General features: G+C 73.7%; 111 protein-coding genes, 2 tRNA genes, 1 other RNA gene and 1 pseudogene (1 of these 115 running past the window's edge). 45 read left to right on the top strand and 70 right to left on the bottom strand.

Annotated features, from left to right (window positions below; translation table 11 throughout):
- The 4 genes from AC24HA_RS07210 to AC24HA_RS07195 all read left to right on the top strand — a co-directional run.
- Nucleotides 1-70: the end of a methionine ABC transporter ATP-binding protein gene (locus AC24HA_RS07210; protein WP_425708588.1), read on the top strand. Its footprint begins 1,082 nt before the window's first position; 70 of the gene's 1,152 nt are visible here — the last part of the coding sequence; its start codon lies beyond the left edge, outside the window; the stop codon is at nucleotides 68-70.
- Nucleotides 67-729, top strand: a complete 663-nt coding sequence (locus AC24HA_RS07205) for a methionine ABC transporter permease (protein WP_425708589.1) — start codon at nucleotides 67-69, stop codon at nucleotides 727-729. The genes AC24HA_RS07210 and AC24HA_RS07205 overlap by 4 nt, the downstream gene beginning before the upstream one ends.
- Before the next feature lie 131 nt (nucleotides 730-860).
- Nucleotides 861-1,187 (top strand): hypothetical protein, encoded by a 327-nt coding sequence (locus AC24HA_RS07200; protein ID WP_425708590.1) that lies wholly within the window; start codon nucleotides 861-863, stop codon nucleotides 1,185-1,187.
- A complete protein-coding gene (locus AC24HA_RS07195; protein WP_425708591.1) occupies nucleotides 1,184-1,558 on the top strand; it encodes a hypothetical protein in 375 nt (124 codons plus the stop codon). Before AC24HA_RS07200 ends, AC24HA_RS07195 begins: the two co-directional genes overlap by 4 nt.
- A gap of 102 nt (nucleotides 1,559-1,660) precedes the next feature.
- Here the strand turns inward: AC24HA_RS07195 and AC24HA_RS07190 are convergent, their stop codons facing one another.
- The 3 genes from AC24HA_RS07190 to AC24HA_RS07180 form a co-directional block, all read right to left on the bottom strand.
- Nucleotides 1,661-2,611, bottom strand: coding sequence for a PRC-barrel domain-containing protein (locus AC24HA_RS07190; protein WP_425708592.1), 951 nt, complete (start codon nucleotides 2,609-2,611; stop codon nucleotides 1,661-1,663).
- A gap of 59 nt (nucleotides 2,612-2,670) precedes the next feature.
- Entirely contained in the window at nucleotides 2,671-2,937 is a 267-nt protein-coding gene (locus AC24HA_RS07185; RefSeq protein WP_425708593.1) for a hypothetical protein, read from the bottom strand.
- 243 nt (nucleotides 2,938-3,180) lie between these two features.
- A tRNA-Lys gene (locus AC24HA_RS07180) sits at nucleotides 3,181-3,253 on the bottom strand.
- Nucleotides 3,254-3,389: 136 nt separating this feature from the next.
- Here AC24HA_RS07180 and AC24HA_RS07175 point away from each other — a divergent pair.
- From AC24HA_RS07175 to AC24HA_RS07160, 4 genes are all read left to right on the top strand, one after another.
- Nucleotides 3,390-4,538, top strand: coding sequence for an MFS transporter (locus AC24HA_RS07175; RefSeq protein WP_425708594.1), 1,149 nt, complete (start codon nucleotides 3,390-3,392; stop codon nucleotides 4,536-4,538).
- Nucleotides 4,539-4,553: 15 nt separating this feature from the next.
- Nucleotides 4,554-5,024, top strand: a complete 471-nt coding sequence (locus AC24HA_RS07170) for a peroxiredoxin (protein ID WP_425708595.1) — start codon at nucleotides 4,554-4,556, stop codon at nucleotides 5,022-5,024.
- Nucleotides 5,021-5,527, top strand: a complete 507-nt coding sequence (locus AC24HA_RS07165) for a peroxiredoxin (RefSeq protein WP_425708596.1) — start codon at nucleotides 5,021-5,023, stop codon at nucleotides 5,525-5,527. Before AC24HA_RS07170 ends, AC24HA_RS07165 begins: the two co-directional genes overlap by 4 nt.
- A 76-nt stretch (nucleotides 5,528-5,603) precedes the next feature.
- Nucleotides 5,604-5,685, top strand: a tRNA-Leu gene (locus tag AC24HA_RS07160).
- Between the two features lie 15 nt (nucleotides 5,686-5,700).
- Here AC24HA_RS07160 and AC24HA_RS07155 read toward each other — a convergent pair.
- Nucleotides 5,701-6,546 carry an Ltp family lipoprotein gene (locus AC24HA_RS07155; RefSeq protein ID WP_425708597.1) on the bottom strand — a complete coding sequence of 282 codons (846 nt, stop codon included), beginning with the start codon at nucleotides 6,544-6,546 and terminating at the stop codon, nucleotides 5,701-5,703.
- Nucleotides 6,547-6,758: 212 nt separating this feature from the next.
- On the opposite strand from AC24HA_RS07155, the gene AC24HA_RS07150 reads away from it, so the two are divergent.
- Together AC24HA_RS07150 and AC24HA_RS07145 are read left to right on the top strand one after the other, a co-directional pair.
- Nucleotides 6,759-7,295 (top strand): DUF4916 domain-containing protein, encoded by a 537-nt coding sequence (locus AC24HA_RS07150; protein ID WP_425708598.1) that lies wholly within the window; start codon nucleotides 6,759-6,761, stop codon nucleotides 7,293-7,295.
- Nucleotides 7,296-7,387: 92 nt separating this feature from the next.
- Nucleotides 7,388-7,786 (top strand): DUF3054 domain-containing protein, encoded by a 399-nt coding sequence (locus tag AC24HA_RS07145; RefSeq protein WP_425708599.1) that lies wholly within the window; start codon nucleotides 7,388-7,390, stop codon nucleotides 7,784-7,786.
- A gap of 18 nt (nucleotides 7,787-7,804) precedes the next feature.
- On the opposite strand, the gene AC24HA_RS07140 is transcribed toward AC24HA_RS07145, so the two are convergent.
- From AC24HA_RS07140 to AC24HA_RS07130, 3 genes are all read right to left on the bottom strand, one after another.
- On the bottom strand, nucleotides 7,805-8,518 hold the full coding sequence (locus tag AC24HA_RS07140; RefSeq protein ID WP_425708600.1) for a hypothetical protein: 714 nt from the start codon (nucleotides 8,516-8,518) through the stop codon (nucleotides 7,805-7,807).
- 62 nt (nucleotides 8,519-8,580) lie between these two features.
- A complete protein-coding gene (locus AC24HA_RS07135; protein WP_425708601.1) occupies nucleotides 8,581-8,877 on the bottom strand; it encodes a hypothetical protein in 297 nt (98 codons plus the stop codon).
- Nucleotides 8,870-9,565, bottom strand: coding sequence for a hypothetical protein (locus AC24HA_RS07130; RefSeq protein ID WP_425708602.1), 696 nt, complete (start codon nucleotides 9,563-9,565; stop codon nucleotides 8,870-8,872). The genes AC24HA_RS07135 and AC24HA_RS07130 overlap by 8 nt, the downstream gene beginning before the upstream one ends.
- A gap of 256 nt (nucleotides 9,566-9,821) precedes the next feature.
- On the opposite strand from AC24HA_RS07130, the gene AC24HA_RS07125 reads away from it, so the two are divergent.
- Entirely contained in the window at nucleotides 9,822-10,472 is a 651-nt protein-coding gene (locus tag AC24HA_RS07125) for a hypothetical protein (protein ID WP_425708603.1), read from the top strand.
- Between the two features lie 12 nt (nucleotides 10,473-10,484).
- Here AC24HA_RS07125 and rdgB read toward each other — a convergent pair whose 3' ends face one another.
- From rdgB to clpS, 8 genes and pseudogenes are all read right to left on the bottom strand, one after another.
- Nucleotides 10,485-11,102, bottom strand: coding sequence for an RdgB/HAM1 family non-canonical purine NTP pyrophosphatase (rdgB, locus tag AC24HA_RS07120; protein ID WP_425708611.1), 618 nt, complete (start codon nucleotides 11,100-11,102; stop codon nucleotides 10,485-10,487).
- 107 nt (nucleotides 11,103-11,209) lie between these two features.
- Nucleotides 11,210-11,974 carry a ribonuclease PH gene (rph, locus tag AC24HA_RS07115; protein WP_425708604.1) on the bottom strand — a complete coding sequence of 255 codons (765 nt, stop codon included), beginning with the start codon at nucleotides 11,972-11,974 and terminating at the stop codon, nucleotides 11,210-11,212.
- A gap of 157 nt (nucleotides 11,975-12,131) precedes the next feature.
- The gene (locus AC24HA_RS07110) at nucleotides 12,132-14,771 is read right to left on the bottom strand and encodes a phosphoenolpyruvate carboxylase (RefSeq protein ID WP_425708612.1); all 2,640 of its coding nucleotides are present in this window, start codon (nucleotides 14,769-14,771) and stop codon (nucleotides 12,132-12,134) included.
- A 365-nt stretch (nucleotides 14,772-15,136) separates the two neighbouring features.
- Nucleotides 15,137-15,931 (bottom strand): MBL fold metallo-hydrolase, encoded by a 795-nt coding sequence (locus tag AC24HA_RS07105; RefSeq protein ID WP_425708605.1) that lies wholly within the window; start codon nucleotides 15,929-15,931, stop codon nucleotides 15,137-15,139.
- Nucleotides 15,928-16,215 (bottom strand): annotated as a pseudogene (locus AC24HA_RS07100) (glutamate racemase); the annotation flags it as partial. The pseudogene AC24HA_RS07100 and the gene AC24HA_RS07105, both read right to left, overlap by 4 nt.
- 176 nt (nucleotides 16,216-16,391) lie before the next feature.
- Nucleotides 16,392-17,216, bottom strand: a complete 825-nt coding sequence (gene murI, locus AC24HA_RS07095) for a glutamate racemase (protein WP_425708145.1) — start codon at nucleotides 17,214-17,216, stop codon at nucleotides 16,392-16,394.
- Nucleotides 17,217-17,226: 10 nt separating this feature from the next.
- The gene (locus tag AC24HA_RS07090) at nucleotides 17,227-17,922 is read right to left on the bottom strand and encodes a DUF2017 family protein (protein ID WP_425708146.1); all 696 of its coding nucleotides are present in this window, start codon (nucleotides 17,920-17,922) and stop codon (nucleotides 17,227-17,229) included.
- Nucleotide 17,923: 1 nt separating this feature from the next.
- Nucleotides 17,924-18,256, bottom strand: coding sequence for an ATP-dependent Clp protease adapter ClpS (gene clpS / locus AC24HA_RS07085; RefSeq protein WP_425708147.1), 333 nt, complete (start codon nucleotides 18,254-18,256; stop codon nucleotides 17,924-17,926).
- 88 nt (nucleotides 18,257-18,344) lie between these two features.
- Between clpS and AC24HA_RS07080 the strand changes: the two genes are divergently transcribed.
- Nucleotides 18,345-19,703 (top strand): nicotinate phosphoribosyltransferase, encoded by a 1,359-nt coding sequence (locus AC24HA_RS07080; protein ID WP_425708148.1) that lies wholly within the window; start codon nucleotides 18,345-18,347, stop codon nucleotides 19,701-19,703.
- A gap of 86 nt (nucleotides 19,704-19,789) precedes the next feature.
- On the opposite strand, the gene AC24HA_RS07075 is transcribed toward AC24HA_RS07080, so the two are convergent.
- The 5 genes from AC24HA_RS07075 to AC24HA_RS07055 all read right to left on the bottom strand — a co-directional run bounded on the left by AC24HA_RS07075 (nucleotide 19,790) and on the right by AC24HA_RS07055 (nucleotide 24,221).
- Nucleotides 19,790-19,996 (bottom strand): hypothetical protein, encoded by a 207-nt coding sequence (locus AC24HA_RS07075; RefSeq protein WP_425708149.1) that lies wholly within the window; start codon nucleotides 19,994-19,996, stop codon nucleotides 19,790-19,792.
- Between the two features lie 142 nt (nucleotides 19,997-20,138).
- A complete protein-coding gene (locus AC24HA_RS07070) occupies nucleotides 20,139-21,977 on the bottom strand; it encodes a DEAD/DEAH box helicase (RefSeq protein ID WP_425708150.1) in 1,839 nt (612 codons plus the stop codon).
- Entirely contained in the window at nucleotides 21,974-22,303 is a 330-nt protein-coding gene (locus AC24HA_RS07065) for a DUF3039 domain-containing protein (RefSeq protein WP_425708151.1), read from the bottom strand. The genes AC24HA_RS07070 and AC24HA_RS07065 overlap by 4 nt, the downstream gene beginning before the upstream one ends.
- 162 nt (nucleotides 22,304-22,465) lie before the next feature.
- Entirely contained in the window at nucleotides 22,466-22,750 is a 285-nt protein-coding gene (locus tag AC24HA_RS07060; RefSeq protein ID WP_425708152.1) for an HU family DNA-binding protein, read from the bottom strand.
- 196 nt (nucleotides 22,751-22,946) lie between these two features.
- Entirely contained in the window at nucleotides 22,947-24,221 is a 1,275-nt protein-coding gene (locus AC24HA_RS07055; RefSeq protein WP_425708153.1) for an NAD(P)/FAD-dependent oxidoreductase, read from the bottom strand.
- A gap of 71 nt (nucleotides 24,222-24,292) precedes the next feature.
- Between AC24HA_RS07055 and AC24HA_RS07050 the strand changes: the two genes are divergently transcribed.
- The 5 genes from AC24HA_RS07050 to AC24HA_RS07030 all read left to right on the top strand — a co-directional run bounded on the left by AC24HA_RS07050 (nucleotide 24,293) and on the right by AC24HA_RS07030 (nucleotide 29,605).
- Nucleotides 24,293-25,003, top strand: a complete 711-nt coding sequence (locus AC24HA_RS07050) for a response regulator transcription factor (RefSeq protein WP_425708154.1) — start codon at nucleotides 24,293-24,295, stop codon at nucleotides 25,001-25,003.
- Between the two features lie 10 nt (nucleotides 25,004-25,013).
- Nucleotides 25,014-26,687: an N-acyl-D-amino-acid deacylase family protein gene (locus AC24HA_RS07045; protein ID WP_425708155.1), complete on the top strand. Its 1,674-nt coding sequence runs from the start codon at nucleotides 25,014-25,016 to the stop codon at nucleotides 26,685-26,687.
- Nucleotides 26,684-28,108 carry an SLC13 family permease gene (locus AC24HA_RS07040; RefSeq protein ID WP_425708156.1) on the top strand — a complete coding sequence of 475 codons (1,425 nt, stop codon included), beginning with the start codon at nucleotides 26,684-26,686 and terminating at the stop codon, nucleotides 28,106-28,108. Before AC24HA_RS07045 ends, AC24HA_RS07040 begins: the two co-directional genes overlap by 4 nt.
- Nucleotides 28,105-28,950: a serine hydrolase gene (locus tag AC24HA_RS07035; protein WP_425708157.1), complete on the top strand. Its 846-nt coding sequence runs from the start codon at nucleotides 28,105-28,107 to the stop codon at nucleotides 28,948-28,950. Before AC24HA_RS07040 ends, AC24HA_RS07035 begins: the two co-directional genes overlap by 4 nt.
- Before the next feature lie 226 nt (nucleotides 28,951-29,176).
- Nucleotides 29,177-29,605, top strand: a complete 429-nt coding sequence (locus AC24HA_RS07030) for a VOC family protein (protein ID WP_425708158.1) — start codon at nucleotides 29,177-29,179, stop codon at nucleotides 29,603-29,605.
- 18 nt (nucleotides 29,606-29,623) lie between these two features.
- On the opposite strand, the gene AC24HA_RS07025 is transcribed toward AC24HA_RS07030, so the two are convergent.
- From AC24HA_RS07025 to AC24HA_RS07005, 5 genes are all read right to left on the bottom strand, one after another.
- Nucleotides 29,624-30,790: a mandelate racemase/muconate lactonizing enzyme family protein gene (locus AC24HA_RS07025; RefSeq protein ID WP_425708159.1), complete on the bottom strand. Its 1,167-nt coding sequence runs from the start codon at nucleotides 30,788-30,790 to the stop codon at nucleotides 29,624-29,626.
- Nucleotides 30,791-30,880: 90 nt separating this feature from the next.
- A complete protein-coding gene (locus AC24HA_RS07020) occupies nucleotides 30,881-31,351 on the bottom strand; it encodes a tripartite tricarboxylate transporter TctB family protein (protein ID WP_425708160.1) in 471 nt (156 codons plus the stop codon).
- Between the two features lies 1 nt (nucleotide 31,352).
- Nucleotides 31,353-33,014 carry a tripartite tricarboxylate transporter permease gene (locus AC24HA_RS07015; RefSeq protein WP_425708161.1) on the bottom strand — a complete coding sequence of 554 codons (1,662 nt, stop codon included), beginning with the start codon at nucleotides 33,012-33,014 and terminating at the stop codon, nucleotides 31,353-31,355.
- A gap of 25 nt (nucleotides 33,015-33,039) precedes the next feature.
- Nucleotides 33,040-34,008, bottom strand: coding sequence for a tripartite tricarboxylate transporter substrate binding protein (locus tag AC24HA_RS07010; protein WP_425708162.1), 969 nt, complete (start codon nucleotides 34,006-34,008; stop codon nucleotides 33,040-33,042).
- A 117-nt stretch (nucleotides 34,009-34,125) separates the two neighbouring features.
- On the bottom strand, nucleotides 34,126-35,247 hold the full coding sequence (locus AC24HA_RS07005) for a tartrate dehydrogenase (protein WP_425708163.1): 1,122 nt from the start codon (nucleotides 35,245-35,247) through the stop codon (nucleotides 34,126-34,128).
- 197 nt (nucleotides 35,248-35,444) lie between these two features.
- Here AC24HA_RS07005 and AC24HA_RS07000 point away from each other — a divergent pair, with 197 nt between their 5' ends.
- Both AC24HA_RS07000 and AC24HA_RS06995 read left to right on the top strand, forming a co-directional pair.
- A complete protein-coding gene (locus tag AC24HA_RS07000) occupies nucleotides 35,445-36,329 on the top strand; it encodes a LysR family transcriptional regulator (RefSeq protein WP_425708164.1) in 885 nt (294 codons plus the stop codon).
- Nucleotides 36,330-36,592: 263 nt separating this feature from the next.
- A complete protein-coding gene (locus tag AC24HA_RS06995; RefSeq protein WP_425708165.1) occupies nucleotides 36,593-36,865 on the top strand; it encodes a hypothetical protein in 273 nt (90 codons plus the stop codon).
- A 160-nt stretch (nucleotides 36,866-37,025) separates the two neighbouring features.
- On the opposite strand, the gene AC24HA_RS06990 is transcribed toward AC24HA_RS06995, so the two are convergent.
- The 5 genes from AC24HA_RS06990 to AC24HA_RS06970 are packed head-to-tail and all read right to left on the bottom strand — an operon-like array spanning nucleotide 37,026 to nucleotide 41,712.
- On the bottom strand, nucleotides 37,026-38,450 hold the full coding sequence (locus tag AC24HA_RS06990; protein WP_425708166.1) for a TRAP transporter large permease: 1,425 nt from the start codon (nucleotides 38,448-38,450) through the stop codon (nucleotides 37,026-37,028).
- Nucleotides 38,447-39,052, bottom strand: coding sequence for a TRAP transporter small permease (locus AC24HA_RS06985; protein ID WP_425708167.1), 606 nt, complete (start codon nucleotides 39,050-39,052; stop codon nucleotides 38,447-38,449). Before AC24HA_RS06985 ends, AC24HA_RS06990 begins: the two co-directional genes overlap by 4 nt.
- Nucleotides 39,049-40,152 (bottom strand): C4-dicarboxylate TRAP transporter substrate-binding protein, encoded by a 1,104-nt coding sequence (locus tag AC24HA_RS06980; RefSeq protein ID WP_425708168.1) that lies wholly within the window; start codon nucleotides 40,150-40,152, stop codon nucleotides 39,049-39,051. The genes AC24HA_RS06985 and AC24HA_RS06980 overlap by 4 nt, the downstream gene beginning before the upstream one ends.
- Nucleotides 40,149-40,952, bottom strand: coding sequence for a carbon-nitrogen hydrolase family protein (locus AC24HA_RS06975; protein ID WP_425708169.1), 804 nt, complete (start codon nucleotides 40,950-40,952; stop codon nucleotides 40,149-40,151). Before AC24HA_RS06975 ends, AC24HA_RS06980 begins: the two co-directional genes overlap by 4 nt.
- A gap of 1 nt (nucleotide 40,953) precedes the next feature.
- On the bottom strand, nucleotides 40,954-41,712 hold the full coding sequence (locus tag AC24HA_RS06970) for an HpcH/HpaI aldolase family protein (RefSeq protein WP_425708170.1): 759 nt from the start codon (nucleotides 41,710-41,712) through the stop codon (nucleotides 40,954-40,956).
- A gap of 108 nt (nucleotides 41,713-41,820) precedes the next feature.
- On the opposite strand from AC24HA_RS06970, the gene AC24HA_RS06965 reads away from it, so the two are divergent.
- The gene (locus tag AC24HA_RS06965) at nucleotides 41,821-42,507 is read left to right on the top strand and encodes a GntR family transcriptional regulator (protein WP_425708171.1); all 687 of its coding nucleotides are present in this window, start codon (nucleotides 41,821-41,823) and stop codon (nucleotides 42,505-42,507) included.
- A 204-nt stretch (nucleotides 42,508-42,711) separates the two neighbouring features.
- Here AC24HA_RS06965 and ssrA read toward each other — a convergent pair.
- From ssrA to AC24HA_RS06925, 8 genes are all read right to left on the bottom strand, one after another.
- Nucleotides 42,712-43,080: a transfer-messenger RNA gene (gene ssrA, locus AC24HA_RS06960) on the bottom strand.
- Between the two features lie 150 nt (nucleotides 43,081-43,230).
- Entirely contained in the window at nucleotides 43,231-43,749 is a 519-nt protein-coding gene (gene smpB / locus AC24HA_RS06955; RefSeq protein WP_463649215.1) for an SsrA-binding protein SmpB, read from the bottom strand.
- A 211-nt stretch (nucleotides 43,750-43,960) separates the two neighbouring features.
- Nucleotides 43,961-45,484 carry a peptidoglycan DD-metalloendopeptidase family protein gene (locus tag AC24HA_RS06950; protein ID WP_425708172.1) on the bottom strand — a complete coding sequence of 508 codons (1,524 nt, stop codon included), beginning with the start codon at nucleotides 45,482-45,484 and terminating at the stop codon, nucleotides 43,961-43,963.
- 7 nt (nucleotides 45,485-45,491) lie between these two features.
- Nucleotides 45,492-46,406, bottom strand: a complete 915-nt coding sequence (ftsX, locus tag AC24HA_RS06945; RefSeq protein ID WP_425708173.1) for a permease-like cell division protein FtsX — start codon at nucleotides 46,404-46,406, stop codon at nucleotides 45,492-45,494.
- Entirely contained in the window at nucleotides 46,403-47,146 is a 744-nt protein-coding gene (gene ftsE, locus AC24HA_RS06940; protein ID WP_425708174.1) for a cell division ATP-binding protein FtsE, read from the bottom strand. Before ftsE ends, ftsX begins: the two co-directional genes overlap by 4 nt.
- A gap of 191 nt (nucleotides 47,147-47,337) precedes the next feature.
- Complete coding sequence (prfB, locus tag AC24HA_RS06935; protein ID WP_425708175.1) at nucleotides 47,338-48,444, bottom strand: peptide chain release factor 2; 1,107 nt, start codon at nucleotides 48,442-48,444, stop codon at nucleotides 47,338-47,340.
- 14 nt (nucleotides 48,445-48,458) lie between these two features.
- On the bottom strand, nucleotides 48,459-50,003 hold the full coding sequence (locus AC24HA_RS06930; RefSeq protein ID WP_425708176.1) for a hypothetical protein: 1,545 nt from the start codon (nucleotides 50,001-50,003) through the stop codon (nucleotides 48,459-48,461).
- Between the two features lie 221 nt (nucleotides 50,004-50,224).
- On the bottom strand, nucleotides 50,225-50,995 hold the full coding sequence (locus tag AC24HA_RS06925) for a septum formation family protein (protein WP_425708177.1): 771 nt from the start codon (nucleotides 50,993-50,995) through the stop codon (nucleotides 50,225-50,227).
- Nucleotides 50,996-51,131: 136 nt separating this feature from the next.
- On the opposite strand from AC24HA_RS06925, the gene AC24HA_RS06920 reads away from it, so the two are divergent.
- Nucleotides 51,132-51,527 carry a Fur family transcriptional regulator gene (locus AC24HA_RS06920; protein ID WP_425708178.1) on the top strand — a complete coding sequence of 132 codons (396 nt, stop codon included), beginning with the start codon at nucleotides 51,132-51,134 and terminating at the stop codon, nucleotides 51,525-51,527.
- Between the two features lie 98 nt (nucleotides 51,528-51,625).
- Here the strand turns inward: AC24HA_RS06920 and AC24HA_RS06915 are convergent, their stop codons facing one another.
- Nucleotides 51,626-52,642 (bottom strand): metal ABC transporter substrate-binding protein, encoded by a 1,017-nt coding sequence (locus tag AC24HA_RS06915; protein WP_425708179.1) that lies wholly within the window; start codon nucleotides 52,640-52,642, stop codon nucleotides 51,626-51,628.
- Nucleotides 52,643-52,703: 61 nt separating this feature from the next.
- A complete protein-coding gene (gene aztD / locus AC24HA_RS06910; RefSeq protein WP_425708180.1) occupies nucleotides 52,704-54,125 on the bottom strand; it encodes a zinc metallochaperone AztD in 1,422 nt (473 codons plus the stop codon).
- Between the two features lie 277 nt (nucleotides 54,126-54,402).
- On the opposite strand from aztD, the gene AC24HA_RS06905 reads away from it, so the two are divergent.
- Nucleotides 54,403-55,218: a GTP pyrophosphokinase gene (locus AC24HA_RS06905; protein ID WP_425708181.1), complete on the top strand. Its 816-nt coding sequence runs from the start codon at nucleotides 54,403-54,405 to the stop codon at nucleotides 55,216-55,218.
- An 87-nt stretch (nucleotides 55,219-55,305) separates the two neighbouring features.
- On the opposite strand, the gene AC24HA_RS06900 is transcribed toward AC24HA_RS06905, so the two are convergent.
- From AC24HA_RS06900 to AC24HA_RS06885, 4 genes are all read right to left on the bottom strand, one after another.
- Nucleotides 55,306-55,959, bottom strand: coding sequence for an NUDIX hydrolase (locus AC24HA_RS06900; protein WP_425708182.1), 654 nt, complete (start codon nucleotides 55,957-55,959; stop codon nucleotides 55,306-55,308).
- Nucleotides 55,960-56,088: 129 nt separating this feature from the next.
- Nucleotides 56,089-56,604: a pilus assembly protein TadG-related protein gene (locus AC24HA_RS06895; RefSeq protein WP_425708183.1), complete on the bottom strand. Its 516-nt coding sequence runs from the start codon at nucleotides 56,602-56,604 to the stop codon at nucleotides 56,089-56,091.
- Entirely contained in the window at nucleotides 56,601-57,092 is a 492-nt protein-coding gene (locus tag AC24HA_RS06890; protein ID WP_425708184.1) for a pilus assembly protein, read from the bottom strand. The genes AC24HA_RS06895 and AC24HA_RS06890 overlap by 4 nt, the downstream gene beginning before the upstream one ends.
- Complete coding sequence (locus tag AC24HA_RS06885; RefSeq protein ID WP_425708185.1) at nucleotides 57,089-57,391, bottom strand: pilus assembly protein; 303 nt, start codon at nucleotides 57,389-57,391, stop codon at nucleotides 57,089-57,091. The genes AC24HA_RS06890 and AC24HA_RS06885 overlap by 4 nt, the downstream gene beginning before the upstream one ends.
- Between AC24HA_RS06885 and AC24HA_RS06880 the strand changes: the two genes are divergently transcribed.
- Nucleotides 57,365-57,538, top strand: coding sequence for a hypothetical protein (locus tag AC24HA_RS06880; protein ID WP_425708186.1), 174 nt, complete (start codon nucleotides 57,365-57,367; stop codon nucleotides 57,536-57,538). The genes AC24HA_RS06885 and AC24HA_RS06880 overlap by 27 nt on opposite strands.
- Here the strand turns inward: AC24HA_RS06880 and AC24HA_RS06875 are convergent.
- The 4 genes from AC24HA_RS06875 to AC24HA_RS06860 form a co-directional block, all read right to left on the bottom strand.
- Entirely contained in the window at nucleotides 57,535-57,735 is a 201-nt protein-coding gene (locus AC24HA_RS06875; RefSeq protein ID WP_425708187.1) for a hypothetical protein, read from the bottom strand. The two genes, AC24HA_RS06880 and AC24HA_RS06875, sit on opposite strands and share 4 nt — an antisense overlap.
- A 54-nt stretch (nucleotides 57,736-57,789) precedes the next feature.
- Nucleotides 57,790-58,722, bottom strand: a complete 933-nt coding sequence (locus AC24HA_RS06870; protein ID WP_425708188.1) for a type II secretion system F family protein — start codon at nucleotides 58,720-58,722, stop codon at nucleotides 57,790-57,792.
- The gene (locus tag AC24HA_RS06865; protein ID WP_425708189.1) at nucleotides 58,719-59,576 is read right to left on the bottom strand and encodes a type II secretion system F family protein; all 858 of its coding nucleotides are present in this window, start codon (nucleotides 59,574-59,576) and stop codon (nucleotides 58,719-58,721) included. The genes AC24HA_RS06870 and AC24HA_RS06865 overlap by 4 nt, the downstream gene beginning before the upstream one ends.
- 239 nt (nucleotides 59,577-59,815) lie before the next feature.
- Nucleotides 59,816-61,042, bottom strand: coding sequence for a TadA family conjugal transfer-associated ATPase (locus AC24HA_RS06860; protein ID WP_425708190.1), 1,227 nt, complete (start codon nucleotides 61,040-61,042; stop codon nucleotides 59,816-59,818).
- A 153-nt stretch (nucleotides 61,043-61,195) separates the two neighbouring features.
- Here AC24HA_RS06860 and AC24HA_RS06855 point away from each other — a divergent pair, with 153 nt between their 5' ends.
- From AC24HA_RS06855 to AC24HA_RS06830, 6 genes are all read left to right on the top strand, one after another.
- The gene (locus AC24HA_RS06855; RefSeq protein WP_425708191.1) at nucleotides 61,196-61,441 is read left to right on the top strand and encodes a ribbon-helix-helix domain-containing protein; all 246 of its coding nucleotides are present in this window, start codon (nucleotides 61,196-61,198) and stop codon (nucleotides 61,439-61,441) included.
- Nucleotides 61,438-61,782, top strand: a complete 345-nt coding sequence (locus AC24HA_RS06850; RefSeq protein WP_425708192.1) for a type II toxin-antitoxin system PemK/MazF family toxin — start codon at nucleotides 61,438-61,440, stop codon at nucleotides 61,780-61,782. The genes AC24HA_RS06855 and AC24HA_RS06850 overlap by 4 nt, the downstream gene beginning before the upstream one ends.
- 187 nt (nucleotides 61,783-61,969) lie before the next feature.
- Entirely contained in the window at nucleotides 61,970-62,818 is an 849-nt protein-coding gene (arsM, locus tag AC24HA_RS06845; RefSeq protein ID WP_425708193.1) for an arsenite methyltransferase, read from the top strand.
- 135 nt (nucleotides 62,819-62,953) lie between these two features.
- Nucleotides 62,954-63,478 carry a PH domain-containing protein gene (locus tag AC24HA_RS06840; RefSeq protein WP_425708194.1) on the top strand — a complete coding sequence of 175 codons (525 nt, stop codon included), beginning with the start codon at nucleotides 62,954-62,956 and terminating at the stop codon, nucleotides 63,476-63,478.
- Nucleotides 63,475-65,226, top strand: coding sequence for a PH domain-containing protein (locus tag AC24HA_RS06835; RefSeq protein WP_425708195.1), 1,752 nt, complete (start codon nucleotides 63,475-63,477; stop codon nucleotides 65,224-65,226). The genes AC24HA_RS06840 and AC24HA_RS06835 overlap by 4 nt, the downstream gene beginning before the upstream one ends.
- Before the next feature lie 5 nt (nucleotides 65,227-65,231).
- Nucleotides 65,232-65,825, top strand: coding sequence for a TetR/AcrR family transcriptional regulator (locus AC24HA_RS06830; RefSeq protein ID WP_425708196.1), 594 nt, complete (start codon nucleotides 65,232-65,234; stop codon nucleotides 65,823-65,825).
- 183 nt (nucleotides 65,826-66,008) lie between these two features.
- On the opposite strand, the gene AC24HA_RS06825 is transcribed toward AC24HA_RS06830, so the two are convergent.
- On the bottom strand, nucleotides 66,009-66,419 hold the full coding sequence (locus tag AC24HA_RS06825) for a VOC family protein (protein WP_425708197.1): 411 nt from the start codon (nucleotides 66,417-66,419) through the stop codon (nucleotides 66,009-66,011).
- 155 nt (nucleotides 66,420-66,574) lie between these two features.
- On the opposite strand from AC24HA_RS06825, the gene AC24HA_RS06820 reads away from it, so the two are divergent.
- Both AC24HA_RS06820 and AC24HA_RS06815 read left to right on the top strand, forming a co-directional pair.
- Nucleotides 66,575-67,162 (top strand): TetR/AcrR family transcriptional regulator, encoded by a 588-nt coding sequence (locus AC24HA_RS06820; RefSeq protein WP_425708198.1) that lies wholly within the window; start codon nucleotides 66,575-66,577, stop codon nucleotides 67,160-67,162.
- Nucleotides 67,163-67,259: 97 nt separating this feature from the next.
- A complete protein-coding gene (locus tag AC24HA_RS06815; RefSeq protein WP_425708199.1) occupies nucleotides 67,260-67,652 on the top strand; it encodes a hypothetical protein in 393 nt (130 codons plus the stop codon).
- Nucleotides 67,653-67,675: 23 nt separating this feature from the next.
- Here the strand turns inward: AC24HA_RS06815 and AC24HA_RS06810 are convergent, their stop codons facing one another.
- The gene (locus AC24HA_RS06810; protein ID WP_425708200.1) at nucleotides 67,676-68,158 is read right to left on the bottom strand and encodes a MarR family winged helix-turn-helix transcriptional regulator; all 483 of its coding nucleotides are present in this window, start codon (nucleotides 68,156-68,158) and stop codon (nucleotides 67,676-67,678) included.
- Nucleotides 68,159-68,328: 170 nt separating this feature from the next.
- Between AC24HA_RS06810 and AC24HA_RS06805 the strand changes: the two genes are divergently transcribed.
- The 3 genes from AC24HA_RS06805 to AC24HA_RS06795 all read left to right on the top strand — a co-directional run bounded on the left by AC24HA_RS06805 (nucleotide 68,329) and on the right by AC24HA_RS06795 (nucleotide 71,125).
- On the top strand, nucleotides 68,329-69,276 hold the full coding sequence (locus tag AC24HA_RS06805) for an aldo/keto reductase (protein WP_425708201.1): 948 nt from the start codon (nucleotides 68,329-68,331) through the stop codon (nucleotides 69,274-69,276).
- A 162-nt stretch (nucleotides 69,277-69,438) separates the two neighbouring features.
- Nucleotides 69,439-70,407 carry a DUF2332 domain-containing protein gene (locus AC24HA_RS06800; RefSeq protein WP_425708202.1) on the top strand — a complete coding sequence of 323 codons (969 nt, stop codon included), beginning with the start codon at nucleotides 69,439-69,441 and terminating at the stop codon, nucleotides 70,405-70,407.
- Nucleotides 70,408-70,462: 55 nt separating this feature from the next.
- On the top strand, nucleotides 70,463-71,125 hold the full coding sequence (locus tag AC24HA_RS06795) for a hypothetical protein (RefSeq protein WP_425708203.1): 663 nt from the start codon (nucleotides 70,463-70,465) through the stop codon (nucleotides 71,123-71,125).
- Nucleotides 71,126-71,200: 75 nt separating this feature from the next.
- Here the strand turns inward: AC24HA_RS06795 and AC24HA_RS06790 are convergent, their stop codons facing one another.
- Entirely contained in the window at nucleotides 71,201-72,250 is a 1,050-nt protein-coding gene (locus AC24HA_RS06790) for a zinc-binding dehydrogenase (RefSeq protein ID WP_425708204.1), read from the bottom strand.
- A 51-nt stretch (nucleotides 72,251-72,301) separates the two neighbouring features.
- Here AC24HA_RS06790 and AC24HA_RS06785 point away from each other — a divergent pair, with 51 nt between their 5' ends.
- Both AC24HA_RS06785 and AC24HA_RS06780 read left to right on the top strand, forming a co-directional pair.
- On the top strand, nucleotides 72,302-72,913 hold the full coding sequence (locus AC24HA_RS06785) for a TetR/AcrR family transcriptional regulator (protein ID WP_425708205.1): 612 nt from the start codon (nucleotides 72,302-72,304) through the stop codon (nucleotides 72,911-72,913).
- Nucleotides 72,914-72,965: 52 nt separating this feature from the next.
- Entirely contained in the window at nucleotides 72,966-74,276 is a 1,311-nt protein-coding gene (locus AC24HA_RS06780) for a phosphotransferase (RefSeq protein WP_425708206.1), read from the top strand.
- A gap of 18 nt (nucleotides 74,277-74,294) precedes the next feature.
- Here the strand turns inward: AC24HA_RS06780 and AC24HA_RS06775 are convergent, their stop codons facing one another.
- The 3 genes from AC24HA_RS06775 to AC24HA_RS06765 form a co-directional block, all read right to left on the bottom strand.
- Nucleotides 74,295-77,783 (bottom strand): ATP-dependent helicase, encoded by a 3,489-nt coding sequence (locus tag AC24HA_RS06775; protein ID WP_425708207.1) that lies wholly within the window; start codon nucleotides 77,781-77,783, stop codon nucleotides 74,295-74,297.
- Nucleotides 77,780-81,136: a PD-(D/E)XK nuclease family protein gene (locus AC24HA_RS06770; protein ID WP_425708208.1), complete on the bottom strand. Its 3,357-nt coding sequence runs from the start codon at nucleotides 81,134-81,136 to the stop codon at nucleotides 77,780-77,782. Before AC24HA_RS06770 ends, AC24HA_RS06775 begins: the two co-directional genes overlap by 4 nt.
- 142 nt (nucleotides 81,137-81,278) lie before the next feature.
- Nucleotides 81,279-82,136 (bottom strand): DUF3152 domain-containing protein, encoded by an 858-nt coding sequence (locus tag AC24HA_RS06765; RefSeq protein ID WP_425708209.1) that lies wholly within the window; start codon nucleotides 82,134-82,136, stop codon nucleotides 81,279-81,281.
- A gap of 126 nt (nucleotides 82,137-82,262) precedes the next feature.
- Here AC24HA_RS06765 and AC24HA_RS06760 point away from each other — a divergent pair, with 126 nt between their 5' ends.
- Both AC24HA_RS06760 and AC24HA_RS06755 read left to right on the top strand, forming a co-directional pair.
- Complete coding sequence (locus tag AC24HA_RS06760; RefSeq protein ID WP_425708210.1) at nucleotides 82,263-82,487, top strand: DUF3107 domain-containing protein; 225 nt, start codon at nucleotides 82,263-82,265, stop codon at nucleotides 82,485-82,487.
- Nucleotides 82,488-82,655: 168 nt separating this feature from the next.
- The gene (locus tag AC24HA_RS06755; RefSeq protein WP_425708211.1) at nucleotides 82,656-84,311 is read left to right on the top strand and encodes a DEAD/DEAH box helicase; all 1,656 of its coding nucleotides are present in this window, start codon (nucleotides 82,656-82,658) and stop codon (nucleotides 84,309-84,311) included.
- Nucleotides 84,312-84,471: 160 nt separating this feature from the next.
- On the opposite strand, the gene AC24HA_RS06750 is transcribed toward AC24HA_RS06755, so the two are convergent.
- Nucleotides 84,472-85,101 carry a MarC family protein gene (locus AC24HA_RS06750; RefSeq protein ID WP_425708212.1) on the bottom strand — a complete coding sequence of 210 codons (630 nt, stop codon included), beginning with the start codon at nucleotides 85,099-85,101 and terminating at the stop codon, nucleotides 84,472-84,474.
- Nucleotides 85,098-85,970, bottom strand: a complete 873-nt coding sequence (locus AC24HA_RS06745) for a PHP domain-containing protein (protein WP_425708213.1) — start codon at nucleotides 85,968-85,970, stop codon at nucleotides 85,098-85,100. Before AC24HA_RS06745 ends, AC24HA_RS06750 begins: the two co-directional genes overlap by 4 nt.
- Nucleotides 85,971-86,011: 41 nt before the next feature.
- On the opposite strand from AC24HA_RS06745, the gene AC24HA_RS06740 reads away from it, so the two are divergent.
- Nucleotides 86,012-87,553: an aminopeptidase P family protein gene (locus AC24HA_RS06740; protein ID WP_425708214.1), complete on the top strand. Its 1,542-nt coding sequence runs from the start codon at nucleotides 86,012-86,014 to the stop codon at nucleotides 87,551-87,553.
- Nucleotides 87,554-87,675: 122 nt separating this feature from the next.
- On the opposite strand, the gene AC24HA_RS06735 is transcribed toward AC24HA_RS06740, so the two are convergent.
- A complete protein-coding gene (locus AC24HA_RS06735) occupies nucleotides 87,676-88,482 on the bottom strand; it encodes a sugar phosphate isomerase/epimerase family protein (RefSeq protein WP_425708215.1) in 807 nt (268 codons plus the stop codon).
- The gene (locus AC24HA_RS06730; protein ID WP_425708216.1) at nucleotides 88,479-89,384 is read right to left on the bottom strand and encodes a YflT domain-containing protein; all 906 of its coding nucleotides are present in this window, start codon (nucleotides 89,382-89,384) and stop codon (nucleotides 88,479-88,481) included. The genes AC24HA_RS06735 and AC24HA_RS06730 overlap by 4 nt, the downstream gene beginning before the upstream one ends.
- 126 nt (nucleotides 89,385-89,510) lie before the next feature.
- On the opposite strand from AC24HA_RS06730, the gene AC24HA_RS06725 reads away from it, so the two are divergent.
- The 4 genes from AC24HA_RS06725 (at nucleotide 89,511) to AC24HA_RS06710 (ending at nucleotide 93,170) form a co-directional block, all read left to right on the top strand.
- The gene (locus AC24HA_RS06725; protein ID WP_425708217.1) at nucleotides 89,511-90,821 is read left to right on the top strand and encodes a magnesium transporter MgtE N-terminal domain-containing protein; all 1,311 of its coding nucleotides are present in this window, start codon (nucleotides 89,511-89,513) and stop codon (nucleotides 90,819-90,821) included.
- Nucleotides 90,814-91,485 carry a DUF1003 domain-containing protein gene (locus tag AC24HA_RS06720; RefSeq protein ID WP_425708218.1) on the top strand — a complete coding sequence of 224 codons (672 nt, stop codon included), beginning with the start codon at nucleotides 90,814-90,816 and terminating at the stop codon, nucleotides 91,483-91,485. The genes AC24HA_RS06725 and AC24HA_RS06720 overlap by 8 nt, the downstream gene beginning before the upstream one ends.
- Nucleotides 91,482-92,615, top strand: coding sequence for an Mrp/NBP35 family ATP-binding protein (locus AC24HA_RS06715; protein WP_425708219.1), 1,134 nt, complete (start codon nucleotides 91,482-91,484; stop codon nucleotides 92,613-92,615). Before AC24HA_RS06720 ends, AC24HA_RS06715 begins: the two co-directional genes overlap by 4 nt.
- An 81-nt stretch (nucleotides 92,616-92,696) precedes the next feature.
- On the top strand, nucleotides 92,697-93,170 hold the full coding sequence (locus AC24HA_RS06710) for a MaoC family dehydratase (protein ID WP_425708220.1): 474 nt from the start codon (nucleotides 92,697-92,699) through the stop codon (nucleotides 93,168-93,170).
- A 57-nt stretch (nucleotides 93,171-93,227) separates the two neighbouring features.
- Here AC24HA_RS06710 and AC24HA_RS06705 read toward each other — a convergent pair whose 3' ends face one another.
- Both AC24HA_RS06705 and AC24HA_RS06700 read right to left on the bottom strand, forming a co-directional pair.
- A complete protein-coding gene (locus AC24HA_RS06705) occupies nucleotides 93,228-93,662 on the bottom strand; it encodes a twin-arginine translocase TatA/TatE family subunit (RefSeq protein ID WP_425708221.1) in 435 nt (144 codons plus the stop codon).
- A gap of 25 nt (nucleotides 93,663-93,687) precedes the next feature.
- A complete protein-coding gene (locus tag AC24HA_RS06700) occupies nucleotides 93,688-95,046 on the bottom strand; it encodes a S1C family serine protease (protein ID WP_425708222.1) in 1,359 nt (452 codons plus the stop codon).
- Between the two features lie 907 nt (nucleotides 95,047-95,953).
- Here AC24HA_RS06700 and AC24HA_RS06695 point away from each other — a divergent pair.
- Nucleotides 95,954-96,586, top strand: coding sequence for an O-methyltransferase (locus AC24HA_RS06695; RefSeq protein ID WP_425708223.1), 633 nt, complete (start codon nucleotides 95,954-95,956; stop codon nucleotides 96,584-96,586).
- A gap of 37 nt (nucleotides 96,587-96,623) precedes the next feature.
- Here the strand turns inward: AC24HA_RS06695 and AC24HA_RS06690 are convergent, their stop codons facing one another.
- The 7 genes from AC24HA_RS06690 to AC24HA_RS06660 all read right to left on the bottom strand — a co-directional run bounded on the left by AC24HA_RS06690 (nucleotide 96,624) and on the right by AC24HA_RS06660 (nucleotide 104,384).
- Entirely contained in the window at nucleotides 96,624-98,228 is a 1,605-nt protein-coding gene (locus AC24HA_RS06690; RefSeq protein WP_425708224.1) for a leucyl aminopeptidase family protein, read from the bottom strand.
- 66 nt (nucleotides 98,229-98,294) lie between these two features.
- Complete coding sequence (locus AC24HA_RS06685; RefSeq protein ID WP_425708225.1) at nucleotides 98,295-98,462, bottom strand: DUF3117 domain-containing protein; 168 nt, start codon at nucleotides 98,460-98,462, stop codon at nucleotides 98,295-98,297.
- 163 nt (nucleotides 98,463-98,625) lie between these two features.
- On the bottom strand, nucleotides 98,626-100,107 hold the full coding sequence (gene aspA / locus AC24HA_RS06680; RefSeq protein WP_425708226.1) for an aspartate ammonia-lyase: 1,482 nt from the start codon (nucleotides 100,105-100,107) through the stop codon (nucleotides 98,626-98,628).
- Nucleotides 100,108-100,184: 77 nt separating this feature from the next.
- A complete protein-coding gene (locus tag AC24HA_RS06675) occupies nucleotides 100,185-101,000 on the bottom strand; it encodes an LOG family protein (RefSeq protein WP_425708227.1) in 816 nt (271 codons plus the stop codon).
- Nucleotides 101,001-101,050: 50 nt separating this feature from the next.
- A complete protein-coding gene (gene dapE / locus AC24HA_RS06670; protein ID WP_425708228.1) occupies nucleotides 101,051-102,220 on the bottom strand; it encodes a succinyl-diaminopimelate desuccinylase in 1,170 nt (389 codons plus the stop codon).
- Between the two features lie 53 nt (nucleotides 102,221-102,273).
- Nucleotides 102,274-102,849 (bottom strand): hypothetical protein, encoded by a 576-nt coding sequence (locus tag AC24HA_RS06665; protein ID WP_425708229.1) that lies wholly within the window; start codon nucleotides 102,847-102,849, stop codon nucleotides 102,274-102,276.
- Entirely contained in the window at nucleotides 102,846-104,384 is a 1,539-nt protein-coding gene (locus tag AC24HA_RS06660; RefSeq protein WP_425708230.1) for an NAD(P)H-quinone dehydrogenase, read from the bottom strand. Before AC24HA_RS06660 ends, AC24HA_RS06665 begins: the two co-directional genes overlap by 4 nt.
- 226 nt (nucleotides 104,385-104,610) lie before the next feature.
- Here AC24HA_RS06660 and AC24HA_RS06655 point away from each other — a divergent pair, with 226 nt between their 5' ends.
- Nucleotides 104,611-106,308 carry a phospho-sugar mutase gene (locus tag AC24HA_RS06655; protein ID WP_487563619.1) on the top strand — a complete coding sequence of 566 codons (1,698 nt, stop codon included), beginning with the start codon at nucleotides 104,611-104,613 and terminating at the stop codon, nucleotides 106,306-106,308.
- Between the two features lie 42 nt (nucleotides 106,309-106,350).
- Here the strand turns inward: AC24HA_RS06655 and AC24HA_RS06650 are convergent, their stop codons facing one another.
- From AC24HA_RS06650 to AC24HA_RS06640, 3 genes are read right to left on the bottom strand one after another with little or no spacing between them, the layout of a single operon-like run.
- Complete coding sequence (locus tag AC24HA_RS06650) at nucleotides 106,351-107,247, bottom strand: hypothetical protein (RefSeq protein ID WP_425708232.1); 897 nt, start codon at nucleotides 107,245-107,247, stop codon at nucleotides 106,351-106,353.
- A gap of 38 nt (nucleotides 107,248-107,285) precedes the next feature.
- Nucleotides 107,286-108,572 (bottom strand): thymidine phosphorylase, encoded by a 1,287-nt coding sequence (locus AC24HA_RS06645; RefSeq protein WP_425708233.1) that lies wholly within the window; start codon nucleotides 108,570-108,572, stop codon nucleotides 107,286-107,288.
- A complete protein-coding gene (locus AC24HA_RS06640) occupies nucleotides 108,569-108,949 on the bottom strand; it encodes a cytidine deaminase (protein ID WP_487563618.1) in 381 nt (126 codons plus the stop codon). The genes AC24HA_RS06645 and AC24HA_RS06640 overlap by 4 nt, the downstream gene beginning before the upstream one ends.
- Nucleotides 108,950-108,961: the final 12 nt, after the last annotated feature.

Genomic DNA, 108,961 nt, shown 5'->3' with positions numbered 1-108,961 from the left:
TGCGACCACGCCGACCGGTCCGACCACGCCGACCGGCCCGACCACGCCCGAGACGGAGGGCCCGCGATGACGTTCGACTGGGAGAACAACTGGGACGTCTTCCTCGAGGCCTTCCTCGTCACGCTGCAGATCGTCGGCACCACGCTGCTCATCGGCGGCGTGGTCGGCCTCGTCCTGGGGACGCTGCTCTACGCGACCCGGCGCGGGGGCGTGCTCGCCAACCGCTGGCTGTTCGGGTTCCTCAACGTCCTGACGAACTTCGTCCGGCCGATCCCGTTCATCATCTTCCTCACAGTGATGGGCCCGGTGACGATCGGGATCGTGGGCACCCGGATCGGCACGGAGGCGTTCATCGTGCCGGCGTCGATCATGGCCTCGTTCGCCACCGGGCGGATCGTCGAGCAGAACCTCGTGGCGCTCGACCCCGGCCTCATCGAGGCGGCGCGCGCGATGGGCGCCTCGCCCTGGCGGATCATCCGCACCGTCGTCATCCCCGAGGCGCTCGGACCGCTCATCCTCGGCTACACGTTCATCTTCATCGCCATCGTCGACATGTCCGCCCTCGCCGGGATGATCTCCGGCGGCGGTCTCGGTGCGTTCGCCCTGACCTACGGCTACCAGCGCTTCGACTGGTGGCTGACGGTCATCACGGTGATCGTCATCGTCATCCTCGTGCAGTCGGTGCAGTTCTTCGGCAACTGGCTGGCGCGCAAGGTCATGCGCCGCTGAGGCCGCGAGGCACCGCTCTCAAGGGTGTCGGCGAGGTTGCTGGTGCGGGTGACGTCCAGAGAGCGGGCGATGGTCTGAACTGCCCCGATGGAACCGTTCCCGGCGTGACGCCCCGGTGACACCATGTCGCCATGCCGAGCCTCTCAGCACTCGCCTCACCGGTCCTTGCCACTCCGGTGCTTGCCGGTGCCTCGCCGTTCGCGGACCGCCCGACGCCGATCATGTTCTACGTCGTGCCGGCCCTCATGGTGCTGATCATCGTCGGCAGGGTCGTCCAGGGGATCCTCCGGCTGCGCGCGGAGCGGCGCCGCCAGGAGCACCAGATCCGCATGCTCGAGCTGCGGCACCAGGCGTCGACCGGGAACGTCGGCCCCGCGCCGTCCGGCACCGCCGACGAGGGGTGGTCCGGCCTCGAGGCGCAGTACCTCCGCGCGCGGCAGGGGCGCGGCGCCTCATGACAACGGGAGGAGCGTCGTTCCCGACGGGGTGGGTGATCACCGCCGTCGTCATCATCGCCGTGATCAACGTGGCGAGGATCCTCTGGCGGCTGGGAACGGGCGGGTACTCAGGGCACGGCGGTGACGACGGCTACGGCCGTGATCGGCGTCGCCGGTCCGGCTGGGGGCGCGGCTCGGGACGCCGTCGTGGCTCGTCGGGGCGGAGCAGCTTCGGCGGCTCGTTCGGTGGCGGCTCGGGATCACGGTCGTTCTCGGGGCGCTTCGGCGGAGGCTCGGGCCGCTCGCGCCGCCGGTCCTCGGGCGGCTCATCGAAGCGTCGCGGCGGCGGGATGCGCAAGGGCAGTCGTCGCATGGGCGGCAGGAAGCGCTGACCCGGCACACGGACGACCGGACACAAGGACGGGGCCCGACGGCGGAACGTGCGTTCCGTCGTCGGGCCCCGTCCGTGTTCAGCGGCGGCCCCCCGCGTGGGGTCAGCGGCTGTGCCGCCCGGCGCCCTCGTCGCCGAGCGGTCCGGGTCCGCCCGTGCCGTCCGCGTCCTCGGGATCACGCTCGATGTGGATGTCCTCGCTGGTGACGGGCGTGCCGTCCTCGGCGAAGGTCTCCGTCACGGTGTACCGACGCAGGCGCACACGTCCGGTCGCCTGACCGGCCGCGTCGGTGCCCGCGGGAGCGCCGTGGTCGGCGTGCGTCGGCCGCGCCCCCGCGGGGACGTCGTGCCCGGTCCGGGGCTCGGCGCCCGCGACGGGCTCGGGTGCCGGACGCTCGGTCACCGCCGGGGCGGCGTGCGTGCCGGGCCCGCCCGCCGGCGGCAGGTCGGGTCCGGGGCCCGCCGAGGGGGCGACCCGCTCGTCCGGGGCCGCTGCGGCGTCGGTCGTGGAGACGTCGGCCTCGAGCGGGCGCCCGTCGGCGGTCGGAACGTCGGGACGCGCGGAGTCCGGCCGGTCGTCGCGGAACGCGCCGCGCTCGTCGGCACCCTGCGCCGGTGCTCCCTGGAAGCCGGCCGCGGGGGGCGCTCCGTGGACACCTCCACCGGCGACCGCCGGGTCGATGTCCGGACGACGCTCCTGGTCGGCGACGCCGGGCTGCTGGTCCCAGCCCGCGTACCGGCCCTGGAGCCCGTAGTGCGCGAACAGCTCGCTCTCCTGCTCGGGGCTGAGGCTCTCGTCCACGTCGAGCCGCGGAGCGTCCTTCACGAGGTCCTTCGTGAAGGGCACGACGATCTCGTCGTGGTCGTAGCTCGCCCCCTCCAGCGGGACGAACGACTCCTTGGTGCCGAACAGACCGGTGTTGACGGTCATCCACGTGGGGTCGTTGCTCGAGTCGTCGAGGAACACCTGCCCCACGGTGCCGATCTTGCCGTCGTTCCCCCGGACGGGCGTCTTCGCGGCGAGGATGCCCCCGACGTCATTGATGCTGATCATGCTTCTCCCTCGTTCGATGGTGTCGTACGGGTGATCTGCTCAGCTGATCGGCGGTCGTGTCAGACGTCCGGCTCGTCGGGACGCAGGGTGCCCCCCTTGTCGCCCTCGACGCCCGAGCCGCCCAGCACGCCACCGTCGTGCGTGCGGCCGGTACCGCCGCCACCGTCCTGTCCGTCGTGCATGAACGCGGACGAGCGGTCCTCGTGCTCGGCCACCGGGTTGTCCGGGCGGTTCACGCCGTGCTGGTACTCGCTGGGCTGCGACTCGCCCACCTCGTCGTGCTCGCCGTCGTGGCGGTCGGCGACATGCTTTCCGTGGTGACTCATGACGTGCCTCCTCAAGGTGTGGACGCGGGCCGCCCGGTGCGGGCGCTCGCACGCTGCGAGGCGCCCCCGGGCCGACGCCACGTCCCCGTGGCACGACGCTACTCGGGGCCCGCCCGCCGCGCACGGGGAGACGACGTTCGTCGTCGACAGGGCCGCGGCGCTGCCCGGTGCCCACCTGCCGCGCACGGGGAGACGACGAGGGCCCCGGACGCGGATGTCCGCGTCCGGGGCCCTCGTTGCCGGTACACCGCCTGGGACTCGAACCCAGAACCCACTGATTAAGAGTCAGTTGCTCTGCCGATTGAGCTAGCGGTGCTCGGTGCTGGGGTCCGTCGTGGGGCGACGGGCACCGGCTGAACCGAGGGATCACACTACCGTGGCGGGACACGGCGGCCCAGTCCGTCGCCCGGTCCGGGGCCGTGAGGTCACGCACAGCGGCCTACCCTGACGCTGTGACCACCCCACCCGCCGCCGCCCCCCGGCGGCTCTGGGTGCTCTACCTGGGCGGCTTCATGGGACCCTTCGGCGGGGGCATGGTGACGACGATGCTGCCCGAGCTCGCCGAGGGGCTCGGCACCACGGTCCACGGCGCCTCGCAGTCGATCACCTGGTACCTCGCACCGTTCGCCGTCCTGCTCCTCGTCTCGGGCACCCTGGCGAGCCGGTGGGACCGCGCCACGGTCGTCCGGGTCGGCTACGCCGTGTACGCGGCCACCTCCCTGGCCTGCGCCCTGGTCCCCAACCTCCCGCTCTTCCTCGGGGCCCGCGCCCTCCAGGGCGGGGCCAACGCCTTCCTCACGCCGGTGCTCATCACGCTCATCGTCGCGGCGAGCGACCGACGGCACGTGGGCCGCGCGCTCGGCGGTCTCGCCGCTGCCCAGGCGGGCGGGCAGGCGCTGTCCCCGCTCGCCGGTGGTCTCGCGGCCGGCTACGACTGGCGGATCGCGTTCCTCGCCACGGCCGTCGCGGCGCTGCTGCTCGCCGTGCTCACGCCGTCCGGGCCGCGGGGCCGGGTCGAGCGCGAGGTCGGGTCCTGGCGGGCGCTGGCCAACCTGCGCCTCGGGTCCACCACCGTCGTGGCGGCCTGCGCGCAGCTCGCCGCGAACTTCGTCGTGCTGTCCGCGGCGCTCATCGCGACCGACCGGTTCGGGATGAGCCCGGGTCAGCGGGGGCTCGTCGTCGTCGCCTTCGGGGTCGCGGGGTTCGCGACGGCGCGGGTCGCCGGCGGATGGGCCGACCGCGTCGGCGTCCTCACCATGGGCGCCGTCGCGTCCGCGGTGCTCGCGGCGGCCACGTTCGCCGTCCAGGTCTCCCCCGCGCTGTGGGTCCTCGTGCTCGCCCTCGCGCTGTGCGGAGCGACCGCCACCTGCGTGCGGATCCTGTCCTCCAGCCTGGCCATCGCCTCGACCCCCAGCAACGAGTCGGGGGCGACGTCCGTCATGCAGGCCGCGCAGTTCGGTGCCGGCGCCGCCGCTCCCCTGCTGCTGCCGCTGTTCGCCGTGTCTCCGGCCCTCACGGGTGCGGTGCTCGCCGCGGTCGTCGTCGGGGGCATCGTCGTCGTGGCCCTTCCTCGGGCACACCGGCGCGGGCCGCCGTCCTGATGTCACGATAGGGACATGGAATCTCTCGCCACCGGTGACCTGGCCCCCGACTTCGACCTGCCCGCGCACGACGGCTCGCGGGTCGTCCTCTCCGAGCTCGTCAGCTCCGGGAAGGGTGCTGTCGTGTACTTCTACCCGAAGGCCGCCACCCCCGGCTGCACCACGGAGGCCTGCGACTTCCGGGACAACGAGGCGGCGCTGGCGGCCGCCGGCTACTCGCTCGTCGGCATCTCGGCGGACCCGGTCGCGGACCTCGAGGCGTTCGCCGCGGACAACCACGTGTCGTTCCCGTTCGCGTCCGACGAGGACCACGCCGTCGGCGACGCCTACGGGACGTGGGGCACGCACGAGACGCCGTTCGGCACGCAGACGGGCAACAAGCGCTCGACGTTCGTCGTCGACCCCGAGAGGCGACTGACCTACGTCGAGTACGGCGTCGACCCGAACGGTCACGTCGCGCGCCTGCGCGAGGTGCTCGGGGCGTGACGGCTCCCACGGGGGCGCGGCTCGCCATCGGCGACACCGCGCCCGGCTTCAGCCTGCCGGCACACGACGGGGGCGACCGCAGCCTCGCGGAGCTGCTGGGCGTGGGCAGCGCCGGCCTCGTCGTCTACTTCTACCCGCAGGCGCTGACCCCCGCGTGCCGGCAGCAGGCGTGCGACGCCCGTGACCGGTACGACGTGTTCACCGACGCGGGCTACGGCCTCGTCGGCATCTCGCCCGACCCGGTCGAGCGGCTGGCCCGGGCCGTGGAGGACGACGGGCTACCGTTCCCGCTGCTGTCCGACGAGGACCACGCGGTCTCGGAGCAGTGGGGCGCCTGGGGCGAGAAGAAGAACTACGGGCGCACCTACTCGGGCCTCATCCGTTCGACGGTCGTGCTCGACCCGGCCGGGGTCGTCAGCTGGGTGCGCTACAACGTCCGGGCCAAGGGGCACATGGCGCTCCTCGCCCGCGAGCTCGGGCTCACGGATCCGGCGACGCCGTAGCGGCGGTTCGGCGTCGACGTGCGGTTCGGCGTCGTGCGACGACGTAGGCTCTTCCTCCGCGGGCGCGAGCCCGCGAGCGCGAGTGGCGTAACTGGCAGCCGCGCCAGGTTTAGGTCCTGGTGCCTTCGGGCGTGCGGGTTCGAGTCCCGCCTCGCGCACCGTTCCCCTAGCGGTCAGTATCCGACTGCCGCCGCTCCGTACTCGACCTGCGACTGGCTGAACCCCTCGAAGAGGAGCTGATCGATCAGACCCTGGCGGGAGAAGGACATGAAGTCGAGGTAGTTCTCGGCGCTCAACGCCGCCTGCTCGTTCCAGTCCACCGAGAGGCTGTCCACGGCGTAGGTCGCGTCCTCGGTCGAGTAGCCCTCGTACTCCAGCTGGTCGATCAGGCCCTGCCGGGAGAACGACATGAAGCTGAGGTAGTTCTCCGCGGACCCGACGGCGTTCTCCTGCGCGATCGACCGTCCCGAGGTGTCGGCCTCCCCGGCGGCGGGTGGCTGCGGCGCCTCGACCTGCGCGCCCGCACCGTCGTCCTCGTCGGTCGCCACCGATGTCGTGTCGTCGGCGCTGTCGGAGCCCGTGTCCGCCACGGCGACGGCCGCGTTCAGCTCGTCCACCTCCGACTGAAGGGCGTCGACCTCGCCCTGGGTGTCGGCCAAGGCGTCACGGGCATCCTCCGCCTCGCCCTCCGCCTCGGCCAAGGCGTCACGGGCATCCTCCGCCTCGCCTTCCGCCTCGGCCAAGGCGTCACGGGCATCCTGCGCGTCACCCTCGGCCTCGGCCAGCGCGTCTCGGGCGTCCCTCGCCTCGGCCTCGGCCTCCTCGCGCGCCTCGACCAGCGCGGGGTCGCTCGCCTGCGACGTCCCGATGCCCACGCCGAGCAGGAGACCTGCGACGGCGGCCGCCGTCAACGGCACCCATCGCCTCTTCTTCTTCGTCGGTGCGGCGGCGGGCGGTGCGTCGGGCGTCGGTGCCTGGGTCTGATCCATGTGCGGACCGGGGTACACGGGCTGGTTCATCGGGCTGTCCTTCACGGGGGGCTGTGCAGCAGGACGGTGTGTACAACAGGGTGCTGTGCATACCGCAGGGGGGTAGGCAGATAGTAACCATGTTCTTCCGACTGCGACGCGGTTGCGGCTCACGATCTTCACCTCGCTCGCACCCGGGTGCCCGGCGCCGGCGTCCGCGTGGCAGGTCGCGCCGGAGGCCGCCGCCGGGGTAGAAACGACGGGTGAGCGACATCGCGTCCGACGACATGGGTCCCTGGCTGTCCGAGGAGGACCTCGAGCTCGTGCGCCGCAAGGTGCCGATGCTCTACGTCGACGTCGTCCCCGTGCGGGTCGGCGAGAACGGCACCCTCGAGGCGGTCGGCCTCCTGCTGCGTGCCCGCCCCGAGGGGACGATCACCCGCGAGCTCGTCTCCGGCCGCGTCCTGTTCCAGGAGACCGTGCGTCAGGCCCTCGTGCGACACCTCGACAAGGACCTCGGCCCGCTCGCCCTGCCACAGCTGCCGGTCTCGCCCGTGCCGTACGCGATCGGTCAGTACTTCCCCACCCCCGGCGAGCACTACCTGGACCCGCGCCAGCACGCGGTGTCGCTCGCCTACGTCGTGCCCGTCGCGGGCGACTGCAGCCCGTCCAACGACACCCTCGAGCTCAGCTGGTTCACGCCGCGCGAGGTGCTCACACCGGAGATCACCGGCGACATGTCCGAGGGGCACGCCGACCTCGTACGGCGCGCGCTCGCGCACCTCGGTCGCCTGCCGTGACGAGAGGTGGGGAGCGGGTCGGGGGCCGTCCCGCTCGTCACGACGACGTCGGTCGTACGGGGACCGGAGCCTCGCCCACCCGACCCGACGGCGTGACACCGGTCGCGCGGCGTCGTGGCGTCGTGTGGTGGGCGCTCCTCCTCGACGTGGCAGTGGTCGCGGCCTTCACACTCGGCGGTGCGGACGCCCACGAGCGGGGCGCCGGGGACCTGGCTCGCATTGCGTGGCCGTTCCTCGCCGCGCTCGCGATCACGTGGGTGGCGGGTCGGCTGTGGCGTGCCCCGACCCCGCTGTGGCCCACCGGGATGGTCGTCTGGGTCGGCACCCTCGGGATCGGCATGGCACTGCGCGCACTCACCGGCGGCGGCACCGCGTGGACGTTCGTGCTCGTGGCTGCCGGCCTGTTCGCCGCCGGGTTCCTCGGCTGGCGGCTCGTGGTGCTGGTCGTCCGGCGTGCGACTCGACCCGGTTCCGACCGCTCCCGACCGTGAGGAAGCAGCTGCCGCTCGTCAGTCCTGCGCCTTCAGCGCGTAGGGCCACTCACCCGAACGGAGGGACGGGGTCGAGGAGATGGTGGCGAGCAGCTCGTCGAACGGCGTCGTGTCCTTCAGCTGGTTGGCCAGCTCGATGAGCTTGGCGATCGTGAAGCCCATCATGACGAGTGAGCCGACGAGCCCGACGATGCCGAGGACGCCCGAGACCCCGAATGTGACGGGGGTGGCGAGGATCGCGACGATCGACGCGAGCAGCAGGACGATCTCCCCGACCCACAGCAGGCCCGAGTTACGGAATTCGTCGATGGCTTCACCGTAGATCTCCAGCTCACGTGCGATGTCGCGGGCGTGCTGCTCGATGAACGTCATCGCGTCGCTCTGCGGCGTGCGGGCGTTGGCGTAGGCGGTGGCACCGTCCGCCGACCAGTGCTGCGGTCCGACCTCGGTGGTCTGGAAGTCCGTGATGGTCTCGAGCACGGACTCCGCCCACGCGATCCAGTCATCCTTCGCCTGCTGCACCGCGGCGTCGTCCCGGACGTTCAGCTCGACGCGATCGGCGTCGCCGGACGCGTTCGCGCAGCCGTCCGCAAGATCGTTCGCGGGGCCACTGACCGCACTGCTGACCACCGGCGGGACCTGGTTCGGAAAGTTGCGCAGGCCGCCCTCGGCATCACGCAGCTCGCCCGAGACTCGGCGTAGCTCGGACCTCAGGAACTCGGCGCTCGACATATCGTCCTCTTCTCGGTTCGTCGTCAGTGTGTCGTCCTGGTGATCCACACCCACCGCGGAGGTCAGGTGCGAGTATCGAACTCGTACTCGGACTCCTCGTCCGTCTCCTCGTAGTGGTCACACGCGGCCTTCAGCGCGCCCGCCATCAGATCCATCTCGTCGCTCCCGCCACCGGCGACCGCGGCCATCGTCGTCCGGATGGAGTCATAGACGCCGCCGACCCCGCCGCTCCAGGAGCCGCTGTCGACCGTGAACGACTCCGCCCGGCCCTTGAGCCTCGTGTACTCGTCGGCGAGCGTCGTGTCCCAGGTTCTCGCCACCGAGCGCACGACGCTGTAGGTGATCTCGATGTCAGCCATCGGTCTGTCTCCGTCCTTCGTCGTTCTCCGTCAGCGGGATGCTCCGCACCAGGTCGAGCCCACGGTCGATCGATGCCTGCTGACGTTCGGCCAGGCCCGGGAACTCGAGGTCGAGCTGGGCGAGACGATCGTCGTGTCGTCGAGCCAGCTCCTCGAGCAACGCGAAGAGCTGTGCAGCCTGGGACTGCACGTCGTAGCGCGTCGACCAGCCGCGCGCGACCGTGAGTCCGGTCGGCCGCCCGGACACGCCCTGCAGGGTGAGTAGTCCGTCCGGAGACGTCACCTCGTCGGGCTCGCCGTGGATCTCTCGGAGCCGTTCGGCATGGGCGGCGCGTACCCCGGGATCGAGCAGGTCATCGTTGCCTGACGCGCTCGACGGACGCCACGCGGCATCGGCCGCATCAGCTCCGACGTGCTCTCGAAGCTGTTCCGGCGTCATGGTGGTCAGTGTCCGCAACCTGGCGAGCAACCCCCCGAGGTCCACCTGCTCCATCTGGCTGGTGTCACGTGCAGCGACGGCGGCGCGGTGCGCCTCCACCAGGTGGAGACCGAGGTCCTTCTCGGCGACGACCTCCGGCCAGTCGGCGGCGAGCTCGATGCCGACCGTGCGAGCGTCGTCATCGACGACGAGCAGCACTGCGTCCTGCGAATCTCCGCCCTCGAAGTGCCCGCTGTTCGTGGTGTTCATGCTGTGGTGCCGGTCCTCGCCGTCGGGTGTCTCGTCATGGACGTCGATCTTTACCGAGATCGAGCACGAGTCGTGACCCCGTTGACGGGGAGTCCTCCCCCCCCCCTCGCGATCCTGGACGCAACCGCAGAGCCCCCGCCAGCGCGGCCGGGGAGCAGGTAGCGTCGACGGAACCGATCGGGCCGGTGCTCGGCACACATCTCGTGCGGGGCGCACGCCCCGATCCAGCTGCCCGCAGAGCCGTGAAGGAGACTGGATGGATGAGGACTTCGTGACCGCCGAGCGGTTCGTCGCCGTCGCCGGTTCCCGACACGCGGCCGAGACGGTCACACGCACGCCCCTTCGGATAGCAGGCCTGCTCGTCGCGACCGCCCTGGTCTACTGGCCCCTCTTCGCGCTCGCGGGGATCCCGTGGTCGCTGCTCGTCGCACTGGGTGCCGCCGCCGTGTCGACCGCGCTCATCGCCTGGCTGGGCCGGCGGGCAGCCCGCGACTCCGCGGCCGGCCTGTCGCTCACCCTGTCCCCCGACGGCGTCGAGTACGTCGGTGACTCGTCCGTCCGGCGGATGGCGTGGGACGACGTCCGCGCGGCCGAGGTGATCCCGACGATCACCCCGCTCGGAGGCGGCGCTCCGACGGAGGGGTTCAGCGCCTTCCGCCGCGAGGGCCTAGGACTGGTCGGTCGCGGCACCACGGAGGTCACGGGCGGTCCGCTGGCGGAGCGCACCTACGCCCAGGACCCTGCGCGCTACGGCACCGACCCGGACACCGGTGAGTCGAGAACGGCGATCCCGCTGTCCCAGTTCGACGAGCGATGGGAGCGCCACCGGATCGGCGAGTGGGTGGCGCACCACCGGCCCGACGTCGCGCGGCAGGCCGCCGCACGCGCGGGCCGCACCGGGGGCTGATCGGACCGGGAGTCAGCGCGCGTCGAGCACGCGCACAACATCGGGGGCGAGGGCACGGAACGCCGCACCCCGGTGGCTGATCGCGTGCTTCTCGGCGGGCGCGAGCTCGGCCGCGGACCGCGTCTCGCCGTCGGGCAGGAACAGCGGGTCGTAGCCGAAGCCGCCGCTCCCCCGCGCCTCGCGCAGCAGGCGCCCCGGCATCTCGCCGCGCCGCGTGACCTCGACCGGTGTCGCGCCGGGAGCACCGGGCACCACGAGCGCGGCCGCGCACACGAACCGCGCCGCGCGATGCTCGTCGGACACGTCGGCGAGCTGGGCGAGCAGCAGCGCGTTGTTCGCGGCGTCCTCCCCGTGCCGGCCGGACCAGCGCGCGGAGAACACGCCGGGCGCGCCGCCGAGCACGTCGACGGCGAGACCGGAGTCGTCGGCCACGGCCGGCAGGCCGGAGGCCGCGGCGATCGCCCGGGCCTTGAGCAGGGCATTGTCCTCGAACGTCACGCCGTCCTCCACCGGAGGTTCGATGCCGAGCTCCCCTGCCGTGACGATCTCCTCCGGCACCAGACCGGGGACGAGCGGGGTGAGGATCTCCCGCAGCTCGGCGAGCTTGCCGAGGTTGTGGGTGGCCAGCACGAGCCGGGGCCTGCGCGGCTCGCCCTGGGTGGGCTCCGGCGTCGGGACGTGCGCGACGGGCCCCGGCCCACCCGCCGCGGATCCCGGCGTCGGGACCCCGGGTCCCGTCACGCGTCGGAGCCCGTCGCGAGGGCGTCGCACTGGAGCTCGGTGAGGCGCGCGGTGCCGGCGAGCGCGAGGTCGAGCAGGGAGTCGAGCTCGGCGCGGTCGAACGCCTCGCCCTCGGCCGTGCCCTGGACCTCGATGAACGTGCCGGAGCCCGTGGTGACGACGTTCATGTCGGTGTCCGCCGCGACGTCCTCGACGTAGGGCAGGTCGAGGACCGGGCGTCCGTCGACGACGCCGACCGAGACGGCTGCGACGGAGTCCTTGAGCACGCCGGCGCCCTTGCGGACGTGCCCCTCGCGCTGGCCCCAGGCGATGGCGTCCGCGAGCGCCACGTACGCGCCGGTGATCGCGGCGGTGCGGGTCCCACCGTCGGCCTGGAGGACGTCGCAGTCCAGGACGATCGAGTTCTCCCCGAGCGCGGACATGTCCACCACCGCGCGCAGCGAGCGGCCGATGAGCCGGCTGATCTCGTGCGTGCGCCCGCCGATCTTTCCGCGCACGGACTCGCGCTGGGAGCGGTCGTTCGTGGCGCGCGGAAGCATCGCGTACTCCGCGGTCACCCAGCCCTCGCCGGAGTCCTTGCGCCAGCGCGGCACACCCGCCGTGAACGAGGCCACGCACAGCACCCGGGTGTCGCCGAACTCGACGAGGACCGACCCCTCGCCCGCCTTCTGCCAGCCCCGGGTGATCCGGACGTCGCGGAGCTGGTCGGGTGCGCGGCCGTCGGGTCGGGGCGTGGCGGTGCTGCTCGAGTCGTTGGTCATGGCGTCGAGGCTACCGGCGGGCACTCCGGCCCGGGCCGGACGACCACCGAACGCGAGGACGACTCCAGGGTCGACGACGAACCGCCCGCCCGGCACGTTCCCCACCGCACGCTCGACGACCCCCCACCGCACGCTCGACGACGTCGCGGCGCCGCGGTCACCCCGTGTTCTGCAGCCCAGCCGCCGCGCCCTTGAGCGTGATGAGGAGCAGCTCGTGAACCTCCGGGGCGACGTCGTCCGCCACCTCGTCCGTCCCCTCGCTGCCGGATCCGCTCCCCCGCAGGACCCGCAGCGCCCGCAGCTGGAGCAGCGAGAGCGCGTCGATGTACGGGTTGCGCAGGGCGACCGCGCGGCCCAGCACGCGGTGTGAGTCGAGCAGCTGATCCTGGCCCGTGACCTGCAGGACCCACCGGCGCGTGAGCTCGAGCTCCTCGAGGACCATCTCGCCGAGGTCGTCCCGGTCACCGAGCGCGAGGTAGCGGGCGGCGATGAGGTCGTCGGCCTTGGCCAGGGACATCTCGATGTTGTCGACCATCGTGGCGAACAGCGGCCACTGCGCGTAGGCCGAGCGCAGCAGCTCGACGTCGCCGACCTCGGCGAGCGCCGTGCCCAGCCCGAACCAGCCGGTGAGGTTCGTGCGGGCCTGCGACCAGGCGAAGTTCCACGGGATCGCCCGCAGGTCGTCGAGGGACTCGACCGACAGCCCGCGCTTGGCGGGTCGCGAGCCGATGGCCAGGTGCCCGACCTCCTCCTGCGGCGTGACCTGCGCGAACCAGGCGGGGAAGCCCTCGGCACCTACGAGCGCGTCGAACCGCTCGCGGGAGGTGACGGTGAGGCGCTCGGCCAGCTCGGCGTACCGCTCGGCCGCCTCGGCGTTGCGCTGCTCGACGCTCGGGGCGGACGCCATGAGCGTGGCGGCCGCGACCGACTCGATGTGCCGGATGCCGATGGCCCGGTTGAAGTACCGCGCGGAGATGACCTCGCCCTGCTCGGTGACCTTGAACCGCAGGTCCACGCTGTGGGGAGGCTGCGCGAGCACGGCACGGTGGGCGGGGCCGCCGCCGCGGCCCAGGGCGCCGCCCCGGCCGTGGAACTGGGTGAGCGAGATGTCGTGCTCCTTGGCCCAGTCGGCGATCTGCCGCTGGGCGTCGTAGAGCGCGATCGTCGCGGCCACCGGGCCGACGTCCTTGGCGGAGTCCGAGTAGCCGAGCGTGACCTCGATCTTCCGGCCGTTCGCGGCCAGCCGCTCCTGCACGTCCGGGATGTCGAGCATCTCGGTGAGGATCCGCGGCGCGTTGCGCAGGTCCTCGAACGTCTCGAACAGGGGCACGACGTCGATGACCGGGGCGTGGCGACCGTCGCCGGCAGCGATCCGCGCGAGCCGGTAGACGTTGGCGATGTCCTCGCTCGACTGCGTGAAGGAGACGAGGTAGCGACCGGCCGCCCCCTGCCCGAGCCGCCGCTGGACGAGCGCGACGGCGCGCATGGTGTCGAGCACCTCCTCGACGGGCACGGCCGGCGGGTGCTCCTCGGGGTCCACCTCACCGTCGAGGATCGCGAGCGCCTGGCGGTGGACCTTCGAGTGCTGCCGCATCTCCAGCTCTGCGCCGTGGAAGCCGAACGTGACGAGCTGCCGCTCGAGGTCGGCGAGGTCGCCGTTCGCGGCCCGGCGCGCACCCGCCGCCAGGAGCGACGAGCGGACGGTGCGGATGTCCTCCAGCGCCTCCTCCGGGTCGGCGTAGGCGAGGTCGGCGTCACGTTCACGGGTGGCGTCCAGGCGGGAGGCGACGAACAGCAGGACCCGGCGGTGGGTCTCCCCCGGCGACATCGCGGCGGCCCGCTCCGCGACCTTCGGGCTGAGCTGACGCTGCAGCTGCCACAGGCGCGAGACGGCGTCGTCGGGGGCGACCAGCGTGTCCGCGACGGTCAGGTGCATGGCGACGTCGCGCGTGCGCTCACCGATCGTGGCGAGCGCGTGCTCGGACATGATCTGCGCGGCCTCGATCGTCAGCGGAGAGACGACGTTGGGGTTGCCGTCGCGGTCGCCGCCGATCCAGCTGCCGAGGCGGACGAACGCCGGGGCGATCGGATCGGCGATGCCGGCACCCTCGGGGTCCAGCGCGTCGTCGAGGCGCCGGTACACGGCGGGCACGATGTGCACCAGCGAGCTGTCGAAGGTCTGCATGAGGGTGCGGACCTCGTCGAGCGGGCCGGGGCTGTACGGCCGCAGCTCCGCGGTGCGCCACAGCGTGTCGACCGACGCGAGCAGGTCGCGGTCGATCTCGGCGAGGGCGAACGGGCCGAGCCGGTCGTCGTCACGAGCGTCGATGAGTCTGCCGATCGTGCCGATCGCGCGGGTCACGGCACGACGCCGGGCCTCGGTCGGATGCGCGGTGAACACGGGGTGGAAGCGCAGATCGCCGAGGCGGCGGCGCGCCTCGTCCTCACCGACCTCCTCGGCGAGCGCCCTCACGGCGCCCGGCAGGGAGCTCGGGGACTCGAAGCCGCGGGCACCGCCGCCCTCGGTCTCGCGGAGCACGCGCACGCGCTGCTGCTCCTCGGCGAGGTTGGCGAGGTGGAAGTAGCAGGAGAAGGCGCGCGCCACCTCGATCGCCCGCTCGGGCGTGAAGCCGGCGACAACCTCCTCGGCGCGGGCGATGTCCGTCGCGCTGCTGGCCCGGCGGGCGTCGATGACGAGCTGCCGCAGCGTCTCGACGTCGTCGTAGAGCCCGTCCGAGCCGGACTCCTTGAGGACCTGGCCGAGCATGTTGCCCAGCAGCCGGACGTCGGCCCGCATGGCGTCGGGAACTCCCGAGGCGGAACCCGCGCCGGTCGTCGTCGTGGCCGTGGGTGGCGCGGAGGGCGGGGCCTGCGGCGGTGCCGCCTCCTGCGCGGCGGGATCGAGCGGGTCGGACGCGCGGTCTCCTGGTGCGATCACGCGTGCAGGCTAACGGTGCGCCGCAGGCGTCCGCAGGCACGACCACCGGGTGGCCACCGCGGTCGGGGCACGGCGGTAGGGCCACCGAGGACGGGGCGTGGCGGGAGGTCACCTCCGTAGCCGCAGCTCCGTGGCGACCCGGAGGACCTCCCGGGGCTCATCCTCCTCCGGCGGTCGGAGACCTGCAACACAGAAAGGGGTGCGTGCCGGCTCCCGGACTCCCGTCAGAGCACCCAGGTGGCGCCCGGGGCCGCGAGATCGACGGGCCCTTCGTAGACGCCGCGGGCCTCCTCCACCACGGTCGCCTTGTCGGTCCACGGCTGGACGTGCGTGAGGACGAGCCGGCCCACCCCACCCGTCACGGCAAGCTCGCCGGCCCTGCGACCGGTCAGATGGATCCCGCGCGCCTCGTCCCGACCCTCCTGGAAGGCCGCCTCGGCCAGCAGGAGGTCCAGGCCCCGGGCCATCTCGTCCTGACCGGGGCACGAGTCGGTGTCCCCCGTGTAACCGAGCGTCACGCTGCCCGAGCCGTCCTCCGCGGGTCCCGTCACCCGGATGCCGAACGCCGGCACGGGGTGCCGCGCGTCGAACACCTCGACCGTCATCGGTCCGATCCGCACGGGCGTACCGGTGGCAAGGGCGTGGAAGGTCAGGACGTCGGAGTAGTCCTCGTCGGGCCCGTCGCCGCCGACGTCACGGGTGCGCCCGAGGGTGCCCTCCGGCCCGTGGACCGCCAGCGCGGGAAGCGGACCGTCCGGGTGCCAGCGGCGGTAGACCTGCATGCCGATGAGGTCGACCATGTGGTCGGCGTGCAGGTGGGAGAGCACGAGGGCGTCGAGGTCGGCCGGGTCCACGTGGTTGAGCATGGCGCCCATCGCCCCGGGCCCCAGGTCGAGGACGATCGAGTGCACCCGCTCCGTGCCGTCCGGACCGGGGCCGCTCGCCTGGACGAGGTAGGCCGACGCCGCGGAGTCGGGTCCGGACATCGATCCGGCGCAGCCGATGACGGTGAGCCTCACAGCGCGACCGCCCCTCGGCTGGTGGGTTCGACGCTGCTGACCTCGGGACCGAGGAAGCGGCGCGCGAGCCGCTCGAACTCCTCGGGGTCCCCGGTGGACAGGAACCTGTGCTGCGGCGGCCCGGCGGCAGGGCTGCGCTCGATGTCGTGGGCGACAAGCGTGCGGTAGACGTCCTTCGCGGTCTCCTCCGCGGAGGAGACGAGGGTGACGTCGGGTCCCATGACGTAGGAGATCGCCCCCGTCAGCAGCGGGTAGTGGGTGCAGCCCAGCACGAGGGCGTCGAGGTCGGCCGGGTCCACGTGGTTGAGCATGGCGCCCATCGCCCCGGGCCCCAGGTCGAGGACGATCGAGTGCACCCGCTCCGTGCCGTCCGGACCGGGGCCGCTCGCCTGGACGAGGTAGGCCGACGCCGCGGAGTCGGGTCCGGACATCGATCCGGCGCAGCCGATGACGGTGAGCCTCACAGCGCGACCGCCCCTCGGCTGGTGGGTTCGACGCTGCTGACCTCGGGACCGAGGAAGCGGCGCGCGAGCCGCTCGAACTCCTCGGGGTCCCCGGTGGACAGGAACCTGTGCTGCGGCGGCCCGGCGGCAGGGCTGCGCTCGATGTCGTGGGCGACAAGCGTGCGGTAGACGTCCTTCGCGGTCTCCTCCGCGGAGGAGACGAGGGTGACGTCGGGTCCCATGACGTAGGAGATCGCCCCCGTCAGCAGCGGGTAGTGGGTGCAGCCCAGCACGAGGGTGTCGACGTCGGCATCCTTGGCGGGCGCGAGGTACTGCTCCGCGATCTCGAGCACCTCGGGGCCCGAGGTGATGCCCGCCTCGACGAGCTCGACGAACCGCGGCGCAGGAGCGATGGTCAGGTCCAGGCGGGGAGCCGCGGCGAAGGCGTCTCGGTAGGCACCGGAGTCGACGGTCGCGCGCGTGGCGATGACGCCGACCCGTCCGGTGCCGGTGGCTGCGACCGCACGCCGCACGGCCGGTCGGATGACCTCGACGACGGGCACCCCCGCGTCGAGGGCGTACCGTTCGCGTGCGTCCGCGAGGACGGCTGCCGAGGCGGAGTTGCAGGCGATGACGAGGAGCTTGACACCGGCGGTGACGAGCTCGTCCATGACCTCGAGCGCGAGCTGGCGGACCTCCCCGATGGGGCGCGGGCCGTAGGGGCTGTTGCGCGTGTCACCGATGTACACGACCTGCTCGTGCGGGAGCTGATCGATGACGGCACGAGCGACCGTCAGGCCTCCGACGCCGGAGTCGAAGATGCCGATCGGCGCATCATTCATGGCGACGACGCTAGTTCGACCGGGGTCGCGTGTGCAGCGCGTTGATCAGTGACTCCTGCCACCAGGTCAAGGACGTGTAAAGGATCGCCATGGCCTCGAGGACCGCGTCGGGCCCGTCCGTGGCGCCCGAGCCGGCGGCCTCGGCGCGCGCGTAGAGCTCCTCGTCGCTGAGGGTGTCCCCCAGACCGAGCCGCGTGGCGAGCACGAGGCGGACGTCGTTGACGGCGCGCAGCACGTCGGCCTCCTCGCCGTCGCGGACGAGGAACGCGCCGTCGGGGCCCGTCGGGGTGTCGAGCTCCTCGACGACCGCCGTGAGGCGCTGGATCTTCTCGGCGCGCAGCGGCGCCTCGGTGAGCTCGCGCAGCTCGCCGGCGATCGACTCGTCCTCGGACATCGCGGGCAGGAGGCGGGCGAGCGCCGGGTCGGTCGGCGGCCGGTCGCCGGCGGGTCCGGCATCGGTGGGGACGAAGTCGAGGGCCGCGAGGACGGCGTCGTCGCCCGTGGGGGGCGCGGGCTCGGTGCCCGCGGCGCCTCGACCGTCGGTTCCTGCGTCACCGGGCGCCGTGCCGGCGCCCTCCGTCTCGCCCGGCGGCTCGCCGTGCCCCAGGAGCGAGGCGACGTCGGAGAAGGGCCGGGCGAGGAAGAGCCGCTCATGGACGTCGAGGCGCGAGGCGATGCCGCCCCGCACGCGGCGGAAGGGGTCCATGTCAGTCCTCGCCCTCCTCGATCGTGGCCCACAACCCGTACCCGTGCATGGCCGCGGCGTCCGCCTCGACCGACTCGCGCGAGCCGGTCGACACGACCGCGCGGCCATCCTGGTGCACCTGGAGCATGAGGCTGCGGGCCCGCGCCTCCGGATAGCCGAAGTAGGTGCGGAAGACCCACGTCACGTAGGTCATGAGGTTGACCGGGTCGTCGTGCACCACGCAGCGCCAGACCGGCGCCCGCCGCGCCTCGGGCTCGGCGCTCGCCTCGGCGAGCCGGTCGGTCTCCGGGGCCGCGGGAGCCTCCGGGGCGGCCGGTGCCACGGGTCGGACCATGGCGTCCACGATAACGTCCGCCGCCGGGGTCACGGCCTCGCGCGGTCCGGGCGCGGCGACGCCGACCCCTCGCGACTAACCTTTGTCCATGAGCCCCCGCGCATCGACCGCGCTGAAGACGGACATGTACGAGCTGACCATGGTCGAGGCCGCAGTGCGCTCCGGGACCGCCGAGCGTCGCAGCGTCTTCGAGGTGTTCAACCGCCGGCTCCCGCCGCGGCGGCGGTACGGCGTCGTCGCGGGCGTGGGACGTCTCCTCGATGCGCTCGGCGACTTCACGTTCGGCCCCGCCGAGCTCGACTACCTCCACCGCGAGCAGATCGTCTCCGAGGAGACGATCGACCGGTTGCGCGAGTACCGGTTCACCGGGGACGTCGTCGGCTACCCCGAGGGCGAGGTGTTCTTCCCCGGGTCGCCGATCGTCGTGGTCGAGGGCACGTTCCTCGAGGCCGTCGTGATCGAGACGCTCGTGCTGTCGATCCTCAACCACGACAGCGCCGTGGCAGCCGCGGCCTCCCGAATGGCGACGGCGGCGCACGGTCGGCCGCTGCTGGAGATGGGGGCCCGCCGTACGCACGAGGACGCCGCGGTGGCCGCGGCTCGCGCGGCGGTCGTCGGCGGCTTCTCCGCGACCTCGGTCCTCGAGGCCGGCCGCCGGTACGGCATCACCGCGATCGGCACGGCCGCCCACTCGTTCACCCTCCTCCACGACTCCGAGGAGGAGGCGTTCGCCGCCCAGGTCGACGCCCTCGGGCCCGGGACCACGCTGCTCGTGGACACCTACGACGTCGAGCGCGGGGTCGAGCTGGCGGTCGCGGCCGCGCGCGCCGCCGGCGGCGAGCTCGGTGCTGTGCGCCTCGACTCGGGCGACCTCGTGGCGCAGGCGTTCACCGTGCGCGCGCAGCTCGACGCGCTCGGCGCCACGACGACGCGGATCACCGTGACCTCCGACCTGGACGAGTACGCGATCGCCGCGCTCAACGCCGCGCCCGTGGACAGCTACGGCGTGGGGACGAAGCTCGTCACCGGCTCCGGACACCCGACCGCCGAGCTCGTCTACAAGCTGGTCTCCCGCGTGGGCGCGGACGGCCGGCCGCACGAGGTGGCCAAGCGGTCGACGTCGAAGAAGTCGGTCGGCGGGCTCAAGCGGGCGGGCCGGATCGTCGACGGCGCCGGCCGCGCGGTCGAGGAGCTCGTCGTGTCCGGGACGTCGTCGGAGCAGGTGTGGGCGGAGGTCGACCGACAGGGGGCGCGCCGCCTCATGGTCGACCTCGTCGTCGGCGGCGAACCGGTCGCCGAGCACCACGGCCCGGGTGCGCTCGGGGCCGCCCGGGAACGGCACGCCGAGGCGCGCGCGGCGCTGCCGTACCCGGCATGGCGACTCTCGGAGGGCGAGCCGGCGATCCCGACCCGGCACGTCGACGTCGACGCGAGCGACGACACCTAGCAGCCGAGGGGTCTCGCGTCCCTGCCCCCGGGTCGCCGGGACTGCGGATGGTGGTCAGCGAGTGTGCGGCTGTCGACCCGCCCAGGTCAGCTGAAGTACGGGCCGGCCGCGCCCCGGACGTCCGACGGGCGCCCCGTCTTCTGCCTCGTGCCACCGGGCCGGGCGATCGACACGGCGAGCCCGACGACGACCAGCCCAACGCCGATCCACTGCAGCCAGCCGATCTCGTGCTCGTGGACGCCGACGACGATCGCGAGCGCGCCGAGCAGCAACGGGGTCAGCCACCAGCCCACGGGGTCCTCCTCGGTCGTGCTTCTCGTCGGTGCGTGGTCAAGGTTCTCACGCGCCGGTGCCCGCGGGCCGTGGCAGTCCTCCCCGTCCGGGCGTCGCGCGCACTCGCCGAGCAGAACTCCGCTCACTCGTCGGTGGCGGGGGTCAGCGACCGCCGACGAACCACTTCCTCACGAGCGCGATGCGTGCCTCGATCTCCTCCGTCGACGCCGTGGCCACCTCCGGGCCGCCGCACCGCGAGCGCAGCTCGGTGTGGATGACACCGTGGGGCGTCCCCGCCCGGCGCGACCACGCGGACACCAGGGAGGACAGCTCCTTGCGGGCCTGGGCGCGCCGCTTGTGCTCGTCGACCCCCGCGTTCGCCGCCCGACGACGCGCGGCCGCCGCCTGGTCCTTCTGCGCGGCAGCCTGCTTGGCCTGCCGCTCGCGCAGCAGCGTCGTCACCTGCTCCGGCTCGAGCAGCCCGGGGATGCCGAGGTACTCCTGCTCCTCGGGCGACCCGACGTCGGCCTCGGTGCCCCAGTGCCCGCCGTCGAACAGGACCCGGTCGAACGTCGCCTGCGAGCCGAGGGCGGCGAAGCCGGGGAGCGCGAGCTCGTCGGAGGCCTTCTCCTCGCGGTTCGCCTCTGCCAGGAGCGCGTCCTCGGGCACGACGAACTCCTCCTCCCGCACCGGTCGGTCGAGGGCGTGGTCCCGCTCGGCCTCGAGCTCGCCGGCGAGCGCCAGGAGCGGACCCACCGAGGGTAGGAACAACGATGCGGTCTCCCCGCGGCGCCGGGCGCGGACGAACCGTCCGACGGCCTGCGCGAAGTACAGCGGGGTCGCGGTCGTCGTGGCGTACACGCCGACGGAGAGCCGGGGCACGTCGACACCCTCGGACACCATCCGCACGGCCACCATCCAGCGCTGCTCGCCGCGGGCGAAGTCCTCGATGCGGTCCGACGAGCCGGCGTCGTCGGACAGGACGACGACCGGCTCCTCGCCCGCGATCCCGGCGAGCACCCGCGCGTAGGCGCGAGCGGCCGCCTGGTCGGTGGCGATGACGAGGCCGCCCGCGTCCGGGACGGTCCGCCGCACCTCCGTGAGCCGGGCGTCGGCGGCCGCGAGCACCGACGGCACCCATTCGCCGTCGGGGTCCAGCGCGGTGCGCAGGGCCTGGGCGGTCTGGTCCTTCGTCAGCGGCTCGCCGAGCGAGGCGGCGATCTCGTCGCCCGTGCGGGTGCGCCACCGCATGAGCCCGGAGTAGGCGAGGAAGATGACGGGCCGGACCACGCCGTCAGCGAGCGCCTGACCGTACCCGTAGGTGATGTCGGCGCGGGAGCGTCGGATGCCGTCGGCGCCGGCGATGTAGTCGACGAACGGGATCGCGGCCGTGTCGGAGCGGAAGGGGGTGCCGGTCAGGGCCAGGCGGCGACGCGCCGGCTCGAAGGCCTCCCGGACGGCGTCGCCCCAGGACAGCGCGTCCCCGCCGTGGTGCACCTCGTCGAGGATGACGAGGGTGGGCTCGGTCTCGGTGCGCGCCCGGTGCAGCGCGGGGTTGGCGGCCACCTGCGCGTAGGTGAGGGCGACGCCGTCGAAGTGCGCCCCGTGGCGCCCCTGGGCGTTGGTGAAGGACGGGTCGAGCGAGATGCCGACGCGCTCGGCCGCGGCCGCCCACTGGGACTTCAGGTGCTCGGTCGGGCACACGACGCTCACGCGCCGCACCTGACCGGTCGAGAGCAGCTCGGTGGCGACCCGCAGCGCGAAGGTCGTCTTGCCCGCGCCGGGGGTCGCGACGGCGAGGAAGTCCCGGGCGTCGAGCTCGCGGAACCGGTCGATCGCCTCGGCCTGCCAGGCACGCAGCGGAGCGACCGTGCCCCAGGCGGCACGCTGCGGGAAGGCCGGCGAGAGCTGCTCGGCCGCGGCGGTCGACGGCGCCTGGGGCGCGGGCGGTCCCGCGTGCTGGGGGGTCGGCTCCGACCTGGACGTCTGGCGGGCGGTCACTCCCCGCGGCCCCGGCCGAACGGCCAGCCGCGGCGTCCGCCACCTGAGCCCTCGCCGCCGCCGAGACCCTCGTAGATCTCCTTGCAGGTGGGGCAGACGGGGAACTTCTTCGGGTCACGGCCCGGCGTCCAGACCTTGCCGCACAGGGCGATGACGGGCCGCCCGGCCTCGACCTTGTCCTTGCGGACGTAGTGGGCGTACCGCTCGGCGTCGCCGGCGTCGAGCCGCTCCTCGTGCTCCGTCTCGGTGCGCTCGAGGACGTCCGTGGAGGTCGCCGGGCCCGCCGGGGCGGCGTGCGGCTGGTTCTCGTCCGGGATGGAGCTCATGACCGCCAGTCTAGGTCTCGGTCAACGCGCCCGGCAGTCCCCTCAGGCGTCGCGAAGACCACGCGGGTGTGTCGCGCCGGCCAGGTGCGGCGGCTCGGCTCGAGCCGGAACGACGACGGGCGGGCGGCGGCAGCCACCACCCGCCCGTCGCGGAGCCCGAGGTCACTTCGAGGAGACGGCGTCCTTGAGCTTGGAGCCGGCCGAGACCTTGACGCCGTAGCCGGCGGGGATCTCGATGGCCTCGCCCGTGCGCGGGTTGCGGCCGGTGCGGGCCGCGCGCTCGACGCGCTCGACCGAGAGCAGGCCCGTGACCTTGACGGGGTCGCCGGCCTTGAGCGACTCGATGAGGACGTCCTGGAAGGCGCCCAGGGCGGAGTCGGCCTGAGCCTTCGTCAGGGAGGCGCGCTCAGCGATGGCGGCCACGAGCTCGGTGCGGTTGACGGACATGTAATCCCTCTCGTCGTACGTGGTGAGCGCCCGGTGGAGCGCAGTGCGACGAGACTACGCACAGATCTGGCCCCATGCGTGCTTCGGCAGGCAGAAATCGGCGGTGTGGCGCCGATTCATCGGCCAGTCGCGTCACGTGGACACCATGAGTCACACCCGCAACAGGGGTGCGGGGCGCGGCACGCCGCGTCCCGGGTCATGCCGCCCGGCCGGGGGCCAGGCCGCGGGTGAACCGGTCCGGCGACAGACCCGGCACGGGGTGAGGGGCGGAGCCGTCCACGTGCCCGGCCACGAGCTCGGCGGTGACGGGCGCGAGCACGAGCCCCCACATCCCGTGCCCGACGGCGAGGACGAGGCCGTCCGCCGCCGCCGACGGGCCGATGGCCGGCAGGCCGTCGGCCAGGACGGGCCTCTCCCCCGCCCACGTGTCGACGACCACGCGGCCCGTGAGCGCGGGGACGGCCCGCGCGGCGACCCGGACGAGGTCGGCCGCGCGACGACGGTCGAGGGGACGTCCCTCCGCGCCGAGCTCGAGGTACCCCGACACCCGGACCCGGTCCTGCATGGGGGTGACGACCACACGGTGCTCGACGAGCCGGACGGCCACGGCGGGGTCGCCCGGTCCGCGGGCGAGATCGACGACGTACCCGCGACCGCCGCGCAGCGGCAGCCGCAGGCCGGCATCCCGGGCGATCGCCGCACTCCCGAGTCCCGCGGCGACGACGACGTGGCGCGCGATGAGCGGCCCGCGGTCCGTCCGCACCCCGACGACCGCGCCGCGGGCGACGTCGAGCCCGGTCGCGCGGGTCCCGAACCGCACCTCGCCGCCGTTGTCGCGCAACGAGGAGAGCATCGACCGGACGAACCCGCGACTCTCCGTCACGGCCTCGTGCGGATGCAGGTCTCCGCCGACGACCGGGCCCAGTGCGGGCTCGAGCGCGCGCAGCTCGGCCCCGGACAGAGCGGACGCCACGCCGCGCCGGGCGCGCCCGGCGCCGGTGAGCCGGACGTCGACCGACCCGGTCCGCGACCAGGAGTCGTTGAGCCCCGAGCGGTGCAGCTCCTCGTGGAGCTCGGCGCTGCGGTGCGCGAGCCGGCCGAGCTCCTGCGCGGTGGCCGCGACGCGCCCGGACGCGGCCGCGGCGAGGAGGCGCGTCGCCCACCCGGCGAGGCTCGGGTCGGGGTGCACGCGGACCGCCGGGGGGCGGCGACCGAGCTGCCGGGCGGCGTCCCGCAGGGCGCCCGGCGTCGACAGGGGCCCGACGTGGGCGGGGGCCAGCAGGGCGGCGTTGGCGTAGCTGCAGCCCCCTCCGACATCGTCCGACGCATCGAGCACGACGACCGAACGGCCGCCCGCCGCGAGGTGCCGCGCGACGGTCGACCCGACCACACCGGCGCCGACCACGACGACGTCATGGGTCCCGCCTCCTGCCGCCGCGGTATGAGAACCTGACTCGTCCGGATCCGTCATGGAGCGACGGTAGGTAGGCCCTCCCGGGCGCGGGATCACCCCGTCGGGAGGAGCGCAGGGAGGAGATGGGCGTGGACGGGCGAACCCGGGTGCTGCTCGTCGACGACCATCCGGTCGTCCTGTGGGGCATCAAGAGCCTGCTCATGCACCGGCCGGACATGGAGATCGTCGGCGAGGCCGGCTCGGCGGCGGAGTCGCTGCGCGCGGCCGGCCGCCTGGGCCCCGACGTCGTCCTCCTGCCGGCACGTCTCGGCGGGGAGTTCATCGGGATCGACCTGGGCCGTCGGCTGCGTGCCGTGTGCGACGCGCGGCTCGTGCTCTACACGGCCTTCAGCGAGGACGTCCCCACCGCCGGCCTGGTGCGGTCGGGTGAGGTGACGGTCATCCCCAAGACGACGGACGGACCGGCGCTCGTCGAGGCCCTGCGCACCGTCTCGGGCGCGGCCGGCGGACCGGGCGCGGCCGGCGGACCAGGCGCGGCCGGCGGTGCCGGGGCCGCGCGGCCGGCCGCGGCCTCCTCCCTCGGGAACGAGGCCCGGCTCACCGAGCGCGAGCGGGAGGTCCTCGGTCTGCTCCTCGAGCACCGGACGAACCCCGAGATCGCCGCCGAGCTCTTCCTCGAGGTCTCCACCGTCAAGACGCACGTCCGCAACGTCCTGCGCAAGCTGGGCCTGCCCACGCGCAGGGCGCTGTTCACGGACGCCCGGGGCCCGGCGGACCGAGGCGCCGGCGCCCTGTCTCCTCCCTCCGGGGGGATGCTGACCGGTCGGGCTCGTCCCTAGGGTCGCTCCGATGAGTCTCAGCGAGGAGATGTCCGAGGTCGATCTGCTGCTCGTGGGTGCCACTCTCGCCGACGGCACCGGTGCGCCCCTGCGTGCCGGCACGGTGGGGGTCGACGACGGCCGCGTCGTTCTCCTGCTGCGCCCGGACGCGCCCGAGCCGCCGGCCCGCGAGCGGATCGACCTCACCGGGCTCGTCCTTGCTCCCGGCTTCGTCGACATCCACTCCCACGCGGACTTCTCGCTGTGGGGCTCGCCGGCCGCCACCACCGTCCTCACGCAGGGCGTGACCACGCTGGTGTCCGGCAACTGCGGCTGGTCGCCGTTCCCGCACGACGGCGGCCCGGACCTGCCCTCGGCGTCGTCGTTCTTCTCCCCCGAGGTCCCCTGGGACGCGACCGGTCCCGGCTCCTTCGCCCGGACGGTGCAGGAGCGCGGGACCGGCGTCGGTCTCGCGCTGCAGGTCGGCCACTCCGCGCTCCGGCTCGCCGCCGTCGGCCCGAACGACCGCCCGGCCACCGTGAGCGAGATCGACGTCATGCGCGGCCTCCTCGCCGACGCCGCGGCCCAGGGGGCCCGCGGCTACTCGACTGGGCTGACCTACGCCCCGTGCTCCTTCGCGACGACGCAGGAGCTCGTGGCCGTCGCCGAGGTCGCGGCCGAGCTCGGGCTCACGTACTCCACGCACGTGCGGAACGAGGCGGGCTCGCTGCTCGAGGCGGTGGACGAGGCGCTGGCGATCACCCGGGCCACCGGGGTGCGCACGCAGATCTCCCACCTCAAGGCCCTGGGTGCCGCGAACCACGGACGGGTCCACGAGGCGATCGCCCTCATCGAGGCGGCGGTCGACGAGGGCTTCGACGTCGGCTTCGACGTCTACCCCTACACCGCTTCCTCGACGACGCTGACGAGCCGCCTGCCCGCCTGGGCGATGGCGGCCGGGGTCGACGGACTGCTCGAGATTCTTTCCGACGACCGGCGCCGCAGCGAACTGAGCGACCAGCTCGACGCCGGCGCCCAGCCGCTCTTCGAGCCGGACCGGCTGGTCGTCGCCGCGGTCGGCGGGCGGGACGCGGCGGGAGGCGACCAGGGGCCGGCCGGAGTGGTCGGCCGGTCGCTGTCCGACGTCGCCCGGGACAGGGGCACCACGCCGGGCCGGGCGGCCGCCGAGCTGCTCCGTCGGGGATCCGGTGCGGTCACCGTCGTCGCCCACGCGATGGCCGAGGCCGACGTCGAGGCCGTGCTCACGCATCCGCTGTGCGCCGTCGCCTCCGACGGGTGGGTGCTGCGCGCCCGGGGTGCGGGTCATCCCCACCCGCGCAACTTCGGGACCTTCCCGCGCGTGCTCGGCCGGTACGTGCGCGAGCGCGGTCTGCTCGACCTGCCCGAGGCCGTGCGGCGGATGACCTCGCTGCCGGCCTCACGCTTCGCCCTGGCCGATCGCGGCGTCCTCGGGGTCGGTGCGCGCGCCGACCTCGTGGCGTTCGACCCGAGGACGATCGCGGACCGCTCGACGTTCGAGGAGCCGTGGGAGCTCTCGGACGGCGTCGAGCACGTCTGGGTCGGCGGTCGCCCCGCCGTGGTGGGCGGCCGGGTCACCGACTCCCGCCACGGCACCGTGATCACCGACCGGCCGCCTCGACCGACCGCTTCCGACCACGTCCCGACCTCACGGAGGAACCGATGAGTCACCCTGTCCCTGCCTCCGACGAGAGGCTCGAGCACGGGGCGTCGGCCCTGCGTCAGCGCATCGGGATGGTCGTCGCCCTCGGCGGGCTCGTCACCGCCGTGGTGGTCGCCCTGACCGTGGACGGCCAGCTCGGCATGTGGGGCCTGTTCCCCGTCGTGGTGTACGCCGTGCTCGTCCTCCTCGAGCTCAACGTCGTCCTGTCGACGGCGATCGCCCTGCTCGTCGCGCTCGTCATGTCCCGGACCACGCCGGTCGAGGCGGGCACCCTGATGTCCGAGTCGCTCGGGTCGTTCATCGCCGTCGTCGGGCTCATCATCATGCTCGGCGGCGGCCTCGGCGCCGTCGCCTCGGAGACCGGGGCGGCCCGCACGCTCGTCGCCGTCCTGCTCCGCAGAGTGGGCATGAGCACCCCGGGGCGCGCGCAGGTCGGCATCATGCTCGCCTCGACGGTCCTCGTCGGCGCGCTGGGCACGCTCGCGGGCGCCAACGCCATCCTCGCGCCGCTGGTCATCCCCGTGGCGGCGGCCGCGAGCCGGTCCCGGCCGGCCGTGGCGATCATGCTGCACACGGCCGGTGCGGCGGGCCTCGTCATCGGGCCGTACACGCCGCCGGTGGTCTCGATCATGCGCGCCGCGGAGATCAGCTACGTCGACTACCTCCTGCACGCCGGTCTGCCGATGGCGGTCGTGGTGTGGGGCGTCGGGTTCGTCATGGCGCGCGTGATCCATCGCCGCACCGCCGGCGACCAGTACGAGGAGGAGGTCGCCGCCCGCTCCGAGCTCGACCGCCCCTCGACGGCGAGCGAGAAGCGCGCCGCACTCGCCTTCATCGGCACGATCCTCGTGATGACGGCGCTCGGCATCTGGTTGGAGCCCGGCTTCACCTGGGCGATCGTCACCATGCTCGTCACTACCGTGACCACGGCGCTGGCCGCGGGACTGGCCGCCCCCAGGGTGATGGACGCGTTCTTCCGCGGTGCCGGCAGCCTCGTCTGGCTGTTCCTGCTGTTCTGGCTGTTCAACCCGCTGCTCGTCGTCATGGAGGGCTCCGGGGCGTACGAGAGCATGCTCTCCGCGCTCGAGCCCACCCTCGAGAGCGTCGGCCCGTGGGGCTTCCTCATGCTCGTGCTCGTCGTCGGCTGGATCGGCATCGCCGGGGCCGCCGTGGCGCAGGTCGTCCTCATCAACCAGCTGTTCGCGCCGCTGGCCATGTCGCTGGGTATCCCGCCGGGGCTGTGGGCGGCCGCGCTGCTGGGCGGCAGCCAGATCGACTGGTTCGGCCCGTTCCCCAACGCCGACATGATCGCGCAGATGGGCCTCGCCCGGTCGTCCAACCTCAAGATGATGCTCATCAACGGCTGGACCGTCATGGCGGCCACGCTGGTGATGTTCGCGGCGCTGTTCCTGCTCGTGCTGTGACCGGCCGTCCACGCGCGGCGCCGGACGCGCTCGAGCCGGCGCTGGCCGAGCTCGCCGAGCGCTCCCCGGGGACCTGGTCGTTCGCGGTCTCCACGGCGGCCTGGGAGGCCGGCGCGCGCGCCGACGACGCCGTGCCGGCCGCCAGCACCGTCAAGACTGTGCTGGCGGTGGCCGTCCTGCGCGAGGTCGACGCCGGGCGGCTCGACCTGGGGCAGCGGCTGACGGTCCCGGAGGTCCGTACCGGGGGGTCCGGGACGCTGCGGCTGCTGGGGTCGGTCGAGGCGCTCACGCTGGGCGAGACGCTCACGCTCTGCCTCGCCGTCAGCGACAACACCGCCACCAACATGCTCATCGACCTGCTCGGCCTGGACGCGTTGGGCGAGCACGTCGCGGCCCTGGGGCTGCGCACCACCGCGCTGCGCCGGCGGATGATGGATGCGGCCGCCGCGCGTGAGGGTCGGGACAACGTCGCGTCCGCGGGCGAGCTCGCGGTGCTCTACCGGCGCGTCGGGGCGGGCGAGCTCCTCACGCGTCGCTCGACGCAGGTGCTGCTGACGATCCTGGCCGAGCAGACGGCGAACGACCGGATACCGGCGGGCGTCCCACCCGGTGTCGAGGTGCTGCACAAGCCCGGTGAGCTGCCGGGGCTGCGCCACGACGCCGGGCTGCTGCGGATCGGCGGCCAGGAGATCGGCTTCGCCGCCCTCGGCTCCGACCTGCCCGACGCCGGGGCGTCGACCCTCGTGTCGGGCGAGGCTGCGCGCGTGATCGCCGAGGCCGCGCGCCTGACGGTCCGCCACGTGCGGCAGGGCTGGGCCGTCGGCGATCGACCCGCGGGGTGAGCGCGAACGAGCCCGCCTGGTCACTGCCCGCGGGGCGGGCCGGCTCCCGCGCGCAGGGCACCCGCCCACACGGGCGGACCGGAGCCGGCCCGCCGGGGTTCCCGGTGTCGGTGACCGGCGCTAGCGTGTGAGGCGTCGACCGCGCATCGGTCGACGGGTGCCTGCGACGCCGTGGGCGCCGGACAACGAGTCGCCCGCCGGGCGGCGTCGCACGGGAGGAACCCGTATGACCGTCACACTCGTCCCCTACCTCAACTTCCAGGGCACCGCGGCCGAGGCCATGGAGCACTACCGGTCCGTGCTCGGCGGCGAGCTCGAGGTGGACACGCACGCCTCGTTCGCGCAGAGCACCGGAGGCGAGCTCATGGTTCCCCCGGAGCAGGCGGACCTCGTCATGCACGCCCAGCTGACCACCCCGTTCGGCTTCCAGGTCATGGCCGCGGACGTCCCCGCCGACATGCCGCACACGCCCGGCAGCAGCGTCCAGATCTCCCTGGTCGGGGACGCCGAGGACAAGGAGGCGCTGACCGCTGCGTTCCACGCGCTCGCGGAGGGCGGCGAGGCCACGCAGCCGCTCGAGGAGGCGCCGTGGGGCGCCTCGTTCGGGATGGTCACCGACAGGTACGGCATCGGCTGGATGTTCAACATCGGCTGACCGCAGGCCCGGGCCGGCTCAGCCCGCCAGGTCCGCCATCAGCTCGAACAGGTCGGACTTGCCCTCGAACCCGATGCCGGGCAGCTCGGGCAGCGTGACCTTCCCGTCGACGACCCGGGCCCCGTCGGGGAACCCGCCGAACGGCTGGAACAGGTCGGGGTAGGACTCGTTGCCTCCCAGGCCGAGCCCGGCCGCGATGCTCAGCGACATCTGGTGACCGCCGTGCGGGATGCAGCGCCGGGGGGACCAGTCGTGCTCGCGCAGCATCTCGAGGATGCGCAGGTACTCGACGAGCCCATAGCTCAGGGCACAGTCGAACTGCAGCCAGTCGCGGTCGCGTCGCATCCCGCCGTACCTGATGAGGTTGCGCGCGTCCTGGGCGGAGAAGAGGTTCTCGCCCGTGGCCATCGCCCCCCGGTAGGCCTGGGAGAGCTGCGCCTGGAGCTCGAAGTCGAGCGGGTCCCCCGGCTCCTCGTACCAGAACAGGTCGTAGTCGCTCAGCGCCTCCCCGTACCGCAGCGCGGTCTCCAGGTCGAAGCGTCCGTTCGCGTCGACGGCGAGGGTGGCGCGCCCCGCGATGACCTCGTGGATGGCGTCGATCCGCCGCAGGTCGGTGTCCAGGTCGGCGCCGCCGATCTTCTTCTTCACGACGGTGTACCCGCGGTCGAGGTAGCCGCGCATCTCGTCCTGCAGCGCACGCAGGTCCTGACCGGGGTAGTAGTAGCCCCCGGCCGCGTAGACGAAGACGTCGCGGTCCGGCGTCCCGTCGCCGTACCGGTCGGCGAGGAGCTGGTAGAGCGGCACGCCCGCGATCTTGGCGACCGCGTCCCACACCGCCATGTCGATGGTCCCGACGGCGACGGACCGCTCACCGTGGCCGCCCGGCTTCTCGTTGGACATCATGGCGTCCCACACGGCCGACGGGTCGAGGTTCTCCCCGGTCTCGTCCAGAAGCGAGGCCGGGTCGGCCTCGAGCACGCGGGGGATGAACCGCTCACGCATCATCGAGCCCTGCCCGTACCGCCCGTTGGAGTTGAAGCCGAACCCGACGACCGGGCGGCTGTCGCGCACGACGTCGGTGACAACGGCGACGAGGCTCAGGGTCATCCTGCTGAAGTCGATGTAGGCGTTGCGGATGGGCGAGCTGATCGGGAACGTGCGCTCGCGGATCTCGACGATCCTCATGGATGGGCTTCCTCTCGGTGGGGACGGGCGTCCGGGGCGGGTGCGGGCGGGACGACGCCCGCCCCGCGCGGGACGTCGTCGTGCTCGGTCTCAGAGGCCCAGGACGGGCAGCCGGATGTACAGGAACTCGGCGAACAGGTAGTTGAAGACGACCAGGAGCACCACCGCGACGGCGACGTCGAGGACGACGCCCTTCCAGGTGGGGCGCTCCTTGCGCATAAGGAACGCGGTGAGGACGAAGAACACGATGCCGCCGACCACGTACCCCAGGAAGGGCAGCGAGAGCACCCAGCCCGAGAGCACCGCGACGGCGACGAGCAGCCGGAGCACCGGAAGCCGCTCGAGGTCCTGGTCGTCTCCGCCGCTCACGTCCTTGCCGAGGAGACCGAGGACGACGAGGACGAGTCCCAGCACGCCCAGGACGAGGATGATCGGGTCGGGGAACGTTCCCCCGTAGGGCGTCGTGTAGCTGCGCTGGCTCCAGAAGACGCCGGCGACGGCGACGACGAGGGCACCGACGAGGATGTTGACCTTGGACGAGGCCGTGAGAACGCGTGCCATGTCAGTCCCTTCCGCCTCGGTGCTCGGCCTGGCCACGGTCGGTGGTGGCCCCGTCGTGGTCGTTGGCAGCGTGAGCGTCGGACACCACCGTGTCGTCGTCGGCCAGTGCCGACGCCTTCTCCGCCTCGTGCGCCTCGGTCAGCTCGGACTCCAGGTCCGTGGCCGTCCCGCGCCTCTTCCGAATGCCCTGGATCACGGGCCAGAGCAGCGAGATCACGGTCATCGCGATGAGCACGATGCTGATCGGGCGGGTGAAGAAGGACAGCCACGGGGTCGCGTCGCCCTGCGACGTCAGCAGGCCCTGGACGAGACCGGTCTCCGCGATCGTGCCGAGGATCAGTCCCAGCACGATCGGTGCGGAGCTGATCCCGACGAGCCCAAGGAGGTACGCCAGCACGCCGAGGACGAGCATGATGACGACGTCGACGACCGACGAGCGGACGGCGAACGCACCGACGATGGTCAGCACCATGATCCCGGGCGCGAGGTAGCGGGCAGGAAGCGCGAGCACGCCGCGCTGCAGGCCGCGGCCGGCGATGAGCCCGACGGGCACCATCATGATCGCGGAGACCGCGAGCGCGACGATGAGGGTGCCGACGAGGTCGCCCGAGGTCTCGAAGAGCTCGGCGCCGGGGCGGAGCCCGTGCAGCAGCAGGACTCCGAGGATGATCGCGTCCGGCGGCGTGCCCGGCACACCGATCGTCAACGTGGGGATGAGGCCGGCGCCGACGGTGGCGTTGTTCGCGGACTCGGCGGCGACGACGCCCTCGACCTCGCCCTTGCCGTAGTTCTCCTTGACCTTCGAGGCTCGCTTTGCCTCGCTGTAGGCGACGAGGTTGGCCACGCTGCCCCCGGCCCCGGGCAGGATGCCGACGACGGTGCCGATGACGGCCGAGCGGATGGCGTTGAACGGCTTGCCGACGGTCTGGCCGATCATCCGCCAGACGCTGTCGCGCTCCTTCGGTGCCAGCTCCATCTCCGCCTCGCGGCCCTTGCGGGCGATGAGCTTGATGACCTCGGGGATGGTGAAGAGGCCGACCATCGCCGGCACCAGCGGGACACCGCCCTGGAGCATCGGCTCGCCGAAGGTGAAGCGGACGTCGCCGCCGACGGGCGCGATCCCGATGGTCGCCAGGAGCAGTCCGATGGCACCGCCGATGACCCCCTTGAGGATCGAGCCGGTCGACATGCTGACGATGATCGTCAGACCGAAGATGGCGACCCAGAAGTACTCCTGGGGGCCGAACCGCAGCGAGAAGTCCGCCAGCGGCGGGGCGAGGAAGATGAGCGCGACGACGCCGACGATGCCGCCCACGAGCGAACCCATGGTGGCGGCGACGACCGCGAGCTCGCTCTTGCCCTTCTTCGTCATCTTGTAGCCCTCGAACGCGGTCGCGACGGACGACGGCGTGCCGGGGGCGTTGACGAGGATCGCGGTGAACGAGCCGCCGTAGATGGCCCCCATGTAGAAGGCCCCGAGCAGGACCATCGCGTTCGTCGGGTCCATCGTGAACGTGAAGGGGACCAGGAGCGCCAGTCCCATCGTGGCGCTCAGTCCTGGCATGGCGCCGATCGCCATGCCGCCCGCCGTGCCGACGAGCACGAGGAGCAGCGTGGACGGCGCGAGGTTCGCCAGGAGTCCCTGGCCGAGCATCTCCAGCATGGTCTCTGCTCTCAGCCGCCGGTGGTCAGAGCAGGCCGAGACGCTCGAACAGGTCGGTGTAGACCTCGCGGCGCTCGTCGATGAGCTCCCGGGCCTCGTCCGGCCCGATGTTCTCGAGCACGAACCCCTGCTGCTCGAACTGGGAGACGAGCTCCTCGTCCTCGTTGACCTCCTCGAAGGCAGCGACGAGCTGGTCGATGATCTCCTGCGGCGTCTCGGGCGGGACGGCGACACCACGGTAGGCGCCGTCGGCAAGGTCGACGTCATTCTCGATGAAGGTCTCGTACTCCTCCCACTGCGGGAGGCGCTCCTCCGTCGCGACGGCGAGGACGCGGACCTGGTCGCCGAGCTGGTCGATCATCGGCGTGTAGGTCATGAGCGCGTCGACGTGGCCGCCGAGGAGCGCCGGGGTCGCCGCGCCGGTCCCAGAGAACGGGGTGTAGGTCGTCTCGATGCCCGCCTCGTCGTTGAGCAGGAGGGTGCCGACGTGGTTGGCGCTGTAGTCGCCCGACCCGCCGATCGACAGGGTGCCGGGGTTCGCCTGGGCCTCCTCGACGAAGTCCGCGAAGGTCTCGATCTCGCTGTCGGCGCTGACCATGAGCACGTTCGGCGTGCTCTGGAAGAAGTAGACGTGCTCGAGGTCGTCGGTCTCGTAGCCGGCGTCGTCGCGCATCATCGGCTGGAGGATGATGTGCGGGATGTTGTGGCCCATCACGGTGTAGCCGTCCGGCGCGGTGCGGGTGAGCTCGGACCACGCGAGCGCGCCGCCGCCGCCGGGCTGGTTGGAGACGGTGATGTCGACCCCGAGGGCCTCCGCCAGGGGGTTCTGCTGGAGGCGCGCGGTGATGTCGGACTCGCCGCCGGCGTCGAAGGCGACGACGTAGTCGATCGGCTGCTCGGGGTAGTCGGCGGCATCGCCGCCGCCACCGCCGCAGGCGGCCAGCAGGAGCGCGCCGGCCAGGAGCGGCGCCGCGGTCTTCGTCGGTCGGTTCATCTCTCGTCCTCCGTTGGATCGTGTCGTGCGAACCGGGTACGTGCGTCGTGCGCGTGGCGGCGACGCGGTGGGCGCGTCGTCGCCGGATGGTCGGCCGGGGCGGGCCCGGCCAGCCGGTCAGCGGGCGGCGGTTCCTGCACCGGCCCGGGCGGTCGCGGCGTCGCCGGCGGAGCGCAGCTCGGCGAGCAGCGCGGACGTGACGTCGGCTGTGCCCGAGGTGCCGCCGAGGTCGGGGGTGAGCACGCCGGAGCCCGTCACGGCGTCGACGGCGGCCCGCACCGCGTCGCCGGCGTCCGTCAGGCCGAGGTGGTCGAGCATGAGCGCACCGCTGAGCACCGCGCCGATGGGGTTGGCGACCCCGGTCCCGGCGATGTCGGGCGCCGACCCGTGGACCGGCTCGAACATCGACGGGAAGCGGCGGTCGGGGTCGAGGTTGGCGCTGCTGGCCAGCCCGAGGCTGCCGGCGAGCGCGCTGCCGAGGTCGGAGAGGATGTCGGCGTTGAGGTTGGAGGCGACGACCACCGAGAGCTCCTCAGGACGCAGGACGAACTTCGCCGCCATCGCGTCGACGAGCACGCTCTCGGTCTCCACGTCCGGGTAGTCGGCGGCGACCCGGCGGAACACGTCGTCCCACAGGACCATGCCGTACTGCTGTGCGTTGGACTTGGTCACACTCGCGACCTTCTTGCGGTCCCGCGTGCGGGCGAGGTCGAACGCGAAGCGCATGATGCGCTCACAGCCGGACTCGGTGAACAGCGAGCTCTGCACGGCGACCTCGCCGCCGTCGCGGGCCGAGAAGTTCCGGCCCCCGATGCCCGCGTACTCCCCCTCGCTGTTCTCCCGGACCACGACCCAGTCCAGGGGCGTGGTGTCGGCCTTGCGCAAGGGGCTGGTGATCCCGGGGTGGAACACGACCGGCCGGACGTTCGCCCACTGGTCGAACCCCTGGCAGATGGCGAGCCGCAGGCCCCACAGGCTCACGTGGTCCGGGACGCCGGGCCAGCCGACGGCGCCGAAGTAGATCGCGTCGTGCTCCCTGAGCCGCTCGAGGCCGTCGGCCGCCATCATCGTGCCGTGCTCGGCGTAGTACTCGGAGCCCCACGGGTACTCGGTCCACGTCAGGTCCGCGTCCCCGCCGGTCGCGGCGACGGCCTCCTCGAGGACCTGCCGGCCGACCTCGACCACCTCACGCCCCACCCCGTCGGCAGGGATGACGGCAATGCTCAACGACTTCGTCACGACACGCTCCTGTGCGGCTGCGGCTGTGCGCTGCGTCCTCGCAGCGACCCGGACAGTGAAGCGCGTGGCAGCGCAGCGCGTCCAAGACGAGTTGCGGATCATTCAGATAGGCAGCAGCTATCGTCCCAGCGAATCGTGGCCGTTCAGACCGAGCAGGATCGGCGCTCTGATAGGTCGCGCCTCGGTATCGTCCCGTCATGGACGCCCGACAGCTCGAGTACTTCCTCGCCGTGGTCGACGAGGGCGGGGTGCACCCGGCCGCCGAGAAGCTCTTCGTCGCGCAGCCGTCCGTGTCGCAGTCGATCAAGAACCTGGAGCGCAGCCTGGGGACGGACCTGTTCACGCGCACGGGCCGCTCGCTCCGGCTCACCGCCGCGGGCGAGGCGCTCGTCTCCCCCGCCCGGCAGGTGCTGCACTGGCTCGCGCTGTCGCGCGCCAACGTCGAGGCGGTCTCCGGGCTGCGCCAGGGGCGCCTCGTCATCACGACGATGCCGTCGCAGGCGGTCGACCCGCTCCCGGCGGTGCTCGACGCCTTCACGCGCCGGTACCCGCTCGTCGAGATCGTCATCCGAGCGGCCGGCACGCCGTCGACGGTGAGCACACTCGTGCTGTCCGGGACCGTCGAGGTCGGGGTCGCGGCCACGACGACGCCGATCGACTCCGGCAGCCTCACCCTCGTGCCCGTCACGCACCAGGGCTTCATCGTCGTCGCCCCGCGCGACAGCAGCCTGCCCGCGGGCCGGGCGCTGACCTACGCCGACCTCGAGGGGCTCCGCCTCATCGCCGGCCAGGAGGGGACGGGGATGCGCAAGGTCGCCGACGAGGTCGTCGCGACCAACCGCTCGACGTCCGTCGCGATCGAGTCCGAGCACCGCGAGGCCATCCTGCCGATGGTGCTCGCGGGGACGGGGACCGCGATCATGGCCGAGGGCTGGCGCTCGCTCGCCCGCCACGCCGGCCTCCAGGTCAACGACCTGCGCACCGAGGTCGGGCTGACGGTGGTCGCCATGCACCGGTCGGGCGAGCTGAGCCCCGCCGCCTCGGCGTTCGTCGACGTCTTCCGGTCCGCCGGGTCGCTCTGAGCGGTCGGCGGAAAAAGACGCGACACACCCGTGGCCACCCTCGTAGCGTGAGCGGCATGACGCAGCACTAGAGGACGCGCACGGGACGAGGCCACGTGACGCGCGAGACGACACGGGAGCCGCCCCTGCTCCTCGACGTCGGGCATGCCTGCCCGACGGGGCGATCACCCACGACCGGGCGCTCGAGCACTGCCCGAGCACGCCCCTGACGCACGCACACCCGACGGGCGCTCCCGCGCGCCCACCACCGCGAAGGACACCCCATGCCCATCCCCAGCACCCTCGACCCACCCCTGATCGGCACCGCCGTCCGGGACGCCGGTGTCGACGAGCCGATCCTCGTGATCCGTAAGGAGCACGGCGCCACGGTCACCACCCCCGAGGTGCACGCGCCGACGGCCATCCCGCGCAGCGGAACCCTCGCCGTCGTCCGACGCCTCCTCGGCCACGACGTCGGCGACGATCTCGACGCGAGCACGGGCTACGAGCGCGCCGAGCTCGGCCGGCACCTGCTCGCCGCCGGACTCCTCCGGTGAGGCGGACGGGCCGCCGAGCGGGAGACTCGCACCCTCCTGGCTCGTCGGCACGCACGCGAAGGATCCCGAACCGTTCGGTTCGGGATCCTTCGTCGTCCGGGCGGTCACGGGGTCGGCCGACGCGATCTCGACCGCGCCGCCTCCCTGGTGGCCGCCGCCGTCAGGCGTTGCCCATCTCGGGCAGGAACGTGACGATGTCCGGCACGAGGATGAGGATCGCGACCACCACGATGTCCGCCACGATGAACGGAACGATCCCGCGGAAGACCCGCCCGAGCCCGGCCTCCGGCACGGAGCCGGCGTAGACGAAGGCGTTCATGCCGACCGGCGGCGTGATGAGGGCCATCTCGGCCACCTTGACCACGAGGATCCCGAGCCAGATGCCGTCGAACCCGTACTCGGTGAGGATCGGGTGCAGCAGCGGGGCCGCGACGAGGATCATCGACACGCCGTCGAGGAACATGCCCAGCGGAAGCAGGATGAGCAGGCACAGGACGAGCACCAGGTAGGGCGCGAGGTCGGCGGAGACCACGGCGTCCACCAGGGCGCTGCTCGCGCCGGACAGGGCGAGGAAGTAGGTGAACACCCCGGCCCCGGCCATGAGCAGGAACGTCATGGCGGTGAGCCCGACGGCCTCCGTCACCGACTCCTTGAGCACCGTCATCCACCGCGGCGGCCGCGTGCGGATCAGCAGGATGATCAGGGCCGCCGTCGCGCCGAAGGACGCCGCCTCGGTCGGGGTCGCGATACCGGCGTAGATCGAGCCGATGGAGACGAGAAAGATCACCGCGAGATAGGCGACCCCCGCCCGGTCGGGCCTGGTGACCGGCGCCGGCCGGGCGCCGTCCGTCCCGGCCACGTCCGTCCCGGCGCCGTCCGTGGCCGGACGCGCGGCCTCGCCGTCGGCCGCGGCACTCCCGGTGGACCCGCCGACGGCCGCCGCGGCGGCGGGGGCCCGGGCGGCGCGCCGCCGCTCGCGCACGACGAGGAGCACGATCGTGATCCCGTAGACGAGGATCGTCAGCAGGCCCGGTCCGATGCCGGCCAGCAGGAGCTGCCCGATGCTCTCCTCGGTGACGACCCCGTAGAGGACGAGGACGATCGACGGCGGGATGAGCACCCCCAGCGTGCCGCCCGCGCTCACCACTCCGGCGGCGAGCTTGATGCCGTGCCCGGCCTTGACGATCGCGTCGGTGGAGACCCGGGCCATGGTCGCGACGGTGGCGACGCTCGACCCGGTGACCGCGGCGAACATGCCGGACCCGGCGAGCGAGGCCAGGGCCGACCCGCCCGGGAACCGGCCGAGCATGCGGGAGGCACCGTCGAAGCCCGCGGCGGCGAGCCGGCCGTGCACCGCGAAGACACCCATGAGCATGAACAGCGGGATGATCGTCAGCGAGTAGTCGGCCGAGGTGGAGAACGGCTGGCTGGCGACCGTGCTCACCGCGGCGTCGGTCGTGCGCAGCATGACGACGCCGACCATGCCGGCGAGCATGAGCGAGAGCCCGACGTGGAACCTGACGGCGAGCAGCGCCAGGAAGACGACCAGCACGGAGGCCAGTGCGAAGAGATTCTCGGCGCTCATCGCGCACCTCCGTCGGTGGTCGTGGTGGCGGTGGTCGTGGTGGTCTGCGCGGTGCCGAGCAGGCTCTCGTCGACCGTCTGGTCCGCCCACGAGGGGGCGAGCTCCTCGCCGCGGCGCAGCCGCCGGACGTCGAGCACCGTCGACCACACGGCCGTGACGAAGAACAGGGCGAAGGACACGACGAGCGCCAGCTTCGCCGGCCACGTGGGCAGGCGGAGGATGTCGTTGGTGGTCTCACCCCGGCCGTGGGCGCTGAGGAGCTGCTCGGTCAGGCCCCACGTGAGGACGGCGCCGAGCAGCACGAGGAGCACGCACCGCGTGAGCGCCATGGCCACCCGGGCGCCCTGCGGCAGCCGGGCCTCGACGAGGTCGACGTCGACGTGGCGGCCGTCGACCTGGGCGGCCGCGAGCCCGAGGAAGGCGACGCCGACGAGCAGCATCGTCGAGATGTCGACCGTGCCCACGATCGACCGGTCGAACACGGACCGCCCGACGACGTCGGCGACCGTGAGCAGGGCGAGCACCAGGAGCAGCGCGCCGGCGAGGAGGCTGAGGACCTGGGCGAAGCCGGTGATCGGGCGGGGCAGGCGGGGCGCGGTCACGAGGCCTGCTCCATGCACTGGTGGAGGGGGTCGACGTAGGTGGACGTCGCGGTCTCCTCCTCGATGATCTGCCGGTAGGTGTCGAGCACGGCACCGGCGTCGTACCCGCGGTCGTCGTAACGGGCGATCCAGTCCTCGTCCGCCGCGGCGGACTCGCGCCAGGCGTCGACGTCCTCGTCCGGGAGGGACGAGAACTCGGTGTCGTTCGCCTGCAGGTCGGCGCACGCCTCGTCGCCGAGCACGCCCATCTCCTCCAGCCCCGTGTCGACGGCGTTCCCCGAGGCCGTGAGGATCGCGTCCTGGTACTCCGCCGGCATCGAGTCGAAGAGCTCCTCGTTGACGACGACGATCGAGGAGGCGTACACCCCGATGCCGGGGTCGAGGATGTGCGGCGTGACGTCGGACAGGCCGAACGTGGGCAGGCTGGCGAGGGCCAGCGACGTGTACCCGTCGATGACGCCGCGCTCCATCGACTCGTACACGTCGGTGGCGGTCATGGCGACGGGGTTGGCACCGGCCGCCAGCAGCACCCCGGCGGTGAGGCCACCGGCGCGGATGCTCCGGCCCGCGAGCTCGTCCAGGGACTCCACCGGTTCGTTGACACCGACGACCGCACTGGCGAGCGGGAGGGGGAAGAGCTGGCGGACGCCCTGCCGGTCGAAGTCCTCCCGGTAGATCGGGTCCTCCTCGTACATCCGCTCGATGGTGCGCATGTGCACCTCAGGGTTCTCCGTCTCGAACGGGAGCTCGACGACGGTGAACATCGACAGGTCGGAAGCGGCGTACAGCGATCCGACCTGCGCGAGGTCGGCCCGACCGTCGAGGGTGGCCTGGACCGACTCGTCGGCCCCGACCAGGCTCTCCGAGTAGTGGAACTCCACCCGGACTCCCCCGTCGGTGAGCTCCTCGACCTCGTCCGCCCACCGCTGGACGGTCAGGCTCTGGTCCGAGGTCGCGTTGGAGTAGGTCGTGTAGTGCAGGACGAACTCCTCGCCCTCCTCCGCGGAGGTGCCGCAGGCGGCGAGCCCGAGGCTTGCCGCCGTCGCGGCGCACGCGAGCGCCGCGACCGACCGACGGTGCCGCGTGCGACCCGACGTCATCGCTCTCCTCGCGGGACGACGGCGTACCGGCGCAGCTCGAGCGCGGGGTTGACCGTGCGCACGTGGGCGAGCCGGTCCGGGTCGAGCTCGGCGACGGCGACGCCCGCGGCCTCGCCGACGCCCGCGACCGCGATTCCCATCGGGTCGAGGACGACGCTGTTGCCGGCGCCGGTCGGCGCGCACTGGTCGGCCGCGACCACGTAGGCGGTGTTCTCGATCGCCCGGGCACGCAGCAGCGTGTTCCAGTGGTACTCCTTGAGGGGGCCGGGAACCCACTCGGCCGGCAGCGCGAGGACGTCCGCCCCGGCGTCGACGAGGGTCCGACTCACCTCGGGGAACCGGAGGTCGTAGCAGGTCTGCATCCCCACGGTGAAGCCGTCGACCTCGAGGAGCTGCGGCGCGGCGGGGCTCGCCGCGTCGACCCGGTCGGACTCCTTGTAGCCGAAGGCGTCGTAGAGGTGGACCTTGCGGTAGACGGCCGCGACCCGACCGCCCTGGAGCCCGACGAGCGTGTTGTGGATGCGGCCGTCCCCGGCGGGCTCGTTGACGCCGGCGACGATCGTCAGGTCGAGCTCGGCGCCCAGCTCGGCGAGCCTGCGCACGGTCGGCCCGTCGAGGGGCTCGGCGCTCTCGACGAACCGGTGGTCCATGGCCGGGACGGTGAAGACGGCGTACTCGGGGAGCACGACGAGCCGCGCGCCGCGGGCGGCGGCCGCACGGAGGTGCGACTCGATCTCGGCCAGGTTGGCGTCCTTGTCGTTGCCGGGTGCGAGCTGCACCACGGCTGCCGTGAGCGTCATGTCAGGCGTCCTTCCCGCGCGACTCGATCTCGAGCAGCGCGTCCCTCGTCGTCGTGAAGCCGTTCAGCATGGCCCCGTACTGCATGACGGCCACGATCGTGTCTGCGTTTTCCTCGACCGCGAGCTCCTGCTCGGCGCGGCTCCAGGCGGGCAGGACCCACGGCTTGCCGGCGGCCTGCGCGGCCCTGGCGACGGTGCGGACGTCGTCGAGGTCCTCGGCCTGGACCGAGTAGGCCCCGCGGTCCCGGCGCAGCGAGAGGTCGGACGGGCCGACGAAGACGCCGTCGACGACGGGAAGGGCGAGGATGTCCTCGATCGCGTCGAACGCGGAGGCGTCCTCGATCATCGGGTAGCAAGCCGTGCCGGTGTCCTGGTCGCTCACCCACTGGTCGGTGAAGCCGCGGTAGGAGGAGGTCCGGCCGCCGGCGAAGGAGCGGTCTCCCAGCGGCGGGAACTTGGCGAAGCCGCAGATCTCGGCCGCGTGCTCGGCGGACTCGATGTGCGGGATCGCGACGGCGTGCGCGCCGAAGTCCAGCGCCTGCTGGATGGGCCCGCGCTCGGGACCGAGCACCTTGGCGATCACGCGCATGCCGGTGGCCCGGATGAACGGGATCAGCGAGTCGAGCGCGGCGAGGTCGAACAGGCCGTGCTCGATGTCGAGCACGATCGTGTCGTACCCCGCGATGCGGGCCATCTCCACCGCGGCGGTGGACGGCTCGGTCAGCCAGACCGCGTGACGGGACTGCGTTCGGGAGTTCATCTTCCTCCTTCGTCGGAGGTGCCCGGAGAGCAGCGGTGGCCACCGGGAACCATGTGCACGCCATGTATACACGGCGTGCATCCAACGTGCAACGCTATGCTCTCGGGCATGAGTCGGACTGCGAGGGAGCCCGCGAAGGAGCCCCGACGTCGCTCCCCGCGTACCCGTCCGGCCGGCGACCGGGCCTACGACTGGATCGTCGAGGCCATCCTCACCGGCGAGTTCGCCGAGGGTGAGTTCGTCGAGGAGGTCGCGCTCGCGGAGCAGGTGGGGACGTCCCGGACCCCGGTGCGCGAGGCGCTCCAACGGCTCCAGGCCGAGCGGTACGTCGACCTGGTCCCCCGGCGCGGCGCGCAGGTGCGGATGGTCAACGCGCGGGAGATGGGCGAGATCTACCAGGCCCGCTTCGTGGTCGAGTCGCACGTGGTGGCGAACATCTGCGAGCGACGGCGCGGGGCACCGCCCGAGCTGGGCGCGGTCGCGGACGAGATGGACCTAGCCGCCGCGGAGCTGCGCTGGCACGACTCGGCCCGCCTGGACCAGGAGTTCCACCAGCAGCTCGTCCGGTGGAACGGCAACGACGTCCTCACCCAGATGTACGAGTCGCTCCGGTCGCGGCAGATCCGCCTCGCGCTGCGGACGATCACGACGGCGCCGCAGCGCTACGAGACGATCTCCCGCGAGCACCGCGAGCTCATCTCGGCCCTGGAGGACCACGACGGGGAGCGCGCCTCACGGCTGATCGCGGTCCACCTGCGCGAGGTGCCGGAGCTGGTGCAGGCCTTCGGGAGCTGACCAGCGGTGGGGTGGCCGGCGAGCGGCGGGGTGGCCGGCGAGCGCCCCGGGTGGGCCTGATACGGGCCTGACCCAGGTGCCTTGTCGGGAGGCGACGGCGGAGCGTCACACGCGGACCCCGCACGACGGCCACCCCGACCTCTCCGCGCCAGGGCAACGAGAAGCCCGGACCCTCGCGGGCCCGGGCTTCTCGCTCAGGGATGTCTGTGGAGATGGCGGGAATCGAACCCGCGTCCGACGGCGTGAGAACAGGACTTCTCCGGGTGCAGTCCGCTAGCAGATTTTCTCGGCCCCAGCAGTCACGCGGACAAGCTGCTGACAGGCCCAGTCAACTGAGTGTTCCCGCAGCCCCGCTGACGAGGGCTACGAGCAGTGGCTCTCTAGATGACGCCAGGAACCGGGACGAGAGCAGGCCCGGGCTGACGGACTTCGAGGCTCGCTCAGGCGGCGAGGGCGAAGTCGGTGCGCTTGGAATCGGCACCTATTGGTTTGCAGAGGGCGTTAAAGAGATAACTCTGCATCCTCTACCCGCTTCTCCTGGAAGCACGACCATCGTCGAAACCGATCATCCCCTGTTGAGTTGTGCTGCGCCGCGGTCCGGTCCCCCGGGTTGCCGCGGTGCGACTGTCCATCATACGTGCCCAACGTAGTCCGGCGCGAGGCTATTCCTCGCGACCCGTGCCACCGCGTCCGTGGGCGCGCGACCCGCGCCTCCGCCCGCGGTCAGCCGTGGTTGCGCAGGCTCATCGCGCGCCGGGCCTCCATCTCGTCCTGGCGCTCGCGGAGGGTCTGGCGCTTGTCGTACTCCTGCTTGCCGCGGGCGAGCGCGATCGAGACCTTCGCCTTGCCGCCGATGAAGTACAGCTCGAGCGGGACCACGGTGTGTCCCTTCTCCCGCGAGGCCACCGCCCACTTGGCGATCTGCTCCTTGTGGAGCAGCAGCTTGCGCCTGCGCCGCGGCGCGTGGTTCGTCCACGTGCCCTGGGCGTACTCGGGGATGTGGACGTCGCGCAGCCAGGCCTCGCCGCGGTCGAACTCCACCCAGCCGTCCACGAGGGAGGCGCGGCCGGCGCGCATGGCCTTGACCTCGGTCCCCCACAGCGACAGCCCCGCCTCGAGGACCTCGTCCAGGTGGTAGTCGTGGCGTGCCTTCTTGTTGCGCGCCACGATCTTCTTGGCGTCCGCCTCGGCCTTGGCGCGTTCCGCCTGGGTCGGCTTGGCCGCCCTGCTCATCCTGCTCATGACCGACCTCCGTCCGTCTCGTCCCCGCCGCCGGCCGTGTGCCCGACGCGGTGTCTGCCGGCCCGCGGACGGGATGCCGTCAGGGCCGAGGACCAATCCTAGCGGGACGTGTCCAGCCCGATTCCGGACCCGGCACGGCCTCGGCGGTCCGCTCCCCCGCGCTCGCTGGAGGACCTTCCTCGGGTCGCTCGGAGGACGTGCATCGGGTCGGTCAGAGGACGTTCATCGGGTCGGTCATCTGTCCGTCGAGCCACAGCTCGAGGTGCACGTGGCAGCCGGTGACCATGCCGGTCTGGCCGGTGGAACCGATCGCCTGTCCCTGGCTGACGGACTGTCCGGGCGACACGGCGAAGGACGAGAGGTGGTTGTAGATCGACACGGTCGAGCGCCCGTCGACGATCCCGTGGTTGATGATCACCTGGTTCCCGCTCGTGCCCGTGGCCCCGGAGGGGTTCGTGGCGGAGACGGTGCCTCCGGCGATGGCCACCTGCGTGTTGCCGCAGGCGCTGCGGAAGTCCACGCCGGGGTGGATCGACCATGCCCCCGTGATCGGGTAGATGCGCGGCCCGTACGGCGAGGTGATGACGAGCGGCCGCGGCACCGGCGGGATGAACGTCGCGCTGCTCTCGGGCGGAGGCTCCGGGGACGGCGCGGGCGGAGGCTCCGGGGACGGCGCGGGCGGCGGCGTGGGGGTCGGCGCCGGGGCCGCCGGGGGCGGAGCGACCGGGTTGGCCTCCATCTCGGCCTGCTCGCGGGCGATACGGTCCGCGCGCTCCTGCGCCTCCCGTTCGCGGCGCGCCTCCTCGGCGGCCTCACGCTCGCGCTGCTCGCGCTCGAGACGCTCGCGCTCGAGACGACGGTTCTCCTCGTCGATCGCCGCGATCTGCTGCTGGGTGGTGAGGCTGGACCGGCCGATCGCGTTGATCTCGGCGTTCAGGTCCTCCTCGCGCCCCTCGAGCTCCTCGACCAGGTCGGCCTGCAGCGCCTCCAGGTCCTCGACCTCGGCCAGCGCCGCCTCCTGCTGGCCGCGGAGCTCGTCGGCGGCGGCGACCGCCTCGACGGCCTCGTCGTTGAGGTCGTCGACGCGCTGCGTGAGCGTGTCCTGCCGGAGCCGCTGGTTGCGGTTGGTCGCGTTCTCCTCGGCCACCCGGTCGAGGAGTCCGGTCTGCGTGCGCACGGCGGTGCTGACGACCGAGTAGGAACCGATGAAGTCCTCGGCGGAGGACGCCTCGGTGATGAGCGCGAGCGTCGATGGCGCCGTGTCGCCACGATAGGTCGACCGGGCGAGCTCCCCCAGCGCATCCTGCGTCTCTTCCGAGGCGGCCTCGCCGTCGGCGATCTCGGCCTCCAGGTCCGCAAGGTCGGACTCGGCGACCCCGAGACGTCCCTCGACCTGCTCCTGGTGCCGGTCCGCGGCCGCCAGGTCCTCCTCGGCCACGCGCAGCGCCTCCTGCGCGACCGGGATCTGCTCCCGGGTGAGCTGGAGGTCGACCAGCGTGGTGGACAGCTCGGCGGACACGCCCTCGAGGTCGTGCTCGAGCTCCTCGCGCCGCTCCTCGTTGTCCGCGAGCCGCTCGACGAGCTCGTCGCGGCTGGGGTCGTCGTCGTCGGCGACGGCACCGGGGCCGACGAGCGTGCCGGCGAGAGCGACGGTCGCCACGAGCGCCGCCCGGGCGCGCAGCCGGGTCGTCCACGAGCGCCCGGGGGCTCGGCGGGTGCGGGGATGCGTCGGCATGGAGGACCTAGACCTTCGTGTAACGGGCGAGCGAGACGACTGAGGACAGGCCTGCCACCAGCACGGCGGCAAGGACGAGAACCGGGGCGACTCTCCACACGTCGGACGTCGTGACGAATGGTACCCACGGGGCGGACGGAGCGAGCCATCCTTCGACGCCGTACCGCACCGCGGCCAGGAGGCCGCCGACGGACAGGACGGACCCGAGGAGGGCCGCGATCGCGCCCTCGAGCATGAACGGTGCCTGGATCACCCAGTTGGAGGCACCCACGAGCCGCATGATGCCGGTCTCGCGGCGCCGGGACAGGGCGGAGAGCCTGATCGTGGTGGTGATGAGCAGGACGGCGGCGACGGCCATGACGCCGGCCATGCCCAGCGCGACCGCGGTGGACCGGTTGAGGATGACGAACAGGGGCTCGAGCTGCTCGCGCTGATCGACGACGATGTCCACGCCGGCGCGTCCCTCGAGCTCGTCGGCCACGATCCGGAACTGCTCGGGATCCTCCAGCCGGACCCGGTAGGAGACCTGCATCTGGTCGGCCGTCACCTGGCGCGACCAGGCCGAGTCCTCGAGGCGCTCCCGGAAGTTCTCGTACGCCTCCTCCTTGGTCTCGAGGAAGACCTCGGCGACGTACGGCGCGAGGTCGGAGGACTCGAGAAGGTTCCCGACGGCGTCGATCTCCTCCTCGGTGGCCTCGCCCGCGGCGCAGGCCGGGTTCTCCGACGACGTGGGACACATGAAGACTGCCACCTCGACGCGCTCGTACCAGTCGTCCTTCAGCCGGTCGACCTGGGTCTGCAGCAGCAGGCCGGCGCCGACGAAGACGAGCGACACGAAGGTGACGAGGACGACGGCGACCGTCATGGCGACGTTGCGGCGGATCCCCTGGGAGACCTGGCCGAGGATGAACCGCAGCCTCATCGCGCCACCTCGGCCTCGTCCTCGGTGCGGCCGGCGGCACGACGGGCCGCAGCGACGACGGCGAGGTAGGCGCCGCCGGCCTCGTCGCGCACCACGCGACCGTCGACGAGCTCGACGACGCGGCGGCGGGCACGGTCGACCAGATCGTCGTCGTGGGTGGCCATGACGACCGTGGTGCCGGTGGAGTTGATGCGGGTGAGGAGCTCCATGATCCCGCCGGACGTGTCCGGGTCGAGGTTGCCGGTGGGCTCGTCGGCCAGCAGGACCTGGGGCCGGTTGACCATGGCGCGGGCGATCGTCACGCGCTGCTGCTCGCCGCCCGAGAGCTCGTGCGGGAGCCGCTTCTCCTTACCGGTGAGGCCGACGAGGTCGAGGGTCTGGGGCACCACGGTGAGGATCTGGTGGCGGGGACGACCGGTCACCTGCATGGTGATGGCGACGTTGTCGAACACCGACTTGCCCGGCAGGAGCCGGTAGTCCTGGAAGACCATGCCGATCTGCCGGCGGTGCCGGGGCATGCGGAACCGGGAGAGCCGAGCGAGGTCGTGGCCGAGCCCGTACACCGTTCCGGAGGTGGCACGCTCCTCGCGCAGCACGAGCCGCAGGAAGGTGGACTTGCCGGATCCGGAGGCGCCGACGAGGAAGACGAACTCGCCCCGCTCGATCTCCAGGGTCACCTCGTCGAGCGCGGGACGTGCGCCCCGCTTGTAGACCTTGGAGACGTTGTCGAGTCGGATCACAGCTGCGGTGGCCAGTCTCGGGGGCGGGGAAGGTGGAACCTGGCCGGTTGGATGCTACGTCGCCGCCGGTCACGGGGTGCGCACGCCACGCCGCCCCGACACCGGATCGCTGCGCTCGTCGTCACCTGCCCGTGTCCCGACGGCCCGGAGGGCTCCCGTCGCCGTCCGCCATGGACGGCGGACCGGGGCGCTCAGTCCTCGGGGTCGGCCGAGCGCCGCCAGCGGATGCCGGCGTCGATGAAGTCGTCGATCTCGCCGTCGAACACGGCGGACGGGTTGCCGGACTCGTGCTCGGTGCGCAGGTCCTTGACCATCTGGTAGGGCTGCAGCACGTAGGAGCGCATCTGGTCGCCCCAGCTGGCCTTGACGTCGCCGGACATCGCCTTCTTCTCGGCGGCCTCCTCCTCCTGTCGCTGCAGGAGCAGGCGGGACTGCAGCACGCGCAGGGCGGCGGCGCGGTTCTGGATCTGCGACTTCTCGTTCTGCATCGACACGATGATCCCGGTGGGCACGTGGGTCATGCGCACGGCGGAGTCGGTCGTGTTGACGGACTGCCCGCCGGGACCGGACGACCGGAAGACGTCGACCTTGATCTCCGACTCCGGGATCTCCACGTGGTCGGTCTGCTCGATGAGCGGGATGACCTCGACGGCGGCGAACGACGTCTGCCGACGGCCCTGGTTGTCGAACGGGGAGATCCGCACGAGCCGGTGGGTGCCGGACTCGACGGAGAGCGTGCCGAAGGCGTAGGGCGCGTCGACCTCGAACGTGGCGGACTTCAGACCCGCCTCCTCCGCGTACGCGGTGTCCATCACCGTGGTGGCGTAGCCGTGCCGCTCGGCCCAGCGCAGGTACATCCGCATGAGCATCTCGGCGAAGTCGGCGGCGTCGACGCCGCCGGCCCCGGCGCGGATCGTCACGACGGCGGCACGCTCGTCGTACTCGCCCGACAGGAGCGTGCGGACCTCGAGCTCGCCGAGCGCCTTGCGGACGGCCGAGAGCTCGGCCTCGGCCTCCTCCTCCAGGTCGTCGTCCTCCTCCTCGGCGAGCTCGACGAGCGCCTCGAGGTCGTCGATCTTGGTACCGACGCGCTCGAGGCGCTCGAGATCGTGCTGCGCGTGGGACAGCCGGGAGGTCACGACCTGGGCCGCCTCCGGGTCGTCCCACAGGTTCGGCGCGGAGGACTCCTCGGTGAGCTCGGCGATCCGGGCGCGCAGGGCGTCAGGGTCGGTCACGGCCGAGATGGTCGCGTAGGTGCTGCGCAGGTCCGCGATCTCGGAGGAGAAGTCTGTAGCCACGAGGATCGAGTCTACTAGTCGCGCGCTCCTTGGCCGCCGTGCGGGCCGGAGGCGCCGGGGCCCTCGGCCGAGCTGTCCTCGTCGAGGAGCGAGCCCTCGAACCACTCGTCGTCCGAGCCGGTGGTGGCGACGCACAGGATGGTCCGGTCACCGGCGCCGAAGGAGAAGGCCGTGGGGGCGAGCGCGACCATGGCGGGCTCGCCGGAGGCCGCGAGACCTGGCGGTGGGTCGGAGTCGACGAGCCTCGAGCAGGACTCGGCGGCGCTGCGCAGCATGGCGTCCTCGCCGGGGAAGGTCTCGAGGTGGAGCGTCATCTCGGCGACGACCTGCGCCTGGAACGGCTCATCGCAGCCGACGAGCTCGGTGCGCTCGGACCGGTCGGCGAACGCCTCGGCGGTCAGGCAGTCGCCGAGGGAGAGATCTCCTGCGGTGCCGACCCGCTCGGGGGTCCCCTGCTGCCGCAGCTCGGCGCCGCCCTCCCGCTCGCCCCGCTGCAGCCCGGGCGGTGCGAAGGCGCTGCCCGGGTCACGGGTCGGCTCCTCCTCGCGCGTCTCGCCCGGTGCCCCGCCGGGGGTCTCGTCGGGTGCCCCGCCCTCGGCACCGTCCTGCGCGGCGTCCGGGGGATTCTCGGGCGCCTGGTCGGTCGTTCCGCCCGCTGCCCCGGGAGCGGTCTCGGCGTCCGTGTGCGCGGCACCGTCCTCCTCCTCGGACAGCGCCGGCGAGTGGCCGAGGTTGCTCGACAGGTCGTCCCCGCCGACGAGGGAGTACGTGGTGGCGCCGACGACGACGGCCATGGCGAGCGCGGCAGCGGCGCCGATGAGGACCACCGGGCGGCGTCGACGTCCGGAACGAGCAGCGCCGTCCGCGCCAGGTCCGGCCGAGGTGGGACCGCGCCAGGCGTGGGCCCCGCCGGCCGGGGCTCGGCCCGGGGCGTCGTCGGACATGCGCGGCAGGCCGACCGCTGCGCCGGCTCCCCCGCCCGTGTCGAACGGACGGGCAGCGCCCTCGCTCGGATCCTCGATCTCCACGGAGCTCGGCACCGCCGTCGGACGCGCCTGGTCGGGCCGCACCGTCGCCGAGGCGGACTGCAGCCCGTGGAAGACCGTGCGCGGGAGCGCGCGACGGGCCGTGGGGCCGGTGGGCGTGGCTCGTCGCTCCTCGTCGGTGTCGACCCTCGCACCGGCGGGGGGCCGCGCACCACTGGGGGCGGGCAGGGCCGTGCCCGGGCGGGGGGCCGGCCGGGCGCCCGAGCCGCGACTGTCCGCGGCCTCGGGCGGCGCGGTGGGCGGCGAGTCGGCCGTCGGGGCGAGACGCGAGCGGTCGACGGTCGGTTCCGCTCCCGCCTCCGGGTGGCCGGGCCGGCTGCGCAGCGCGGGCCACCCGGCACCGGGCGGGAGCGGCACCTGGGCGCGCTCGACGGGCGGTTCGTCGTCGGGGATCTCGTGGTGCGCGGCGCCCCCCGGTGCCTCCTCGGCAGAGGCGTCGTCGGCGTGCGCGGGAGCGCGATCGGGCCCCGCGAGCGCGGGCCGACCGCCCCGGAGGCGCGACGAACGAGTCACGCAGCGACGATAGATAACGCGACGGAGGGCTCGCACCGCGGCGGATGGGGTGCGCTCCCCATGCCCCGTGGCACCACGACCTCACGGCGTGAGGCAGGGGTGCCCGGACGCCTCCGAGGAGGAGCTGCGTCGCACCGGGGACAGGGCGGCTCGGCCCGGGGTCAGGAGAACGCGCGCGGCGCGAGGAGATCGCGCCCGGGGTCAGGGGATCGGGCCCGGGGTCAGGAGACGAGGACGGCCGAGCCGTCCTGGAAGTTGCCCTGGATCGTGTCGGTGTCGTCGGCGGTCCGGGCGATGCACAGGACCTCGCGGTCACCCTGCTCCCAGGTCGCCTCGGACGGCGCGAGGGTCGAGAGGTTGATGCGGGACAGGTCGAGGTCGACCTCGGGCAGCGTGTTCCAGAACGCGTCGCACTCCTCGCGAGCCTCGGCGTTGATGGTCTCGACGCCGGGGAACTGGTCGCGGTCCTCGACGTCGAACACGTGGAAGAACTCCATGTAGTGCGGCTGGGCGCACGGCGTGAGGACGAGGTCGTTCGACACCGCGGTGTAGTCCTCGTAGAGGGCGCAGTTGCCGACCTCGATGTCGAAGACCGTGGTCGGTCCCGACGCCTCGACCCCGGGGGGCGCGGTGGGCCCCGAGGGCTGCGTCGTCGTCCCGCCGCCGGGATCCTGGTCCGGGCCGGGGGCCGAGGTGGTGGTCTCCGCGCCCGAGCCGGACGTGAAGCTGCGGTGCAGGAGCAGGCCGGTCACGACGAGCGCGACCACGAGGACGGCCGCGATGCCGAGGACGATGTACACGGCGCGGTTCCCGCCGTCGGGGCCGCCACCGCCGTTCCACGGGCCGCCGGGTCCGGGCTGCATCGGCGCCGGGTACTGACCCCCCTGCCAGGGGCCGCCGGGGCCGTAGCCCGCGGGTTGCTGGGGCGTCTGGGCGCTGCCCCATCCGCCCGGCGCACCGCTCCCGGGGCTCTGCGCACTCCATTGGTTCACGGGGTCACCGTAGCCAGAGCGGCGCACCACGGTCCCGCGCGTGGCGGGGTACACCTGTCCGGGCGCTCCGCCGCCGCCCCCGGGAGGCGTGGCGCCGGACACTGACGCGCCGTCGCCGATGGGCGATGATGGGCCGATGACCCGGCAACGCCAGACGTGGCAGCAGACCGCCGTCCGGGAGGCCATCGGGGCCGACTCGACGTTCGTCAGTGCGCAGGAGCTCCACCGCCGCATGCAGGGGTCCGAGCGGCAGGTCGGCCTCGCGACCGTGTACCGGGTCCTCAAGCGGCTCGTCTCCTACGGGGTCGTCGACGCCCTGCAGACCTCCGACGGCGAGACCCTCTACCGCGCCTGCGAGGTGGGGCACCACCACCACCTCGTGTGCGAGTCGTGCGGGGCGACCGTGGACGTCGAACCGCCCGACGAGTCGTGGATGGACGAGGTCGCCCGGCAGCACGGGTTCGAGAAGGTGCGCCACGTCGTCGACATCTACGGCCGCTGCGCGAGCTGCCGGGAACGCGCGGGCGCCTGAGTGGGTCGCGCCGCCGCCCGAGGCAGCCGCTCGGACGCCCGAGGTGGTCGCGCGGACGCCCGGCACGGTCCCCCGCTCCACGGACGTCCGCGAGGCACTCACCCGTCGCAGACGAGGCCGCGCTCGAGTGCGGCGAGGTTGGAGCGCATGACGTCCAGGTAGTCGGCGTCCGGGTCGGTCTGCCCCTCGATCGGGTCGAGGACGTCGGTGTCCACGTCGAGGTCGGCCGCGAGCGCCTCGACGACGTCGGGCCCGGCGATGACCTCGAAGTACAGGGTCTGGACGCCTTCGGCACGGACGACCTCGCCCACCTCGCGCAGCCGCGCGGGTGACGGCTCGACCTCGGGGTCGATGCCGCTGATCCCGACCTGCTCGAGCCCGTCGCGCTCGGCGAGGTAGCCGAACGCCTCGTGGGAGGTCACGAGTGTGGCGCCGGCGCACGCGGCGAGCCCCTCGCGGTAGGCGTCGTCGAGGTCCGTGAGCTCGGCGACGAGGTCGGCGGACCGCTCGGCGTAGTCCTCGGCGTTCTCGGGGTCGAGGTCGCCGAGCGTGTCCGCCACGCCGTCCACGAGGGGGACCACGAGGGTGGGATCGAGCCAGAAGTGCGGGTCGCGGGCGAGGTCGTCCTCCGCGACCCCGGCGGCCTCGGCCGCGTCGAGCACGGCGGCCGGGTCGGTGACGCCGATGGCGTCGTCGGTCGCCGCCTGGAGCCCGGGCACGTAGGTGACGAGGTCGACCGACTCCAGCTGTGCCACCTCTGCCGGCGAGAGCTCGAGGCTGTGCGGGTCGGCCCCGGGCGGGGTGAGGTTGTCCACCGACACGTGTTCCCCGCCGACGCGCTCGACGACGAACTGCAGCGGGTAGAAGCTCGCCATGACCACGACGGCGGCTGCGTCGGCGTCAGCGGCGGGGTCGTCGGCGTCCGAGCCGGAGCAGGCGGCGAGCAGCGCCGCGGCGGCGAGCGCCGTGCTCGAGGTGCGCGCGGCGGCGCCGCGGGTCCGACCGTCGGCGCCTCCGCCTCCGTCGGTGCTGCCGCCCGGGACGACGGCCGGGCCGGACCGTCGCGGGTGACGGCGCCGGGCGGGCAGGGGGATCGGTCGGGGGCGTGGGTGCATGGGTGTCCTTCCAGGGCTGCGGGGTGCCGGGCCGGCGCGGCCCGGCACCCCGTGCGAACGATCAGTGGTCGTGGTCGGACCCGGTCTCGCCGGAGTGGTCGTGGCCCTCGTGATCGTCCTCGCCGGCGCCGAACTCGGTCGATCCGGCCTCGACGTTCCCGGAGATGCCGTTGACCTCGTTGGGCGTGACCTCGAGCTCGGCGGTGTTCCACACCTCACCGGTGAGGATGTCGACGGCGTGGATCGAGCCCGTCGCCGGCTCGGTGACGTACGCGGTGCCGTCGTGGACCCAGAGCGCGGGTCGCGGCTCCTGCCACTCGACGGGCTCCTCCCACGGCTCGACCACGGGGTGGGAGGCGGTCAGCTCACCGGTGGCGGGGTCGATGACGTGCAGGTTCCCGTCGGTGCCGAGGACGAGGGCCTCGCCGTCGTCGCCGCGGGCCAGGGAGCGGAAGCTGTAGCTCGAGGGAAGGTCCACGAGCGAGAGCTCGCCGGTGGTGGTGTCGATGAGCGAGACGCGCTCGGGGCGCTCGAGCTCGGCGTCCTGGTCGGTCTTGTAGTCGCCGAGCACGATCGGGGAGACGTCGCTGCCGGCCTGGTTGCCGATGCGGCCGTACTCGTCGGGGCTGTCGACGTGGGTGATCTCGCCGCCCGAGTAGACCAGTGCGCCGTCCTCGCAGCCGATGACGACGACCTCGCCCTCGGCGGTCGCCTCGCCGTGGACGCCGGGGCACTCGTCGGAGGCGGCGATCTCCTCGCCGGCCTCGTCGAGCACGCGGATGCCGGTGCGGGCGTCCTCGGTGCCCTCGGAGACGACGAGCGAGCCGTCCGTGAGCTCGAGCGCGACGCCGTGGTGGGGCGACGGCGTCGTGTAGGTGCGCCCCTCGGCGTCCTCGTCGGCGACGGCGGAGGAGTCGAGGACGACGATCTCGCCGGTGGCGTCGTCGAACAGGGCCGTGCGCCCCTCATGGGGGACGACGTGGCCGGGCATGTCGGCCTCGACGAGCTGCTCGGTGAGCGCCGGGGGCGCCGTGTAGTAGTGCGAGTGGTCGCCGTGGGGCTCGGCCCAGGCTCCGGCGTCGAGAAGCTGGAAGCCGCCGGTGGTCGAGACGTAGAGGTGCCGACCGTCACCAGCGGGGTTGAGGCGGTTAAAGCCCTCGAGCTCGACGTCCTCGATCACCTCGAGGGTCGTGGCGTCGAGCACCTGGATGCCGCCGTCGTAGGTCAGGGCGATACGGGGCGTGGCGGCAGCGGCCTCGGTGGCCGCGCCGGCGTCGTCGTGGTCGTGGCCGGCCTCGGACTCGCTCTCGTCGGAGGAGGACTCCGAGGCCGTCCCGGTGGTCTCGCCGGGGTCCGTGGGCTCCGAGGCGTCGCCGGTCGGATCGCCCTCGGCGTCGCCGGAGCAGCCGGCGAGCAGGGCCAGCGGGAGGACGGCGAGCACCGCGAGGGCGCGGTGTCGTCGGGGGGCGGTGGTGGTGTTCATGGCTGGTGGGGCGCCGCCGGCGGCGGGCCCGGCTCCTTCCGGACTGGTGATGCGGACCGGGCGACACTAACATTGATGAGAATCATTATCGTTCTCTGTCCGGAACGATCCTGGAGCGGAGTTCCCGAGCCTCCTTCAGGGGCCGGCCGGTTCTGCCAGGCGCGACCGCGGGCTCGGCCGGTCCGGGCCGTCCCGGCCCCGCCACAGGGTCCGATCGCCCGCCCGGCCCGCCTCGCGACTACCCTCGAGACCTCCCCCGCTCCCCCACGAAGGCCTCATGAGCTCCGAACCAGCACCGACACTCGGCCCGACGGGCGGCCCCGGCGCCGCCGCCGCGCGCATGCGGTCGCTGGTGGCGGCGCGGCGCGGCGCGCAGCTCGCCCAGGGCGCGGACACCGAGGAGCTGGCGGCGCAGCTGCGGGAGGCGCTCGACGGCTTCGCCGCCCTGCGGATGCACTACCAGGCGGGTATCGAGGAGGTGCGGACGAAGGTCGACATCCTGCGCCAGGAGTTCGAGCAGATCCACGACTACAGCCCGATCGAGCACGTCCGCACGCGCCTGAAGTCCTCCGAGAGCCTGCTGGACAAGGCGTTGCGGACCTGCGACGAGCTCTCGCTGCCGGCGATCCGCCGTCAGATCCTCGACATCGCGGGGATCCGGATCACGTGCAGCTTCGTCTCGGACGTGTACTGGATCGCGCAGATGCTCGAGCGCCAGCCCGACCTCGAGGTGCTGCAGGTCAAGGACTACATCGCGCGGCCGAAGGCGAACGGGTACCGCTCCCTGCACCTCATCGTGCAGGTGCCGGTGTTCCTGTCCACGCACACCGAGCACGTGCCGGTGGAGCTGCAGATCCGCACGATCGCCATGGACTTCTGGGCCAGCGTGGAGCACAAGCTGAAGTACAAGTACGACGCCGATCTCCCGGCCCACCTCGCGGGCGAGCTCGACGAGGCCGCCCGGCTCGCCACCGAGCTCGACGAGCGGATGGGGCACCTGCGCGAGGAGATCCGACCGATGCCCGAGAGGGCAGGTGACGCCCACCCCCGCGGCGGGTCGGGCCCCGACCTCGGCCCTGTGCCCGAGCACTGAGATCCAGGCGGGAACGACGACCGCACGACGAGGGTGAGCCGGAAGTGAACGCACGTCCCGCGGCGCCGACGACCGACCCGTACGTGGTCAACGTGTCCGTCGAGTCGCCCTGTCACTGACGTCCGGGATGCGCGCCAGGTCCTGGGCGAGAAGGTTCTCCTCGTCGAGGACCCAGCCGAGCACGCGGGCCGTGAAGCCCCAGATGTAGGTGTCCTCGAACCGGAACGCCGGCCCGGCCCACCGCCCGCGGTAGGTGACCGTGGTGCGGTTGTTCGGGTCGAGGAGGTGGCTGCGCGTCACCCAGTGGGCGGACCGGGTCTCGTCGTCGTGCGCGATCCGCGGGAGGTGGTCGCCGGCTCCGAGCCGTGCGAGCACGGGCGTGACGACGTTGCCGCTCGCCCCCAGGTACAGCGCGGGCAGGGTGCCGAGGACCTGGGCCTGAGCGAGCAGCACCCCGGTCTCCTCGCCGCACTCGCGGAGGGCCGCGGCGACCGGCGTCTCCCCCGGGTCGATCCCGCCCCCGGGGAAGGCGAACTCGCCCGCGTGGTAGCGCAGCCTGGTGGAGCGGCGCACGATCAGGTAGGCGAGGTCGTCCCCGACGGGCCTGGTCAGCACCACGACGGCGCTGGCACGGGAGGTCCGGTGGTGCTCGGCCGTGGCGCGCGGCAGGCCCTCCCACCCCCAGGAACGGCTGGCCCACGGCAGAGGGACCTGGCCGGCGTCGCGCAGCGTCTCGGTCATCCGGCCCCTCCTTCCGTCCGGCCGTCGCGGCGCGCACCTTGCGAGCGCGACGTCGAACCCGGACGCGGACAGCCGATTCCCATCATCGCTCAGCCGGACAGCTCATTTCCCCGCCCCCGGCGGGGGGCGCTACCCGTTCTCGACGTCGATGGCCCGGGCGCGCCCGGTGACGGTGATCGTCACCGGCCCGACGGCGTCGCTCACCAGGTCCGGGACGAACATCGGGTCGACGACGGCGACGAGGGTGACGACGGCCGTCTCGCCGTCCTCTGTGCCGGTGGGCTCGCCGAACTCCACCGAGCGGATGCCGCCGCTCGAGGTGAGGTTCAGCTGCTGCAGGTAGGCGGCCGCCTCGGTACGCACCGTCTCGTCGGTGAGCAGGGCGTCGCGCTCCTCCGCGTAGAACGCAGCCTCCGCGACGGCGTCGGCCGCCGCGGAGGCAGCAGCGTCGGCGGCGGCCAGGGCCCGCTTGCGGTCGAGGTGGATCGCCGAGACCGAGATGATGACGAGGACCAGGGCGACCAGGACGACGAGGAATCCGATGCCGAGCACCATGATCCGTCCCGCCTCGGGGTCCTCCTCGGCACTGGTCGTGCGGGGTGCGGGTCGTCGGCGGTGCTCACCCTGCTCCGGGGCGGGCGTCACCCGGTCCCCCGGTGGTCCTCGACGATGACGAGGTGCCGGGACTCCACCGACATCGACGTCGGCACGCCCGCGATCGAGGCGGGGAGCAGCGGGAGTGCGACGGCCGTGGCGACCTCGACGTCGATCCGGGCGCCAGGGGTGTGGCACGGGTCGGCGGCGCACGTGACGGCGAGCGCCTCGGTGCCGTCGACGTCGAACCCCTGGTCGGCGAAGGCCAGCTCGACGGCTGACGCCGCGGGGCCGGCGGCCGCGGCCTCGCTGTCGGCCTGGGCGACGATGCGCCCGGCCTCGCGCGCGGCCCCCTCCGCGGCGAACGACGCCGCCTGGATCCGGCTGATCGCCACGACGACGTAGATGAGCGGGAGCAGGAGCAGAAGGGCCACGCCGAGGTACTCGACGACGGCGCTGCCGGCCTCCGGGTCCCGTTCGGGGCGGCGCGAGGGACGGATACGGGCTCTGGGACTTCGGCAGGGGCGGGGGTGGCTCACGGTTCCACCTCCAGCGCGGCGTGCCCGACGACCTCGAGCTCGCCGCCCGGGCCGAACAGGCCCACGACAGGCAACGGCGCGCGCACGCGGACCTGGAGGAGCGGGACGCCGCCGGCGGTGACGACGTCGGCCGAGACGTCCTCGGCGTAGGAGTCCGCGAGGCCGGCCCGGATGAGGTCGGCCGTCCGGGCGGCACCGTCGGCGGGGTCGGAACCGAGGAGCGCACCGTGCCGGGCACCCTCGGACGCGGAGTCGATGAGCGTGTTGCGCACGTGGAGCAGGAGCGCGAGCTGGAGCACCGCCGCGACGAGGAGCAGGAGCAGCGCCGAGACGAGGACGAAGTCGACGATGGCCGAGCCCCGCTCGGTGTCGTCGGCCGCCGGGTCCTCGCGATCGTCCTCGGCGGCAGCACCACCCGCGACGACGCTCCGCTCTGGTCGGACTAGCTCCCGCCGCCGAGCACGCGGTCGATCGCGGTCTGGAAGAGCTCGCCGAGCTGCGTCTCCGCGATCGCCCAGATGATGATGACCAGCCCCGCGGTCATCAGCGTGACCATGACCCAGCCCGGGACGTCGCCACGCTCCGGGTCGTCGTCGCGGAACCGGTCGCCCAGCCAGGTCAGCAGGGTCAGGAACTGATGCATGTCGGTCGCCTCTCGAAGTGGTGTGCGTCGTCGGATCGGGGTACGGATCTGCGGTCATAGGCCCATCCGGAGTGCTGCGAGCCCCGGGAACAGGGCGAACATGACCGTGGTGGGCAGGACGAAGAAGACGACCGGGACCATCATCGCCACCTCCTTCTTGCCGGCGAGCTCCATGAGCTCGCGACGGGTGGTCTCGCGGGCGTCCTGCGCCTGGGCTCGAAGCACCTCGGCGAGCGGCGTACCACGCTCGACCGCGCCGGCGACGGCATCGGCGAACCTGCTCAGGGCGGGCGAGCCGGTCCGGCCGGCGAGGTTCTCGAGCGCGACGATCATCGGGGCGCCCGCCCGCGTCTCGGCGAGCGTGCGCCGGAGCTCGTCGGCGACCGCTCCGTGGGCCACCGTCTGCACGCGCTCCAACGCGGGCACGAGCCCCTCGCCGGCGCCGACGGACAGCGCGATGAGCTCGGCGATGTCCGGCAGCTCGGCCGCGAGCCGTTCGCGTCGTCGCGCGACCTGCGCGGTGAGGTGCGTGTCCCGCATGACGGCGCCGCCGACCCCGAAGAGCACGACACCGAGCAGGAGGATCGGGGCGGGCGCATCGCGCAGGGCGCCCACGGTGAGGGCGACGACGAGCCCGGCCGCTAGCCCGATCGCCCCCCAGACCATCTGCTCGGTACGGAACTGGGCCACGGTCGTCGTCGACCCGACCTCGGCGAGGCGCCGGCGCACGGTCGTCGTGGTCGAGCCGAGCTTCTCCAGCACGGGCACGACGTCGTCGATCACCGGGGCGACGAGTCGCTCGACGACGGTCAGCGGCGTGCGGGCGGGTGCCTCCGCGAGCAGACGTGACGAGGTCGGTCGTTCGACGAGGTAGGGCGCGAGCCGGTCGGCCAGCCGCGGACGCCGGGCGCCGAGGCGTGCGACGACGACCCACACGCCGACGGCGAGGAGCAGGCCGGCGACGCCGCCGGACATGGCTGGGCTCATCGCAGCACCCGCGCCTCGTCGGGCAGGCGACCGAGCCGGAGCATGAGCCAGTACGCGAGCGCGGAGGTGGTGGCGCCGATGACGAGAACGACGGCACCGGTGCTCGTGCCGTACGCCTCCCCGGCCTCGGGGCGGCCAGCGAGGAGCGCGAGCACGACCCAGGGCGCGGCCACGGCGAGCCGGGCGCCGTTGACGGTCCAGCTCTGACGAGCCTCGAGCTCCCCACGCGTGCGCTGGTCCTCGCGCAGCATGTGTGCCAGGGCCCGCAGCAGCCGGGTGAGGTCGGACCCGCCCACCTCACGGGTGAGCTTGAGCGCCTCGACGATGCGGTCGGCCACCGGGTCGGCGAGCCGAGCCTTGAGACGATCGAGCGAGACGACGAGGTTGCCGGTGGCGCGGTGGTCTGCGACGAACCGCCGGAACTCCGGACGGACGGACTCCGGGCCGCGCTCGGCGAGCGTGCCGACGGCCTCGGGCAGCGATCGCCCGGCGCGGACGGCGGAGACGAGCGCGTCGATGACGTCGGGCCAGACCTCACGCAGCCGGGTGCTCCGGGCCCGGGCCCTCGAGGTGACGACGAGCCACGGCGCGACCGAGGCGATGACGCCGAAGGCCACCGCGACCGGCGCCGCACCGGTCAGCGCGAGGACAACGACGAGGACCGCCAGACCGAGCACCGTCGACACGGCGAGGAACGAGGCCGGGCTCACCGACGGCGAGCCCGACCGGGTGAGCACGTCCTGGATGTGGTCCGTCCACCGGGCGGTCCGGGTGGCTCGCTCCGCCGGCTCGAAGAACGAGAACCAGACGAGACACAGTCCGGCCCCCAGCAGCAGACCCGCGACGACGCCCACGTCAGCCGCCGGTCCCGGGGTGCCGTCGGGCGGCCCGGCGCGCGCCCGCGCACGCGGTGCGGTTCACGTGCGAGGCCTGCACGTCGGCCATGACGCCCCCCTGGCTGATGGTCCTGGTGTCCGGAGACACAATCGAGAGAGTAGTTCGACGGCGGGGGCCGCGGGCCGGTTTCCACAACCCCGTTCGCGGACCGGACACGTAGGTGTCCGACCGACCGGGCGACCTCATGTCGCGACGGTCAGGACTCGGCGAGCAGGGCGGCGACGTCGAGGCCCGCCCGGTCGAACCTCGGGTCCGGCCCGATGTGCCCGCTGGCGCGCACGAGGCGCTCGCCGCGGCGTTCGAAGATCCGCGACGTCTCCACGACGCCACCTTCCACCCGACCCGTGACGTGCACGATCTCGCGGACGGTACGTCGCCCGGTGTGGTCGAGGTCGAGGTGGACGACGAGGTCGACCGAGGTGGCGACCGTCGGCACGGTGAAGTCCGACGTGACGTTCTCCCCCGCGAGCAGCGGCAGCGTGCACAGCTTGGCGACGGCCTCCCGCGCCGAGTTGGCGTGCAGTGTCGCCGCCCCGGGCAGGCCGGCGTTGAGCGCGACGAGGAGATCGAACGCCTCGGCCTCGCGCACCTCGCCGACGATGATCCGGTCCGGCCGCATCCGCAGCGACTCCTTGACGAGCCGGCGCAGCGGGATCTCGCCGCTGCCCTCGAGGTTGGGCTGCCGGGTCTGCATCGCCACGACGTCGCGCCGGGCGAGGTTGAGCTCGAAGACCTCCTCGACCGTCACCACGCGCTGGGTCGCCGGGATCGACCCGCACAGGGCGGCGAGCATCGTCGTCTTGCCGGCCTGGGTCGCCCCCGAGACGAGGACGTTGAGGCCGGCACGGACGGAGCCGTCCAGCACGCGGGCGGCGTGCGGGCTGAGCGATCCCCGCTGGACGAGGTCGTCGAGCGACCGCGCCCGCACGAGGTACTTGCGGATGTTGACCGCCCAGTGCTCGCGCGTGATCTCGGGGATGACGACGTGCAGCCGTTCACCGCCGGGCAGCGCGGCGTCGACGAACGGCGAGGACAGGTCGATCCGTCGGCCGCTGGAGCGGAGCATGCGTTCGACGAGGTCCCGCACCTGCTGGGTGTCGAGCAAGACGGTGGTGAGCTCGGCCCGACCGTGCCGAGCCGCGAAGACCTTGCCCGGCTCGTTGATCCAGAGCTCCTCGACCTCCGGGTCGTCGAGCAGGGCCTGGAGCGGTCCGAGGCCGACGACGGCGTCCATCACGTGCTTGATCGCCGCGTCGACGTCCGCCAGCGGGGGCACGAGCCCCCGGGTCGAGCGTTCCTCGAACTCCGCGGCGGCCGCGACGGCCAGCGTCCGGGTGGTGTCGGGCTCGCGCGCGGGGTCGATGTCCCGCCTGCGCACGAGCTCGCGCACCTCGGACTCGAGCAACGCCAACGGATCGGTCATCCTGCCCCCAAGAGATATGCGATCACGGACCGCCGCCCTAGAACATATGGCGGATCGGGATCGTCCGTGCCAGTTTCGCCCTCCCGCCCGCCCTTGGGCGCTGTTCGTCCACAGGACGCCCAACGAACGGTATTACTGGTTATACTGGGGTGCATGAAGACCGCCATCTCTATCCCCGACCGCGACTTCGAGCGCTTCGAGCGAGTGGCCGCGCGACACGGCATGAACAGGTCACAGTTCTTTCGGCGCGCCGGACGACGGCTGGTCGAGGAGCTCGAGGGCGAGGCGGAGCTGACGGCTCTGGCGGATTCGGTGATCGAACGAGTCGGGCAACCCGGCGCGGACAGCCCGTTCCTGGACGAGTCGGAGCGCACGATGCTCAGGAGCACCGACTGGTGATCTCGCACGGCGACGTCGTCTGGGTCGACTTCGGCTCTCCTCGCGGCTCCGAACCCGCCAAGCGGCGCCCCGCCGTCGTCATGCAGGAGGACTGGTTGCTCGCCACCAGGATCTCCACAGTTCTCGTAACTCCCCTGACCTCGAACGTGGCCCTCGACGCGTTCCCGGGAAACGTACTGATTCCTGTCGACGCCGCCGGGCTCGAGAAGGACTCCGTCGCCGTCGTCTCGCAGGTCGGCCCTGTCGGCCGGGAGTTCATCGAGTCGCACCCGGTCGGGCGGGTACCGTCCTACCTGCTCACCAGGATCGCCGACGGCATCCGACTCGTCATGGGCATCTAACTGCTCACGGCTTATCGCAACCAAGGGCATCGACGGACTCGCCGACTCGCTGGTCGCGATCCGAAGCCAGCGCCCCCGCGACGACGTCCACCGCACCGGGGACCGCCGATGTCTATATTGATCAGGGTCGATACACGTTCCTGGGGCGGCGCGGCCCTCGCGCTGTCGCACGATGACGGGAGTCCGCATGAGCGGGACGGACGAGCTGGTCTCCTGCTGCAGCCCCGCCGGCAGCACCACCGGCGCAGCCGCGAGCGGCTGTTGCGGCTCGACCTCCGAGAGCACCGCGACCACGTTGTCGCTCACCCCGGTCGCCGGGCTGCGCGAACAGGTCCGCGAGCGGTACTCCGCCGTCGCGACGTCGGGCTCCGGCTGCTGCGGGCCTGTCGAGGACGACCCCCCCTTCGGTTCCGGGCTCTACGACGCGACCGCCCTCGTCGACCTCCCCGCGGACGCCATCGCGCTCTCACTGGGATGCGGCAACCCGGGCGCCATCGCCGAGATCGCGCCGGGCGACCGGGTGCTCGACCTGGGCTCCGGGGCCGGCATCGACATCCTCCTCGCGGCCCGCCAGGTCGGCCCGACGGGCCACGCGATCGGCGTCGACATGACACCCGCGATGATCGAACGCGCCCGGTCCAACGTGCGGGCGGCCGGGGCCACGAACGTCGACATCCGCGAGGGCGAGATCGAGAACCTGCCCGTGGCCGACGCCTCGGTCGACGTCGTGATCTCCAACTGCGTCGTCAACCTGTCCACCGACAAGCCGGCGGTCCTCGCCGAGACCTTCCGGGTCCTCACACCCGGGGGACGGATCGCGATCTCCGACGTCGTCGCGGAGGACCACCTCAGCGCCGCCGAGCGCGCCGAGCGGGGCTCCTTCGCAGGCTGCATCGCCGGCGCCCTCTCCCGCAGCGAGTACCTGACCATCCTTCGGAACGTCGGCTTCGAGGACCCCGAGGTCACGTTCACCGGCGACGTCGCGGCGGGCATGCACAACGCCCTCGTCTCCGCCGGCAAGCCCCGGACGGCCTGAGCGGCGACGCCCGGCGGGCACCGGACGGCCTGAGCCCTCAGCCCGGGCAGGTCCCCGCAGCTCGAGACCTCGCCGTCGACCGCTCTTGACCGATCGGTCTAGACTTGGACCGATCGGTCAACTTCGGGAGGGTTCATGAACGCCAGCGACGACCACCCCGGCGACGGCGCCGACGCCGCGCGCGTCCGCCGGCCCGCCCACGGCGTCGAGCGCCGCGCCATAGCGATGTGGGCGCTCCGGGCGCTCGCGGTGTGGGGCGCGGCACTCACGGCGCTCCTCGTCGCGTACGGCCTGTGGGAGTCGGCGCGGCCGTGGCTGCTGGCCCCCGCCGTTGCGGCAGGTGCGATGCTTCTCGTCCGGGTCGCCGTCGAGCCGTGGTGGCGCTTCCGCGTGCACCGGTGGGAGCTGACCGAGCACGCCGCCTACGCCACCACCGGGTGGCTCGTGCAGGAGTGGCGGGTCTCCCCGGTCTCGCGCATCCAGACCGTCGACGCCGTGCGCGGACCGATCGAGCAGCTCCTCGGCCTGTCGACGCTGCGCGTGACCACAGCCTCGTCCTACGGCGCGATCAAGGTGCAGGGGCTCGACCGCGCCGTCGCCGAGGAGGCGTCCACGCGGCTGGCGAAGGCGGCCGAGCTCACCGAGGGTGACGCCACGTGAGCGAGCACCCGTCCTCCCCCGACGATCGCCGGCCCGCGACGACGGACGGCGTCACGACCGCCCCCGCGTGGGACGGGACGCAGCCGGAGGTCGGCGTCGACCCGACGACGTCGACCCGCGAGCCGACGGACGAGGCGTCCGGCGATCCGGATGCCGCCCCGGCGTCGGACCCGACCCCGTGGTACCGGCTGAGCTACCGCGTGATCTGGGTCGACCTCGCGCGCAGCCTCGTCTCCACGCTGCCGGTCCCGATCGCCCTCGCGTTCGGCATCCGGCCCGAGCTGAGCACCCTGTGGCCGTTCATCTTCATCGCCGTGATCGGCGTGGTCGGCGCCGCGGCCGACCTCGTGCGGTGGGCGTTCACGCGGTACCGGGTGACGCCGACCCACGTCGAGCGCCGCACCGGGGTCCTCGTGCGTCGCCACCGCACGGTCCGGCGCGAACGCATCCGCAGCGTCGACACCGAGGCGAGGCTCCACCACAGGCTCGGCGGGCTGCGGGTCGTCGCCATCGGCGCCGGTCAGCAAGCGGCGGCGGGAGAGTCCGCGCTGCGTCTCGACGCGCTCGCGACCGCCGACGCCGAGCGGCTGCGCGAGGAGCTCCTGCGCACCCGGGTCCGGCCGGCGCCGCAGGTGCCCGACGGTCCGCCGCCCACGGACGAACCGGAGCCCGCGGACGAACCATCGCCTGCCGACGCACCGGTGACCGACGACGATCCGTCGACCGCCGACGACGGCCGCACGACGATCCTCGTGACCTTCCGGGCGTGGTGGGTGGTCTACCACCTGTTCAGCATCTGGGCCTACCTCATGGCCGCGGGACTGCTCTGGGGCGGGTACTGGTTCGCGCTGACGTTCGGCGTCGACCTGCTCCAGATCGGCGGCCGGCTCGTCGACTGGTCCTCGCTCGGCCTGATCGCGCGGATCGCGCTCGCGGTAGTCGCGGGCGGGCTGGTGGGCGCGGTCGGGATGGGCATCAACTTCCTCACGAGCTTCTGGCGCTTCGAGCTCGCCCGCGTGCGCTCGGAGGGGACGAGCTTCCTGCGCACGCGCCGCGGTCTGCTCAGCACCCGCGAGGTCAACCGGGACGAGGCGCGCACGCGGGGGCTGTCGATCGGCGAGCCGGTGCTCGGCCGGCTCATCGGCATGGCGGACACCAACGTGGTGACGACCGGGCTGAGCGTGTGGGACCCGTCCGAGCCGACCGCGATCCTGCCCCGGGGGCCGATCGGCGTGGCGCGCCGCGTTGCGGGCCAGGTGCTCGGCGACCCGTCGCCGTTCGACGCACCCCTGCGCCGCCACCCGCGCACCGCCCTCGTCCAGCGCGCCCTGTGGGCGACCGGCCTCGCCGCCGTCGTCGCGGGGGCGGTGGCTACGCCGGTGCTCACCGGCGCGGTCCCCGCGTGGGTCGGCTGGCTGCCGGTCGGGGCCTGGGCGGTCGGGCTGCTCGGCGCGATCGTCTCCTACCGGGCCCTGGGGCACGCGATCTCGGGCGAGCACCTCGTCGTGCGCTCCGGGCTGACGACCCGCACCACGACCGCGCTGCGCCGCGACGCCGTGAGCACGATCGCCGTGCGCCGCTCGCTGCTGCAGCGCCGGCTCGGGCTGAGCACGGTCTCCGCCATGACCGCCGGCGGGTGGGGCGCCTACGAGGCCCCCGACGTCGCCGCGGACGAGGCGGTCGACCTCGCCATGCGCGCCGCGCCGGGCCTGGTCGACGAGCTCCTGCTCGCCGAGCGAGCAGGATAGATCCCGTGACCACCCAGACGTTCACCGGCGCGGCGCGGCGCCGGCAGATCCTCGACGGCGCGATCTCCGCCGTCAACGAGGTGGGCTACCCGCGTGCGTCGCTGGCCGAGATCGCCCGCCGCGCGGACGTCGCCAAGAGCGCGGTCGTCTACTACTTCGGCTCCCGCGACGCGCTGCTCATGCACGTCCTCGAGCACGTGTTCGGCCATCTCGAGACCGCGCTCGCCGCAGCCGTGGCGCCGCACGAGGGCCCGACGGCGCGGCTGCGGGCCTACGTCGAGGCCTACCTGCACCACCTCGACACGCACCGGCCGGAGATCTCGGCCGGCGTCGAGATCGCCGTCTCCCACCGGGACGCGAAGGGGACCCCCGTCTACCTCGTCGTGAGCGAGGAGGACTCGGCGCTCCTACGGGGCATCCTCGGCGACGGCATGGCCTCCGGCGAGCTGCGTCGGATGCCGCTCGACGTCGCCGTCTCGCTCGTCGAGCACCTCATCGACGCCCCCACCACCCTCCTCGAACGCGACCTCGACGCGGACCTCGCACCCATGCTGGCCGAGATTCCGGGCCTCGTGCTCCGCGGCCTCGCGGCCGACTGAGACGCCCGCGCGAACGGCACCGTCGCGCTCGCCTCCCCTGCAGCACCGCGACTCGTGGACGACCTCCTGCTCGACGGCGAGCGCGCGGACGCGTGATCCGGCGGGGCCCGGCACCCCGGTCGCCCGCTCGCCGTCGATCGTGTCCCTGCAGTGGTCGGGGGAGGTCGACGAGCAACCTCCGCCTCACCACACGAGGATGCAGAACGGGTGCCCGGACGGGTCGGCGAGCACGTAGAGCGGCACGTCAGGGTCGTCCGTCCGGTCCATGATCAGCGCCGCGCCCAGCGCCTCTGCCCGTCCACGTTGTCGCTCGAGCTCGTCACGGTCGGCGACCGTCAGGTCGAGGTGCATCTGCATCGGGACGTCGTGGGAGGGCCAGGTCGTGCGCTCGAGACGCTCGACCTCCTGGAACGCCAACCGGTCGGCCCCCGCGCCGTCCTGCAGGACGAGCCAGTCGGCGTTGTCCGGACCGCCGGTCGGCGGCTCGTCCCCGGGTCGGTACCGGTAGCCCAGGAGCTCGCGGTAGAAGTCGGCGAGCCCGCGTACGTCGGTCGTATCGATCGCAGTGAGTCGGATGGTCGGGTACCCGGTCATGATCGCCTCCTCATGCGATCGTCCTCCTCCGGCCTCGGCGTCGCAACGGGACGACGGCCGTGGCCGTTCCCGCTGCCGGCTGTCGCTCGAGCCCACCCGACGGCGCACGCGCACCTATCTTTACAGCGACAACTTACCGGCGGTAAGTTCTGGCCATGCACCCGAGCTACCACCACGGCGACCTCCGGCGAGCAGTCATCGACGAGGCCCTGAGGATCATCTCGTCGTCCGGCCCCGAGCAGCTCTCCCTGCGCGCGATCGCCGCCGCGATCGGCGTCTCCCACACGGCACCCCGCCACCACTTCGGCTCTCGCGACGGCCTGCTGACCGCCATCGCCACCGAGGGCTTCGACGGACTCGCCGACGCCCTGATCGCCACCCGTGAGGGCGGCGGGACGTTCCTCGACGTCGGCGTCTCCTACGTCGGGTACGGCACCTCCCACCCGGCGCACTTCGCCGTGATGTTCGCCCCGGACCTCCTGCTGGAGGACCCGGAGCTCGCACGCGCGAGCGGCCGGGCGTTCGGCGAGCTCCGCTCCGGCGTCGAGGCGCTCGGTGCGGACGGGCGGGTCGAGGACGCGCACGCCGCCGTCGTCGCCGGCTGGTCGCTCGTCCACGGCCTCACCACGCTCGCCCTGACGGGCAACCTCGAGCGGGCCAACCTCACCGGCGGACGTCCCGCCCCCGAGCTCCTCGACCTCGTCCGGCGCGCCGCCGGGATGCTCTACGGGTCACCGGGATGAGCACCGTCGACGCCGTGCGCCGCGCGCGGGCCTGCCCACCCCGTGCGACGGCACGCCGCACGCCCGCGCGACAGCCCCATCGACGAAAGGCCTCATCATGACCGACCTCAACGCCGGGATCGTCCTGCTCACCGTGGTCGCGATCGCGTTCGGTGGCGCGTTCCTGCTGCGGGTCGTCGGCGGCCAGGTACCCGCCAACGAGCTGCAGCGCACCTACTTCCGGGCCGGCCACGCCCACGCCGGGGTCCTCGTCATCCTCGGGCTCGTCATCGGCCTCTACCTGCGCGGCGCCGACGTGCCGGCCTGGGCGGAGACGATGTCCGTCGGTGTGCTGCTCGGCGCGATCCTCATGCCGCTGGGCTTCTTCCTCTCCGTGGTCGGCCGCGACCCGCAGCGTCCGAACGCGATGCGGTGGTGCATCGCGGCCGGCGGGATCTCGGTGGTCGTCGGCGTGATCGGGGCCGGCGCCGGGCTCGTCGTCGTCGGCTGAACGCGCGGGGGACGCCGGCCGGCTCAGTCCCTCGCCGTCGGGGCCGGCCCGGCCGCGTCCGCGATGACGGCGAGCGCCTTCCCCAGCGCCACCGCCTGCTCGGCGTCGAGCCGGTCGAAGACGTACTCGCGCACCGCGGCGACGTGCCCGGGGGCAGCTGCCTCGACGACGCGCATCCCCTCGTCGGTCAGCGTCGCCAGCGTGAAGCGGCCGTCGGCCGGGTCCGGGCTGCGCACGAGCCAGCCCGCGCGCGCCATGCGGTCGGCGACCCGGGAGAGGTGGGACAGCGTGAGGTTGGCGGCCGCCGCTACCTCGCTCAGGCGCCGGGAGCCCCCCGGCGCCATCGAGACCTGCGACAGCACGTGGTACTCGCTCGCGCTCAGGCCGCCGTCCCTGCGCAGCTGAGCGTCCAGGCGCGCGGGCAGCCAGGTCATCGTCGACCACAGCGAGAGCCAGGTCGCCATCTCGTCGGCCGTGAGCCATCGCGGATCCGAGGTGCTGTCCATCACCCGAGCGTAGCAATGAGTTGCCACGGAAAGTAATAGCCCCTACCGTGGTTTCCGTAGCAAGCATTCCGGCCGGGCGACCACCACCGGCTCGGCCGGGTCCCATCAGACCCGGCCCGGTCCGGTCAGACCTGCCGGATCACCCGCACACGACCACCGAAGGAGCCCCCATGACCCTCATCCCGCGCACGGACCTCGACGTGTTCCCGCTCAACCTCGGCACCAACACCTTCGGGTGGACCTCGGACCGCGAGACCTCGTTCGCAGTGCTCGACGCGTTCGTCGCCGCCGGCGGCAACTTCATCGACACCGCCGACCTGTACTCCGTGTGGGCCGACGGCACAGGCGGCGTGTCCGAGCAGATCATCGGCGAGTGGCTGGCGGCGCGCGGCAACCGCGCCGACGTCGTCATCGCTACCAAGGTCGGCGGCCTGCCTACCCGTCCCGGGCTCTCGCAGGAGAACGTCACCGCCGCGCTGGAGGACTCCCTGCGCCGCCTGCAGACCGACCACGTCGACCTCTACTACTTCCACTACGACGACGAGAACGTCTCGATCGCCGACCAGGTCCGCACCGCGCACGCCCTCGTGGAGTCCGGCAAGGTCCGCCACATCGCCCTGTCGAACCACTCCCCCGAGCGTATGCGCGAGTGGTTCGAGACCGCGTCCCGCGAGGGGCTGACCGTCCCCGTGGCGATCCAGCCGCAGTACAGCCTCCTGCACCGCGCCGACGTCGAGCAGGGCTACGGCGCGATCGCCGCCGAGTTCGACGCCGCACTGCTGCCCTACTTCTCCCTGGCCTCGGGCCTGCTCACGGGCAAGTACCGCACGGCCGAGGACCTCGAGGGCGCGGCACGGAAGGACTTCGCGTCCGGGTATCTGGGCGACGCGACATTCGGCGTGGTCGACGCGCTCGTCGAGATCGCCGAGGCACACAGGACTGCACCCGCGACGGTCGCTCTGGCCTGGCTGCTCGCCAAGGGCGTCACCGCGCCGATCGCCTCGGCCAGCCGGGTCGAGCAGCTGCCCGCCCTCATGGCGGCGCCGTCTCTCGCCCTGACCGAGGACGAGATCGCCCGCCTCGACGCCGCGTCGGAGTCGTACGCGCAGGCGGCCTGACCCACCGGCCCCCCGGCCCGGCGACGGGCCGGGAACCGCGGCACTGCCCTGAGCGGCCCCGGACGACCCTCGGTCGTCCGGGGCCGTGCTCGTCCACGGTCCGCCGCGCGCCGCCGATCCTTGAGCTGCGGCGGGCGCGGCCCACCGCGCACCATGGGCGACATGGACCGAGCAGGTGGCCGTGACTCGCAGACGATCGCCGACGGCTATCGACTCTTCGCGAGACGTGAGGCGCGCGGCGTCTCGCCCGTGTACGAGGCGTGGTCGGAGGCCGTCGCCGGCGACGACGAGATCCTCGACCTGCTCGCGGATCTGCCTCGTGCCGAGCGCCAGCCGAATCTCGTCCTCGCGGCAGCACGCTTCCACGGCGCCGCCGCCACGGTCGAATCGTTCCGCCGGACGGTGATCGAACGGTGGGACGACGTACGGGAGACCGTCCTCGTTCGCGCGACCCAGACGAACGAGGCCGGGCGCTGTGCCGTCCTGCTGCCGTTCCTCGCGCAGCTACCGGGTCCGCTCGCGCTGCTGGAGGTCGGCGCGTCCGCCGGACTGTGCCTGCTGCCCGACCGATACTCGTATCGATACGGCGACGACACGCTCGACCCGGCCGACGGTCCGTCGCCCGTCACCATCGAGTGCGACCTCGGCGGCATCACGCCCCCGACGACGGTGCCCCACGTGGTCTGGCGCGCGGGAATCGATCTCTCGCCGGTCGACGTCGAGGACGACGACGCGCGCACCTGGCTCGAGACGCTCGTCTGGCCGGGTCAGGACGAGCGCCGCCACAGGCTCGTGTCGGCGCTCGAGGTCGCACGCCGTGACCCACCGCCTGTGGCGAGCGGCGACCTGCTCGACGTGCTCCCCGACCTCGCGGCAGGAGCTCCCACGGAGGCGACCCTCGTCGTCTTCCACACCGCCGTTCTCGCGTACCTGTCGGCCGAGGATCGAGCCCGGTTCGTCGACCTGGTCAGTGATCTGCCGGGCCGCTGGATCAGCAACGAGGGCAACGGCGTGGTGCACCGGGTCGAGGTCGAGCCCGAGGCGGCCGGCCGTTTCGTCCTGGCGGTCGACGGGGTTCCTCGGGCACTGACGGACCCGCACGGGCGATCGGCCGCAGCGCTCACCGGATGAGCGCGGGTCGCACGCCTTCGGCGACGACCGCCGGGCAACGTCTACCGTGTCAGCCGTGGCCTCGGACCGAAAACGACGACGAGCATTCCGCAAGATCAAGGCCGGTGACGGCAGCGAGCTCCAGCGCTTTCGCTGGTGGCAGACCTTCTTCCGGTCGCTCCTCCACGTGCGCCTCGGCGACGCGGCGGGCGAGTGGCCCATCTGGTCCGTCGACCTCCGCCACGGCGGCGACTCGAACGGTGAGGTCTGGGCCGTGCTCTACCGCGACGGGCAGCAGCACGCGCGGTCGAAGCTCCCGGCGATGTTCCCCGTGCCCGGCGGCACGATCGAGGTGGTGACGAGCGGGTTCGGGCTCCGGCGGTGCCACTTCGTCGCCCACGACGGCACGGAGCGCCAGCTCTCCCCCGACCCACGGTCGGCCGAGGGGCGGCGCGCCCGGCTCGAGCGCCGCCACCCGGGGGCGAGCCGCGCCCTCGGCGCCGTCTCGTGGATCATCCTCGCCGTGGCACTGGTGCTCGGTGTGCCGCAGCTCGTTCAGGAGATCACGCAGATTCCACCCGTCGCCGAGCGCCTGGGCACCTTCACATCGCCGATCCAGCTGCCCGTCTGGTTCAACGTCTCGCTGCTGGTCGCCACGCTCCTGGCCAGCACCGAGCGGGCGCTCAGGCTGCGCTACCACTGGCTGCTCGACGGCGGGATCTTCGACGGCGACGTCTGAGATCGGCATCCCTGTCTCGGTACGGCGGCGACGCCGCGCGGAAGCACTGCCGCCCACCGCGGGCCAGGCGCCCGATCAGAGCTCGTCGATCACCAGCTTCCCGACGTGCCGCCGCTCGGCCAGCTCGGCGTGCGCGCGAGCGATGTCCGCGAGCGGGTAGGTCGCCGCGACGACGGGGCGCACGCGACCCGTGCGGGCGATCTCGACGAGCGCGGCGAAGTGCGCCGGCGTGTGCATGCTCGACCCGACGATCGTGCGGTTGTGCAGGTACAGGCGCCGCACGTCGACCTCGATGCGGTGACCGCCGAGCGCACCCGCGACGACCCACCGGCCGCCCTCCCGCAGAACCCCGACCCCGTCCGCCACGCCGGTCCCGGCGACGACGTCGAGCACGACGTCGACGCCGCCCGGGGCCGCGCCCGCCACAGCCGCCCACAGGTCTCCCCCACGGTCGACGACGGCGCGGGCGCCCGCCGACCGCACGGCGTCGAGCTTGCCCGCACTGCTCACCGCGACGACGTCCGCGCCGCGCTCGGCGGCCAGCTGAACGAGCGCCAGGCCGACGCCACCGGACGCACCAGTGACGACGACGGTCTCCCCGCGCGTCACGCCGCCGCGCTCGATCATGCCGAGCGCCGTGCCGTAGGCGGTCGGCAGGGTCGCCAGCTCGGCGTCCGTCAGCGGGGAGTCGTCGACCGGGTGGGCACGCACGGCGTCGACCGCGACGAAGCCTGCGAACCCGCCGTCGCGCTCGCTGCCGAGCAGGCCGACCGGGTGCGCGTCGTCGGAGTCTGCGTCGTAGAGCGCGGGGTCGACGAGCACGCGGCGGCCGACGACGTCGGGGGCCACGCCCTCCCCGACCGCCGCCACGGTCCCGGTGACGTCCGCGCCCTGGATCCGCGGGAACGTCATGGGGCCGCGCCAGCCCGCCCGGGCGTCGGGGTCGCCCGGCAACCCGTAGGCGCCCTCGCGGGTCCACAGGTCGGTGTTGTTGAGCGCGGCCGCCCGCACGCGCACGAGCACCTCGCCGGGGCCCGGGCGTGGCACGGGCACCCGGGACAGCTCGACGGCGTCGGGACCCCCGTGGCGGCGCAGCACCGCCGCCGTCATCGTCTCCTCGGACATGTGACCTCCAGATGCCTCAATCTCACCGATCGGTGAACTAGTCTCGACGCTATGGTTCACACATCGGTGAGGTCAAGCCCGCCCGACCCGGACGCGCTGACCCCTGCCGCGCGGCGCATCCTCGACGCCGCGTCGCAGCTCTTCTACGACCGCGGGATCACGGCGGTCGGCGTCGACCTCGTCGCCGAGCGGTCCGGCGTCACCAAGCGCACGCTCTACGACCGGTTCGGCTCGAAGGACGCCCTCGTCGCCACCTACCTGCTCGCGCGCGACCGCCGGTGGCGCAGCGCGGTGGAGCGAGCGGTCGACGCCGCCGGCTCCGCGCGGGACCGGGTCACCGCCCCGTTCGACGCGCTGCTCGAGTGGTCGCCGGGCAGCTCGCGGGGGTGCGCGTTCGTCAACGCGCTCGCCGAGCTCCCCGACCCGAGCCACCCCGCCCACGCGGTGGCCGCCGACCAGAAGCGGTGGCTGCTCGACCTGCTCGAACGGCTCGCCCGGGAGGCGGGGCTCGCCGACTCCCGTGGGCTCGCGCTCACCCTGACCACGCTCCACGAGGGTGCGCTCACCCTGCGAGGCGCACTGCCGGCGGTCGGCGCGCCTGCCGCCGCCGCGCGCGCCGCACGAGCGCTGGTGGACGAGGCGGCATCCGTCACCGGACCGTGACCGGCGGCGCGCCAGCACCACCGGTCCGGCGGGCAGCGCCTACCGTGGGCGCGTGACTCGCTCGCCCATCGCGCTGGCTGCGCTCGCGACCCTGGCCGTGCCGGGGCTCGACGTCGTGGCCACCCGACCCCCGGTCCGCACCACCACCGACTTCCAGACCGTGGGGGTGCTCGACTCACGCGGTCACCACTGGGTGGTGCGGGCGCCGCGCACGGCGGCCGCGGGCGCGTCCCTCGAGGGGGAGGTCGCCCTGCTCGAGCGGCTGGCCGAGCGGGTCGACGCACGCGACCTGCCGTTCGACGTCGAGCGGCCCGCCGGGTTCGCCACCCTCCAGGGCGGCGGCCGGGCGATGGTCGCCCGCGAGCTCCCCGGCCGCGCGATCGACCCGCGCGACATCGACGAGAGCCCCGAGCTGGCGGACCACCTCGGGCGTGCGCTCGCCGCGCTGCACTCCCTGGACACCGACCTCGTGGGCAGCGCCGGCCTGCCCGTGTACGACATGGCGACCTACCGGGCCCGCCGACTCACCGAGGTCGACGAGGCGTCCCGCACGGGCAACCTGCCCGCCGAGCTCGTGCACCGGTGGGAGGCGGCCCTGGAGGCGGACGACCTGTGGCCCGCCGCCTCGACGGTCGTCCACGGGGACCTCGACGCCGAGCTCGTGCGCGCGTCCGGGGACCGCGTGGTGGCGCTGTCCCAGTTCGGGGACGCGCACGTCGGCGACCCGGCGGAGGACTTCGCCTGGCTCGTCACCGGGGTCGACCCGGAGACCTTCGAGCAGGTGCACGGCTCCTACGCCCGCCACGCCTCGGCCCCCGACGACCCGTTCCTCCTCGACCGTGCGCAGCTCGCCTCCGAGCTGCTGCTCACGCGGTGGTTGATGTTCGGGCTGCGCACCCGGGACGACGCAGTCGTGGGCGACGCGCGTCAGATGCTCGCCGAGCTGGCGTCCGACGTCGCGGACGCACCGCCAATCGGGGCCGAGGTGCGCGAGATCCTCGCCGAGACGGCGGCCGCGGCCGCGCCGGTGACCGTCGTCGGCGCCGCAGCGGTCCCGGACGCCACGGACCGGACCCTCGACGGCGACCGGGCGAGCGAGGAGCCGGCTGACACCGCCGGTGCTGCCCTGCCCGCCGACGAGCGGTCCGTCGAGCGCTCCGAGGGTTCGACGCCCTCCGAGGCGGACGAGCCCGCCGCCGGTCCCGACGGCGCGGCGGCCGAGCTCGACACCGAGGCGTGGCCGGCGTTCGACGTCCACCCCGGCGAGTCCCCGGACGCGCCCGGCGTCCCGGAGCCGACCGCGGCGACGGCGGACCTCACCGAGGAGTACGAGCAGTGGCGCCGCGAGGGCCGCGAGCCGTAGGGCTACGCGTCGCGCGCGTCAGCTCCCGGGCCGGACCCCCCGCTCGATCGCGGACCTGATCCGCGCCTCGACCGCGGCCTCGTCGTCGGTCCGGGCGGGGATGGTCTCGGCGTGCAGCACGTAGTACAGGTGCGCGCGCACCTGGTCGATCGGTACGCCCTTCGCCCGCGACCACGCCAGCCGGTTGACGTCGAGCTGCAGGAGCTTCGCCGCCCGCTCGTCGGGCCCCGGCACCCGACCGGTCTTCCAGTCGACGATCTCCACGGTCCCGTCGACGTTCGCGTACACGGCGTCGATGCGGCAGCGCAGGACGAGCGGACCGACCGACACCTCGACGGCCTCCTCGACGGCGGTCGGTCGCCGGCTGCCCCACTCCGAGGACTCGAAGGCGTCCTGGAGTCGGCGGAGCTCGCGCTCGTCGACCGGGCCCCGGCCCGAGGCGGTGCCGGCACTCCCGCCGGCCCCGGTGGGTGCTCCCCCCTCGTCCGCGTCACCGTTGTCGGGGTCGAGCCCCAGGGCGCCACGCTCGGCGTCGTCGAGGTGGCCGGCCAGCCCGGTGAGGACCTCGGCCTCGAAGCGCCGCTCGACCCACTCGTGGAACCGCGTGCCGAGGTCGGCCTCGCGCCGCGGCGCCCGTGGCACGGGGCGCAGGATCTGCCGGGCGAACCATTCGGGGTCGCCCGCGAGCGAGACAAGACCGGTGGCGGCGAGGTGGTCGCCGAGCGGGACCTCGCCGCGGCGGGCGAGAAGCTCGTCGCGCTCGGCGAGCAGCAGCGCGGCGGCCCGGTCCCACCCCGAGGCACCCTCCCCGGCCTCGATATCCAGCGGCCCTGCCGACGCCGCGTCGACCGCGCGGGCGGCGGCGCGCACCCGACGGACCGCCTCCCCCTCGCGTCCGGGCGGCGGTGGCCAGGTGGCGACCCGCGCGCGCCCGATCTGCGTGTTCTCCTCCGGCGCATCGTCCGGGCGGTCGAGCAGGTGGCCCGTCAGCGGCTCGACCACACCGGCGTCGACGGCCTCGTCGAGGAACGGGGACCGGTACCGCTGCGTCTTCGTCTCCTTGGTGAAGCTCGCCCAGGTGAGGAGGAGCTCGCTCCGCGCGCGGGTGACGGCGACGTAGGCGAGCCGTCGTTCCTCGGTGAGCGCGTGCAGGCCGGCGGCGCGCCTGAAGTCCTCGAGGGCGTCGTCCATGCCGTGCTGGTCGGTCGCGTCGGCGAGCTCGAGCTTTGGGAGCCGGTCCGCGTCGCCGCGCACGCTCGCCGGGACGGAGCCGCGGTCGGTGAGCCAGGCGGAGTCCTTGGGGACGAACTCGGCGGGGTTCGCGAGGCTCGCGGGTACGGACACCTTCGGGAACGAACCGAGCGACAGCCCGGGGACGGCGACCACGTCCCACTCGAGCCCCTTCGACCGGTGCATCGTCATCAGCTGGACGACGCCGCGCAACGGGTCGTCGACCTCCGACTCGCCGGCCTGCGCGTCGGCCAGGCCGCCCTCCTGCTCCTCCGCGCGGTCGAGGTAGGCGAGGAAACCGGCGACCGTCGCGCCCTCGATGCCGTTCGCGTAGGTACCGGCGAGCCGCACGAGCTCGTCGAGGCCGGCGCGGGCGGTCGCCGGAGCCTCGCTCGACGCGGCGACGACCTCGAGGTCGAGGCCGAGCGCCTCGATCGCCACCCCGACGGCGTCGTGGACCGGTAGGCGCACGACCGAACGAATGCGGCCCAGCGCACGCGCCAGCCGCGAGAGCCGGTCGCGGGCGACGTCGGTGAGGGCGTGACCGGCCGAGGCCCACCCGTCGCGCGGGAGGTGGTCGATCGCCTCGGCGAGGGACTGCTCCTGCCGTGGGTCGATGGCCGTCTCCTCACGGTCGAGACCGGCCTCGCCCGCACTCTCGCCAGGCGCGTCGTCGGCGAGTTCCGCCGTGCCCGCCTCGGCGCCGTCGCGGAGCCCGAGCCGCGCCAGGTGCCCGGCCCACGCCCAGAGCGTGCGCAGGTCGGCCAGCCCCAGCCCGAGACCGGTGACGAGACGGACGAGCCGGTCGCCCCGCGTGGGGTCGACCGCGACGGCGAGCGCCGCGCGCACGTCGAGGATCTCCGGCCGGGTGACGAGCCCGCCGACCCCGACCACCTGACACGGCACGCCCTCGGCGCGCAGGGCGTCCTCGACGAGTGCGAGCTGGGCGTTGGTGCGGGTGAGCACTGCCGCCGTCGGGCCGGAGCCCGGTCTGCTCGCCTCGGCGGCGACGTGGGGCTCGTACCAGCGCTGCCGGAGCGCGAGAGCGAGCCCCGCCGCCTCCTCGCCGTCGGTGGCGAACCAGGCGCCCAGCACCGTCCCGTCCCCCGCGCCGGGCCGAGCGTCCAGGGTGGGCAGCCCGAGGCCGGAGCCCGAACGGAGCGGGCCGGCGATCGCGTTCGCGACGTCGAGGATCGCGTGGTCGTTGCGCCAGGACACCGACAGGTTCCGCACCGCCGCGGGCTCCGCGCCGCCGAACCGGGTCGGGAACTCCTCGAGGGCGGCGGCAGAGGCGCCTCGCCAGCCGTAGATCGACTGGTGCGGGTCGCCGACCGCCGTGACGGGCCACCCGCCGCCGAACGCAGCGGCCAGCAGGTCGGTCTGGGCCACGGAGGTGTCCTGATACTCGTCGAGCAGGACGAGCCGGTACCTCGCGCGGAGCTCGTCGCGCACCTCGGGGATCTCGGTGACGATCCGACGGGCGGCGTCGGCGATGTCGGCGAACGTGGCCACGCCGTTCGCGCGGCGCTCCTCGCGCAACGTCTGAACCATCTCGAGGAGCTCGACGCGGGCGAGGTGACTGGTGGCCACCGACCGCACCTCCGCGCTCGGTCCCTTCTTCCGCCCCGAGACCGGTGCCTCGAGCAGGGTCGACGCCGTCGCCGCCAGCTCGGTGCGCAGCGCCTCGGGCGTGACGTCGGAGGCGACGAGCGACATGGTCTGACCGTCGAGGTCGAGCACAGCCTTCACCAGGGTCGACAGCGCGGTGTCGGAGGAGTGGGCGAGCGGCCCGGTCCAGCCCGCGACGACCCGGTGGGCGAGCTCGTAGGTCTCGGCGGCGGTGATGAGGCGGGCGGTGGGGTCCAGGCCGAGCCGCAGGGCATGGTCCGTGTAGATGGCCCCGGCGAACGAGTCGTACGTGCTGACCTCGGGCCGCTCGGCCTCGAGGTCGTCGCGTGGTGCGGTCCGTCGGTGGCCGAGCGCCCGCCGGAGCGTGCCGAGCCGCTCGCGCAGGCGGACGTCGAGCTCGCCGGCCGCCTTGCGGGTGAACGTGAGGCCGAGGACCTGGTCGGGTCGCACGAGGCCGGCGTGGACGAGGTGGACGACCCGCAGCGACATCGTCTCGGTCTTTCCCGAGCCGGCGCCGGCGACGACGAGCTGGGGCGCCATCGGATGCGCCATGACGCCCGCCTGCTCCTCGGTCGGCGCGTAGCTGCTCCCGAGGAGTCGGGCGGTCCCGGCCGGCGTCACGGCCTGCGGCGTGCCGGGCTCGGTCATTCCGTCTCCTCGGAGGTGGTGGTCCCGCCGACGCGACGGCCGGCGGTCTGCAGCGGGCAGGAGGTGCGGACCTCGCAGAAGTCGCAGTACTTGTTCGTCCGGACGTGGACACCGGCTCCGGACATCTCGGTCACGGCGCGATCGACGAGCTCGTGCGCCCACGTGCCCCGGTCGGCGCCGAGGGCGTCCTGCTCCCGGATCGCCACGGACTTGTTGGGGGTGCCGAGGAAGACCAGCCGCGCGCCGGCGGGTTCCGCCCCCTCACCGCGGCGGTGCCGTTCGAGCAGGGCCGCCTGGTAGGCGCCGAGCTGGGCGTGCTCCTCGACCTCGGCCTGGCTGATGCCCTTGCCGGTCTTGAGGTCGGCGACCACCACCCGCCCGTCCGACTGGGTCTCGAGCCGGTCGATCTGCCCGCGGACGCGCGCCTCGCCCACGATCTCGTCGACGTCGACCTCCGTGGCGACCTGGACCGGAACGGCGACGTACTCGGCGAGCCGCTCGACGAGCCGCTCCGCCTTGGCCCGCTCCTGGTCGGCGGCGAGGCCCTCGCCGAGGTCGAGCTCACCGATCCGCTCGTGCAACGCGGACCGTAGCTCGTCGCGGCTGCCGGCCGGGTGCTGCTCGGCGATCTCGTGCACGAGGGTGCCGAGCGCCTGGCTGTCTGAGTCGCCGCCCCGCCCGCCGAACCGGGTGAGCGCCCACCGAAGTCCGCACGTGGTGACGGACTCGACGGCCGACGGGCTGACGGTGACCGGCTCGTCCGTGCTCCTCAGGGGCGCGAGCGTGCTCACCTCGTGGGCGAGCACCCACTCCTGCGGGTCCGCCCCTGCCACGCCCTCGGCGCGCAGCCGCGCGAGGACCCGGGCGGCGTCGGCGTCTCCCGGATCGTCGGCGAGGCGCCGGCGCAGCCGCGCGACGAGCTCACGCAGGTCCCGGGCCACGATCTGTTCCCGGTCCGCTGGCCGTGGCCGTGCGCCGGCGTCCGGAGCCGTGCGGGCCCCTGCGTCGCCGCGGTCGTGCGCGGCCGCGTCCCGCGCGAGGAGCTCGTGGAACAGCGAGGGGCGCGTGTCGACGCCATCGACGGCAGTGACGAGGAGCTTGCTCGTCGCGCGGGAAGTCGCGAGCACGAGCTGGCGCAGCTCGTCGTCCCGCACCTCCTTGCGGGCCTCGGTCCAGCGGTCGGCGCCGTCCCCGCGGCCGGTGACGACGTCGACGAGCGCCTGGCTGCCGAGGATCGTGTCGCGGCGGCGCATGTCCGGCCAGACGTCCTCCTGGAGGCCGGCGACCGCGACGAGGTCCCACTCCTGCCCGGCCGCCTGCGCGGGCGTGAGCACCTCGACGAGGTCGCGGCGGCCCGACTGGGCGGCGAGGGTGTCCTCGGCGACGCGCTGCTTCTCGACGCGGTCGACGAATCCGATCGCACCGGCCGTGGCGCCGCGCGCCTCGTACCGTTCGGCGGCGTAGAAGAGGGCGAGCACGGCGTCCAGGTCGGCGTGCGCCTGTGCGGCCCCGGCTCCCCCGTCGATCGCGCGCGTCTGCCACGGCTCGGCGAGGCCGGCCGCGTCCCATGCCGCCCACAGGACCGCCGTCGGTCCCTCTCCGGCGACGAGCGCGGTGCGCGTGCGCCCCACCACCCGCGCGACCCGCACGAGCGGGTCGGTCAGGGCTGCGGACATGGACCCGGGCAGGGCGGCGACGCCACCCTCGTCCACCGCCGCCACGGCGTCGAGCAGGACCGTGTCGGAGTCGACGGCGCCGCCGCGCGCCCCGCTCGCCGCCCGCAGCGTGCGCATGAGGCTGCGCAGGCCCACCGGGTCCGCACCGCCCACGGACGAGAGCATGAGGTCGCGCAGCGCCCGGCCCGTCGGCCCCTCGGCGGCCACGCGCACGGCCGCCAGGAGGGGTCGCACGGCAGGCTCGTCCCGCAGCGCACCCAGTCGACCCGGGGAGACGGGGACGCGCCGGGCACCGAGGAGCGCCCGCATCGAGCTCGCCTGACCGCTCGTCCGCACGACGACGGCGCACCGCCGGTACGGCAGGCCGTCGACGAGGTGGGCCTGGCGCACGGCGTCGGCGACGGTGTCGGCCTCGACGGCCGCGGAGCTGAGTGTGCGTACCTCGACGGCGGGCCACGGCTCGTCGCGGTCGGCCGTACGGCCCGCGTCTCGGTCGGCGTCGATCCCCGACGCCCCGGGATCCGGTGCAGGAACGGCTCCTCCTCCGGCGACCGGCGATCGCCGACGCGCCAGACCGGGCCCGCCGGCGGGCAGCCGCTCGGTCAGCCGGGCCACCGCGGCGCGCAGGCCGCGCGTCCCGCGGTGCACCTCGGGCAGGAGCCGGACCTGGGCGCCGAACCCCCCGTCGGAGAAGTCCGACGTCGCCTCGGCGACCAGGGTGGGGCTCCCGCCCCGGAACGTCTGCACGGCGACGTCGGGGTCACCGAGCAGGAGCAGCCGCGCACCGTCCCGGACGAGCACGCGCAGCAGGCGCGCGGTCGAACGGGTGACGTCCTGGTAGTCGTCGACGACGACGAGGTCCCACCGCGGCACGGTCGGTGCACCGGCGGTCCCGGCCGGGACGCCGGTCGGTGGTACGTGCCAGGAGTTGAGGACGAGCGCCGCCTCGTCGACGAGTCGCGCGGAGTCGTAGCGCCGATAGCGGCGCTCGGGGCCGAGTCCCACGGCGGGCGCCTGCTCGTCGGCCGCGTCCTGAGCGCCGGTGCTGTCGCGGTACTGCTCGAGGACCGCGGCCACCGCGGCCCACTCGGGCCGGTCGTGGTCGGCAGCGAGACGCCGGAGGTCGTCGGGCTCGAGGTCGAGCTCGCCCGCGCGCGCCAGGATGTCCCGCAGCTCGTGCCGGAAGGCGTCCAGCCCGAGCGCCTCGGCGGGTACGGACGCAGGCCACCCGGGTGACGTGACCTGCCCCGAGTCGTGCGCATCGAGCAGCTCCGCGAGGATGCCGTCCTCGTCGGGGCCGGACAGGAGAGCGGGCTCCGGACCGCCCCAGTAGGCGGCGTGCTGCCCGAGGAGCGCGAACGCGAAGGAGGTCGGCGTGACGACCTGCACCGCGGCGTCGTGCGCCCCGGTCCGGTGGGCGACCTCGTCCCGCAGACGACCGGCCACGCGCCGGGACGGTGTCAGGAGCGCGACGCGGCGGCCCGCGCGGGCCGCCTCGACGACGGTCTGCACGGCCAGCGTGGTCCGCCCCGCGCCGGGGGCGCCGAGCGTGAGCAGGTGCGGGCCCGGGCCGGCCGCCAGCTCGTCCGCGACCGACCGGGCCACCTGGCTCAGCGGCACCTCGACGGGCTCGGGAGCGGTGTCGAGGCGCAGCCGAGGACGGACCGGGGAGGACATGCCGTCATGCAACCACGCAGGTCCGACATCCGCGGTGCGCCCGTGGGTCGACGTCCGGTTCGCCCGGTCGGCGGGTGCTCGGATCGGTCGCGCTGCGGCAGGCCGACCGGCGCAGCGCCCGGCCCCCCGCCCGCTGCGGGCTCTACTCCTCGGCCACCCAGGCGTTGGGGACGCAGTCCTGCAGGCTGATCGACTGCTGGACCATGACCGGGGCCGGGTCGCCCGGCGCGGGGCAGTCCACGTGCTGGTACCCCAGGAGGTGACCGACCTCGTGGTTGACGAGGTACTGCCGGTACTGCGGCAGCGTCCCGCCGGCCTCGAGGAACGGCTCGATCGACTCCCCGAACCGGTCGGCGTTGAGGACCGCCCGGCCGTTGCGGCCGCACGAGTAGATGCCGCCGACGTCGAGCGGCTCGCACAGCTCGATGCTCAGCGGCCCGTCCGCGAGAGTGACACCGAAGTCCGCGTCCTCGCCGTCGACGCGCTCGAACGCCACCGAGCCGTCGTGGCCCCAGCCGCGGTCGTCGTTGAGGGTGTCCAGCACGTAGTCGGCGAACGCCTCGCGGTCCACCGGCAGGCCGCGCTCGACCTCGACCCGCACGCTGTAGGTCCGCTCGGCCTCGCGCGGCGCCGGATCGGTGCCCGCCACCACGCGCAGGGAGCCGGATCCCTCCGCGGCCACGAGATCGCCCCGGATCCCCGCGCCGTAGGCGTCCTCGTCCACGCCCTCGGGCAGATCGACGTCGGTGTCCCCGGCCCCGTCGGCCGCCGTGCCGTCACCGTCCGTGCCGTCGGGGACCTGCACGAGCTCGAGCAGGGTCGGTTCGTCGTCGTCGGGCAGCAGCGGTCCCGGGCGCGCGGCCCACGCCGCGCGCAGGTCCACGTCGCTGCCCGCGGCGTGCTCGTCCGCGACCGTCGGCGCGGCGAGGAGGGGCGACGAGACCAGCGCGGCGCACGCGAGAACGCCGAGAACGGTCGGGAGTCGTCTGGAGTCGGACATCGCCGACCAGTCTGGCAGCCGGGCCCCGACCTGTCAGTGAGCGCCCTTACGATGGAGCAGCACCACCTCGGTGACTCGCTTCCCAGCACGAGGCCCGCCGCGAGCGGGCCGGACGGAGGAACATCAATGCAGGTCACGATCGGTATGCGGTCGAGCATGCGCGACGTCGTCGTCGAGATCGACTCCGACGAGGAGGCCTTCGTCGCCTCCGTCCGTGAGGCGCTGGCGTCCGACTCGCCGCTCGACGTCACGGACTCCAAGGGCAAGCGGTTCCTCGTGCCCGCCGCCGCGATCGGGCACGTCGAGATCGGCGCGGTCGAGGACCGCCGCGTGGGGTTCGGCCTGGGCTGAGTCCCGTCCCACTCCTCCGGTCCCGCCGAGCGGCGCCGGGAGGAGTATCGTCGAGGGGTCCCGGCTGACCGGTCGTTGTTCCTGCGAATCCTCGGGCGCCCAGCGCCCTGCACCGTGTGCGATCGGCTGCCCGCGCCAACCCGGCGCACCGCCGACCGAAGAAGGATCATGACCACCCCTGCCACCTCGGGCGTCGTCGACGTCTCCGGCGCCCACGCGCCCGTCGAGACCGACGCCGCCACCCCCGACATCACCGATGCCGACACGCCCAGCGTCCCGGCCGAGCAGACGTTCGCCGACATCGGCGTCGCGGAGCCGATCGCCGGCGCCCTGCGCGACGTCGGCATCACGCACCCGTTCCCGATCCAGTCCCTCACCCTGCCCGTGGCGCTCAAGCGCGCCGACATCATCGGCCAGGCCAAGACGGGCACCGGCAAGACGCTGGGCTTCGGCATCCCGCTGCTGCAGCACACCCTCGCCCCGGGCGAGGACGGCTACGACGAGCTGCTCGACCCCGGCGCCCCGCAGGGTCTCGTCGTCGTGCCCACCCGTGAGCTGGCCAAGCAGGTCGCGGAGGACCTCGTCGCCGCGTCCCGCCGCCGCTCCGTGCGGATCGTCCAGGTCTACGGCGGCCGCGCCTACGAGCCGCAGATCGCCGCGCTCGAGGCCGGCGTCGAGGTCGTCGTCGGTACGCCCGGCCGGCTCATCGACCTGCTCAAGCAGAAGGTGCTGCGCCTGAGCGCCGTGTCCACCGTCGTGCTCGACGAGGCCGACGAGATGCTCGACCTCGGCTTCCTGCCCGACGTCGAGACCCTGCTCTCCCGCACGCCCGCCAACCGGCACACGATGCTGTTCTCGGCCACGATGCCGGGCGCGGTCGTCGCGCTCGCGCGGCGCTACATGACGCGGCCGACGCACATCCGGGCCCAGGACCCCGACGACACCGGCGCGACGGTCAAGGCCACCCGCCAGGTCGTCTACCGGGCGCACGCGATGAACAAGGTCGAGATGCTCGCCCGGATCCTCCAGGCGCGCGAGCGCGGGCTGACCATCGTCTTCACGCGCACCAAGCGCACCGCCGCCAAGGTGGCCGACGACCTCGCCGACCGCGGGTTCGCGTCGGCCGCGATCCACGGCGACCTCGGCCAGGGCGCCCGTGAGCAGGCGCTGCGCGCGTTCCGCACCGGCAAGGTCGACATCCTCGTCGCCACCGACGTGGCCGCCCGCGGCATCGACGTCGACGACGTCACGCACGTCATCAACTACCAGTGCCCCGAGGACGAGAAGATCTACCTCCACCGCATCGGCCGTACCGGCCGCGCGGGCAACTCGGGCACCGCGGTGACGTTCGTCGACTGGGACGACATCCCGCGCTGGTCGGTCGTCAACAACGCGCTCGGCCTGGGCCTGGCCGAGCCGCCGGAGACGTACCACACCTCCGAGCATCTCTACGCGGACCTCGACATCCCCGAGGGCACGGGCGGCACGCTGCCCCGCTCGGCCCGCACGCGCGCCGGGCTCGGCGCGGAGGAGGTCGAGGACATCGGTGAGACCGGGAAGTCCGCGGGCTCGCGGCAGAGCTCGCGCCGGTCCGACGGCGGGCGCGGTGACGGCGCCCGACGCGACGGGCCGCGCTCCGGCGGTAGGTCCGAGGGCGGTCGGCCCGACGGCGCGCGTTCCCGGCGCTCCGGCGAGCAGGACGGCCGGTCCGAGCGCTCCGGCGGCGAGGGCGGGTCCGGCCGACCCAGGCGGCGGCGTCGCCGTCGCACGGGTGGTTCCGCCGGCGGCGGTCAGGGCGCCAGCGCCCCCGCCTCGACCGACTGAGCCCCGGCCGGCCCGGAGCGGTTGCCCCCGAGGCTCCCGCTCCGGGCCGCGCTCCTGATGTCGAGGTCGTGCCTGCGGTGGCGAGATCGTGCGTGCGAGGCACGAACTCGCCAGCCCAAGCACGACCTCGCTCGCCGAGGGCGCGCGGGAGCGGGTCCGGTCAGCGACCGGCGAGGTACATGTCGACGAACGCGAAGGTCGCCGTCGCGACGAGCTGCACCGCGATCGCGGCGAGCAGCATGCCGGACAGGCGCGTGACGAGCGTCGTCCCCGAGACCCCGAGCACGCGGTGGACCACGCTCGAGAAGCGCAGCGAGAGCCCGATGACGACGTGCAGACCGACGATGCCGATCACCACGCCGGTGAGCTGCGGTCCGGTGTCCGCGTCCTGCACGGCCAGCATCGCAGCGACGATCGCGCCCGGCCCCGCCATGAGCGGGGTCCCCATCGGCACGAGCGCGACCGCGGCGCCGGAGCCCGAGGGGCCGGGCTCCTCGGCGGCCCCGCTGAGGAGCTGCATGGCCACGATGAGCAGCAGCAGGCCACCGGCGAGCTGCAGCGCGGGCACGGTGATGCCGAGGAAGTCGAGGATGTAGGGCCCACCGGCCGCGAACGCCCCGATCACCCCGAGGGAGACGCACGTGGCGGCGAGCGCCGCACGGCTGCGCTCGCGGATCGTCATCGTGGAGGTCAGGGACAGGAAGATGGGCAGGTTGCCCACCGGGTCCATGATGACGAACAGCGTGACGAAGGTGGAGACCAGGACCGCGAGGTCGACGAGGTCGCTCATCGCGCGTCCCGGTGTCCGGCGCCCGCGAGCGGGAGCGTGCCTGCCGCGACGATCCGCTCGAGCTGGCCCGGGTCGGTGAGGTGGTCGCCCAGGCGGTTGGTCTTGCCTGTGCCGTGGTAGTCCGAGCTGCCCGTGACGAGCAGGTCGTGCCGCTCGGCGAGGCGCCTGAGCCCGGCGCGCGCCTCGTCGTCGTGGTCGAGGTGGTCGACCTCCAGCCCGAGCAGGCCGGCCTCGATCGCCTCGTCCAGCGCCCGGGCAGTCAGCGCCCGGCCGCGCTGCGCCCACGGGTGCGCCATGACCGGCACGCCGCCCGCCTCCCGGACGAGCCCGATCGCCTCGCCCACGTCGGGCGCGTAGTGCGGGACGTAGTACTTCGTGCGGTTGGCGCACGGCCCGCCGGGCGCGAACGCGGCGTTGCGGTTCGGCACGTGTCCGGCGGCGACGAGCGCGTCCGCGATGTGGGGCCGGCCGACGGTGGTGCCGTCGTCGACGTGGCGCAGGACGTCCTCCCACGTGATCGGGAAGTCCACGGCGATGCGCTCGACCATCATCCGGGCCCGGTCCAGCCGGGAGGAGCGGGCCCGCTCGGTGCGCGCGAGCAGGCCCGGATGCCCGGGGTCGAACAGGTAGGCCAGCAGGTGGATCGAGCGTCCCTCGTGCTGGGTGGAGACCTCCATGCCGCGCAGGATCGTCACGCCGAGGCGCTCCCCCGCCGCGACGGCGTCGGCCCAGCCCGCCGTCGTGTCGTGGTCGGTGACGCCGAGGACGTCGATGCGTGCGGCGGCGGCCGCCTCGACGAGTCCGGTCGGGCTGTCGGTGCCGTCCGAGACCGTCGAGTGCGTGTGGGGGTCGATCCGCGCCGTCGTCACCGGACGGAGTGTACGGGCGCGCGCGGTGCGACGATGGGGGCATGACCTCCTCCTCCGACGCCACCCGGTCCGCCACTCCCGCCGACGGCCAGCCCGTCGAGGACCGCGGCTCGAACCGGTCCCAGCGCCCCAGCTCGGCGGCGTTCCGTGCCTTCATCGCCGACGGCTGGGAGGAGACGGAGGCCCCGCTGCCCGACCGCCTGCCGTCCGCGGACACGGCGGCGGCGGCGCGCGCGGCCATCTCCCTCGAGCTCCCCGGCGAGCGGCTGGTCCTCCCGGGCGGCGACCTGCGCGTGCGCAGCAACGACACGGACCACCCGTTCCGCGCCCACTCGGCGTTCGCCCACCTCACGGGCTGGGGCGCGGCGACCGAGCCCGACTCGGTGCTCGTCCTGCACCCCGAGGGCGACGGCCACGAGGGCGTCCTGTACCTCCGCCCGCGGGCCGGGAAGGACACCGAGGAGTTCTACGCCGACTCCCGGTACGGCGAGCTGTGGGTCGGGGTGCGGCCCTCCTTGGAGGAGGTCGCTGCCGCCACCGGCCTGCGCACCGCGCACATCGACACCCTGCGGGACGACCTCGCCAAGGACGCCGGCGTCGGGCAGGTGCAGGTCCGCCTCGTCACCGGCGCCGATCGGGCGGTCACCGCGCTCGTCGACGAGGTGCGCGCGCAGGCCGGCCTCACGAGCACCGCCGGCGCGGACGCCGAGCTCACCGAGCGGCTGTCCGAGATCCGGCTCGTCAAGGACGAGTGGGAGGTCGGCGAGATCCGCTCCGCGGTCGCCGCCACCGCCCGGGGCTTCGAGGACGTGGTCCGCTCGTTCCCCCGGGCGTCCGGCCACGAGCGGGGCGAGCGCGTCGTCGAGGGGGCGTTCGCGGCCCGGGCCCGCGAGGACGGCAACGGCATGGGCTACGAGACGATCGCGGCCGCCGGCAACCACGCGAACACGCTGCACTGGATCCACAACGACGGCGAGGTCCGGCCCGGCGACCTCCTCCTGCTCGACGCCGGCGTCGAGGTCGACTCCCTGTACACCGCCGACGTCACGCGCACGCTCCCGGTGGACGGCGTCTTCACCGAGCCGCAGCGCCGGGTCTACCAGGCGGTCCTCGACGCGGCCGACGCGGCCTTCGCCGTCGCCGCCCGGGTCGGCGAGGGCGGCGCGCGCGTCCGGTTCCGTGACGTCCACACCGCGGCGATGGAGGTCGTCGCCGCCCGCCTGGCCGAGTGGGGGATGCTGCCCGTCGACGCCGCCATGTCGCTCGAGCCCGACGGCCAGTACCACCGCCGGTGGATGGTGCACGGGACGTCGCACCACCTCGGCCTGGACGTCCACGACTGCGCGCAGGCCCGCCGGGAGATGTACCTCGACGCCGAGCTCGTCCCGGGCATGGTGTTCACGATCGAGCCCGGCCTGTACCTGCGGGCCGACGACCTCAAGGTGCCCACGGAGCTGCGTGGGATCGGCGTGCGGATCGAGGACGACGTGCTCGTCACCGAGGACGGGGTGGAGAACCTGTCGGCCGCCCTGCCCCGCACGCCGAGCGCGATCGAGGCGTGGATGGCAGACCTGCGCGGCTGACCTCGCTCGCGTGGTCGACCGTCCACGACGGGGCGGCGGGTTCGTCGACCGAGCAGGCCTGCTGAGCGCCCGCCCGGTCGTCGACACCCCTGCCCGGTCCCCGAGGAACGGCCGCGCTCCGGCTACCCCGCTCGGTCCGCGGCCAGGTGCTCGCGCGCGAACCTGAGCGACTCCATGCACATCGTGCGTCGCTGCAGGGACGACACCGACCGGGTGTTGATCTCCACGACCACGGAGCCGCCGAACCCGGTGTCCCGCAGGTGGGCCAGGACCTCGGCGCACGGCTGGTTGCCGTGACCGGGCACCAGGTGCTCGTCCTTGATCGTCCCGGAGCCGTCCGTGAGATGCAGGTGCGCGAGCTTCTTCCCCAGCGAGCGGACCATCGCCATCGTCGCCTCGGCGTCCATCCCGGAGGTCGCCGCGTGGGACAGGTCGATCGTCACCGAGCCGTAGTCGTGCTCGGTGGGGTCCCAGCCCGGTGAGTAGGCCTTGACGTGCGCGCCGCCGGCCTGGGCCTGCCAGGTGAACATGTTCTCCACGGCGAGCCGCACGCCGTCGCGCGTCGCCTCCCGCTCGGCGACGGCGTCGACGAACTGGCGGGCGTACTTCCGCTGCCACCTGAACGGCGGGTGCAGCACGACGACGTCGGCACCCACCTGCCCCGCGAGGTCCACCGACCGGTCGACCTTCTCCCACGGGTCGCGGCCCCACACGCCCTGCGTGAGCAGCAGCGTGGGCGCGTGGATCGCGTGCACGGGCAGGCCGTACTTCCGCGACAGCGCGTTGATGAGGCGTGGCTCGCGGGACTCGGGCGCGGTGAGCACCATGATCTCCACGCCGTCGTAGCCGAGCTCCGCCGCCATGGCGAAGGTGTCCTCCACCGACCCCGGCATGACGGAGGCCGTGGAGAGGCCGACCGGGATGCTCACGGCTGGTCGGGCCCGCCCGCCTCGGTGGCCGGGCGGTTCTCCGCGGCCCCTCGGTGCTCGTCCGCCTCACGCAGCTGGGCCTCGGCGTGTGCGCGCTGCTCCGGGGTGAGGTCCTCGAGGCGGGCGCCGTAGCGCGGCGTGCCGTCGACGCCGGGGGCGAAGCCGGTCGGCGCCGGGCGGCCGGGCTGATCCTCGACACCGGTGTCCTGCTGCACTTCTCCGGGCGCGCTGCCGGTCCCACGGGCGCCCGGGGTCCAGGCGTCCTGGCCGCCGCCGGCCGCAGCTCCGCCGACACCGGCCGCAGCGCCGCCGGCACCCTGAGCGCCGGCGCCATAGGCACCGCCGCCGTGCGGGCCCGCGGGCCCGCCCGCGCCGGAGGGCGCCGCCTGCGCCCGGGCGGTCGTGGCGGGCGCGTCGCCGATCAGGCCCGCCGAGCTCAGGGCGGCGCGCATCTCGTCGGCGGCCGTCGGACCGGCGATGACCACGTACCGCTTGGCGACGACCGTGCTGGCCGAGGTGAAGTCGCGGGTCTTGGGCCGGACCGCGTAGCTGACGATGCCCAGCAGCACGCCGAAGGCCGCGCCGACGAGCACGGGGATGACGAAGTCGACGAGCCCGAAGTTCCCGATGACCAGCCACATGACCAGAGCCATCATCAGACCGAACCAGGCTCCGGTGAGCGCGCCGGAGCCGGCCACCTTCCCGTAGTCGAGCCGCCCGGTGATGCGCTCCACGAGCCGCAGGTCCTCCCCCACGATCGACACGAGACGCACGTCGTGATCGTTGTCGGAGAGGTGGTCGACGGCCCGCTGCGCCTCCTCGTAGCTGGAGTAGGCGGAGATCTGGACCCCCGTGGGGATCGATTGCGCCTTCGCACCGAGCGGCTGGTTCGTGATGGACATGGGCCCAGTATCCCGCTCGCCCCGACCCGGCCGCCACCGCGCACCGCGCACCGCGCACCGTCCGCCACCGCGCCCCGCGGGCCGTCCGCCGCGTGCGACCTGCCCGCCCGTGGTTACGCTGCGCTCGTGACAGCCACCACGCCCCGACCGACCACCGTCGCGCGCGTCTACGTGGCCCGGCTCGCCGGTACCGCCGTCTTCGACCCGATCGGCGACCAGGTGGGGCGGGTGCGCGACGTCGTCCTGCTCACCCGGGTCCGGGCCGCGCCGCGCGCCGTCGGGCTCGTCGTCGAGGTGCCCGGCCGGCGCCGCATCTTCGTGCCGCTGACCCGCGTCACGGCGATCGAGCCCGGGGCCGTCATCACCACCGGATTGCTCAACCTGCGCCGGTTCCAGCCAAGAGCGGCGGAGCGCCAGGTGGTCGGCGAGCTCCTCGACCGACGGGTCACGCTGGCCGACGGCTCGGGCGAGGCGACCGTCCTCGACCTCGCGATCGAGCAGCAGCGCAACCGGGACTGGCTCGTGACGAAGGTCTTCGTCCGCCGCCACCGGCCCCGGGCGACGTTCCAGCGCGGGGAGACCCTCGTCGTCGGGATCGAGGGCATCACCGACCTCACCGGTGCGACGCTGTCCCAGGGCACCGAGTCCCTGCTCGCCCAGCTCACCGACCTCAAGCCGGCCGACGTCGGGGACGTCCTGCACGACCTGCCCGACCACCGCCGGCTCGAGGTCGCCGCCCAGCTGCCGGACGAGCGCCTCGCCGACGTGCTCGAGGAGATGGGTGAGGACGACCGGGTCCACATCGTCTCCGGCCTCGACCTCGAGCGGGCGGCCGACGTGCTCGACGTCATGCAGCCCGACGACGCCGCCGACCTCATGTCCGAGCTCCCCGAGTCGACGGCCGCGGCACTGCTCGAGCGGATGGAGCCGGACGAGGCGGAGGACGTGCGCCGCCTGCTGGCCTACGACGAGCACACCGCCGGCGGCCTCATGACGACCGAGCCGGTGATCCTCCCGCCGGAGGCCACCGTCGCGACGCTGCTCGCCCACGCGCGCCGCCGCGACGTCCCCGCCGCCCTGGGTGCGCTGGTCTTCGTCGTCCGCCCACCGCTGGAGACACCGACCGGGCGGCTGCTCGGTGTTGTCCACCTCCAGCGCGCGCTGCGCGAGCCACCGGTCACGGCCGTCGGCACGCTGCTGGACACGGACATCGACCCGGTGCTGCCCACCGACGGGCTCGGGAAGGTGACCCGCCTGCTCGCGACCTACAACCTCACCGCGCTGCCGGTGGGCGACGAGGACGGACGCCTCCTCGGCGCCGTCTCCGTCGACGACGTCCTCGACCACCTCCTGCCCGAGGACTGGCGCGAGGCCGACGGGGACGTCACCGACGAGGCCATGGACGAGAGCGTGGAGGAGCGGCGAACCGATGACTGACCGGCTCGACACACCGACGACCAGACGCCCCCGCCTCCTGCGTCGCACGAGCGATCCCGACCGGGTCGGGCGCGTCTCGGAGTCCGTGGCGACGTTCTTCGGCACGCCGCGGTTCCTCATCTACCTCACTGTGTTCGTCGTCGTGTGGCTCGCCTGGAACACGTGGGGGCCGGCCGACCTGCGGTTCGACTCGCAGGAGTTCGGCTTCACGGTCCTGACCCTCATGCTGTCGCTCCAGGCGTCGTACTCGGCCCCGCTCATCCTGCTCGCGCAGAACCGCCAGGTCGACCGGGACCGGGTCTCGGCCGAGCAGGACCGCCAGCGGGCCGAGCGCAACCTCACCGACACCGAGTACCTCACGCGGGAGATCGCCTCGCTGCGCATGGCCGTCGGCGAGGTCGCCACCAGGGACTTCGTGCGCTCGGAGCTGCGCGACCTGCTCGCCGACGAGGTCGCCGACCGGGACCGCCGCATCGTCGAGCTCGAGAAGGAGCTGGCCGGGCTGCGCGGGACCGTCACCGACGACGCGCACGCCCCACGGGACGACACCCGCGACGGCGCCGGACGCGCCGGCCCCGCGGGCGACGCCGGTCCGGACGCCCCCGGTCGGGGTGACCAGACGCACCGGGACGCGGGCCCGGGGCTGCCTACCATGGAGGCATGACCGCCCCCACGATCGAGTCCGTCCGCGCCGAGCTGACAAAGGTCATCGACCCCGAGATCCGCCGCCCCATCACCGAGCTGGGCATGGTGCGCAGCATCGACATCGGGGAGGCGGGTGACGTCGAGGTCGGCATCGACCTCACGACGGCGGGTTGTCCGCTGAAGGACACGATCACCCGCGACGTGACGAACGCCGTCGCCGCGCTCGACGGCGTGAGCGGCGTCAGCGTCGCGATGGGCGTCATGACCGAGGAGCAGCGCAAGGAGCTGAAGACGCAGCTCCGGGGCGGCGTGCCGGAGCCCGAGATCCCGTTCAGCAAGCCCGGCAACCTCACGCGCATCTACGCGGTGACGTCCGGCAAGGGCGGCGTGGGCAAGTCGACGGTCACCGCGAACCTCGCCACGGCGATGGCCGCGACCGGCCTCAAGGTCGGGGTCCTCGACGCCGACATCTACGGCTTCTCGATCCCACGCATGCTCGGGGTCGAGCTGCCACCGACCAAGGTCGACGACATGATCCTCCCGCCCGTCCAGCACGACGTGAAGGTCATCTCGATCGGCATGTTCGTCCAGGACCGCCGCCCCGTCGTATGGCGCGGGCCGATGCTCCACCGGGCGCTGCAGCAGTTCCTCGCCGACGTCTACTGGGGGGACCTCGACGTCCTCCTCCTCGACCTTCCGCCCGGGACCGGGGACATCGCCATCTCGGTCGCGCAGCTGCTGCCCGGCTCGGAGATCCTCGTGGTCACCACCCCGCAGGTCGCCGCCTCCGAGGTGGCCGAGCGCGCCGGCACCATCGCCGAGCAGACCCGGCAGAAGGTCGTCGGCGTCGTGGAGAACATGAGCTGGTTCGAAGGGCCCGACGGCACGCGCACCGAGCTGTTCGGCTCCGGCGGCGGTGCGGAGACGGCCCGCAGGCTCAGCGAGACGCTCGGCTACGACGTCCCGCTGCTCACCCAGCTCCCGCTGGAGGTCCCGGTCCGTGAGGCCGGCGACACCGGCGTCCCGGCGACCGTCTCCCCGGCCGCCGCGTCGTCCCCCGCGACCGTGGCCCTCCTCGACCTCGCCAGCCGCCTCGGCACCCGCGCGCGGGGACTCGCCGGCCGGTCGCTCGGCGTCACCCCGGTCTGAGCGCCACCGACGCACCCGCACACCACCCGTCGACGCGGCCACGCGTGTCGAAGAGCCACCCATGACCAAGGAGCACCGCGCATGACCGCGACCGGCCTGTACCTCGAGGACCTCACGGTCGGCGACGAGATCACGAGCGCGACCTACCGCCTCGAGGCCGAGGAGATCGTGGAGTTCGGTCGCCGGTACGACCCGCAGCCCTTCCACACCGACCCCGAGGCCGCGGACGAGTCGTTCTTCCGTGGCCTGGCCGCGAGCGGGTGGCACACCGCCTCCGTGACGATGCGCCTCGTCGTCGAGAGCGTGCCGCTGGCCGCCGGCGTCATCGGCGCCGGGGCCGAGCTCGAGTGGCCGCGCCCCACGCGGCCGGGCGACACGCTCCGGGTCGTCAGCACGGTCCAGGAGATCCTGCCCTCACGCTCGCGGCCGGACCGCGGCATCGTCGTCGTGGAGTGCCGCACCCTCAACCAGGACGACGAGCTGTGCCAGCGGATGGTCACCAAGCTGGTCGTCATGCGCTCCCCCGGGTCGGTGGAGGCGCCGGCGGAGAGCTGAGCCGCCGCAGGACCGACGCACGGTCGGGTCGCGTCCGGGTCGGACGTCACCGACCGGTCAGGTCGCGTCCGGGTCGAACGGCGCCGGGCGGGTCGGGTCGACCGGGTCGGCCCGCGGACGCTCCGGTGCGCCGTCCGGGTACCCGGCAGTGCCGGCGAGGCCCGACGCCACCGACCCCGCGGCGGCACCCGAGGCGCCGGAGGACGCCCCCGTGTACTCGGCCGGCGTGGCAGGACGGGCGGTGCGCGCCGGCTCCTTCATGGCGTCGGCGACGATCCGGCGCGGATCGTACTGTCGCGGGTCGAGGGACTTGAGGTCGTCCAGGTCGTCGCCGAGCTCGGCACGCACCTTGTCCCCGGTGTCCCGGGCGACGGCCACCACGCGCCGCACGACCCGCGCGAGCTGGCGCGAGAGCTCCGGCAGCTTCTCCGGTCCGACGACGAGGAAGCCCACGAGCAGCAGGACGACGAGCTCGCTCCCGCTGATCCCCATGGCACCCCATCCTAGGCGGGGGGCATCACACCTCCTCCTCGACCTCCGCGAGGGTGACCTCGACCTCCTCCTCGTTGCCGTCGCGCTCGATCGTCAGCGTGAGGGTGTCGCCTCCCTGGTGCGACCGGACGAACACGATGACCTCCGACGGCTCCGTGACGGGGGTGCCGTCGACGGCGGTGATGATGTCGCCGGGCTCGATCCCGGCCTCGTCGCCGGGGCCGTCGGGCACGATGCCGTTCTCGTCCTCGACCACGCGCACGCCCTCGCCGAAGTAGCTGGGGTCGAGGCTGATGCCGATCTGGGCGAAGGAGGCGGTCCCGTCCTCGATGAGCTGTCCTACCGTGATCTCCACCTGGTTGGACGGGATGGCGAAGCCGAGCCCGATGCTGCCGGGAGTTCCACCGCCCTCGCCCGACGTCGCGTAGATCACCGAGTTGATGCCGACGACCTCGCCGTCGTAGTTGAGCAGCGGCCCGCCCGAGTTGCCGGGATTGATCGCCGCGTCGGTCTGGAGCGCGTTGATGTAGCTCTCGTCGCCCGGCGCCCCGGCGGTCACGGGCCGGTTCCGGGCCGAGATGATCCCGGCGGTGACCGTGCCGGTGAGGCCGAGCGGGGCTCCGACGGCGATGACGAGGTCACCGACGACGACCTCGTCGGAGTCGGCGAGCGCGAGGGGCGTGAGGTCCTCGCGCGGCACCTGGAGGACCGCGAGGTCGTACCCCGGCGAGCGGCCGACGAGCTCGGCCTCCTCCTGGGTCCCGTCGTGGAAGGTCACGGTGAGCCGGCCGTCGATGCCGGGCTCGACCACGTGGTTGTTCGTGACGATGAGGCCGTCCTCGGAGTAGATCATCCCCGTGCCGGTGCCGCCGACCTGGCCGCTGCGGGCCTCGATGTAGACGGTCGAGGCGAGCGCGATGTCGGAGATCTGCGCGACCGAGGCGTCCGGGCGGTCGACCCCGACCGCTCCGCTCTCGGACTCCGCGGAGTCGCTGGTCTCCCCCTCCTCGTCGGCGGCGTCGGTGGACCCCTCCGGGAACAGCCAGCGGCCCCCGACGGCGCCGAGCACGAGCCCGGCCAGGAGCGCGACGACCGTGAGCAGGGCGACGATCGGTACGGCGACCCCCGTGCGGCGCGTGCGTCCCGGCCCGGAGCCGTCGCCGCCCGCGGCGGCGCTCCGGTCGGCGCCCGGGCCGTGGCCCCCGGAGCCGAACCCGCCCGGCCCCGAGCCGGCGCCGGGCCCACCTGCTCCGAACGTGCCCGAACCGCCGCCGAAACCCTGCCCGGTCCCTGCGCCCGGGCCGGGGGCGGCGCCGTGGTCGGATGACCCGGCGGGTGCGGAGAAGCCGTGACCCGGCCGGTACGCGGCGTCGTGGCCGCCCATGGAGGATCCACCGCCCGACGGGCCACCTCCGGACGCGGCCGAGGACGACGCGGCGCCGTGGGCACCGGCGCCGGAAGTGGCCGAGGGAGCGGGAGCGCCCGGACCGGAGGCGCCGCCCGGTCCGTAACGGCCCGCAGCACCGGCGCCGGCCGCCCCCTGGCTCGGGGCGGTCGGGTCGGCGCCGCCGGGACCGGGACCCTGCGGACGAGGACCCGCAGCCCCGTGACCTCCCTGGGGACCACCGGCCACGGGTGCGGCGCCGGTCCGGGCCGCGCCCGCGCCACCGACGGGAGCGGGGGCCCCCGGAGTCGTCTCCGACGCGCCGTCGAGGGGGCGCGTCGCTCCGGTCGTCGAACCGCTCGACGGAGCCTCGCCGCCCGCGCCCACGTACTGCGGGCCGGTGCCCGTCGGACGGGCGGACGGCATCGGTTGCCGCGCCCCCGTGGGCATCCACTGTCCGTCACCCTGGGGCTCGCCCCGGGCCTCGGCCCGCTCGCGCGGCGCGCCGATGGGTCGGGCCGGGTTCGCCGGGCGCTGGTCCGGCGCGCCGGGCCCGCCCTGCGGGCCTGACTGGGCGTGCCGGCCGGCCGGCTCGTCGTCGTGCTCTGCGGGCGGGGCGAACCGCGAGTACGGGCCCCCCTGCGTCGGGTCCGCAGGACCCTGGCGTCCGTCCGGGTGCCGCTCGTCGTCACGCGCACCCGGCCCGGCGGGGAACTGTCTCTCGTCGGCCATGTGACCCTCCTTCTGTCGGGCATACGGTATCGCCGCGCGGTGCTGGTCGTGGCACGGGCGCGGTGGAGCGGTCCCCCGCGGCAGCCGGTGCGCGGCCCGCCTCCCGGCGTGCGGCGGCCCGGCGCATACGATCGGGGGCAGTCGGGCACGCCGTGCCGTGTGGAGGGAGCATCGAATGTCGGTCGACAAGGCGCAGTCGTGGGCCTACGCGGAGGAGTTCGTCCCCGAGGAGGACGTCATCGCCGGGGCCCGGGCACGCTCCGAGGAGCTCGGCGTCACGCCCGTCTCCCCGGGCACCGGTGCGGTGCTGCGCCTCCTGGCCGCGACCGTCCAGGCCAGGGTGGTCGCCGAGATCGGCACCGGCACCGGCGTCTCCGGCCTCTGGCTGCTGTCCGGCATGCCCGCCGACGGCGTCCTCACCACGATCGACGTCGAGGGCGAGTACCAGCGCTCGGCCCGCGAGTCCTTCCTCGCGCTCGGCGTCCGTCCGGCCCGCACGCGCCTCATCTCGGGCCGGGCGCTCGACGTGGTGCCGCGCCTCGCGGACGGCGCCTACGACCTCGTGCACGTCGACGGCGACCCGGCCGAGGCTCCGGAGGCGGTCGAGCAGTCGATCCGCCTGCTGCGCCCGGGCGGCGTCCTCGTCGTCTCCGGCGCGCTGTCCGGGGACCGCGTGGCCGACCCAGCCCGGCGGGACGACACGACCGTCACGGCGCGCGAGCTCGTCCGCTCCCTGCGGGAGGACGAGCGGCTCCTGCCGACGCTGCTCACCGCGGGTACCGGCGTGGTGGCCGCCGTCCGCATCTGATCCTCCGTCCGCGATACCGCCCCTCACCGGCGCCCGGTCAGTCCTCCGGCGTCGAGTCCCGGCCGAGCTCGGCGAGCCACCGGACGATGAGCGCGGCACCGACGCCGGTGGGTGCCCCCTTGGGCAGCCGCGTGCCGCCGGTCGAGCGCCCGGTCCCGGCGATGTCCAGGTGCGCCCAGCGCCGGCCCTCGGTGAACCGGCGCAGGAACAGGGCGGCGAAGATCGTGCCGCCCACGGCGTGCACGTCGGCGCGCGGCGTCTGCCGGAGGTCGGCGAGGTCGGAGTCCAGCGCCGCCTCGGAGTCCGCGGGCATCGGCAGGCGCCAGAGTCGCTCGCCGGCCGCCTCGCCGGCGGCGGACAGGTCCGCGGCCAGCTCGTCGTCCGTGGCGACCATCGCCGTCGTCGACGTGCCGAGCGCGATGCGAGCGGCACCGGTGAGGGTCGCGACGTCGAGGATCACGTCCGGGTCGGCGACCTCGATCGCGTGGGTGAGGCCGTCGGCGAGGACGAGCCGCCCCTCGGCGTCGGTGTTGGCCACCTCGACGGTGCGCCCCGACAGGGTGCGCACGACGTCCCCGGGACGGTAGGAGCCGCCGCCGAAGGAGTTCTCCGCGAGCGGGAGGACAGCGGTCACGGCGTGCGGGAGGCCGAGACGCGCCGCCGCGAGGACGGCGGACAGCACGGCGGCCGAGCCCGCCATGTCGGTGGTCATCGTCAGCATGCCGTCGGTCGGCTTCTTCGACAGGCCGCCGGTGTCGAACGTGATGCCCTTGCCGACCAGGGCGACCCGTGAGCGCACCGGACCCGACGGCATCCAGGTCACGGTGACCAGCCGCGGAGGTGTGGGCGAGCCGGCGCCGACGGCGAGGATCGCCCCTGCCCCGCGCTCGGCGAGCGCCCGCTCGTCCTGGACGTCGACGCTCACGCGTGCGCGGACCGCGGGCTCGAGACCCTCGACGAGGTGGCGCGCGGCGGCCGCGAGCCACGCGGGGTTCTTCAGTGTCGACCGGGTCGCGGTCAGCGCACGCGCCCGGTGGGTGGCGGTGACGGCCTCGCGGGCCAGCGCGGTGCCGTCGGGGTTCGGGCCGCCGGGCACGATCAGCTCGACGCCGGAGACCGGGGCCTTCGTGGAGTCGTCGCGCGCAGCGGTCGGCAGCCGGTACGCGTCGAGCCACAGGCCGGCCGCGAACGCCGCGGCGCTCTCGCCCGGCGCGGACGCGCCCGGGTCCTCCGCGACGACGACGGCGGCGGTGGTGCCGGCGAGCGCGCGGCCGGCGGCCAGCCCGGCGGCGCGCAGGTCCGACGCCCGTCCGGCGCCGGCGCGGACCAGGTGCAGCACGGGGGGCAGGCCGGCCCAGGGGACGTCGACGCCGTCGAGCACGCGCGGGAGGCGCACCGTGCGCACGGCACCCGCTGCCCCACCGCCCCCGGCCTCGGACTCCGCGTCGACGTCGACGCCGTAGCGCTCGCCGACGGCGCGGGCCCGCGGGCCGGGGCCGTCGGTCCCGAGGAGGAGGACGACCGCTCCGGGGGCCGGTTCGCCGCCGAGCGCCTCCTCCCACGGACGGTCGGTCACGCTCAGCTCCGGCAGGCGGACGTCCGGAAGGTCGACCTGCGGGCCGGTGGTCTCGGTGGTGCGCACGGCGGTCCTCCGTTCACGCCGACGGCCGGCCGCTGGGCGGCCGGCCGTCGGCAGGTGGTGCGTCGGTCAGGAGGCGACGGCGGAGAGCGCCTCGCTCAGCTCGCCGGCCTCGGTCGCGTTGAGCTCGACGACCAGGCGGCCACCACCCTCGAGCGGGACGCGCATGACGATCCCGCGGCCCTCCTTCGTCACCTCGAGCGGCCCGTCCCCGGTCCTCGGCTTCATCGCTGCCATTGCCGCACCTCTCGTTCTCCTGCATCATCGGGCCCGCCGCGAGACGGGGGCCTGCCCCGTACCGACCGCGCGGGCACCATGGCCTCGTACATTCTAGGTCAAGACGCGCCGGAGGTAGCAGGGTGCTGTATGGTCCGGCCTCCCCGCTGACCTGCCACGCCGGTCAGTGCGCAGCCATCTCGCCGTCCGGCGTCGAGCCGTCGGGGCGCGGGTAGGTGTCCGGGTCCTCGTCGGGGAAGATCTCGCCCTGGTACTCGGGGTGCATGAGGTTGCGCCTGGAGAGCAGCTCGTCGACCCGCGCCTCGTCCAGCAGGCCCATCTCGAGCACGACCTCCTTCACCGACCGGCCGGAGCGGGCCGCCTCCTTGCCCACGAGGTCACCGTTGTGGTGGCCGATGACGGGATTGAGGTAGGTGACGATCCCGATGGAGCCCAGGACGTCCGCGAGACCGACCTCGGGGTTCGCCGTGATCCCCACGACGCACTTCTCGCGAAGTCCCTTCGAGGCGTTGCGCAGCAGGTCGACGGACTCGAAGAGCACCTGGGCGATGACCGGCTCCATGACGTTGAGCTGGAGCTGGCCGGCCTCTGACGCCATCGTCACGGTGACGTCGTTGCCGATGATGTTGAAGCACACCTGGTTGACGACCTCGGGCATGACCGGGTTGACCTTGGCGGGCATGATCGACGACCCGGCCTGCAGCTCGGGCAGGTTGATCTCGTTGAACCCGGCGCGCGGGCCGGACGACAGCAGCCTCAGGTCGTTGCAGATCTTCCCGAGCTTGACGGCCACGCGCTTGAGCCCGGCGTGCATGGAGACGTAGGCACCGGTGTCCGACGTCGCCTCGATGAGGTTCTCCGCGGGCTCGACGGGCAGCCCGGAGACCTCGGCGAGCTTGGCGACGGCGAGCTCGGAGTAGCCGGTCGGGGTGTTGAGCCGCGTGCCGATCGCGGTGGCCCCGAGGTTGACCTCGAGGAGCAGCTCGGCGAGCCGGGACAGGTGGCGGACCTCCTCGTGCAGCAGCACGGCGAAGGCGGTGAACTCCTGGCCCAGGGTCATCGGCACGGCGTCCTGGAGCTGGGTGCGCCCCATCTTCAGGACGTCCGCGAACTCCTCCCCCTTGGCCCCGAACGCGTCCGCGAGGCGGGCGATCTCCGCCCGCAGCTCGTGCACCACCGAGTACACGGCGAGGCGGAAGCCCGTGGGGTAGGCGTCGTTCGTGGACTGGCTCTTGTTGACGTGGTCGTTGGGGTTGACGACGTCGTACCGGCCCTTCGGCAGCCCGAGCGTCTCGAGGGCGAGGTTGGCGACGACCTCGTTGGTGTTCATGTTGACCGACGTGCCGGCGCCGCCCTGGAAGACGTCGATCGGGAACTGGTCCAGGCACCGTCCGCCGACGAGGATCTCGTCGCAGCCCGCCGCGATCGCCCGCGCGATCCGCGGCTCGATCGTGCGCAGCTCGCCGTTGGCGAGCGCGGACGCCTTCTTGACCTGCACCATCGCCCGCACCATCGCGGGAAAGTCGCTGATCCTCGACGAGCTGATCCGGAAGTTGTCGATCGCCCGTTGCGTGTGGATCCCGTAGTACGCGTCCGCGGGCACCTCGACCGCGCCCAGCAGGTCCTCCTCGGTCCTGGTCGTCATCCGCGCTGCTCCTCGCCCTCGGGTGGTCATGGGTGGTCCGACCTCGGGACCGTCGGACCAGTGTCCCGGATCGCCGGCTACTCGGGCCGACCGGCGCCCTCCTCCTCGGCGGCCTGCTGGGCCCGCTTCTCGTCGGCGAGCCGGTGCACCCGGGACAGGACGGCGTCGACGGCCTCCTCGGCGGTGTCCACGACCGGCACGAGCTCGACGTCGTACTCCGAGATGGTGCCCCGCTCGAGCATGGTGTCGGTGAGCCAGTCGACGAGGCCGGACCAGAACGCGGTGCCGACCAGGACGATCGGGAAGCTCGTCACCTTCTGCGTCTGCACGAGCGTGAGCGCCTCGAAGAGCTCGTCCATCGTGCCGAACCCGCCCGGCAGGACGACGAAGCCCTGGCTGTACTTGAGGAACATCGTCTTGCGGGCGAAGAAGTAGCGGAAGTTGACGCCGAGGTCGACGTACTCGTTCATGCCCTGCTCGTGCGGCAGCTCGATGCCCAGCCCGACGCTGAGCCCGCCCCCCTCGACCGCGCCGCGGTTGGCGGCCGCCATGATGCCGGGGCCGCCGCCGGTGATCGTCGCGAAGCCCTCGCCGGCGAGCAGCCGGCCGACCTCGCGCGCGATCTCGTACTCGGGCGACTCCTCGCCCAGCCGTGCGGAGCCGAACACGGAGATCGCCGGGCCCAGGTCGGCGAGCGCCCCGAAGCCCTCGACGAACTCGGACTGGATGCGCATGACCCGCCACGGGTCCTGGTGGACGAAGGAGGCGTCCTGGTCGGGCGCGAGGAGGCGCGCGTCGGTCGTCTGGTCGGGGATCTGCTGGCGGCGCAGGAGTACTGGCCCCTTCCGGTACGTGTCGTCGGTCCGACGCTGTGGCCCTCGTTCGGCGCTCATGGCACCAGTGTGGCGCACCGACCAGGGACGGTGCGCACCCCCGCCACGGGTCAGGCTCCCCGCCCCGCGGCGGCGAGATCGAGGTCGGGGGCGAGCCACGCGCCGAGCGCCCGGGCGCAGTCGCGCACCTGGTCCGTCGGGCACCGCTCGTCGTCGGCGTGGGCCAGCATCGGGTCGCCGGGACCGAAGTTGAGCGCGGGGATGCCGAGCTCGGCGAACCGGGCGACGTCGGTCCAGCCGTACTTCGGTCCGACGCTGCCGCCGGTCGCGCCGGTCAGCTCGGCCACGGCGGCGGCCAGCACGGGGTCGTCGAGCCCGGGCCGGGCCCCGCCGGCCGCGTCGGTGACGACGACCTCGGCGTCGATGCCGGCGAGCACGGCGCGCACGTGCTCGACCGCCTCGTCGACCGATCGCGACGGCGCGAAGCGGTAGTTGACGCTCACCGTGCAGGCGTCGGGGATCATGTTGGTCGCGATCCCGCCGGTGATGCCGACGGCGTTGAGGCCCTCACGGTAGACCAGGCCGTCGACGGCGACCTCCGCCGGCTCGTAGTCCGCGAGGCGCTCGAGGACCTCCCCGGCCGCGTGCACGGCGTTGTGGCCGCGCCAGGCCCGCGCGGAGTGCGCGGTGACGCCCCGGGTGGTGACGTCGACGCGGAGCGTGCCGTTGCAGCCGCCCTCGACGCCGCCGGCCGTGGGCTCCCCGAGGACCGCGACGTCCCCCGCGACCCACTCCGGGTGCTCCCGCACGACGCGCCCGAGGCCGTTGCGGTCGGCGTCGACCTCCTCGTTGTCGTAGAAGACCCAGGTGACGTCGTGCTGCGGCCCGGTCAGGCGGGCCGCCAGCCAGAGCGCCACCGTGACCCCGCCCTTCATGTCGACGGTGCCGCGCCCGACCAGCACCTGGGCGCCGTCCTCCTCGACGAGCTCGGTGGGCAGGTTGTCCGCGAGCGGGACCGTGTCGATGTGGCCGGCGACGACGATCCGGGAGGCACGGCCGAGGTGCGTCCGTGCGACGACCGTGTCGCCGTCGCGCAGGACCTCGAGGTGCGGCTGGGCGCGCAGGGCGCTCTCGATCGCGTCCGCGAGCGGCGCCTCGGCCCCCGAGACGGACGGGACGTCGCACACCGCCCGGAACAGGTCGACGACGTCGCTGCTCGCGAGGTCGGGAAGCTGCGTGGCGTTCGTGGGGGGCAGGCCGGTACTGGCGGGGTCGCTCACCGAGCCAGGGTAGCCGGACCGCCGGCGCACCCGCGCGGAGTCTCCCCCGCGGGTCACACCGACTGCGTGACCGCGGGCGCCTCCGTCAACCACTCCTCGAGCTCGTCGGCCGGGAGACGCTCCACGTCGGAGTCCGGGTCGTAGTGGGCGACCCCGACGCCGTCGGGGAGCTCGACGAGCACCTCGAGCGCGTCCTCGTCGTCGTCGAACCGGTCGCTGCTCCCCCAGGACGCCAGCACGAGCACGGGAGCCTCGGGCGCGCCCCAGGCGCACTCGACCCCCGAACCGTTGGCACCCAGCATCCGGTAGCCGCTGCCGTCGGCGAGAACCGCCTCGTCGAGGCCCGCCCGCTCGGCGACCTCGCCCTCGGCGCCGAAGACGTAGGTGCACAGGGCCTCGTGCACGTCGACCTCGTCGGTCCCGGGCCCGGCCGGCCCGAACTCGACCGAGCCGTCGTCCGCGAGATAGCCCTCCGACCGCAGCAGCTCCTCCGCCTCGGCCCGCTCGTCGTTCCCGGACGGCGCGTCCGACGACCCGGACGGCGCGTCGGTCGGGCCGGAGGGCGTGGGCGAGCAGGCAGCCAGGCCCGCCACGCAGACCGCCGCCGCGAGCCACCGTCGCGGCGTCATGACTCGGACCCGGCGACGTGGAGGGTGCGCGCCGCCTCCGTGATCGACCCGGACAGCGAGGGGTAGATCGTGAACGCGTTGGCGACCTGGTCCACCGTGAGCCGGTGGGTGACCGCGAGCGTGATCGGCAGGATGAGCTCGCTGGCGCGGGGGGCGACGACGACGCCGCCGAGCACCGTGCCCGTGGCCCGGTCGGAGATCATCTTGACGAACCCGTCGGCGATGCCGAGCATCTTCGCCCGCGGGTTGCGGGCCAGCGGCAGCATCGAGATCGCCCCGTCGACGCTTCCCGAGGCGCAGTCCTCGGCCGTCGCGCCGATCGTCGCGATCTCGGGCGCCGTGAAGATGTTGGCGGACACGATGGACAGGTCCAGCGGCTGGACGGCGTCGCCGAGGGCGTGCCACATGGCAATCCGGCCCTGCATGGCGGCCACGGAGGCCAGCGGGAGCACGCCGGTGCAGTCGCCGGCCGCGTAGACGCGGAACGCGCGGGTGCGCGAGACCCGGTCGACGACGACGTGCCCGGAACCGGTCCGCTCGACACCGGCCTCCTCGAGCCCGATCCCGTCCGTCGCGGGGACCCCGCCGACGGCGACGAGGCAGTGCGAGCCCTCGACCACCCGGCCGTCGGTGAGCTCGACCTCGACGCCGTCCCCGACCCGGCGCACGGCCGCGGCCCTCGAGCGGGACAGGACGGTCATCCCGCGTCGCCGGAACACGTCCTCGATGAGCCCGGCCGCGTCGGCGTCCTCACCGGGCAGCACCCGGTGGCGGGAGGAGACGAGCGTGACCCGGGCGCCGAGCGAGTTGTAGGCGCTCGCGAACTCCGCGCCGGTGACGCCGGAGCCGACGACGACCAGGTGCTCGGGCAGCTCGTCGAGCGCGTACATCTGCGCCCAGGTGAGGATCCGCTCGCCGTCCGGCTCGGCGGTCGGCAGGACCCGTGGGGTCGCGCCGGTGGCGACGAGGACCATCTCGGCCTCGAGCTCGCGGACGGTGCCGTCGGCCAGGGTCGCGGTGACGCGACGCGTGCCGCCGGCGGACAGGACGCCGCCGAGGGCCCCGGTGCCGTCGACGATCTCGACGCCCTCGCGTACGAGCCGGCCGCGGATGTCGTCCGACTGGCGGGCGGCGAGCTCGCGCACCCGCGCGTTGACGACCCCCAGATCGGCGTACAGGTCACCGATGCCGCTCTCGGGCACCTCGTCGGAGCGGATGCCGAGCTCGTGGGCGGAGTCCGTGACGGTGAGCCACTCGGCGGTGGCGATGAGGGTCTTCGACGGCACGACGTCGGTCAGCACGGCGGACCCGCCCGGGCCGTGGCGCTCGATCAGCGTGACGCGGGCACCGAGCTGGGCCGCGACCAGCGCCCCCTCGTAGCCGCCCGGCCCGCCCCCGAGGATGACGACGCGGGACCCGCCTCGGACCTCCGAGGGGCCCGGACGTTCGGTGCCGGCGTGCGGCGTGGTGCTCGGGCCGGTGGTCGGTGCGGGGGCGGCCCCTGCGGTCGGCGGTGCGCTGGTCGTCTGGCTCACGGCGCCCATGCTCCCAGAGTCCGCGTAGCCGGAGCGCCGCACGGGGGGCCGGGTCGTCCGCATGCCGGGTCGCCTGCCCGCCGGTCCGCCCGCGCCGCACGGGCGGCCGGGAGACCGGGAGACCGGGCCCGCCGCGTCGCGGGCCCGCCCCGGCGCGCAGTAGGTTCGGGGGATGACCGATGCGCAGGACAGCGAGACCGCACCGATCGTCGTGGGGCCGGACGTCATGGGCCGGGCCCGCGACTGGGCCGACCAGGACCCGGACCCGGACACCCGGGCCGAGCTCACCGGGCTCATCGCGCTCGCGGGGACCGACCGCGACGCGGCGACGGACCTCGCGAGCCGGTTCGACGGACCCCTCGAGTTCGGCACCGCCGGGCTCCGGGGCGAGATCGGCGCCGGCGAGAGCCGCATGAACCGCGCCACCGTGACGCGGGCGACTGCGGGACTCGTGGCCGTCCTGCGCGAGCACGTCGGCGACGGCCCGGTCGTGGTCGTCGGCCACGACGCACGGCACGGCTCGCACGAGTTCGCTCGCGACGCGGCGGAGATCGTCTCCGGAGCCGGCGGTCGGGCGCTCCTCCTGCCCCGTCCCCTGCCGACCCCGGTGCTCGCATTCGCGGTGCGGCACCTGGACGCGGACGCCGGGATCATGGTGACGGCCTCCCACAACCCGCCGGCCGACAACGGGTACAAGGTCTACCTCGGTGGCCGCACCGTGCCGGCCGAGGAGCGCGGCGCACAGATCGTCGCGCCCTGGGACGCACGGATCGCCGAGGCGATCGCCGCCGTAGGCGACCTGCGCGAGCTGCCCCGCGGGCAGCGCGAGGGGCTCGGCGAGGAGATCGTCGACGCCTACCTCGACCGGGTCGCCACGCTCGCTCCCGGCGGCGCCGCCGAGGGGCTGACGATCGTCCACACGTCCATGCACGGCGTCGGCGCCGAGGTGGCGCGGGCGGCGCTGGCGCGCATCGGTGCGAGCGACCTGAGCGAGGTCGCCGAGCAGCGGGACCCGGACCCCGACTTCCCCACCGTGTCGTTCCCCAACCCCGAGGAGCCGGGCGCCCTCGACCTCGCGCTCGCCGCGGCCCGCCGCGTCGGGGCCGACCTCGTCATCGCCAACGACCCCGACGCCGACCGCTGCTCGGCCGCCGTCCCCGCGCCGCACGCCGCGGGCGGCTGGCGCCAGCTCACGGGCGACGAGATCGGCGCGCTCCTCGGCACACAGGCCGCGCGAGCGGCGTCGGACGCCCGCGACGGGCACTCTCCGGCGGCCGCCGGGCAGCGGCCGGTCCTCGCGAGCTCGGTGGTCTCCTCGCGGCTGCTCGGCAAGGTCGCTGCCGCGCACGGGCTCGACCATGCGGTCACCCTCACCGGCTTCAAGTGGATCGCGCGCGCGCCGCGGATCGTGTTCGGCTACGAGGAGGCGATCGGCTACTGCGTCGACCCCGAGGGCGTGAAGGACAAGGACGGGATCTCCGCCGCGGTCCGGCTCGCCGCGCTGGCCGGCACCGCGCGGCGGGAGGGTCGCACGCTGCAGGACCTGCTCGACGACCTCGCGCTGGAGCACGGTGTGCACGTCACCGCCCCGCTCACGGTGCGGGTCACCGACCTGTCCCTCATCTCCCGGGCGATGACACAGGTCCGCGAGCAGCCGCCGACGGACCTGGCCGGCTCCCCCGTCGTCGTCTCGCTCGACCTCGTTCACGGGTCCCGGGACCTGCCGCCGACCGACGGCGTGGTGTGGGAGACGGAGGTCGGCGACCGGGTCGTCGTACGTCCCTCCGGCACCGAGCCGAAGCTCAAGTGCTACCTCGAGGTCGTCGTCGGGGTCGGCCAGGCCGGCCTGGCGGCCGCCCGTGAGGCGGCCGACCTCCGGATGGCCGCGCTGCGCGAGGACGTCGCCGCCGCGATCGGGATCTGATCGTCCCTCCGCCCGCACGCCCGAGGGGGACCTGATCCTCCCTCAGCGCGTGGCGGGCACGGGAAGCAGCGCCCAGGCGACGTGCGACCAGGAACCGAGTGCCTTGAGCGGGACGGACCGGGCGAGCAGGTCCGCCACGGGCACCTGGTGGTCGAGCCCGCGCGAGGGCTCGTAGATCGTCAGCACCGGCGCGCCCGAGTCGTCGACGCCGCGTCCGCTCCCGCGGTCGACGGCAGGCAGGGCGAGCACCACGTGCCGGGGCACCGCGACGCCGAGGCCGCCGCCGAGGTCGCCCGAGGTGTACAGGGGGACGGGCACGCCCGCCAGCGTCGCGGAGTGGACGGCGGCGAGGACCTGCGCCCCGCGCTCGGAGCGGTCGTCGACCGGGGTCCACCGGTAGCGCACACCGGGGAACCGGGCCACGCGGGCCGCCGCCCAGGGCGGCGTGCCCAGCCGGTCGGGCCAGTCGGCGATCGCGAGCGCCCGCCGGGAGGTCCTCCGCTTGACGATCCGCTGGGCGGCGTCGAACCGACGCTCCGGCGAGTTCAGCGTGAGGCCGTCGCCGGCCAGGGCCGCGGTCTCGGCGTCGTCCGGGATCTCGGGCCGCGCACCGGCCGGCCGGGTGCCGTCCGCGATCCAGCGCTCCAGCGCCGGGTCCCCGAGCGCGGCGAGGACGACGAGGGTGGCCGACCCGCACGTGGTCCGGTCCCGCTGGACGGCGTGCGCGCCGCCGATCTCCGCGCGGACCCCGGCGAGCAGCCGCGCGTCGCCGACGCTCGCGGCACGCGTGGTGTCCTCGGTGAGCCCCGCCGCGCGCGCCGGCAGGACCAGCGCGGACAGCCGCCTGGCCAGGGGCGTCGTGCGCACGGGGCGGGCGAACGGGTCGAGCAGCGTGGACAGGGTGACGTGTGCCCACGGGCGGGGCGCCGGCGTCGTCATGCGCCCAGCGTGCCCCGCGGTGGCGTCCGGCGCCAGGGTCACCCCGAGATCCGCGCGAGCACGACCTCGCCGACCGGTGGGGCTGCGTCGCCGACCTCGAGGGCCCCGTCGAGCGCCTCGAGGGCCCGGGCCACCCGCGGCTCGTCGTCGGTGTGCAGCGTGAGGATCGGCTGCCCGGCGGCGACCGGCTCGCCGGGTCGCACGAGGATCTCCACGCCCGCGCCGGACTGCACCGCGTCGCCCTGCCGGGCCCGGCCGGCCCCGAGCCGCCAGGCGGCCACCCCGACGCCGTAGGCGTCGAGCCGCGTGAGCACCCCCGCGCGCTCGGCGACGACGTCCTGGGTGTGGCGCGCCGTCGGGAGCGCGGCGTCCGGGTCCCCGTCCTGGCCGGCGATCATCCGCCGCCACACGTCCATCGCGCGGCCGTCGTCGAGCGCGGCGGCGGGGTCGGCGTCGGCCTTGCCGGCGGCGTCGAGCATCTCGCGGGCGAGCGCGAGGGTGAGCTCGCGGACGTCGGCCGGTCCCCCGCCGGACAGGACCTCGACGGACTCGCGGACCTCGAGGGCGTTGCCGACGGTGCGACCCAGCGGGACGCTCATGTCCGTGAGCAGGGCGGTCGTGGCGACGCCGGCGCGCTCGCCGAGCTCGACCATCGTGGTGGCGAGCTCGCGGGCGCGGTCCTGGTCCTTCATGAACGCGCCGGAACCGACCTTGACGTCGAGGACGAGCGAGTCGGTCCCCTCGGCGATCTTCTTGCTCATGATCGAGCTGGCGATGAGCGGGATCGCCTCCACCGTGCCGGTCGTGTCGCGCAGCGCGTAGAGCTTCTTGTCGGCGGGGGCCAGGCCGGTTCCGGCGGCGCAGATGACCGCGCCGACCCCGTCGAGCATCCCCATGATCTCGTCGTTCGTCAGGGCCGCGCGCCAGCCGGGGATCGACTCGAGCTTGTCGAGGGTGCCACCGGTGTGCCCGAGGCCACGGCCGGAGAGCTGCGGGACGGCCACGCCGAAGACGGCAACGAGCGGCGCGAGCGGGAGGGTGATCTTGTCGCCGACGCCCCCGGTGGAGTGCTTGTCCGCCGTCGGGCGTCCGAGGGAGGAGAAGTCCATGCGCTCCCCCGACGCGATCATCGCGGCCGTCCACCGGGCCGTCTCGGCGGCGTCCATGCCGCGCAGGTAGACGGCCATGGCGAGGGCCGCCATCTGCTCGTCGGCGACGACGCCGCGCGTGTAGGCGTCGACCACCCAGTCGATCTGGTCCTCGCTCAGGCGTGCGCCGTCGCGCTTGGTGCGGATGACGTCGACGGCGTCGTGGCTCTCGGTCACGTGGGCTCCTCAGGTGCTCGGTCGGCCCGCCAGGCCGCGATCCGGTCGATGTCCTCGCTGCCGAACGCGCCGGGCAGCATCTCCTCGATGGTGGCTCTCCCGCCCGGGACGGCCAGGACCATCCCCGGCGCGGCGTGCTCCGCGAGGAGCTGGCGGCACCGCCCGCAGGGGGTGAGCGGCTCTCCGTCGGCACCGACGCAGGCGAACGCCACCAGGCGGCCGCCCCCGCCGAGCACGAGGTCGGAGACCAGGCCGCACTCGGCGCAGAGGGTGACCCCGTACCCGGCGTTCTCCACGTTGCAGCCCGAGACGTACCGGCCGTCGTCGACGAGCGCGGCCGCGCCGACCGGGAACCGCGAGTAGGGGACGTACGCCATCGAGCACGCGGA

This window comes from Georgenia sp. Z1491, from assembly GCF_057652395.1.
This window is presented reverse-complemented; position numbering and strand designations above follow the sequence as displayed.

What these genes read in the sequence shown, in the direction of transcription:
- AC24HA_RS07205 (WP_425708589.1), top strand. Translation starts at nt 67, where the DNA reads ATGACGTTCGACTGGGAGAACAACTGGGACGTCTTCCTCGAGGCCTTC.
- AC24HA_RS07200 (WP_425708590.1), top strand. Translation starts at nt 861, where the DNA reads ATGCCGAGCCTCTCAGCACTCGCCTCACCGGTCCTTGCCACTCCGGTG.
- AC24HA_RS07195 (WP_425708591.1), top strand. Translation starts at nt 1,184, where the DNA reads ATGACAACGGGAGGAGCGTCGTTCCCGACGGGGTGGGTGATCACCGCC.
- AC24HA_RS07190 (WP_425708592.1), bottom strand. Translation starts at nt 2,611, where the DNA reads ATGATCAGCATCAATGACGTCGGGGGCATCCTCGCCGCGAAGACGCCC.
- AC24HA_RS07185 (WP_425708593.1), bottom strand. Translation starts at nt 2,937, where the DNA reads ATGAGTCACCACGGAAAGCATGTCGCCGACCGCCACGACGGCGAGCAC.
- AC24HA_RS07170 (WP_425708595.1), top strand. Translation starts at nt 4,554, where the DNA reads ATGGAATCTCTCGCCACCGGTGACCTGGCCCCCGACTTCGACCTGCCC.
- AC24HA_RS07155 (WP_425708597.1), bottom strand. Translation starts at nt 6,546, where the DNA reads ATGAACCAGCCCGTGTACCCCGGTCCGCACATGGATCAGACCCAGGCA.
- AC24HA_RS07140 (WP_425708600.1), bottom strand. Translation starts at nt 8,518, where the DNA reads ATGTCGAGCGCCGAGTTCCTGAGGTCCGAGCTACGCCGAGTCTCGGGC.
- AC24HA_RS07135 (WP_425708601.1), bottom strand. Translation starts at nt 8,877, where the DNA reads ATGGCTGACATCGAGATCACCTACAGCGTCGTGCGCTCGGTGGCGAGA.
- AC24HA_RS07130 (WP_425708602.1), bottom strand. Translation starts at nt 9,565, where the DNA reads ATGAACACCACGAACAGCGGGCACTTCGAGGGCGGAGATTCGCAGGAC.
- AC24HA_RS07125 (WP_425708603.1), top strand. Translation starts at nt 9,822, where the DNA reads ATGGATGAGGACTTCGTGACCGCCGAGCGGTTCGTCGCCGTCGCCGGT.
- rph (WP_425708604.1), bottom strand. Translation starts at nt 11,974, where the DNA reads ATGACCAACGACTCGAGCAGCACCGCCACGCCCCGACCCGACGGCCGC.
- AC24HA_RS07110 (WP_425708612.1), bottom strand. Translation starts at nt 14,771, where the DNA reads ATGCGGGCCGACGTCCGGCTGCTGGGCAACATGCTCGGCCAGGTCCTC.
- murI (WP_425708145.1), bottom strand. Translation starts at nt 17,216, where the DNA reads ATGAATGATGCGCCGATCGGCATCTTCGACTCCGGCGTCGGAGGCCTG.
- AC24HA_RS07090 (WP_425708146.1), bottom strand. Translation starts at nt 17,922, where the DNA reads ATGGACCCCTTCCGCCGCGTGCGGGGCGGCATCGCCTCGCGCCTCGAC.
- clpS (WP_425708147.1), bottom strand. Translation starts at nt 18,256, where the DNA reads ATGGTCCGACCCGTGGCACCGGCCGCCCCGGAGGCTCCCGCGGCCCCG.
- AC24HA_RS07080 (WP_425708148.1), top strand. Translation starts at nt 18,345, where the DNA reads ATGAGCCCCCGCGCATCGACCGCGCTGAAGACGGACATGTACGAGCTG.
- AC24HA_RS07065 (WP_425708151.1), bottom strand. Translation starts at nt 22,303, where the DNA reads ATGAGCTCCATCCCGGACGAGAACCAGCCGCACGCCGCCCCGGCGGGC.
- AC24HA_RS07060 (WP_425708152.1), bottom strand. Translation starts at nt 22,750, where the DNA reads ATGTCCGTCAACCGCACCGAGCTCGTGGCCGCCATCGCTGAGCGCGCC.
- AC24HA_RS07055 (WP_425708153.1), bottom strand. Translation starts at nt 24,221, where the DNA reads ATGACGGATCCGGACGAGTCAGGTTCTCATACCGCGGCGGCAGGAGGC.
- AC24HA_RS07045 (WP_425708155.1), top strand. Translation starts at nt 25,014, where the DNA reads ATGAGTCTCAGCGAGGAGATGTCCGAGGTCGATCTGCTGCTCGTGGGT.
- AC24HA_RS07040 (WP_425708156.1), top strand. Translation starts at nt 26,684, where the DNA reads ATGAGTCACCCTGTCCCTGCCTCCGACGAGAGGCTCGAGCACGGGGCG.
- AC24HA_RS07030 (WP_425708158.1), top strand. Translation starts at nt 29,177, where the DNA reads ATGACCGTCACACTCGTCCCCTACCTCAACTTCCAGGGCACCGCGGCC.
- AC24HA_RS07025 (WP_425708159.1), bottom strand. Translation starts at nt 30,790, where the DNA reads ATGAGGATCGTCGAGATCCGCGAGCGCACGTTCCCGATCAGCTCGCCC.
- AC24HA_RS07020 (WP_425708160.1), bottom strand. Translation starts at nt 31,351, where the DNA reads ATGGCACGCGTTCTCACGGCCTCGTCCAAGGTCAACATCCTCGTCGGT.
- AC24HA_RS07015 (WP_425708161.1), bottom strand. Translation starts at nt 33,014, where the DNA reads ATGCTGGAGATGCTCGGCCAGGGACTCCTGGCGAACCTCGCGCCGTCC.
- AC24HA_RS07010 (WP_425708162.1), bottom strand. Translation starts at nt 34,008, where the DNA reads ATGAACCGACCGACGAAGACCGCGGCGCCGCTCCTGGCCGGCGCGCTC.
- AC24HA_RS07000 (WP_425708164.1), top strand. Translation starts at nt 35,445, where the DNA reads ATGGACGCCCGACAGCTCGAGTACTTCCTCGCCGTGGTCGACGAGGGC.
- AC24HA_RS06995 (WP_425708165.1), top strand. Translation starts at nt 36,593, where the DNA reads ATGCCCATCCCCAGCACCCTCGACCCACCCCTGATCGGCACCGCCGTC.
- AC24HA_RS06990 (WP_425708166.1), bottom strand. Translation starts at nt 38,450, where the DNA reads ATGAGCGCCGAGAATCTCTTCGCACTGGCCTCCGTGCTGGTCGTCTTC.
- AC24HA_RS06980 (WP_425708168.1), bottom strand. Translation starts at nt 40,152, where the DNA reads ATGACGTCGGGTCGCACGCGGCACCGTCGGTCGGTCGCGGCGCTCGCG.
- AC24HA_RS06975 (WP_425708169.1), bottom strand. Translation starts at nt 40,952, where the DNA reads ATGACGCTCACGGCAGCCGTGGTGCAGCTCGCACCCGGCAACGACAAG.
- AC24HA_RS06970 (WP_425708170.1), bottom strand. Translation starts at nt 41,712, where the DNA reads ATGAACTCCCGAACGCAGTCCCGTCACGCGGTCTGGCTGACCGAGCCG.
- AC24HA_RS06965 (WP_425708171.1), top strand. Translation starts at nt 41,821, where the DNA reads ATGAGTCGGACTGCGAGGGAGCCCGCGAAGGAGCCCCGACGTCGCTCC.
- smpB (WP_463649215.1), bottom strand. Translation starts at nt 43,749, where the DNA reads ATGAGCAGGATGAGCAGGGCGGCCAAGCCGACCCAGGCGGAACGCGCC.
- AC24HA_RS06950 (WP_425708172.1), bottom strand. Translation starts at nt 45,484, where the DNA reads ATGCCGACGCATCCCCGCACCCGCCGAGCCCCCGGGCGCTCGTGGACG.
- ftsX (WP_425708173.1), bottom strand. Translation starts at nt 46,406, where the DNA reads ATGAGGCTGCGGTTCATCCTCGGCCAGGTCTCCCAGGGGATCCGCCGC.
- AC24HA_RS06920 (WP_425708178.1), top strand. Translation starts at nt 51,132, where the DNA reads ATGACCCGGCAACGCCAGACGTGGCAGCAGACCGCCGTCCGGGAGGCC.
- AC24HA_RS06915 (WP_425708179.1), bottom strand. Translation starts at nt 52,642, where the DNA reads ATGCACCCACGCCCCCGACCGATCCCCCTGCCCGCCCGGCGCCGTCAC.
- aztD (WP_425708180.1), bottom strand. Translation starts at nt 54,125, where the DNA reads ATGAACACCACCACCGCCCCCCGACGACACCGCGCCCTCGCGGTGCTC.
- AC24HA_RS06905 (WP_425708181.1), top strand. Translation starts at nt 54,403, where the DNA reads ATGAGCTCCGAACCAGCACCGACACTCGGCCCGACGGGCGGCCCCGGC.
- AC24HA_RS06900 (WP_425708182.1), bottom strand. Translation starts at nt 55,959, where the DNA reads ATGACCGAGACGCTGCGCGACGCCGGCCAGGTCCCTCTGCCGTGGGCC.
- AC24HA_RS06875 (WP_425708187.1), bottom strand. Translation starts at nt 57,735, where the DNA reads ATGCATCAGTTCCTGACCCTGCTGACCTGGCTGGGCGACCGGTTCCGC.
- AC24HA_RS06870 (WP_425708188.1), bottom strand. Translation starts at nt 58,722, where the DNA reads ATGAGCCCAGCCATGTCCGGCGGCGTCGCCGGCCTGCTCCTCGCCGTC.
- AC24HA_RS06860 (WP_425708190.1), bottom strand. Translation starts at nt 61,042, where the DNA reads ATGACCGATCCGTTGGCGTTGCTCGAGTCCGAGGTGCGCGAGCTCGTG.
- AC24HA_RS06855 (WP_425708191.1), top strand. Translation starts at nt 61,196, where the DNA reads ATGAAGACCGCCATCTCTATCCCCGACCGCGACTTCGAGCGCTTCGAG.
- arsM (WP_425708193.1), top strand. Translation starts at nt 61,970, where the DNA reads ATGAGCGGGACGGACGAGCTGGTCTCCTGCTGCAGCCCCGCCGGCAGC.
- AC24HA_RS06840 (WP_425708194.1), top strand. Translation starts at nt 62,954, where the DNA reads ATGAACGCCAGCGACGACCACCCCGGCGACGGCGCCGACGCCGCGCGC.
- AC24HA_RS06825 (WP_425708197.1), bottom strand. Translation starts at nt 66,419, where the DNA reads ATGACCGGGTACCCGACCATCCGACTCACTGCGATCGATACGACCGAC.
- AC24HA_RS06820 (WP_425708198.1), top strand. Translation starts at nt 66,575, where the DNA reads ATGCACCCGAGCTACCACCACGGCGACCTCCGGCGAGCAGTCATCGAC.
- AC24HA_RS06815 (WP_425708199.1), top strand. Translation starts at nt 67,260, where the DNA reads ATGACCGACCTCAACGCCGGGATCGTCCTGCTCACCGTGGTCGCGATC.
- AC24HA_RS06810 (WP_425708200.1), bottom strand. Translation starts at nt 68,158, where the DNA reads ATGGACAGCACCTCGGATCCGCGATGGCTCACGGCCGACGAGATGGCG.
- AC24HA_RS06805 (WP_425708201.1), top strand. Translation starts at nt 68,329, where the DNA reads ATGACCCTCATCCCGCGCACGGACCTCGACGTGTTCCCGCTCAACCTC.
- AC24HA_RS06800 (WP_425708202.1), top strand. Translation starts at nt 69,439, where the DNA reads ATGGACCGAGCAGGTGGCCGTGACTCGCAGACGATCGCCGACGGCTAT.
- AC24HA_RS06790 (WP_425708204.1), bottom strand. Translation starts at nt 72,250, where the DNA reads ATGTCCGAGGAGACGATGACGGCGGCGGTGCTGCGCCGCCACGGGGGT.
- AC24HA_RS06785 (WP_425708205.1), top strand. Translation starts at nt 72,302, where the DNA reads ATGGTTCACACATCGGTGAGGTCAAGCCCGCCCGACCCGGACGCGCTG.
- AC24HA_RS06775 (WP_425708207.1), bottom strand. Translation starts at nt 77,783, where the DNA reads ATGACCGAGCCCGGCACGCCGCAGGCCGTGACGCCGGCCGGGACCGCC.
- AC24HA_RS06770 (WP_425708208.1), bottom strand. Translation starts at nt 81,136, where the DNA reads ATGTCCTCCCCGGTCCGTCCTCGGCTGCGCCTCGACACCGCTCCCGAG.
- AC24HA_RS06765 (WP_425708209.1), bottom strand. Translation starts at nt 82,136, where the DNA reads ATGTCCGACTCCAGACGACTCCCGACCGTTCTCGGCGTTCTCGCGTGC.
- AC24HA_RS06760 (WP_425708210.1), top strand. Translation starts at nt 82,263, where the DNA reads ATGCAGGTCACGATCGGTATGCGGTCGAGCATGCGCGACGTCGTCGTC.
- AC24HA_RS06755 (WP_425708211.1), top strand. Translation starts at nt 82,656, where the DNA reads ATGACCACCCCTGCCACCTCGGGCGTCGTCGACGTCTCCGGCGCCCAC.
- AC24HA_RS06750 (WP_425708212.1), bottom strand. Translation starts at nt 85,101, where the DNA reads ATGAGCGACCTCGTCGACCTCGCGGTCCTGGTCTCCACCTTCGTCACG.
- AC24HA_RS06740 (WP_425708214.1), top strand. Translation starts at nt 86,012, where the DNA reads ATGACCTCCTCCTCCGACGCCACCCGGTCCGCCACTCCCGCCGACGGC.
- AC24HA_RS06730 (WP_425708216.1), bottom strand. Translation starts at nt 89,384, where the DNA reads ATGTCCATCACGAACCAGCCGCTCGGTGCGAAGGCGCAATCGATCCCC.
- AC24HA_RS06720 (WP_425708218.1), top strand. Translation starts at nt 90,814, where the DNA reads ATGACTGACCGGCTCGACACACCGACGACCAGACGCCCCCGCCTCCTG.
- AC24HA_RS06715 (WP_425708219.1), top strand. Translation starts at nt 91,482, where the DNA reads ATGACCGCCCCCACGATCGAGTCCGTCCGCGCCGAGCTGACAAAGGTC.
- AC24HA_RS06710 (WP_425708220.1), top strand. Translation starts at nt 92,697, where the DNA reads ATGACCGCGACCGGCCTGTACCTCGAGGACCTCACGGTCGGCGACGAG.
- AC24HA_RS06705 (WP_425708221.1), bottom strand. Translation starts at nt 93,662, where the DNA reads ATGGGGATCAGCGGGAGCGAGCTCGTCGTCCTGCTGCTCGTGGGCTTC.
- AC24HA_RS06700 (WP_425708222.1), bottom strand. Translation starts at nt 95,046, where the DNA reads ATGGGCGGCCACGACGCCGCGTACCGGCCGGGTCACGGCTTCTCCGCA.
- AC24HA_RS06695 (WP_425708223.1), top strand. Translation starts at nt 95,954, where the DNA reads ATGTCGGTCGACAAGGCGCAGTCGTGGGCCTACGCGGAGGAGTTCGTC.
- AC24HA_RS06685 (WP_425708225.1), bottom strand. Translation starts at nt 98,462, where the DNA reads ATGGCAGCGATGAAGCCGAGGACCGGGGACGGGCCGCTCGAGGTGACG.
- aspA (WP_425708226.1), bottom strand. Translation starts at nt 100,107, where the DNA reads ATGACGACCAGGACCGAGGAGGACCTGCTGGGCGCGGTCGAGGTGCCC.
- AC24HA_RS06675 (WP_425708227.1), bottom strand. Translation starts at nt 101,000, where the DNA reads ATGAGCGCCGAACGAGGGCCACAGCGTCGGACCGACGACACGTACCGG.
- AC24HA_RS06665 (WP_425708229.1), bottom strand. Translation starts at nt 102,849, where the DNA reads ATGACGCCGCGACGGTGGCTCGCGGCGGCGGTCTGCGTGGCGGGCCTG.
- AC24HA_RS06655 (WP_487563619.1), top strand. Translation starts at nt 104,611, where the DNA reads ATGGGCCGGGCCCGCGACTGGGCCGACCAGGACCCGGACCCGGACACC.
- AC24HA_RS06650 (WP_425708232.1), bottom strand. Translation starts at nt 107,247, where the DNA reads ATGACGACGCCGGCGCCCCGCCCGTGGGCACACGTCACCCTGTCCACG.
- AC24HA_RS06640 (WP_487563618.1), bottom strand. Translation starts at nt 108,949, where the DNA reads ATGGCGTACGTCCCCTACTCGCGGTTCCCGGTCGGCGCGGCCGCGCTC.